The organism is Aeromonas sp. FDAARGOS 1406 (genome assembly GCF_019048565.1).
GTDB classification, from domain to species: Bacteria; Pseudomonadota; Gammaproteobacteria; order Enterobacterales; family Aeromonadaceae; genus Aeromonas; species Aeromonas caviae.
Genome location: NZ_CP077378.1, coordinates 2,862,501 through 2,976,712, shown reverse-complemented (window position 1 = coordinate 2,976,712; position 114,212 = coordinate 2,862,501). Strand labels below are relative to the sequence as shown.

At 61.6% G+C, this 114,212-nt stretch carries 104 protein-coding genes, 1 tRNA gene, 3 rRNA genes and 2 pseudogenes (2 of these 110 cut by a window edge); 49 read left to right on the top strand and 61 right to left on the bottom strand.

Annotated features, from left to right (window positions below):
- The 4 genes in view from rplW to rpsJ are tightly spaced (at most 22 nt apart) and all read right to left on the bottom strand, a layout consistent with a single transcriptional unit that may run on beyond the window.
- Window positions 1-231 carry the 5' portion of a 50S ribosomal protein L23 gene (gene rplW, locus I6L36_RS14005; protein ID WP_342690021.1) on the bottom strand. The gene continues 69 nt to the left of window position 1, outside the view, so 231 of the gene's 300 nt are visible here — the first part of the coding sequence; the start codon lies at window positions 229-231; the stop codon falls past the left edge of the window.
- Window positions 231-836: a 50S ribosomal protein L4 gene (gene rplD / locus I6L36_RS14000; protein ID WP_005340616.1), complete on the bottom strand. Its 606-nt coding sequence runs from the start codon at window positions 834-836 to the stop codon at window positions 231-233. Before rplD ends, rplW begins: the two co-directional genes overlap by 1 nt.
- Window positions 837-853: 17 nt before the next feature.
- Window positions 854-1,486, bottom strand: coding sequence for a 50S ribosomal protein L3 (gene rplC, locus I6L36_RS13995; RefSeq protein ID WP_010672559.1), 633 nt, complete (start codon window positions 1,484-1,486; stop codon window positions 854-856).
- Window positions 1,487-1,508: 22 nt separating this feature from the next.
- Window positions 1,509-1,820, bottom strand: a complete 312-nt coding sequence (rpsJ, locus tag I6L36_RS13990) for a 30S ribosomal protein S10 (RefSeq protein WP_005307944.1) — start codon at window positions 1,818-1,820, stop codon at window positions 1,509-1,511.
- A gap of 356 nt (window positions 1,821-2,176) precedes the next feature.
- Here rpsJ and I6L36_RS13985 point away from each other — a divergent pair, with 356 nt between their 5' ends.
- Complete coding sequence (locus tag I6L36_RS13985) at window positions 2,177-3,091, top strand: DMT family transporter (protein WP_039039491.1); 915 nt, start codon at window positions 2,177-2,179, stop codon at window positions 3,089-3,091.
- Window positions 3,092-3,126: 35 nt separating this feature from the next.
- On the opposite strand, the gene envZ is transcribed toward I6L36_RS13985, so the two are convergent.
- Together envZ and ompR are read right to left on the bottom strand one after the other, a co-directional pair.
- Window positions 3,127-4,437 carry a two-component system sensor histidine kinase EnvZ gene (envZ, locus tag I6L36_RS13980; protein WP_053288815.1) on the bottom strand — a complete coding sequence of 437 codons (1,311 nt, stop codon included), beginning with the start codon at window positions 4,435-4,437 and terminating at the stop codon, window positions 3,127-3,129.
- Entirely contained in the window at window positions 4,434-5,153 is a 720-nt protein-coding gene (ompR, locus tag I6L36_RS13975; RefSeq protein WP_053288816.1) for a two-component system response regulator OmpR, read from the bottom strand. Before ompR ends, envZ begins: the two co-directional genes overlap by 4 nt.
- A gap of 202 nt (window positions 5,154-5,355) precedes the next feature.
- Here ompR and greB point away from each other — a divergent pair, with 202 nt between their 5' ends.
- On the top strand, window positions 5,356-5,829 hold the full coding sequence (gene greB, locus I6L36_RS13970) for a transcription elongation factor GreB (protein ID WP_039039492.1): 474 nt from the start codon (window positions 5,356-5,358) through the stop codon (window positions 5,827-5,829).
- A 268-nt stretch (window positions 5,830-6,097) separates the two neighbouring features.
- Window positions 6,098-8,404 carry a Tex family protein gene (locus I6L36_RS13965; protein ID WP_109112042.1) on the top strand — a complete coding sequence of 769 codons (2,307 nt, stop codon included), beginning with the start codon at window positions 6,098-6,100 and terminating at the stop codon, window positions 8,402-8,404.
- A gap of 58 nt (window positions 8,405-8,462) precedes the next feature.
- Here I6L36_RS13965 and I6L36_RS13960 read toward each other — a convergent pair whose 3' ends face one another.
- The 3 genes from I6L36_RS13960 to bioH form a co-directional block, all read right to left on the bottom strand.
- Window positions 8,463-9,224 (bottom strand): putative metalloprotease CJM1_0395 family protein, encoded by a 762-nt coding sequence (locus I6L36_RS13960; RefSeq protein WP_053288818.1) that lies wholly within the window; start codon window positions 9,222-9,224, stop codon window positions 8,463-8,465.
- 1 nt (window position 9,225) lies between these two features.
- A complete protein-coding gene (locus I6L36_RS13955) occupies window positions 9,226-9,459 on the bottom strand; it encodes a hypothetical protein (RefSeq protein WP_010672552.1) in 234 nt (77 codons plus the stop codon).
- A gap of 72 nt (window positions 9,460-9,531) precedes the next feature.
- A complete protein-coding gene (gene bioH, locus I6L36_RS13950) occupies window positions 9,532-10,296 on the bottom strand; it encodes a pimeloyl-ACP methyl ester esterase BioH (protein ID WP_053288819.1) in 765 nt (254 codons plus the stop codon).
- A 38-nt stretch (window positions 10,297-10,334) separates the two neighbouring features.
- On the opposite strand from bioH, the gene I6L36_RS13945 reads away from it, so the two are divergent.
- Window positions 10,335-11,063, top strand: coding sequence for a ComF family protein (locus I6L36_RS13945; RefSeq protein WP_053288820.1), 729 nt, complete (start codon window positions 10,335-10,337; stop codon window positions 11,061-11,063).
- Between the two features lie 148 nt (window positions 11,064-11,211).
- Window positions 11,212-11,790, top strand: coding sequence for a Fe-S biogenesis protein NfuA (gene nfuA / locus I6L36_RS13940; RefSeq protein ID WP_010672549.1), 579 nt, complete (start codon window positions 11,212-11,214; stop codon window positions 11,788-11,790).
- A 69-nt stretch (window positions 11,791-11,859) separates the two neighbouring features.
- On the opposite strand, the gene gpsA is transcribed toward nfuA, so the two are convergent.
- The 3 genes from gpsA to I6L36_RS13925 are packed head-to-tail and all read right to left on the bottom strand — an operon-like array spanning window position 11,860 to window position 13,816.
- A complete protein-coding gene (gene gpsA / locus I6L36_RS13935; RefSeq protein ID WP_053288821.1) occupies window positions 11,860-12,864 on the bottom strand; it encodes an NAD(P)H-dependent glycerol-3-phosphate dehydrogenase in 1,005 nt (334 codons plus the stop codon).
- A gap of 2 nt (window positions 12,865-12,866) precedes the next feature.
- Window positions 12,867-13,337 carry a protein-export chaperone SecB gene (secB, locus tag I6L36_RS13930; RefSeq protein ID WP_010672547.1) on the bottom strand — a complete coding sequence of 157 codons (471 nt, stop codon included), beginning with the start codon at window positions 13,335-13,337 and terminating at the stop codon, window positions 12,867-12,869.
- Between the two features lie 47 nt (window positions 13,338-13,384).
- Window positions 13,385-13,816 carry a rhodanese-like domain-containing protein gene (locus I6L36_RS13925; protein ID WP_010672546.1) on the bottom strand — a complete coding sequence of 144 codons (432 nt, stop codon included), beginning with the start codon at window positions 13,814-13,816 and terminating at the stop codon, window positions 13,385-13,387.
- A 348-nt stretch (window positions 13,817-14,164) separates the two neighbouring features.
- Here I6L36_RS13925 and gpmM point away from each other — a divergent pair, with 348 nt between their 5' ends.
- Together gpmM and I6L36_RS13915 are read left to right on the top strand one after the other, a co-directional pair.
- Window positions 14,165-15,694: a 2,3-bisphosphoglycerate-independent phosphoglycerate mutase gene (gene gpmM / locus I6L36_RS13920; protein ID WP_039039496.1), complete on the top strand. Its 1,530-nt coding sequence runs from the start codon at window positions 14,165-14,167 to the stop codon at window positions 15,692-15,694.
- A 9-nt stretch (window positions 15,695-15,703) separates the two neighbouring features.
- Window positions 15,704-17,107 (top strand): peptidoglycan DD-metalloendopeptidase family protein, encoded by a 1,404-nt coding sequence (locus I6L36_RS13915; protein ID WP_042864587.1) that lies wholly within the window; start codon window positions 15,704-15,706, stop codon window positions 17,105-17,107.
- A gap of 206 nt (window positions 17,108-17,313) precedes the next feature.
- Here the strand turns inward: I6L36_RS13915 and I6L36_RS13910 are convergent, their stop codons facing one another.
- A complete protein-coding gene (locus I6L36_RS13910) occupies window positions 17,314-17,964 on the bottom strand; it encodes a Qnr family pentapeptide repeat protein (protein ID WP_041212172.1) in 651 nt (216 codons plus the stop codon).
- 88 nt (window positions 17,965-18,052) lie between these two features.
- On the opposite strand from I6L36_RS13910, the gene I6L36_RS13905 reads away from it, so the two are divergent.
- Together I6L36_RS13905 and I6L36_RS13900 are read left to right on the top strand one after the other, a co-directional pair.
- The gene (locus I6L36_RS13905; RefSeq protein WP_109112043.1) at window positions 18,053-19,060 is read left to right on the top strand and encodes a substrate-binding domain-containing protein; all 1,008 of its coding nucleotides are present in this window, start codon (window positions 18,053-18,055) and stop codon (window positions 19,058-19,060) included.
- 110 nt (window positions 19,061-19,170) lie between these two features.
- Window positions 19,171-19,560 (top strand): nuclear transport factor 2 family protein, encoded by a 390-nt coding sequence (locus I6L36_RS13900; protein WP_041214080.1) that lies wholly within the window; start codon window positions 19,171-19,173, stop codon window positions 19,558-19,560.
- Window positions 19,561-19,615: 55 nt separating this feature from the next.
- Here I6L36_RS13900 and I6L36_RS13895 read toward each other — a convergent pair whose 3' ends face one another.
- From I6L36_RS13895 to I6L36_RS13880, 4 genes are all read right to left on the bottom strand, one after another.
- Window positions 19,616-20,308, bottom strand: coding sequence for an AraC family transcriptional regulator (locus I6L36_RS13895; RefSeq protein WP_081000992.1), 693 nt, complete (start codon window positions 20,306-20,308; stop codon window positions 19,616-19,618).
- Window positions 20,309-20,446: 138 nt separating this feature from the next.
- Window positions 20,447-21,088, bottom strand: a complete 642-nt coding sequence (locus I6L36_RS13890; RefSeq protein WP_053288822.1) for a bifunctional 4-hydroxy-2-oxoglutarate aldolase/2-dehydro-3-deoxy-phosphogluconate aldolase — start codon at window positions 21,086-21,088, stop codon at window positions 20,447-20,449.
- Between the two features lie 9 nt (window positions 21,089-21,097).
- Window positions 21,098-22,894, bottom strand: coding sequence for a phosphogluconate dehydratase (gene edd / locus I6L36_RS13885; protein WP_109112184.1), 1,797 nt, complete (start codon window positions 22,892-22,894; stop codon window positions 21,098-21,100).
- A gap of 60 nt (window positions 22,895-22,954) precedes the next feature.
- Window positions 22,955-23,464: a gluconokinase gene (locus tag I6L36_RS13880; protein ID WP_039039504.1), complete on the bottom strand. Its 510-nt coding sequence runs from the start codon at window positions 23,462-23,464 to the stop codon at window positions 22,955-22,957.
- Window positions 23,465-23,629: 165 nt separating this feature from the next.
- Here I6L36_RS13880 and I6L36_RS13875 point away from each other — a divergent pair, with 165 nt between their 5' ends.
- From I6L36_RS13875 to I6L36_RS13860, 4 genes are all read left to right on the top strand, one after another.
- Window positions 23,630-24,991 (top strand): GntP family permease, encoded by a 1,362-nt coding sequence (locus tag I6L36_RS13875; protein WP_234716541.1) that lies wholly within the window; start codon window positions 23,630-23,632, stop codon window positions 24,989-24,991.
- A 152-nt stretch (window positions 24,992-25,143) separates the two neighbouring features.
- The gene (pssA, locus tag I6L36_RS13870) at window positions 25,144-26,493 is read left to right on the top strand and encodes a CDP-diacylglycerol--serine O-phosphatidyltransferase (RefSeq protein WP_053288825.1); all 1,350 of its coding nucleotides are present in this window, start codon (window positions 25,144-25,146) and stop codon (window positions 26,491-26,493) included.
- 176 nt (window positions 26,494-26,669) lie between these two features.
- Window positions 26,670-28,739, top strand: coding sequence for an ATP-dependent DNA helicase RecG (gene recG, locus I6L36_RS13865; protein ID WP_010672534.1), 2,070 nt, complete (start codon window positions 26,670-26,672; stop codon window positions 28,737-28,739).
- Between the two features lie 254 nt (window positions 28,740-28,993).
- A complete protein-coding gene (locus I6L36_RS13860) occupies window positions 28,994-31,054 on the top strand; it encodes an AsmA-like C-terminal region-containing protein (protein ID WP_109112185.1) in 2,061 nt (686 codons plus the stop codon).
- A gap of 46 nt (window positions 31,055-31,100) precedes the next feature.
- Here the strand turns inward: I6L36_RS13860 and I6L36_RS13855 are convergent, their stop codons facing one another.
- Entirely contained in the window at window positions 31,101-32,009 is a 909-nt protein-coding gene (locus tag I6L36_RS13855) for a bifunctional GNAT family N-acetyltransferase/hotdog fold thioesterase (protein WP_010672532.1), read from the bottom strand.
- Between the two features lie 173 nt (window positions 32,010-32,182).
- Here I6L36_RS13855 and I6L36_RS13850 point away from each other — a divergent pair, with 173 nt between their 5' ends.
- Window positions 32,183-32,863: an SAM-dependent methyltransferase gene (locus tag I6L36_RS13850; protein ID WP_109112187.1), complete on the top strand. Its 681-nt coding sequence runs from the start codon at window positions 32,183-32,185 to the stop codon at window positions 32,861-32,863.
- Window positions 32,864-32,928: 65 nt separating this feature from the next.
- On the opposite strand, the gene dtd is transcribed toward I6L36_RS13850, so the two are convergent.
- The 3 genes from dtd to typA all read right to left on the bottom strand — a co-directional run bounded on the left by dtd (window position 32,929) and on the right by typA (window position 36,354).
- On the bottom strand, window positions 32,929-33,366 hold the full coding sequence (gene dtd / locus I6L36_RS13845) for a D-aminoacyl-tRNA deacylase (RefSeq protein WP_039039510.1): 438 nt from the start codon (window positions 33,364-33,366) through the stop codon (window positions 32,929-32,931).
- A gap of 126 nt (window positions 33,367-33,492) precedes the next feature.
- Window positions 33,493-34,365, bottom strand: coding sequence for a virulence factor BrkB family protein (locus I6L36_RS13840; RefSeq protein WP_039039511.1), 873 nt, complete (start codon window positions 34,363-34,365; stop codon window positions 33,493-33,495).
- Between the two features lie 177 nt (window positions 34,366-34,542).
- On the bottom strand, window positions 34,543-36,354 hold the full coding sequence (gene typA / locus I6L36_RS13835) for a translational GTPase TypA (protein ID WP_109112186.1): 1,812 nt from the start codon (window positions 36,352-36,354) through the stop codon (window positions 34,543-34,545).
- Window positions 36,355-36,704: 350 nt separating this feature from the next.
- Between typA and glnA the strand changes: the two genes are divergently transcribed.
- The 5 genes from glnA to add all read left to right on the top strand — a co-directional run bounded on the left by glnA (window position 36,705) and on the right by add (window position 42,588).
- On the top strand, window positions 36,705-38,114 hold the full coding sequence (glnA, locus tag I6L36_RS13830; RefSeq protein WP_010672526.1) for a glutamate--ammonia ligase: 1,410 nt from the start codon (window positions 36,705-36,707) through the stop codon (window positions 38,112-38,114).
- Window positions 38,115-38,305: 191 nt separating this feature from the next.
- Window positions 38,306-38,875: a DUF4124 domain-containing protein gene (locus I6L36_RS13825; RefSeq protein WP_010672525.1), complete on the top strand. Its 570-nt coding sequence runs from the start codon at window positions 38,306-38,308 to the stop codon at window positions 38,873-38,875.
- Between the two features lie 86 nt (window positions 38,876-38,961).
- Complete coding sequence (glnL, locus tag I6L36_RS13820; RefSeq protein WP_103858173.1) at window positions 38,962-40,017, top strand: nitrogen regulation protein NR(II); 1,056 nt, start codon at window positions 38,962-38,964, stop codon at window positions 40,015-40,017.
- Between the two features lie 9 nt (window positions 40,018-40,026).
- The gene (gene glnG / locus I6L36_RS13815) at window positions 40,027-41,445 is read left to right on the top strand and encodes a nitrogen regulation protein NR(I) (RefSeq protein WP_010672523.1); all 1,419 of its coding nucleotides are present in this window, start codon (window positions 40,027-40,029) and stop codon (window positions 41,443-41,445) included.
- 141 nt (window positions 41,446-41,586) lie between these two features.
- Window positions 41,587-42,588, top strand: a complete 1,002-nt coding sequence (add, locus tag I6L36_RS13810) for an adenosine deaminase (RefSeq protein WP_053288828.1) — start codon at window positions 41,587-41,589, stop codon at window positions 42,586-42,588.
- 69 nt (window positions 42,589-42,657) lie between these two features.
- On the opposite strand, the gene hemN is transcribed toward add, so the two are convergent.
- The 4 genes from hemN to I6L36_RS13790 all read right to left on the bottom strand — a co-directional run bounded on the left by hemN (window position 42,658) and on the right by I6L36_RS13790 (window position 46,511).
- A complete protein-coding gene (gene hemN / locus I6L36_RS13805) occupies window positions 42,658-44,031 on the bottom strand; it encodes an oxygen-independent coproporphyrinogen III oxidase (RefSeq protein WP_041212163.1) in 1,374 nt (457 codons plus the stop codon).
- 28 nt (window positions 44,032-44,059) lie between these two features.
- Window positions 44,060-44,500 (bottom strand): DUF2489 domain-containing protein, encoded by a 441-nt coding sequence (locus tag I6L36_RS13800; RefSeq protein WP_053288829.1) that lies wholly within the window; start codon window positions 44,498-44,500, stop codon window positions 44,060-44,062.
- An 11-nt stretch (window positions 44,501-44,511) separates the two neighbouring features.
- Window positions 44,512-45,093 carry a Der GTPase-activating protein YihI gene (gene yihI / locus I6L36_RS13795; RefSeq protein ID WP_039039515.1) on the bottom strand — a complete coding sequence of 194 codons (582 nt, stop codon included), beginning with the start codon at window positions 45,091-45,093 and terminating at the stop codon, window positions 44,512-44,514.
- A gap of 800 nt (window positions 45,094-45,893) precedes the next feature.
- Window positions 45,894-46,511, bottom strand: a complete 618-nt coding sequence (locus I6L36_RS13790; RefSeq protein WP_053288830.1) for a cytochrome c — start codon at window positions 46,509-46,511, stop codon at window positions 45,894-45,896.
- A gap of 143 nt (window positions 46,512-46,654) precedes the next feature.
- Between I6L36_RS13790 and yihA the strand changes: the two genes are divergently transcribed.
- The gene (yihA, locus tag I6L36_RS13785; RefSeq protein WP_042015244.1) at window positions 46,655-47,308 is read left to right on the top strand and encodes a ribosome biogenesis GTP-binding protein YihA/YsxC; all 654 of its coding nucleotides are present in this window, start codon (window positions 46,655-46,657) and stop codon (window positions 47,306-47,308) included.
- Window positions 47,309-48,288: 980 nt separating this feature from the next.
- Here yihA and aroE read toward each other — a convergent pair.
- From aroE to I6L36_RS13750, 7 genes are all read right to left on the bottom strand, one after another.
- A complete protein-coding gene (gene aroE / locus I6L36_RS13780) occupies window positions 48,289-49,110 on the bottom strand; it encodes a shikimate dehydrogenase (protein WP_041214090.1) in 822 nt (273 codons plus the stop codon).
- A gap of 103 nt (window positions 49,111-49,213) precedes the next feature.
- Entirely contained in the window at window positions 49,214-50,122 is a 909-nt protein-coding gene (gene hemF, locus I6L36_RS13775; RefSeq protein ID WP_053288831.1) for an oxygen-dependent coproporphyrinogen oxidase, read from the bottom strand.
- Window positions 50,123-50,222: 100 nt separating this feature from the next.
- Window positions 50,223-50,783 (bottom strand): Sua5/YciO/YrdC/YwlC family protein, encoded by a 561-nt coding sequence (locus I6L36_RS13770; RefSeq protein ID WP_039039520.1) that lies wholly within the window; start codon window positions 50,781-50,783, stop codon window positions 50,223-50,225.
- Window positions 50,784-51,061: 278 nt separating this feature from the next.
- Window positions 51,062-51,619 (bottom strand): type I DNA topoisomerase, encoded by a 558-nt coding sequence (locus I6L36_RS13765; protein ID WP_042015238.1) that lies wholly within the window; start codon window positions 51,617-51,619, stop codon window positions 51,062-51,064.
- Window positions 51,620-51,674: 55 nt separating this feature from the next.
- Window positions 51,675-52,148 (bottom strand): DUF494 family protein, encoded by a 474-nt coding sequence (locus tag I6L36_RS13760; protein ID WP_010672510.1) that lies wholly within the window; start codon window positions 52,146-52,148, stop codon window positions 51,675-51,677.
- Entirely contained in the window at window positions 52,141-53,256 is a 1,116-nt protein-coding gene (gene dprA, locus I6L36_RS13755) for a DNA-processing protein DprA (RefSeq protein ID WP_043153552.1), read from the bottom strand. The genes I6L36_RS13760 and dprA overlap by 8 nt, the downstream gene beginning before the upstream one ends.
- 1 nt (window position 53,257) lies before the next feature.
- Window positions 53,258-54,346, bottom strand: coding sequence for a LysM peptidoglycan-binding domain-containing protein (locus tag I6L36_RS13750; RefSeq protein ID WP_010672508.1), 1,089 nt, complete (start codon window positions 54,344-54,346; stop codon window positions 53,258-53,260).
- A gap of 108 nt (window positions 54,347-54,454) precedes the next feature.
- Between I6L36_RS13750 and def the strand changes: the two genes are divergently transcribed.
- The 5 genes from def (at window position 54,455) to I6L36_RS13725 (ending at window position 60,264) form a co-directional block, all read left to right on the top strand.
- The gene (gene def / locus I6L36_RS13745; RefSeq protein WP_010672507.1) at window positions 54,455-54,967 is read left to right on the top strand and encodes a peptide deformylase; all 513 of its coding nucleotides are present in this window, start codon (window positions 54,455-54,457) and stop codon (window positions 54,965-54,967) included.
- A 12-nt stretch (window positions 54,968-54,979) separates the two neighbouring features.
- Entirely contained in the window at window positions 54,980-55,924 is a 945-nt protein-coding gene (fmt, locus tag I6L36_RS13740) for a methionyl-tRNA formyltransferase (RefSeq protein ID WP_053288833.1), read from the top strand.
- A 60-nt stretch (window positions 55,925-55,984) separates the two neighbouring features.
- Window positions 55,985-57,277 carry a 16S rRNA (cytosine(967)-C(5))-methyltransferase RsmB gene (gene rsmB, locus I6L36_RS13735; protein WP_053288834.1) on the top strand — a complete coding sequence of 431 codons (1,293 nt, stop codon included), beginning with the start codon at window positions 55,985-55,987 and terminating at the stop codon, window positions 57,275-57,277.
- Between the two features lie 74 nt (window positions 57,278-57,351).
- Complete coding sequence (gene trkA, locus I6L36_RS13730; protein WP_010672504.1) at window positions 57,352-58,728, top strand: Trk system potassium transporter TrkA; 1,377 nt, start codon at window positions 57,352-57,354, stop codon at window positions 58,726-58,728.
- Between the two features lie 93 nt (window positions 58,729-58,821).
- Window positions 58,822-60,264: a TrkH family potassium uptake protein gene (locus I6L36_RS13725; protein ID WP_010672503.1), complete on the top strand. Its 1,443-nt coding sequence runs from the start codon at window positions 58,822-58,824 to the stop codon at window positions 60,262-60,264.
- An 82-nt stretch (window positions 60,265-60,346) separates the two neighbouring features.
- Here the strand turns inward: I6L36_RS13725 and rmuC are convergent, their stop codons facing one another.
- Together rmuC and I6L36_RS13715 are read right to left on the bottom strand one after the other, a co-directional pair.
- The gene (gene rmuC, locus I6L36_RS13720) at window positions 60,347-61,678 is read right to left on the bottom strand and encodes a DNA recombination protein RmuC (RefSeq protein ID WP_053288835.1); all 1,332 of its coding nucleotides are present in this window, start codon (window positions 61,676-61,678) and stop codon (window positions 60,347-60,349) included.
- On the bottom strand, window positions 61,675-61,890 hold the full coding sequence (locus I6L36_RS13715) for a hypothetical protein (protein WP_010672501.1): 216 nt from the start codon (window positions 61,888-61,890) through the stop codon (window positions 61,675-61,677). Before I6L36_RS13715 ends, rmuC begins: the two co-directional genes overlap by 4 nt.
- Window positions 61,891-62,027: 137 nt before the next feature.
- Between I6L36_RS13715 and I6L36_RS13710 the strand changes: the two genes are divergently transcribed.
- The gene (locus I6L36_RS13710; protein WP_010672500.1) at window positions 62,028-62,540 is read left to right on the top strand and encodes a ferredoxin-type protein NapF; all 513 of its coding nucleotides are present in this window, start codon (window positions 62,028-62,030) and stop codon (window positions 62,538-62,540) included.
- A gap of 52 nt (window positions 62,541-62,592) precedes the next feature.
- Here the strand turns inward: I6L36_RS13710 and I6L36_RS13705 are convergent, their stop codons facing one another.
- The 6 genes from I6L36_RS13705 to I6L36_RS13680 form a co-directional block, all read right to left on the bottom strand.
- Window positions 62,593-63,045 (bottom strand): Rrf2 family transcriptional regulator, encoded by a 453-nt coding sequence (locus I6L36_RS13705; RefSeq protein ID WP_010672499.1) that lies wholly within the window; start codon window positions 63,043-63,045, stop codon window positions 62,593-62,595.
- Window positions 63,046-63,320: 275 nt separating this feature from the next.
- Complete coding sequence (locus I6L36_RS13700; protein ID WP_041212154.1) at window positions 63,321-64,160, bottom strand: PfkB family carbohydrate kinase; 840 nt, start codon at window positions 64,158-64,160, stop codon at window positions 63,321-63,323.
- A 60-nt stretch (window positions 64,161-64,220) separates the two neighbouring features.
- Window positions 64,221-65,192 carry a LysR substrate-binding domain-containing protein gene (locus tag I6L36_RS13695; protein WP_029313477.1) on the bottom strand — a complete coding sequence of 324 codons (972 nt, stop codon included), beginning with the start codon at window positions 65,190-65,192 and terminating at the stop codon, window positions 64,221-64,223.
- Window positions 65,193-65,345: 153 nt separating this feature from the next.
- Window positions 65,346-66,074: a glutamine amidotransferase gene (locus tag I6L36_RS13690; RefSeq protein WP_043153559.1), complete on the bottom strand. Its 729-nt coding sequence runs from the start codon at window positions 66,072-66,074 to the stop codon at window positions 65,346-65,348.
- An 83-nt stretch (window positions 66,075-66,157) separates the two neighbouring features.
- A complete protein-coding gene (locus I6L36_RS13685) occupies window positions 66,158-67,654 on the bottom strand; it encodes a CoA-acylating methylmalonate-semialdehyde dehydrogenase (protein WP_053288836.1) in 1,497 nt (498 codons plus the stop codon).
- 98 nt (window positions 67,655-67,752) lie between these two features.
- Entirely contained in the window at window positions 67,753-69,081 is a 1,329-nt protein-coding gene (locus tag I6L36_RS13680; RefSeq protein WP_045522440.1) for an aspartate aminotransferase family protein, read from the bottom strand.
- 171 nt (window positions 69,082-69,252) lie between these two features.
- Here I6L36_RS13680 and I6L36_RS13675 point away from each other — a divergent pair, with 171 nt between their 5' ends.
- The 6 genes from I6L36_RS13675 (at window position 69,253) to I6L36_RS13650 (ending at window position 74,444) form a co-directional block, all read left to right on the top strand.
- On the top strand, window positions 69,253-69,795 hold the full coding sequence (locus tag I6L36_RS13675; protein WP_010672493.1) for a cupin domain-containing protein: 543 nt from the start codon (window positions 69,253-69,255) through the stop codon (window positions 69,793-69,795).
- 251 nt (window positions 69,796-70,046) lie between these two features.
- Window positions 70,047-71,543, top strand: a complete 1,497-nt coding sequence (locus tag I6L36_RS13670; protein ID WP_039039526.1) for an aldehyde dehydrogenase — start codon at window positions 70,047-70,049, stop codon at window positions 71,541-71,543.
- Between the two features lie 124 nt (window positions 71,544-71,667).
- Window positions 71,668-71,841 (top strand): hypothetical protein, encoded by a 174-nt coding sequence (locus I6L36_RS13665; protein ID WP_010672491.1) that lies wholly within the window; start codon window positions 71,668-71,670, stop codon window positions 71,839-71,841.
- Between the two features lie 122 nt (window positions 71,842-71,963).
- On the top strand, window positions 71,964-72,860 hold the full coding sequence (gene rarD / locus I6L36_RS13660) for an EamA family transporter RarD (protein WP_053288962.1): 897 nt from the start codon (window positions 71,964-71,966) through the stop codon (window positions 72,858-72,860).
- A 56-nt stretch (window positions 72,861-72,916) separates the two neighbouring features.
- Window positions 72,917-73,720: an AraC family transcriptional regulator gene (locus tag I6L36_RS13655; RefSeq protein ID WP_010672489.1), complete on the top strand. Its 804-nt coding sequence runs from the start codon at window positions 72,917-72,919 to the stop codon at window positions 73,718-73,720.
- 85 nt (window positions 73,721-73,805) lie between these two features.
- Window positions 73,806-74,444 carry a LysE family translocator gene (locus I6L36_RS13650; protein ID WP_053288837.1) on the top strand — a complete coding sequence of 213 codons (639 nt, stop codon included), beginning with the start codon at window positions 73,806-73,808 and terminating at the stop codon, window positions 74,442-74,444.
- A 53-nt stretch (window positions 74,445-74,497) separates the two neighbouring features.
- On the opposite strand, the gene I6L36_RS13645 is transcribed toward I6L36_RS13650, so the two are convergent.
- Window positions 74,498-75,163, bottom strand: coding sequence for a chromophore lyase CpcT/CpeT (locus I6L36_RS13645; protein WP_174213892.1), 666 nt, complete (start codon window positions 75,161-75,163; stop codon window positions 74,498-74,500).
- Between the two features lie 198 nt (window positions 75,164-75,361).
- Between I6L36_RS13645 and I6L36_RS13640 the strand changes: the two genes are divergently transcribed.
- Together I6L36_RS13640 and I6L36_RS13635 are read left to right on the top strand one after the other, a co-directional pair.
- Window positions 75,362-75,805 (top strand): SRPBCC family protein, encoded by a 444-nt coding sequence (locus I6L36_RS13640; RefSeq protein WP_053288839.1) that lies wholly within the window; start codon window positions 75,362-75,364, stop codon window positions 75,803-75,805.
- Between the two features lie 127 nt (window positions 75,806-75,932).
- Window positions 75,933-76,589 (top strand): DUF3313 domain-containing protein, encoded by a 657-nt coding sequence (locus tag I6L36_RS13635; RefSeq protein ID WP_053288840.1) that lies wholly within the window; start codon window positions 75,933-75,935, stop codon window positions 76,587-76,589.
- A 60-nt stretch (window positions 76,590-76,649) separates the two neighbouring features.
- Here the strand turns inward: I6L36_RS13635 and I6L36_RS13630 are convergent, their stop codons facing one another.
- Window positions 76,650-77,150 carry a DUF1993 domain-containing protein gene (locus tag I6L36_RS13630; protein ID WP_041212145.1) on the bottom strand — a complete coding sequence of 167 codons (501 nt, stop codon included), beginning with the start codon at window positions 77,148-77,150 and terminating at the stop codon, window positions 76,650-76,652.
- Window positions 77,151-77,440: 290 nt separating this feature from the next.
- Between I6L36_RS13630 and ydfZ the strand changes: the two genes are divergently transcribed.
- Window positions 77,441-77,638 (top strand): putative selenium delivery protein YdfZ, encoded by a 198-nt coding sequence (ydfZ, locus tag I6L36_RS13625; protein WP_039039534.1) that lies wholly within the window; start codon window positions 77,441-77,443, stop codon window positions 77,636-77,638.
- A 105-nt stretch (window positions 77,639-77,743) separates the two neighbouring features.
- On the opposite strand, the gene I6L36_RS13620 is transcribed toward ydfZ, so the two are convergent.
- The gene (locus tag I6L36_RS13620) at window positions 77,744-78,085 is read right to left on the bottom strand and encodes an SH3 domain-containing protein (RefSeq protein ID WP_042015222.1); all 342 of its coding nucleotides are present in this window, start codon (window positions 78,083-78,085) and stop codon (window positions 77,744-77,746) included.
- A gap of 237 nt (window positions 78,086-78,322) precedes the next feature.
- On the opposite strand from I6L36_RS13620, the pseudogene I6L36_RS22280 reads away from it, so the two are divergent.
- Together I6L36_RS22280 and I6L36_RS13610 are read left to right on the top strand one after the other, a co-directional pair.
- Window positions 78,323-79,107: pseudogene (locus I6L36_RS22280) on the top strand (hypothetical protein).
- Window positions 79,108-79,253: 146 nt separating this feature from the next.
- The gene (locus tag I6L36_RS13610) at window positions 79,254-80,147 is read left to right on the top strand and encodes a LysR family transcriptional regulator (RefSeq protein ID WP_216986721.1); all 894 of its coding nucleotides are present in this window, start codon (window positions 79,254-79,256) and stop codon (window positions 80,145-80,147) included.
- 116 nt (window positions 80,148-80,263) lie between these two features.
- On the opposite strand, the gene I6L36_RS13605 is transcribed toward I6L36_RS13610, so the two are convergent.
- Window positions 80,264-80,764 carry a hypothetical protein gene (locus tag I6L36_RS13605; protein ID WP_254203438.1) on the bottom strand — a complete coding sequence of 167 codons (501 nt, stop codon included), beginning with the start codon at window positions 80,762-80,764 and terminating at the stop codon, window positions 80,264-80,266.
- 185 nt (window positions 80,765-80,949) lie between these two features.
- On the opposite strand from I6L36_RS13605, the pseudogene I6L36_RS22275 reads away from it, so the two are divergent.
- Window positions 80,950-81,148: pseudogene (locus tag I6L36_RS22275) on the top strand (hypothetical protein); the annotation flags it as partial.
- Between the two features lie 80 nt (window positions 81,149-81,228).
- Window positions 81,229-81,912, top strand: a complete 684-nt coding sequence (locus I6L36_RS13595; RefSeq protein WP_216986720.1) for a hypothetical protein — start codon at window positions 81,229-81,231, stop codon at window positions 81,910-81,912.
- On the opposite strand, the gene I6L36_RS13590 is transcribed toward I6L36_RS13595, so the two are convergent.
- A complete protein-coding gene (locus I6L36_RS13590; RefSeq protein ID WP_216986719.1) occupies window positions 81,913-82,863 on the bottom strand; it encodes an IS1595-like element ISKpn3 family transposase in 951 nt (316 codons plus the stop codon).
- Window positions 82,864-82,966: 103 nt separating this feature from the next.
- On the opposite strand from I6L36_RS13590, the gene I6L36_RS22270 reads away from it, so the two are divergent.
- Together I6L36_RS22270 and I6L36_RS13580 are read left to right on the top strand one after the other, a co-directional pair.
- Complete coding sequence (locus I6L36_RS22270) at window positions 82,967-83,254, top strand: GAF domain-containing protein (protein WP_216986718.1); 288 nt, start codon at window positions 82,967-82,969, stop codon at window positions 83,252-83,254.
- Window positions 83,255-83,323: 69 nt separating this feature from the next.
- Complete coding sequence (locus tag I6L36_RS13580) at window positions 83,324-83,563, top strand: hypothetical protein (protein WP_053288842.1); 240 nt, start codon at window positions 83,324-83,326, stop codon at window positions 83,561-83,563.
- 737 nt (window positions 83,564-84,300) lie between these two features.
- On the opposite strand, the gene uvrD is transcribed toward I6L36_RS13580, so the two are convergent.
- From uvrD to I6L36_RS13565, 3 genes are all read right to left on the bottom strand, one after another.
- Complete coding sequence (uvrD, locus tag I6L36_RS13575) at window positions 84,301-86,472, bottom strand: DNA helicase II (RefSeq protein ID WP_053288843.1); 2,172 nt, start codon at window positions 86,470-86,472, stop codon at window positions 84,301-84,303.
- A gap of 68 nt (window positions 86,473-86,540) precedes the next feature.
- Window positions 86,541-87,002, bottom strand: a complete 462-nt coding sequence (locus I6L36_RS13570) for a hypothetical protein (protein ID WP_124244684.1) — start codon at window positions 87,000-87,002, stop codon at window positions 86,541-86,543.
- Between the two features lie 4 nt (window positions 87,003-87,006).
- Entirely contained in the window at window positions 87,007-88,935 is a 1,929-nt protein-coding gene (locus I6L36_RS13565) for a hypothetical protein (RefSeq protein WP_152952593.1), read from the bottom strand.
- 567 nt (window positions 88,936-89,502) lie between these two features.
- Here I6L36_RS13565 and I6L36_RS13560 point away from each other — a divergent pair.
- From I6L36_RS13560 to I6L36_RS13545, 4 genes are all read left to right on the top strand, one after another.
- Window positions 89,503-90,501, top strand: coding sequence for a BMP family protein (locus I6L36_RS13560; RefSeq protein WP_041212138.1), 999 nt, complete (start codon window positions 89,503-89,505; stop codon window positions 90,499-90,501).
- Between the two features lie 101 nt (window positions 90,502-90,602).
- Window positions 90,603-92,180: an ABC transporter ATP-binding protein gene (locus I6L36_RS13555; protein WP_053288964.1), complete on the top strand. Its 1,578-nt coding sequence runs from the start codon at window positions 90,603-90,605 to the stop codon at window positions 92,178-92,180.
- 79 nt (window positions 92,181-92,259) lie between these two features.
- Entirely contained in the window at window positions 92,260-93,378 is a 1,119-nt protein-coding gene (locus tag I6L36_RS13550) for an ABC transporter permease (RefSeq protein ID WP_010672473.1), read from the top strand.
- A gap of 2 nt (window positions 93,379-93,380) precedes the next feature.
- A complete protein-coding gene (locus I6L36_RS13545) occupies window positions 93,381-94,346 on the top strand; it encodes an ABC transporter permease (protein WP_010672471.1) in 966 nt (321 codons plus the stop codon).
- A gap of 63 nt (window positions 94,347-94,409) precedes the next feature.
- On the opposite strand, the gene I6L36_RS13540 is transcribed toward I6L36_RS13545, so the two are convergent.
- A complete protein-coding gene (locus tag I6L36_RS13540; protein ID WP_039039541.1) occupies window positions 94,410-95,315 on the bottom strand; it encodes a LysR substrate-binding domain-containing protein in 906 nt (301 codons plus the stop codon).
- 118 nt (window positions 95,316-95,433) lie between these two features.
- Here I6L36_RS13540 and I6L36_RS13535 point away from each other — a divergent pair, with 118 nt between their 5' ends.
- From I6L36_RS13535 to I6L36_RS13525, 3 genes are all read left to right on the top strand, one after another.
- Entirely contained in the window at window positions 95,434-96,561 is a 1,128-nt protein-coding gene (locus I6L36_RS13535) for an S-(hydroxymethyl)glutathione dehydrogenase/class III alcohol dehydrogenase (protein ID WP_053288845.1), read from the top strand.
- Between the two features lie 48 nt (window positions 96,562-96,609).
- Window positions 96,610-97,458 carry an S-formylglutathione hydrolase gene (gene fghA, locus I6L36_RS13530; protein ID WP_053288846.1) on the top strand — a complete coding sequence of 283 codons (849 nt, stop codon included), beginning with the start codon at window positions 96,610-96,612 and terminating at the stop codon, window positions 97,456-97,458.
- A 65-nt stretch (window positions 97,459-97,523) separates the two neighbouring features.
- On the top strand, window positions 97,524-98,030 hold the full coding sequence (locus I6L36_RS13525; protein ID WP_010672467.1) for a DinB family protein: 507 nt from the start codon (window positions 97,524-97,526) through the stop codon (window positions 98,028-98,030).
- A gap of 72 nt (window positions 98,031-98,102) precedes the next feature.
- Here I6L36_RS13525 and I6L36_RS13520 read toward each other — a convergent pair whose 3' ends face one another.
- A complete protein-coding gene (locus tag I6L36_RS13520) occupies window positions 98,103-98,825 on the bottom strand; it encodes a DUF2807 domain-containing protein (protein ID WP_053288848.1) in 723 nt (240 codons plus the stop codon).
- 298 nt (window positions 98,826-99,123) lie between these two features.
- Here I6L36_RS13520 and ovoA point away from each other — a divergent pair, with 298 nt between their 5' ends.
- The gene (gene ovoA / locus I6L36_RS13515) at window positions 99,124-101,271 is read left to right on the top strand and encodes a 5-histidylcysteine sulfoxide synthase (RefSeq protein WP_053288849.1); all 2,148 of its coding nucleotides are present in this window, start codon (window positions 99,124-99,126) and stop codon (window positions 101,269-101,271) included.
- 57 nt (window positions 101,272-101,328) lie between these two features.
- Here the strand turns inward: ovoA and I6L36_RS13510 are convergent, their stop codons facing one another.
- The 11 genes from I6L36_RS13510 to I6L36_RS13460 form a co-directional block, all read right to left on the bottom strand.
- Window positions 101,329-102,300: a bile acid:sodium symporter family protein gene (locus tag I6L36_RS13510; protein ID WP_053288850.1), complete on the bottom strand. Its 972-nt coding sequence runs from the start codon at window positions 102,298-102,300 to the stop codon at window positions 101,329-101,331.
- A 272-nt stretch (window positions 102,301-102,572) separates the two neighbouring features.
- The gene (locus tag I6L36_RS13505; protein ID WP_053288851.1) at window positions 102,573-104,018 is read right to left on the bottom strand and encodes an amino acid permease; all 1,446 of its coding nucleotides are present in this window, start codon (window positions 104,016-104,018) and stop codon (window positions 102,573-102,575) included.
- 166 nt (window positions 104,019-104,184) lie between these two features.
- Window positions 104,185-104,523 (bottom strand): tRNA-binding protein, encoded by a 339-nt coding sequence (locus I6L36_RS13500; protein WP_053288852.1) that lies wholly within the window; start codon window positions 104,521-104,523, stop codon window positions 104,185-104,187.
- Between the two features lie 63 nt (window positions 104,524-104,586).
- Entirely contained in the window at window positions 104,587-106,032 is a 1,446-nt protein-coding gene (locus I6L36_RS13495) for an amino acid permease (protein WP_053288853.1), read from the bottom strand.
- Window positions 106,033-106,133: 101 nt separating this feature from the next.
- Window positions 106,134-106,589 carry a beta-galactosidase subunit beta gene (locus I6L36_RS13490; protein ID WP_053288854.1) on the bottom strand — a complete coding sequence of 152 codons (456 nt, stop codon included), beginning with the start codon at window positions 106,587-106,589 and terminating at the stop codon, window positions 106,134-106,136.
- A complete protein-coding gene (ebgA, locus tag I6L36_RS13485; protein WP_053288855.1) occupies window positions 106,586-109,660 on the bottom strand; it encodes a beta-galactosidase subunit alpha in 3,075 nt (1,024 codons plus the stop codon). The genes I6L36_RS13490 and ebgA overlap by 4 nt, the downstream gene beginning before the upstream one ends.
- Before the next feature lie 321 nt (window positions 109,661-109,981).
- A complete protein-coding gene (ebgR, locus tag I6L36_RS13480; RefSeq protein ID WP_041214116.1) occupies window positions 109,982-110,947 on the bottom strand; it encodes a transcriptional regulator EbgR in 966 nt (321 codons plus the stop codon).
- Window positions 110,948-111,111: 164 nt separating this feature from the next.
- Window positions 111,112-111,226 (bottom strand): 5S ribosomal RNA (gene rrf, locus I6L36_RS13475).
- A gap of 23 nt (window positions 111,227-111,249) precedes the next feature.
- Window positions 111,250-111,325 (bottom strand) — tRNA-Thr (locus I6L36_RS13470).
- 47 nt (window positions 111,326-111,372) lie between these two features.
- A 5S ribosomal RNA gene (rrf, locus tag I6L36_RS13465) occupies window positions 111,373-111,487 on the bottom strand.
- Between the two features lie 84 nt (window positions 111,488-111,571).
- Window positions 111,572-114,212: ribosomal RNA gene (locus I6L36_RS13460) — 23S ribosomal RNA — on the bottom strand (it continues 249 nt past the right edge of the window).

Below are 114,212 nucleotides of genomic sequence, written 5' to 3'. Positions count from 1 at the left end.
GGAACGACGGCCTACGCGTGCACCTGCGCGCTTGGTCTTACCCTTCATGTTCAGGGTACGGACGGTCTCAACTTCGACCTCGAACAGTTTCGCAACTGCAGCTTTGACTTCCGCCTTGGTGGCATCAACAGCAACTTTGAACACGATAGTGTTCTGCTTTTCTGCGACCATGGTGCTCTTTTCAGAGATGTGCGGAGCCTTCAGAACTTTCAGCAGACGCTCTTCACGGATCATGCCAGCATCTCCTCGATTTGCTTAACTGCGTCAGCAGTCATCAGAACCTTGTCGAAAGCGATCAGGCTGACCGGGTCGATACCGGCAACGTCACGCACGTCAACTTTGTACAGGTTACGAGCAGCCAGGAACAGGTTCTCATCGACTTCAGCAGTCACGATCAGAACGTCAGTCAGTTCCATTTCTTTCAGCTTGGCGATCAGTTCTTTGGTCTTCGGCGCTTCGATGCCGAACTTCTCAACAACGATCAGGCGCTCTTGACGTACCAGCTCGGACAGGATGCTACGGATAGCGCCGCGGTACATCTTCTTGTTTACTTTCTGGCTGTGATCTTGCGGCTTAGCAGCAAAGGTCACACCACCTGAACGCCAGATGGGCGAACGGATGGAGCCAGCACGGGCACGACCAGTACCCTTCTGACGCCACGGCTTTTTGCCGCCACCAGACACTTCAGAGCGAGTCAGCTGCGCACGAGTACCCTGACGGGCACCAGCGGCATATGCAACGACAACCTGGTGAACCAGAGCTTCGTTGAATTCGCGCCCGAAGGTAGTCTCGGAAACTTCAAGAGCGCTCTTGGCGTCTTTCATTACCAATTCCATTACTATCTCCTCAGACGTTACGCTTTGACGGCAGGTTTGACGATCACGTTGCCGTTGGTTGCACCCGGTACTGCGCCTTTGATGAGCAGCAGGTTGCGTTCAGCGTCAACACGAACCAGTTCCAGGTTCTGAGTCGTTACACGCTCAGCACCCATGTGACCAGCCATCTTCTTGCCCTTGAATACACGGCCCGGGGTCTGGTTTTGACCGATGGAGCCAGGTACACGGTGGGACAGGGAGTTACCGTGGGTCATATCCTGGGTACGGAAGTTCCAGCGTTTAACAGTACCGGCAAAACCTTTACCCTTGGATGTGCCGGTAACGTCTACCAGCTTAACGTCAGCGAGAAGATCTACTTTCAGCTCGCTACCAACAGTGAAAGTTTCACCGTTGTTCAGGCGGAATTCCCACAGACCGCGACCGGCTTCTACACCAGCTTTGGCGAAGTGGCCAGCTTCCGGCTTGGTTACGCGGCTGGCTTTCTTGGCGCCAGTGGTAACCTGAATAGCGTTGTAGCCGTCGGTTTCTACAGATTTGACCTGAGTTACACGGTTAGCTTCAACTTCGATAACAGTCACCGGGATAGAAACGCCATCTTCAGTGAAGATGCGAGTCATACCCACTTTGCGACCTACAAGACCGATTGTCATTGTTATCAACCTCTTTCCGTAATTAACCCAGGCTGATCTGGACGTCTACACCAGCTGCCAGATCCAGACGCATCAGAGCGTCAACGGTCTTGTCAGTCGGTTCAACGATGTCTACCAGACGCTTGTGAGTGCGGATCTCGTACTGATCACGCGCGTCTTTGTTGACGTGCGGGGAGATCAGAACGGTGAAACGCTCTTTGCGAGTCGGCAGCGGGATAGGACCGCGAACCTGCGCGCCAGTGCGCTTAGCAGTTTCAACGATTTCCGCAGTGGATTGATCGATCAGGCGATGATCAAAAGCCTTCAGGCGGATACGGATTCTTTGGTTCTGCATTGACAGAGCTCCAATAGATAAAAGAACATAAATCAACACCGCCCGACCGGGACTACTCCCGCCAGAGGTGTGATTTTTCACGTTTCCTCCCATATCGGGAGGACTGTATGGCTGGCAACTCGTAAACGGGAAGCTCAGCAAGCAGACATATCGTCTGGCTTACCTCATGGGCAAGCGGAGGGGATTATACGGATTTTTTCCACTCACGCAAGTGAAGGCGGACAGATTGTGCGCAATTTTATGTGACAGATGGATCTCGCCAACGGCTGGGCAAGCCCTTGCCTGGCAGGGGTAACGACAATGTTGCAAACAGGCTGATAGACTGCGCCCTCGCCCCTGTCTGCGGAACCCATCCCATGCTCAAGAATCAGAAGAAAGCCTACCAGTACGGGCTCTGTGCCGTCGCCCTCTGGTCCACGGTGGCCAGCGCCTTCAAGATCTCCCTCGCCTACTTTGAACCGGTACAGCTGCTGCTGGTCGCGGCCTGCACCTCGACCCTGACCCTGGGGTGCATCGTGGCCTGTCAGGGCAAACTGCCACTACTGCTCGACTACATCAAGCGTCGCCCCCTCTACTACCTCGCTCTCGGGGTCCTGAACCCCTTTCTCTATTACCTGCTGCTGTTCAAGGCATATGATCTGCTGCCCGCCCAGCAGGCGCAGACTCTCAACTACACCTGGGCCATCACCCTCAGCCTGCTGGCCGTTCCCTTCCTCGGTCAAAAGCTGCGCCGCCGCGATGGCGTCGCCATCGTGCTCGGCTATTTCGGCGCCCTGGTGATCGCCACCAGGGGGGACGTGTTCGGTCTGCAGTTCGACAGTCCGCTCGGCGTCACGCTGGCGCTGGTGTCGACCCTGATCTGGGCCGGTTACTGGATCCTCAACACCCGCAATCAGGGGGATCCCGTCGTCAGCCTGCTGCTCGGCTTCCTCATCAGCCTGCCCTTCATCATCGTGGCGACCTGGTTGCTCTCGGACTTTGCCATGACTGCCTGGCAGGGATGGGCTGGCGCCATCTATGTGGGGCTGTTCGAGATGGGTTTCGGTTTCGTGCTCTGGCTGATGGCCCTGCGCCACGCCACCAACACGGCCCCCATCAGCAACCTTATCTTCATCTCGCCGTTTGCCTCTCTGGTGCTGCTCAACCTGTTGATCGGCGAAACCATTCACCCGGCAACCCCCATCGGGCTGGTTCTCATCGTCGCCGCCCTGCTTATCCAGCAACTCAAATATGGCAAGCGCTACCGCAAGGTGAGCGACCCCCACCCCTGACAGACAAAGGGCGTATCCCTCGATACGCCCTGCTTTCAATCCATCCACTCCAGCGGCTGGTTCTTGGGTAGCCGGATCTCCACCTGCAAGCCCCCCAGTTCGGAGCGCCCCAGCCTGATGGTGCCGTGATGCTGGGAGACTATCTTGGCAACGATGGCCAGCCCCAGCCCACTCCCGCCACCGGTGCGCGCCACATTGCCCTGGGTGAAGGGCTTGAGCACCCGGGAGTAGTCCTCTTCTGCGATCCCCGGGCCATTGTCGGAGAGTCGCAGCCGCACCCAGTGGCCATCATCCCTGAGCTCGGCCTGCAACCGGGTCGCGCCATAGCGCAGGGAGTTGCCCGACAGATTGTTGAGGATACGGCGAATGCTGATGGGATGGCAGGCCACACGCACCGCCTCCTCCGGCAGGAGCAGCTCCACTTCCAGTCCCTGATCGGTCTGCATCAGCAACGCATCGTGAATGAGCTGGGTCAGGTCGACGGGCCGAGCATCGAGCCCCTCGTTCGGGCGAATGTAGTCGATGAACTGATCGATGATGCCGTTCGACTCATCGATGTCCGCATTGATGCTCTCCTTGAGGTACTCATCCCCGGAGGACATCATCTCGGTCGCGAGACGAATACGGGTAAGAGGGGTGCGCAAATCGTGGGATACCCCGGCCATCATCAGGTTGCGCTCCTCGATCAGCCCCTTGATGGAGCTCGACATGTGGTTGAAGGTGCGGGTCAGGCGGCGCACCTCCCGCGAGCCCTGCTCCCCCAGGGCATCGGGAAAGTTGCCGCGCGCTACCGCCACGGCCCCCGCTTCCAGATCCTCCAGCGGCCGCACCAGCTGACGGGCAAAACGCCAGGCCGCAAACAGGGTCACCACCAGCAAGACGCTCATATAGAGGATGAGCGGTTCGATGTCGTCATCTTCAATTTCCGTCAGGGGAATACGCACCCACATCTGGCTGGTCTGGGGAGGCTGGATCCAGATGATGTAGTGATCCTGGATCTCAACCCTGACCCTGGTATCCCCTTTCAATTCGCGGCTGATGCTCTGCTCCAGATAGGGGTAGGGCTTGGAATCATTCAGCCCGTGCTGCTCCGCCTCGCTCTGGGTATAGATGTCGCTGCCAGTGGTGACATAGACCAGCGCCTCGGCATCTTCACTGAGCGCCAGCTGGTTGTTGTCCACCGGAAAGATGAGTTTGACCTGGTTTGCCAGCAGGTGGCTGATCTGCTTGACAGTCGGCGCCAGCAGGTAGTTGTAGAAGGTAACGTAGGAGACGACTTGATAGACCACCAGCACGGCAGCCAGAAACCAGAGCATGCGGGAGAACATGCTGCCCACTTTCTTCATGCGTTCTCACCGTCCGGAACGAACACATACCCCAGACCCCAGACGGTCTGCAGATAGCGGGGCTGGGCCGGGTCCTGTTCCAGCAGGCGGCGCAGGCGGGAGACCTGCACATCAATGCTGCGCTCGGTGGCCGTGTACTCGCGACCACGGGCCAGGTTCATCAGCTTGTCACGGGAGAGCGGTTCGCGAGGATGACTCACCAGCACCTTGAGCACGGCGAACTCCCCGCTGGTCAGGGCAACCGGTTCGCCATCACGGCTCAGTTCACGGGTCGCCAGATTGAGCTGGTAGGTCCCGAAACTCACCATCTTCTCCGCCGCGGAAGGGGCGCCGGGCAGCTCCACGGTATGGCGGCGCAGCACGGCGCGGATCCGGGCCAGCAGCTCACGGGGGTTGAACGGCTTGGGCAGATAATCGTCGGCCCCCATCTCCAGACCGACGATGCGATCCACTTCGTCCCCCTTGGCGGTGAGCATCAAGACAGGGATCTGGTTGCCGGCCTCGCGCAGGCGGCGGCAGATGGAGAGGCCGTCTTCTCCCGGCAGCATCAGATCAAGCACCATCAGGCTGAAGTTTTCACGCGTCAGCAGGCGATCGGCCTGCTCCCCGTTGGCGACACCTCGCACTACAAACCCCTGCTCGGTGAGGTAGCGCTCCAGCAAGGAACGCAGTTTCAGATCGTCGTCCACCACCAGGACCTTGTATTGCTGACTCATTGCCACCTCTCTTCTCTGTCTCCCCTCATACTAGAGCCGCCCCCTGCAACCACAAAGCATAAATATGTTACCGGTTATTGCCCTCATTCGGCCCCGGAGCCGGGAGGGATGGATGGCCAGCTCTGCTTTTTGCTCGACAGCGCGGCGACAATGACTAAGATCCCGAGCAACCGGATGCAATTGGCGAGGGAGTGATAACCCCATGAAAACCAAACTCATTACCCGTGAAGGCTACACCAGGCTCCGGCAGGAGCACGACATGCTCTGGCGGGAGGAGAGGCCCGATGTCACCAAAAAAGTGGCTTGGGCGGCGAGCCTGGGTGATCGCAGCGAGAACGCCGATTACCAGTACAACAAGAAACGCCTGCGGGAGATCGACCGCCGGGTTCGCTACCTGCGCAAGTGCCTGGAAGAGCTGACCATAGTCGACTACTCCCCCTCCCAGGAGGGCAAGGTCTTCTTCGGTGCCTGGGTCGAGGTGGAAAACGACGAGGGTGAGACCAAGCGCTTTCGCATCGTCGGCTATGACGAGATCTTCGGCCGCAAGGATTACATCTCCATCGACTCCCCCATGGCCCGTGCCCTGCTCAAGAAAGAGGTGGGCGATGAAGCCATGGTTCAAACGCCAGTGGGTGACGCCTGCTGGTACATCAATGAGATCAGCTATCCCAAATAAGCCAGGCCGACCCTCACTGCCAAATCGGCTGACAAGGCCAGGAGAGACCGAGCATGTCCGCCCACTGGGTATGAGAAACGTCATTTCTGCCGGGGTGGCATCCCGCTGCCCGACCCCATATAGTGCTCACACCCGGCGCCTTGCGGCGCCAACCGGCCCGCGCGGCAGTGGCCTGGCAGGTATCTAAAGTATCGCCAGGACAGACCCCCTGTTCGGCGACACAGCCCCACGCTGGCCAGTGAGACAGGACCTGACCAAGAGACCCTCGATGCAAAGCCACGTAATAGAACATCAGATCGCCGGTGAGCTGAATGCCCGCCCGGAACAGGTGCAGGCAGCCGTTCGCCTGCTGGACGAAGGCGCGACCGTTCCCTTCATCGCCCGTTACCGCAAAGAGGTGACCGGCGGTCTGGACGACAGCCAGCTGCGTACCCTGGAGAGCCGCCTCGGCTACCTGCGTGAACTGGCGGATCGCCGCCAGGTGATCCTGCGCTCCATCGAAGAGCAGGGCAAACTGACCCCCGAGCTGGCCCGCGAGCTGAACGAGGCCGACAGCAAGACCCGTCTGGAAGACCTCTACCTCCCCTACAAGCCCAAGCGCCGCACCAAGGGACAGATGGCCATCGAGGCGGGGCTGGAGCCACTGGCGGATTTGCTGCTGGGTGACCCCATGAAGGATCCCGAACAGGAGGCGGTTCGCTTCCTCAATGCCGAGCAGGGGATCACCGACGGCAAGGCCGCCCTCGACGGTGCCCGTTACATCCTGATGGAGCGCTTCGCCGAGCAGGCCGATCTCCTTGAGAAGCTGCGGGACTACCTGTGGCAGAACGCCACCCTGCGTGCCCGCGTGGTGGCCGGCAAGGAGCAGGAAGGGGCCAAGTTCAAGGACTACTTCGAACACGACGAACCCCTGCACAAGGCCCCCTCCCACCGGGTGCTGGCCATGTTGCGCGGCCGCAACGAGGGGATCCTCAACCTGGCGCTGGTCACCGGCGAGGATGAGGGTGCCAGCCCCTGCGAAGGGATCATTGCCCATCACCTCAAACTCAACCTGCAACACCGCCCGGCCGACAAGTGGCTGCAGGGGGTGGTGAGCTGGACCTGGAAGATCAAGCTCTCCCTGCAGATGGAGACCGAGCTGATCGGCCGCATCCGCGAATCGGCAGAAGACGAGGCGATCAAGGTGTTCGCCATGAACCTCAAGGATCTGCTGATGGCGGCACCGGCCGGCATGCGCTGCACCATGGGGCTGGATCCCGGCATCCGCACCGGGGTCAAGGTGGCGGTGGTGGATGCCACTGGCAAGCTGGTCGATCACGCGACCATCTATCCGTTCGAACCCAAACGCCAGGTTGACCAGAGTCTCAAGACCCTGAGCGAGCTGTGCCAGAAGCACAAGGTCGAGCTCATCAGCATCGGCAACGGCACCGCATCCCGGGAAACCGACCGCCTGGTGAGCGATCTGTTCGAGCGCTACCCGGCCGCCAAGGCACAGAAGATAGTAGTGAGTGAAGCGGGGGCATCGGTCTACTCCGCCTCCGAGCTCGCCTCCCAGGAATTCCCGGATCTCGACGTCTCCATTCGCGGCGCCGTCTCCATCGCCCGCCGGTTGCAGGATCCCCTGGCCGAGCTGGTCAAGATCGATCCCAAGAGCATCGGTGTGGGCCAGTACCAGCACGATGTCGGCCAGAGCCAGCTGGCCCGCCGCCTCGACGCGGTGGTCGAGGATTGCGTGAACGCGGTGGGGGTGGATGTGAATACCGCCTCGGTCGCCCTGCTCAACCGGGTTTCCGGCCTCTCCCAGACCCTGGCGCAGAACATCGTCGCCTACCGCGACGAGAACGGCGCCTTCAAGAGTCGTCAGCAGTTGCTGAAAGTTGGCCGACTCGGGCCCAAGGCATTCGAGCAATGCGCCGGCTTCCTGCGCATTCGGGGCGGCAGCAACCCGCTGGACGGCTCGGCGGTGCACCCGGAATCCTACCCGGTGGTGGAGCGGATCCTCGCCAAGCTGGAGCAGACCGTCGACAGCCTGCTCGGCAACAGCAGCCTGCTGCGCACCCTCAAGCCCACCGACTACACCGATGAGCAGTTCGGGGTGCCTACCGTCACCGACATCATCGGTGAGCTGGACAAGCCAGGCCGCGACCCGCGCCCCGAGTTCAAGACCGCCACCTTCAAGGAAGGGGTGGAGAAAATCAGCGATCTGGTGCCCGAGATGGTGCTGGAGGGTGTGGTCACCAACGTCACCAACTTCGGCGCCTTCGTCGACATCGGCGTCCATCAGGACGGGCTGGTGCACATTTCTTCCCTCACCGATCGCTTCGTCAAGGATCCCCGCGAGGTGGTCAAGGCCGGTGACATCGTCCGGGTAAAGGTGCTGGAAGTCGACGTACCGCGCAAACGCATCAGTCTGACCATGCGTCTGGATGAAAAAGCCGGCCAGCCTGCCCGCAAACCGGCCGAGCCGCGTCACACCGGCAACACCCGACCGAAACAGGCGCCCCGTCAGAGCGCTCCGACCGAGGGTGCCATGGGCAACGCCTTCGCGGCTGCCCTGTCGAAACTGAAGAAATAAGCCCCCAGAATGCAAAAAAGCCCCGAAAGGGGCTTTTTCATGCCTGCACGGAGCGGGATCAGACGTCCTGACTCAGGCTATGCGGGGAGGCCGACCTCACCGCTTGCTGATAGTGCCTGGCAATCACCTGGTTTCGATTGTCCATATAAGCACCGAGCGGGCCTGTGGTTTCCTGCCTGAGGGTCATCAGATCCTTGCGGGCCTGTGCCTCCTTGCCAGAGGCGGCGCGGGCCACACTCATGTCTTGTGACGATGGTTCATCGGGAGCCAGTGCTGCGGCACGCACCTGCTGCATCTTGGCGATGGTCGCGGCGGGATCCCCGGGAATGGTCCCCATGTCGATGACCACCTCCCCCCCGGTGGCATAACGCTTGCCATCCGGCCCACGGGAAAACTGGTAGGTAGGGCTTCCCGCATGCTCGCCGCCGGCTGCCTGGTGCGCCTGCTCGTGCTTGCGAACTTCGAGATCCCGTTCGACCAGCGCAGCCGCCTGACGCTGCTGCTTTTGCTGCTCCTGCTGCTCACCCTCCTGACGTTGTCGACGCTCCCCCTCCTCCCCCGTTGCCTCGACAAAACGGTGCGCCACCATCACGGGGCCGGTCTGGCCGTTCTCTTTCGTGGACGAGGATGGGGTGGCGGGATTGGCCTGGGCGGCCCGGGATCTCTCTTTCTGGGAACCGACGCCGGACTCGGCGTTGGACGCTTCGCTCTGGCGGCTGGGGGGCACCAGTTCTGCACGGCGGTTGTCAGTCTGTGCCGATTCCGTCTGCGGCTGCAGTTGATTCGGAATGATGGTCGGCAGACTGACGTTGATGTTCATGTCACACCCGGATATCGATCAGGGTGCCCAGCATGTCGCTGGCCGTCTGGATCACCTTGGCGGATGCCCCGGCATGCAGCTCGGCCACCTTGAGATTCACCAGTTCATCCGGCAACTGCACCTGATCACCCGCTGGCGTATTGAGACGGGCGATCTGGCTGGAAGCCTGGCCCGCCAACTGCTCGGCCCGTTGGAACCCCTGCACGCCTGCCGTCATGGCTGATTCGATACGCATTGGCACACTCCTCTGTAGGGTTGGCTAATTATCCATCAACCTGACGAGTTATTGAAGCCTGCCGCTCAAATCTCAGTCAATGAACCGCCGCAGGAGGGTGATGAACTGCTCTGGATGGGAGATGAAGGGAGCATGGGATGCCTTCTCCAGCACCAGACTGTGGCTGGCAGGGTAGCGCGCATCCAGCAAGGGAATGGCGGCCTTCGGCACCAGGGTATCCAGCCTGCCGTAAAGACGCAGCCAGGGCAGATCCAGGCCGATCAGTTCATCCCGCAGATCGACCTCGGCCAGCAGACCCAGACCTGCCTCCAGGGCCGCAAGCCGGGGAGCGGGTCGCTCCGCCAGCCAGTGACGCAACTGGCGAATGTCGTTTCTGGCGTGCTCGCTGCCCATAGCCTGGATCGCGAGAAAGCGCTCTATGGTCTGCATGAAGTCGCCGGCCAGCATCTGGTTGAACCCTGCCAGCACCTTGGGGGCAATCCCGGGCCACTCGTCGCGGGCCATGAAGCAGGGAGAGCTGGCTACGGTAATGAGAGAGTGAAGGCGTTCAGGCATGGTCAGCGCCAACTGACTCGCCACCAGACCACCGAGGGACCAGCCGAGCAGATGGCATTTTTCAGGCAATATGGCCGCCATCTGCTCTGCCAGCCAGGGCAGGGTGTAGTCTGTCCCTGCTTGCAGGGGGCTGTTGCCAAAGCCGGGCAGGTCCACCAGATGCAGCCGATAGTGGGCAGCCAGTTCTTGGGCAATACCATGCCAGACGGCCCCGTTCATACCCCAGCCATGCAACAACACCAGGTCCGGGCCCTGGCCAAACCGCTCAACCGATACGCTCATCTAGACTCAAGATCCCTGTTTATCTGCTTGGAGCCTGCATGTTAAAGCGGCTGCTCGCCAAAGCAAGTCCGATCCTTGGCACCCAGTCCGACTGGCTCGGTCTGTGCCTGCTCTGTCGCCAACCCTGTGATGACACGCCCTTGTTGTGCTCCTGGTGTCGCCACGCCCAGCGCCAACACGACAGACGATGCCTGATGTGTGCAGCACCGCTGCCGGAGCAACATCGCGAGAGCGAACTGCTGTGCGGACGCTGCCAACGCAGACCCGCCCCCTGGGAGCGTTTGCAGGTGATCGGCGATTATCAGGCACCTTATGCCCAACTCATCCCCCAGCTGAAGTATTCCGGTCAGATCCTGCTCGCGCCGCTGCTTGCCCGCCTGCTGGCAGACCATCTGGACCTCGCCAACCCACCGCAGGTCATCATTCCGGTTCCCCTGCACTGGTGGCGCCAGTGGTGGCGCGGCTTCAATCAGGCAGAAGAAATCGGCCATGCCCTGAGCGCACTCACCGGCATTCCTTGCGACACCCGCGTACTGCGCCGGACAAGGTCGACCCCGCAACAGACCCGGCTCAGTGCCGGCCAGCGGCGACGCAATCTGCGTGGCGCCTTCGAAATAGAACCTCACCACTACCGGCATGTGGCACTGCTCGACGATGTGGTCACCACGGGCGCCACCGCAGGTCAACTCACCCGGTTGCTCCATGAGCACGGCGTCACCACGGTAGAGGTGTGGGCCATCTGCCGTACCCTCCGACACCTGAAATAACCGGGCAGGGATCCGGCCCGGGAGGCCGCTGGCGGCATGATTCCGATACGCCCGGGCTCACAGGCTCGCCATCGGCACGCTACCCAAGCCCCGCCAAGCGAGTTATCATGAATACCCTAGTCGTACACTCAGGTTTATGAGGATAGTGATGATCAGCATTTCCGACACCGCCCAGGCCCACTTCCGCAAGTTGCTGGAGAAGCAGCCTGATGGCACCAACATCCGGGTGTTTGTGGTCAATCCGGGAACCCAGAATGCCGAGTGCGGCGTATCCTATTGCCCACCCGACGCGGTCGATCCGGAAGATCAGCACCTGCCGTTCAGCGGCTTCGACTGCCTGGTCGATCCCCTGAGCGCCCCCTTCCTGGTGGATGCCACCATCGATTTCGTCACCGATCAGATGGGCTCCCAGCTCACCCTGAAAGCCCCCAACGCCAAGATGCGCAAGGTGGCCGACGACGCCCCGCTGATCGACCGCATCGAGTACGTGCTGATGTCCGAGGTGAACCCCATGCTGGCCGGTCACGGCGGCAAGGTCACCCTGGTCGAGCTGACCGACGACAAACTGGCCATCCTGCAGTTTGGCGGCGGTTGCAACGGTTGCTCCATGGTCGACTACACCCTGAAAGAGGGGATCGAGAAGCAGTTGCTGGAGAAATTCCCGGGCGAGCTCAACGGCGTCAAGGATGCCACCGAGCACCAGCGCGGCGACCACTCCTACTACTGATTTGCCCCCTTGCGGCAAAGAAAAGGCCCCGCCAGCTGGCGGGGCCTTTTGCATGCTGCGGCTGGCAGATCACTCGTCCTTCTTGTCTCGCGACAGCAGGGCGATGGCTGCCTCTTTCGGGTTCTTGTCCTCGTACAGCACCTTGAAGATCTGTTCGCAGATGGGCATCTCGACGCCACAGCGGGCCGCCAGCAGATGTACTTCCTTGGTGTTGCGATAGCCTTCCACCACCTGGCCTATCTCGGCCATGGCGGTGTCAACCGACTTGCCCGCTCCCAGCGCCAGACCGAAACGGCGGTTGCGCGACTGGTTGTCGGTACAGGTCAGCACCAGATCCCCGAGCCCCGCCATCCCCATGAAGGTCTTGGCGTCGGCCCCGAGGGCGGCGCCCAGACGCTGCATCTCTACCAGACCCCGAGTGATGAGTGCGGTTCTGGCGTTGGCGCCAAAGCCGAGTCCGTCAGAGAGACCGGCACCGATGGCGATGACGTTCTTGACCGCCCCGCCCAGCTGCAGACCGATGAAGTCCGGATTGGTATAGACCCGGAACGAGCGGCCGCAGTGCAGCAGGTGGGAGAGATCGTCGGCAAAGTCGTCGTGGGTCGAGGCCACCGAGATGGCGGTCGGCAGACCGGCAGCCAGCTCGCGGGCGAAGGTCGGGCCCGAGATGACCGCCAGTGGAATGGCATCCCCCAGCACCTCCCGCGCCACCTCTTGCAGTAGACGGCCGCTGTCCGGCTCCAGCCCCTTGGTCGCCCAGGCGATCCGGGTATCCGGGCGCAGGAAGGGTTTGACCCGGGCCAGTACCTGGCCGAACACATGGCTCGGCACCACCAGCAGCAGCACGGGAGCGGCTTGCACCGCCGCCTGCAGATCCCACGTCAGTTGCAGATCGGCCGGGAAGGGGACATCCGGCAAGAATGCCTTGTTGCAGCGATCCTGTTCCAGCTCGGCGACATGGGCAGGGTCGTGACCCCACAGCAGGGTCGGATGACCATTGCGCGCCAGAGAAATGGCAAGGGCGGAGCCATAAGACCCCGCCCCCAGAACCGAGATTGCGATCTGGTCGGCCATTATCAGGCTTCCGCAGTCGCCTGCTGGGCCTGTACCTGCGCCATGTGCTGGGCGAACAGGGCGTCGAAGTTGACCGGTGCCAGGTTCAGCTGCGGGAAGGACCCCTTGCTCACCAGGTTGGATACCGCTTCGCGGGCATACGGGAACAGGATGTTCGGGCAGAAGGCCGCCAGGCAGTGGGCCAGTTGCGGCTCAGGCAGGTTGCCGATGGTGAAGATGCCGGCTTGCTGCACTTCACACAGGAAGGCAGTCTCGGTTTCCAGCTTGCAGGTGACAGTCAGGGTCAGCACCACTTCATAGACGCTGTCGGCCAGGACATTGGTCTTGGTGTCCATGTCCAGCTTGACGTCAGGCTGCCACTCTTTCTGGAAGATGTGCGGGGTATTCGGGGCTTCGAAGGAGACATCCTTGGTGTAGACACGCTGGATGTGGAATTCCGGTTGCACTTCCTGGTTGTTGATTTCGTCAGCCATTTCGTTTGATTCCTTTTTAAGATAATGAGTGGGCGCAGGCCCTTAAATCAGCGTTTTTTGGTCACCGGCAGATTGTCTGCACGCCATTGGGCCATGCCACCGCTGAGCACATACACCTGCTTGAAACCGGCCTTGCTCAGTTGGCGACCCGCGCCACCAGCGGTCATCCCCGACTCGCACACCACTATGATGGGGGCATCCTTGTGCTTTTCAACCGGACCCAGATTATTCGCCTGGATCTGGGCGAGCGGCAGGTGATGGGCCCCGGCCAGATGGCCCTTGGCAAATTCATCCTGACTGCGAATGTCCACGACGGTGGCATTTTCACGGTTGATAAGCAGGGTAGCGGCGTGGTTGTTGACCGCCTTCACCGGAGAAAAACGAGCACGAACAGTGGTATACACCAGAGTGCCTGCCAGGCCCAACCAGGCTGCGGTCAGCAGCGGATTGCGGGCCGCGAAATCCAAATACTCTTGCATCTTCTACTATCCAGGGACCAAGACAAGGGCCCGAGTATACATGGGGCCCTGCATAAGATCAGCCATCTTGGCGGCAAAGCGAGAGCAAGCTCCCATCAGGGATGGCTGCCGATTCTTCCTCCTCCAACCGGGCCGAACGAGAGGATGCGCCATGCCGAAATGAGGGGGGAAACAGAGGAAACCCCGCCGCGGCAGACAAGCCGGCAACATGCCTAAAACAGCGGGATAACAGTTAAAAAGCGAGGCTGGAGAGGGACTTGGCTATCAGGTGACTATTTCGGCAGATGTAGTAATATTACGCTAGTTTCACTTCCCGCAATTCATTCCTATCCGAGAGGACATAGCCTTATGTCAACAGCTAAGAAACCGCTGGTTCTGGTCATTATGGACGGTTGGGGCTACAGCACCAAGCAAGAGTACAACGCCGTTGCTGCTGCCAAGACCCCCAATCTGGATCGCCTGGCCCGTGACTACACCAGCACCCTGATCTCCGGCTCCGGCCTGGACGTGGGTCTGCCGGACGGCCAGATGGGCAACTCCGAAGTGGGCCACACCAACATCGGTGCCGGTCGCGTCGTCTATCAGGAGCTGACCCGCATCTCCAAGGACATCCAGGACGGCGACTTCTTCCAGAACGTCGAGCTGGCCAAGGCTGTCGACGCTGCCGTGACCAAGGGCAAGGCCGTGCACATCATGGGGCTGATGTCCCCGGGTGGCGTACACAGCCACGAAGAGCACATCATGGGCATGATCGAGATGGCCGCCAAGCGTGGCGCCGAGCAGATCTACTTCCACGCCTTCCTGGATGGCCGCGACGTCCCGCCGCGCAGTGCCCAGTCCTCCATCGAGCTGTTCGACGCCCTGTTTGCCCGACTGGGCAAGGGTCGTTTCGCCTCCATGATCGGTCGTTACTACGCCATGGACCGCGACAACCGCTGGGATCGCGTGCAGCAGGCCTATGACCTGATGACCCAGGGCAAGGGCGAATTCACCGCCGACAACGCCACCGACGCGCTGGCCGCCGCCTATGCCCGCGACGAGAACGACGAGTTCGTCAAAGCCACCCGCATCGGCGACGCTGTACCGATGATCGACGGCGATGCGCTGATCTTCATGAACTTCCGCGCCGACCGCGCCCGCGAAATCACCCGCGCCTTCGTCGATACCGACTTCACCGGCTTCGCCCGCACCGCCACCCCGGCGCTGCACTTCGTGATGCTGACCGAATACGCGGCCGACATCAAAACCGCCTGCGCCTATCCGCCCACCGCCCTGGTCAATACCCTGGGTGAGTGGCTGGCCAAGCAGGGCAAGACCCAGCTGCGCATCTCCGAGACCGAGAAGTACGCCCACGTCACCTTCTTCTTCAACGGTGGCGAAGAGGCCTGCTTCAGCGGCGAAGATCGCGAAATCGTGGCGAGCCCGAAAGTGGCTACCTATGACCTGCAGCCGGAGATGAGCTCCGAAGAGCTGACCGACAAGCTGGTTGCGGCCATCAAGAGCGGCAAGTACGACGTCATCATCTGCAACTACCCGAACGGCGACATGGTCGGCCACACCGGCGTGTTCGATGCGGCCGTCAAAGCCTGTGAAGCGGTCGACCACTGCATCGGTCGCGTCACCGACGCCCTGGCGGAAGTGGGTGGCGAGTGCCTCATCACCGCCGACCATGGCAACGCCGAGAAGATGATGGACGAAGAGACTGGTCAGGCCCACACCGCCCACACCAATCTGCCGGTTCCCCTCATCTACTTCGGTCGTAAAGCCGAGGTCGCCGAAGGTGGCAAACTGTCCGATCTGGCCCCCACCATGCTGACCCTGATGGGTCTGCCGGTGCCGCCGGAAATGACTGGCAAGCCCCTGATGATTCTGAAATAATCCTGCCCCATGCGGGGATGCGAAATTATTTCACAGAAAACCAGTCGCGTCGGCCTGTTGGCCGGCGCGCTGTTTTTTTGCCTGATCGGCGGTACCGGCACAGCCCAGGCTGCGAACCAGCAGCTGGGGGCCATGCAGTCCCAGATCAAGGAACAGCAACAGACCCTCAAGCTCAGCAAGCAGGAGCTTGCCAAGCTCAACACCCAGCTCAAGGCTGACGAGCAGGCCATTTCGGCTGCCGCCGCCAAACTCGAGCAGACCAGACAGCAACTCCGGCAGAACCAGCAGAAGCTGGCGTCCCTGCAGCAGGACAAGCTGGCACTGGAGCAACAAGCCAAACACCAGAAGCAGTTGCTGGCCAAGCAGGCGGAAAGCGCCTTCCAGGCGGGCAACCACGATTACCTCAAACTGCTGCTCAACCAGCAGGATCCGGCCAAGCTGAGCCGCGCCCTCGACTATTTCGACTACCTCAACAAGGCCCGTATCGAGGCCATTGAAGCCCTGCGCGCCACCCGTGACAAGCTGGCCAAGAACCAGCAGGCCACCAGGGAGACCGAGAGCCGCCTCCAGACCCTGCTCGGCGAGCAGCAGGAGCATCACCAGAGCCTGCTGGCCAGCCAGCAGAGCCGTGCCAAGGTGCGCAACCAGTTGCAGCAGTCGGTGCAGGCCGACGAGCAGAAGCTCGACAAGCTGGTCAAGGCGGAGAAGGCGCTCAAGGCGCGGCTGGAAGAGCTGCGTCGTCAGCAGGAAGAAAAGGAACGCCGCGAACGGGCCGAGCGGGAGCGCCTCGCCAAGATCAAGGCCGAGCAGGAGCGCCAGCGCCGTCTGGAGGCCCAGCGCCTGGCAGCCGAGCAGAAGCGCATCGAGGAGCAGCAGCGGATCGCGGCCCAGCAGCGCCAGGTCGGCGAACAGCAGCGGCTGGCGGCCCAGCAGCAACGCGTCGCTGAACAGCAGGCCAAGGTGGCGCAGCAGCAAGCGGCCGCCCGCAACAGCGCCAAGGCAAGCAGCAACGGCTACGGCGGTCTGAGCACGGGTGGCAACCTGCGCTGGCCGGTGCAGGGCCCCATCCTCATCTCCTACGGCTCGCCACGTACCGCCGAGCTGAAGTGGAAGGGCACCCTGATCGGCGCCAGCGAAGGGACCCAGGTCAAGGCGGTGGCACCGGGCCAGGTGGTCTACGCCGACTGGCTCGACGGCTTCGGCATGCTGCTGGTCATCGACCATGGCAAGGGCTACATGAGCCTCTACGGCCACAACCAGTCGCTGCTGCGACAGGTGGGACAAAAGGTGGAGCAGGGTGAGCCCGTGGCCCTGGTCGGCGACAGCGGCGGACAGGAGCGCTCCGGCCTCTACTTCGAGATCCGCTATCAGGGCGAGGCCATCAACCCGACCAAGTGGCTGGCCAGACGCTAAGCCCGCCTTGGCGGTGCCCGAGTGGAGTCCGCTACCTCATCCCCAGCCCTTCTCCCGCGAGGGGAGCAGGGAGCAAAAGACAGCAACACCGCGTCGTTTAGCACTTCACCTGACAAAAAGTCTGCATCGCGCAGGCTTTTTGCTTGGCAGGGGAGGCACCACACCGCCCGCCCCGATGATGAAAACTTACCTCTTTTCCACCCCGCTCAGGGGAAGACCACCAGCCCGATCTGCTCCAGCAGCCCCTGCTGCTGATCTTCATTGATCTGCACCCCGGCGAGGTTGACCCGGCGCAGATCCAGGCCGGGCAGATCGCACTGGCGCAGATCGCACCCTTGCAGGTTGAAGCTGGTCCAGTCGATTTGCCCGAACTCGGAGCCGCTGAGATCCGAGCCTGCCAGGGAGGCGCCCAGCAGGTTGGCCCCCTGCCAGCGGTTTCCGGCAAGCTCGCACCGCTCCAGCAGGCAGCTTTCGAAGTTGGCGTAGCTGAAGTTGTTGCCGGTGAGGTGGGCCTCGCAGAAATAGCTTTTGGCAGTGATCCGGTTGGCGAAGCTGGCATGGGCGAAGTTGATCCCCATGGCCTGGCAGTCGCGCATCTCCAGCCCAAGACACTGGCTGCGGCCGAAGTCCGCCAGGGTGAGATCGCAGCGCAGGAAGCTCGCCTCCCTCAGATCGCAGCCCTGAAAAAGGCATCCCAGCTCCCGTTCCCTGTCATAGAAGCTGCAGTCGACGAAGCGGCTCTCCCCGAGATCGAGCCAGGAGAAGTGACAGCCGATGAAGCGGCACCCCTGGAACTGCTCCCCCTCCACCTCCTGCTGCTCGAAGTGGACCCCCTCGAAACACCTGCCCTTGATCATCCCCTGCCCCCTGTTGATGGCGTCATATGCTGACATTGCCGTGCAAAAACGGTAATGTTACGTGTAACATTTTTTGCCGGATCCCCAGATGAACGACACCCGCAAGCGCCGCCCTACCCTGCAGGACATTGCCGACCTGACCGGTGTCACCAAGATGACCGTCAGCCGCTACCTGCGCGACCCGTCCGCCGTGGCCGAAGGGACCCGCGAGCGCATCGCCGCCGCGGTGGAGGAGCTCGGCTACATCCCGAACCGGGCGCCGGACATGCTGTCGAACGCCACCAGCAAGGCGATCGGCATCCTGATCCCCTCCCTCTCCAACCAGGTCTTCTCGGCGGTGATCCACGGCATCGAGGCGGTGACCCGGCCCGCCGGCTACCAGACCCTGCTCGCCCACTACGGCTACAGCCCGGAGCGGGAGGAGGAGCAGGTCGCCTCGCTCCTCTCCTACAACGTGGACGGGCTCATCCTCTCGGACACCCAGCACACCGAGCGCACCCGCAAGATGATCGCCACCGCCGGCATCCCGGTGGTGGAGACCATGGATCTGCCCCTCTCCCCCATCGACATGGTGGTGGGCATGGATCACCGGGCCGCCGCCCGGGCCATGGTAACAGAGATGCTGCGCCGGGGACGGCGCAAGGTGATCTACCTCGGCGCCCGGCTCGACGTGCGCACCCAACTGCGAATGGAAGGCTACTACCAGGCGATGGCCGATTTCGGTCTGACCGGCCAGCACCTGCTGACGGAGCAATCCTCCAGCTTCACCCTGGGGGGAGAGCTGCTGGCCCAGGCCATGGCGCGCTTCCCCGATCTCGACGGCCTGTTCTGCACCAACGACGACCTGGCGGTGGGAGCCCTGCTGCAATGCCAGGCCAGGTGGATCCCGGTGCCCCATCAGGTGGCCATCGCCGGCAGCAACGCCCTCGACATCGGCCACGCCATGACCCCCAAGCTCGCCAGCATCGTTACCCCCCGCGAGACCATAGGTCGCGAAGCCGCCATCATGCTGCTGGCCCGCCTCGGCGGCCAGCCGCTGGCGACCAGGTGCAAGGACATCGGCTTCTCCCTCTATGAGGGGGAAAGCCTCGGCTGATCCCCGGCCATCATGGCGCGTTCGACCGCCATGATGGCGCCTTCTCCCCTCTCCCCTCGCTGTCCCCTGGCCTATGCTGGCTCCTCCATCCCCCCTGTCAGGAGCAGACCATGCACCACACCGAACGATTGAAAGCCTGCCTGCAGCGCGTCATCTGCGATCCCGCCTTCCCCCTGGCGGAGCTCGACGCCTGGTTCACCCCCGACTACTGCCAGGAGGTGAACGGCGAGCGGCTCGACTACCCGGCGTTTCACCAGCACATCGCCACACTGCGCCGCCATCTGGCCGGGGCGAGCATCGAGTTTGTCGCCACCCTGGCGCAGGGGGAGCGGGTGCACTCGACCCATGTGGTGCGGGCCACCCGCCAGGACGGCGGCACCCTGGTCTGCAAGGTGAGCGGCCTCTTCACCTTTCGCGGCGATCGGATCTGCCACACCGACGAGGTGACCTGTCTGCTGGCAGGCAGCAAGGAGGATGCGGATATCGGTTCGCGGCGCTGACTGCCAGCAACCCGCAGACACCGCCATGGCGGGCAGGAAGGCAGACGACGCGCCCTCAGACCGTCGGTTCGCGCCGGGCAAGGCGCTGGAGGGCGCGGGACAAGGCACCGGGATCCTCGTAGCCGAGCCGATCGGCGATCTGGGCCAGCGTGAGCCCCCGGTGCTGCAACTGGCGCGCCCGTCCCAGCACCACCTGCTCCCGCCACTGGCGAAAGCTGCCCCCCAGCTGCTGGAGGAAGAGCCGGTTGAGGGTGCGCACCGAGGCGCCGCAATCTGCCGCCAGCGCCGTCAGCGTCAGATGGATGGCGGGTGCCTGGCACACCCTGTCCAGCACCCGCAGCAGGCGCGGGTCCAGCTCCCCGGTGAGGGGAATGCGCGCCGCGAGCGGGTCGGCGCGCTCCAGCTCCTGGCCAAGCACCGTCAGATAGGCCCCCTTCACCTCCTCCTCGGCCAGCTCGGGCAGGCGGGCGAAGAGGCCCGCCAGCAGCGGGCTGGCCTGCAAGGGGCCGAAGGCGGTGCGGGCCGACGTCGGCACATAGAGGAGGGAGAGCCGGGAGCGGCGCAGCACGCGAAACTCGTGCTCCCACCCCGCCGGAATAAAGCAGACCTGGCCCGCCACCAGCAGTTCTCCCTCCCCTCGCCCCGTGATGATGCCGCCCCCGTCGTGCAGATAGCAGTATTGGGCATGGGGGTGGCAGTGCAGCGCGGTGAAGTGCCCTTGCGGGTAGGATGGATGCAGACAGGACATGAAGGCTCCAGGGGAGAGGGGCGGCCCCCGACCTTAAGCCAGGGCGAGGCCGGAAGCAAACGGCCCACCCCCTACCGGGGCGGAAAAACAGCAGGCCACCCGGGGGTGGCCTGTTTAATTTTTCTAAACGATATTTGCTTAGCGTTTAACCAATTCAACCGCTTCCCGGGAGAGGCGGGTCACCTCCTCCCAGTTGCCGCTCTTGACGGCGTCTGCCGGCAGCATCCAGGAGCCGCCGACGGTGGCCACACATTTCAGCGCCAGGTAGTCGGCCACGTTTTTCGGGCCGATGCCGCCGGTGGGGCAGAATTTCACCTGGGGCAGGGGCGCCGCGATGGCGGAGAGTGCCTTGGTGCCGCCGTTCGCCTCGGCCGGGAAGAATTTGAGGTGGTCGTAGCCTGCTTCCAGCGCCTGCATCACCTCGGTCGGGGTGGCCACTCCCGGGATCAGCGGCGCCGTGCTCTTGGCCGCATGGGCCAGCAGGGCCGGGGTCATGCCCGGGGAGATGACGAAGCGGGCACCGGCAGCGACGGCGGCATCAAACTGCGCGCAGTTGAGCACGGTACCGGCACCGACCATGGCATCCGGCATCGCCTTGGCGATGAGGGCGATGGCGTCCAGCGCCACCGGGGTGCGCAGGGTGATCTCGAACACCGAGATGCCGCCGTCCAGCAGCGCCTTGGCCATGGGCAGGGCCTGCTCCAGGTCGTTGATGACCATCACGGGTACCAGGGGGGAGGCGGCAAACACCTCGGCAGGGGTCACTTTCCAGTTCTGCATAGCTCTTCCTTAGTCAAAGATGGTGGCGCCGCACTCGGCGCTCGATACCGCGCGACGCATCACGCTGAACAGTTCACGGCCCCACCCCTCTTGTTCGAGGGTGAGGTCGATCTCGGCCTGGGTACGGCCGCTCAAATCGGTCAGGCAGTCGAGGCGGCCTGACTCGGCATCCACCCGCAGCAGGTCGCCATCGGCGAGCAGGCCGATGGCCCCGCCGTGCAGCGCTTCCGGGGTGACGTGGATGGCGGCCGGGATCTTGCCGGAGGCGCCGGAGAGGCGACCGTCGGTGACCAGGGCCACCTTGTGACCCGCCTTCTGCAGGTTGCCAAGCACCGGCATCAGCTTGTGCAGCTCCGGCATGCCGTTGGCGGCCGGGCCGTTGTGGCGCACCACGATGACGGCGTCCAGGTTCAACTCACCGGCTTTGTAGGCCGCCTCCACCGCATGCTGGGAGGAGAAGACCCGGGCCGGGGCCTCGATGACCCGATACTCGGGCGCGACGGCGGAGACCTTGACCACGGCGCGGCCCAGGTTGCCCGCCAGCAGCTTGGTGCCGCCGGTGGCCTGGAACTCGCTGCCAGAGGGGGAGAGCACGCTCGGATCCGCGCTCTCGCCCACCGGTTGCCACACCAGCTTGCCATCCACCAGTGCCGGACGGCTGAGGTAGTCCTGCATCTCGCCGAAGACCGGGGTGGCATCCAGGTGGATCAGCCCCTCTTCGGCCAGACGACGCATCAGACCGGGCACACCCCCCGCCTGTTCGAAGGCGTTGACGTCCGCCGGGCCGTTCGGGTACATGCGCACCAGGAGCGGCACCACGTCGGAGAGATCGCTCAGGTCGTCCCAGGTCAGCTCCAGCCCGGCGGCGCGGGCCAGCGCCACCATGTGGATGCTGTGGTTGGTGCTGCCGCCGGAGGCGAGCAGGGCCACCAGGCCGTTGACCAGGGCGCGCTCGTCGATCACCGCACTCAGGGGGCGATATGCCGGGGAGCCCGGGATCATGGCGCTGATGCGGCGGGCCGCTTCCTCGGTGAGGGCGTGGCGCAGCTCGCTGTGGGGATGCACGAAGGCGGAGCCCGGCAGCATCAGGCCCATGGCCTCGAACACGAGCTGGTTGGTATTCGCGGTGCCGTAGAAGGTACAGGTGCCCGCCGCGTGGTAGGCGCCGCACTCCATCTTGAGCAGGGCGTCACGGCCCACTTCACCGGCAGCGTACTGCTGGCGCACCTTCACCTTCTCGTCGTTGCTGATGCCGCTCGCCATGGGGCCGGCCGGCACGAAGGCGGTGGGCAGGTGGGCGTGGGAAAGCGCCCCCATGATCTGGCCCGGGGCAATCTTGTCGCAGATGCCGAGCAGCAGGGTGGCGTCGAAGGTGTTGTGGGAGAGGGAGACCGCGGTGGCCTGGGCGATGAGGTCCCGGGAGAAGAGGGACATGTCCATCCCCGGCTGACCCTGGGTCACGCCGTCGCACATGGCGGGCACGCCGCCGGCGACCTGGGCACTGTGGCCGAGCTCCGCCAGGGCGCCCTTGATGGTGTCCGGGTAGCCCTGATAGGGCTGATGGGCACTCAGCATGTCGTTGTAGGCGGTGACGATGGCCACGTTGGCGCGGGTCATGTCGAGGATCCGCCCCTTCTCGTCACAGCTCGAGGCGGCCACGGCGTGGGCCAGGTTGCCACAGGAGAGGGAGGCGCGGGTCTTGCCCTGATCGGTCTGGCGCTGGATGCGGGCCAGGAAGCGGGCACGGCGGGCGGTGCTGCGCTCGCGGATGCGGTTGGTCACCTGGGTGATCACGGGATGGGTCATAGCTTTCTCTCCAACTCTATATACGGGCGCGGTCGGCCGCAGCCGGGCGCGCGACATGGCTCATTGCGCCTGCGTCAGCGCGGTGACGGCACGGTCGACCACCTGTTCGAAGGTCCCGTCGATATCGATGCGAAACACGCCGGGCTCGCCATCCGGTCGCTCCAGGGTATCAAACTGGCTTTGTACCATGGCTTCGCGCATGAAGTGGCCCTGCCGTGCCCGCATCCGTTCGAGAATGAGGGACTGGCTGCCATCCAGAAACAGGAAACTCACCGAGTCGTTGCCCTCGCGGATCTGGTCGCGGTACTGCTTCTTGAGGGCCGAGCAGACGATGACACCGAGCTCGTTCTTGCGCTCCAGGCTGTAGGCCGCATCGCGGATCCGCTCCAGCCAGGGGGCCCTGTCTTCGTCGTTGAGCGGGTTGCCCGCCGCCATCTTCTGGATGTTCGCGCGAGGGTGCAGATCATCGCCGTCGATGAACTTGGCCCCCAGGGCATTGGCCACCTTGAGGCCGATGCTGGACTTGCCGCTGCCACACACACCCATCACGATAATGCACTTGCCCGCCATTATTTGACCTCTCTCTCACTTTTCAAAAAACGTTCGCCTGATGGGTTCTAAGCTACCACGTTACCGGTAACATGTTACCGGTAACGTTTCGCAATGTGAAGTGCAGCACAGAAATGTGCAGAACAACAACTAGAACCATTTGAGGACAATTTTATGGACGGAGCAATGAACACACCCGATGTCGCCTATCTGCTCTCGGTAGCGGGCGGAGCCATTGTCATGTTGCTGGTGCTGATCATGCGATTCAAGGTACATGCCTTCGTGGCATTGACCCTGGTCAGCATGCTGACGGCCCTGGCCACCGGGGTCACCTATGACCAGGTGATCCCCACCATGCTGACCGGTTTCGGCGGCACCCTGGCCTCGGTCGCGCTGCTGGTCGGCCTCGGCGCCATGATAGGCAGGATCCTGGAGATGACGGGGGGCGCCAAGGTACTGGCCGATACCCTGATCAACCGCTTCGGCTCCCACCGCGCCCCCTTCGCGCTGGGTGTGGCCTCCCTGCTGTTCGGCTTCCCGATCTTCTTCGACGCCGGCCTCATCGTCATGCTGCCCATCATCTTCAGCGTGGCGAAGCAGTTCGGCGGCTCCGTCCTCAAGTATGCCCTGCCCTCCGCCGGCGCCTTCGCGGTGATGCACGCCTTCCTCCCGCCCCACCCGGGCCCGGTGGCCGCCAGCGAGCTGCTGGGTGCCAACATCGGTCTGCTCACCATCGTGGGCCTGCTGGTCGCGCTGCCCACCTGGTATCTGGGTGCCTACCTGTTCGGGCTCTGGTCCGGCAAGAAGTTTGAGCTGCCCCTGCCCCCGAGCTTCACCGCCAGTGCCGAGCAGATCTCCGACAAGGCGCCGAGCTTCGGCCAGGTGATCTCCATCCTGCTGCTGCCGCTGGTGCTCATCTTCATGGATACCGGCCTCAACACCCTGGGCGTCATGGGCGTCATCGACAAGGGTGCGGACTGGGTCAACGTGCTGCGCATGGTCGGCAAGACCCCGGTCGCCCTGCTCATCACTGTGCTGTACGCCCTCTGGATGTTCCGCCAGAGCCAGGGCAAGGTGCAGCTCGAGAAGTTCTGCAACGACGCCCTGGCCCCGGTCTGCGCCGTCATCCTGGTCACCGGTGCCGGCGGCATGTTCGGCGGCGTATTGCGGGCGAGCGGCATCGGCACCGCGCTGGCCGACGTGCTCTCCGATACCGGCATGCCGGTGATCCTCGCGGCCTTCCTGGTGTCCGCCGCGCTGCGGGTTGCCCAGGGTTCCGCCACCGTGGCCCTGACCACCACCGCCGCCCTGATGGCGCCGACCGTGGCCGCCACCACCGGCCTGAGCGAGCTGGACCTGACCTTCATCGTCATCGCCATCGCCGGGGGCGCCACCGTGCTCTCCCACTTCAATGACTCCGGCTTCTGGCTGGTCAGCCGCTTCCTCAACATGGACGAGAAGACCACCCTCAAGACCTGGACCGTGATGGAGACCCTGCTCGGCACCATCGCCTTCCTCATCGTGGCCACGGCCAGCGCCATCCTCTGACGGAAACACATCGGGGCCGCATCCGTCGGCCCCGATGTGATATTGCACCGACTTTTTACGGATTCTTGCTTGGGCCCATCGCCACAGATTGCTAGAATTGCCTATTCTTCGCCCCGAGTGGAACGCTTCATCCCGTGATTTCAGGCTTCTCTATGCATTCATCGGCACATTATCGACAGTTGCTGACCCGCTTACCCCAGATCGCGGTTGCCGCGGATCAGTTCCAGATACTCAGCAGCGCCAAAGACTTCAAGAGCCGGATCCTGTCGCTCATCTCCCATGCGACCCAGCGCATCTATCTGATCGCGCTCTATCTGCAGGATGACGAGGCGGGACGGGAGATCCTCTCCGCCCTCTATGCCGCCAAGCAGCGCAATCCCTCTCTCGACATCAAGGTGTTCGTCGACTTCCACCGCGCCCAGCGCGGCCTGATCGGCAAGGGCAAGCAGGGGGGCAACCACCTGATGTACCAGGCCATGGCCGCCAGCCACCAACACCAGATCGAGATCTACGGCGTGCCGGTCAAGGGCCGCGAGCTACTCGGGGTGCTGCACCTCAAGGGCTTCATCTTCGACGACACCCTGCTCTACTCCGGCGCCAGCCTCAACGACATCTACCTGCACCAGCAGGAGCGCTACCGCTTCGATCGCTATCACCAGATCCACAGCCCGGCACTGACCCGCAGCATGGTCAACTACGTGGATGACGTCTTCCTCGGCAGCGAGGCCGTCCAGCGGCTGGATCGCACCGGCATCCCCGGCGCCAAGCAGCTCAAGGGACCGATCCGCCGCTTCAAGCAGCGTCTGCGCCTCTGCCAGTACCGCTTCGAGAGCATCCAGCCCAACGATCGGGAGATCGCCGTGACCCCCATGGTGGGCCTGGGCAAGCGGGGCAACCAGCTCAACCGGATGATCCGCAACCTGGTGCGGGCTACCGAGCGGGAGATCTTCATCTGCACCCCCTACTTCAACCCCCCCAAGGAGTTGAACAAGGACGTGGAAGGGCTGCTCAGACGCGGCTGCAAGGTGACCATCGTCGTGGGCGACAAGACCGCCAACGACTTCTTCATCCCGCCAGAGGAGAAGTTCTCCACCATAGGCGGCCTGCCCTATCTCTACGAGACCAATCTGCGCAAGTTTGCCGAACGCAACCAGCACCACATCGACAACGGCCGGCTCAACCTCATGCTCTGGTGTTGCGACAAGAACTCCTATCACCTCAAGGGGATCTTCGTGGACGAGGAGTGGGCCCTGCTCACCGGCAACAACCTCAATCCCCGAGCCTGGGCGCTGGATCTGGAGAACGGCCTGCTGGTACACGACCAGCACCATCACCTGCGCGAGCAGTTCAGTGCGGAGCGGGAGAACATCCTGGCCCACACCCGCCGCATCAGTCACTTCGACCAGATAGAGCAGATCAAGGATTACCCGGATCAGGTGCGCAAGCTGCTGGCCCGGATCCACAGGGTCAAGGCTCACCTCCTGCTCAAGCGCATCATCTGACCGCCAGGGCGCCCCGTCAGTGAAAAGGCCTGCCGTTTCCGGCAGGCCTTTTTCATGGATGACCCTCCCCCCGCTCCCTTGCCCACCAGCCCGGAACGGCACAACGCGGCTTGCATCGAGGCCGCAACAACCCCTATCATCTGGACATATTTACAGTGTTTTCGGGCATCTAATTGATGAAATTGGATAAAATCTCCCTCGACAGCCTCAAGGGTGTCGGCAGCAAGATGCTGGAGAAACTCGAGCGGCTGGGGCTGGCCACGGTACAGGACCTGCTGTTCCACCTCCCCCTGCGCTACGAGGACCGCACCCAGGTGTGGCCCATCGGCGATCTGCCGCCCGGCCTGCACGGTGCCGTCGAGGGCGAGATCCAGGACACCCAGCTGGTAATGGGGCGCCGCCGCATGCTGGTGTGCCGTATCAGCGACGGCACCGGCAGCCTGACCCTGCGCTTCTTCAATTTCACCGCTGCCCAGAAAAACAGCCTGGCCCAGGGCCGCCTTATCCGCTGCTTCGGCGAGACACGTCCCGGCAAGTACGGCCTGGAGATGGCCCACCCCGAGTACAAGCTGCTCGGCGAGGAGCAGGCCGGCCAGACCGAAGAGGCCCTCACCCCCGTCTACCCCACCACAGAGGGGCTGCGCCAGCTCACCCTGCGCAGCCTCACGGATCAGGCCCTGGCCCAGCTCGACCTCTACGGGGTCGAGGAGCTGCTGCCTGCCGGCCTCTATCCCCAGCAGATCGATCTTGCCGCCGCCCTGAAGCTGCTGCACCGCCCGCCTCCCTCGGTGGCGCTGGCCCTGCTCGAGAGCGGCCAGCACCCGGCACAGCAGCGGCTGGTACTGGAAGAGCTGCTGGCCCACAACCTCTCGGTCTTGAAGGTGCGCGCCCAGGCACAGACCCAGCTGGCCCGCGCCCTCAAACCCGCTCCCGAGCTGGTCCGGCAACTGCTCGGCGCCCTGCCGTTCACCCCCACCGGCGCCCAGAGCCGGGTGGTGGCGGAGATAGCCAGGGATCTGCAGCAGAGCCACCCCATGATGCGGCTGGTGCAGGGGGACGTGGGCTCAGGTAAAACGCTGGTCGCGGCGCTGGCCGCCCTGCAGGCCATCGGCAACGGCTGCCAGGTGGGGCTGATGGCCCCGACCGAGCTGCTGGCCGAACAGCACGCCATCAACTTCGCCAGGTGGCTGGAGCCGCTCGGCATCAAGGTGGGCTGGCTGGCGGGCAAGCAGAAGGGCAAGGCGCGGGAAGAGGCGCTGGCCGCCATCGCGGACGGCAGCGTCAAGATGGTGGTGGGCACCCACGCCATCTTCCAGGAGCAGGTGGTATTCCAGCGCCTCGCCCTGGTCATCATCGATGAACAGCACAGGTTCGGCGTGCATCAGCGCCTCGCCCTGCGAGAAAAAGGAGAGCGGGAAGGGGTGCATCCCCACCAGCTCATCATGACCGCCACCCCCATCCCCCGCACCCTGGCGATGACCGCCTATGCGGACCTCGACACCTCCATCATCGACGAGCTGCCGCCGGGCCGCACTCCCATCACCACAGTCGCCCTGCCGGACAGTCGCCGCCAGGATGTGATCGAGCGGGTGAGGCTCGCCTGCGAGGAGGGCAAGCAGGCCTACTGGGTCTGCACCCTGATCGAGGAGTCGGAGGTGCTGGAGTGCCAGGCCGCCGAAGACACCGCCGCCGAGCTGCAAACCCTGCTGCCCGGCCTGCACATCGGCCTGGTACACGGCCGGATGCGCCCCGTCGAGAAACAGCGGGTGATGGAGGAGTTCAAGGCGGGCATACTGCAACTGCTGGTCGCCACCACCGTCATCGAGGTGGGGGTGGATGTGCCCAATGCCAGCCTGATGATCATCGAAAACCCCGAGCGACTGGGGCTGGCCCAGTTGCACCAGCTCCGCGGCCGGGTCGGGCGGGGGTCGGTGGCCTCTCACTGCGTGCTGCTCTATCATGCCCCCTTGTCCAAGACCGCCCAGAGCCGCCTCGGGGTACTGCGGGAGACCAACGACGGCTTTCTCATCGCCCAGCGGGATCTGGAGCTGCGTGGCCCAGGCGAGCTGCTCGGTACCCGCCAGACCGGCCTGGCCGATCTCAAGATCGCCGATCTGGTGCGCGACCAGCCGCTCATCCCTCAGGTGCAGAAGATGGCGCGCTTCCTGATGGACAAACACCCGGCTCATGTCGAGCCCCTGATCCGCCGCTGGCTGGGCCTGCGAGACCACTACTCCAATGCTTGACCAAGGCAGATGCAGAAGAGGGTCACCTTGCCTGATGGACAAACACCCGGCTCATGTCGAGCCCCTGATCCGCCGCTGGCTGGGCCTGCGGGACCACTACTCCAATGCTTGACCAAGGCAGATGCAGAAGAGGGTCACCTTGCCTGATGGATAAACACCCGAGCCATGTCGAACCCTTGATACGATGCTGGCTCGGTCTACGGGATCACTACTCGAATGCCTGACCAAGCAACAGAAACAGGAGGAAAGCACTGATGAATTCCTGGCTCCGCGGCCTGCTCTACACCTTTGCCTTCCTGCTGCTCTTTGTCTGGGTCGGTCTCGGCCTGTTCGATGCCGAGCGCGCCAAAGGCCCCATCGCCAACTGGCTCAGCCAGCAGACCGGGGTGCCCGTCACCATAGGCCGGCTGGTGTTCAATCCGCTGCACCCCTACACCCTGCTGGCGGAACAGGTGCGCTATGGGGATGCGGTACAGCTGGAAAAACTCTATCTGGAGATCGAGCACATCGACTGGTTGAACCGGGATGTGCGCATCGCCCACCTGGACCTCATCCGTCCCGTCATCAAGCTGCCGCTCCCCAACCAGTTGCCAAGCCTGCCGGTTCACTCCCTCACCATCAGCGACAGCACCATCGACAACCTGAACCTGCAGAGCGAGGCCCTGACCCTGCGCAGCCTCAGTGCATCCCTGAGTGACTGGGAACTGATCGACCCGAGACGCCAGCCCCAGGCCAACCTCACCCTGGGCATCAACCAGCTGGAGACCCCCATGTTCACCCTGGCCCGTCTCAGCCTCAAGGGGCGGCTGGAGGGGCAGGTGCTCAGCACCGACAGACTGACCACCAACCTGTTCGACGGCCTGCTCGAGACCGGCATGGTGATGAACTGGCCAGAGCGCAGCCTGCAACTGCACGATCTCAAGGCCCGCGCCATGCGACTCGAGCTTGGTGACATCCCCCCTGGCGAGTTCCCCCTGCGCCGCATCACCCTGGACAGGGGTCAGCTTGCCCAGGTGAGCATCAATGCCATCGATCAGGAGCTCTCCCTCAACAACTTCAACGGCCAGCTCACCGCCTTCGACTGGCAGGCGGGCAGCCAGCCCAGCGGCTATCTGGCGGGCACCCTAGGCGACATGGGCCGCGGCTTGTTCCAGCTTGAGGCCGTCGAGGGCAAGCTCGCCTTCTCCTCCCGGCAGCTGGATGCCGAGCTGCGGGGCAAAGCATACGAAGGGGAGTTCAACGTCGAGCTGGCCCTCGACACCCAGCAGCAGAAGCTCACCCTGAAGGATCTGGCCCTGAGCGGCATGGACATCAGTTTGCCCCAGGGGTGGTGGCAGGATTGGCAGGGCTGGCGCCCGCAACAGATCGACATCCGCAAACTGGCCTTCGACAAGCTCAAGGTGCTCTCTTTCGACGACACCCTGCCCCTCTCCCTGACCGGCTGGCAACTCTACCTGAACGATCTCGCCCTGCGGGGCAACCAGCCAGGCCCCCTGCTGGGGCGCGCCCGCATCGAGAGCAAGTGGTTCGAGCTGGTGTGGGACGGTCTCAGTGCTCGCAACGGCACCCTGGATGGCGAGCTGACCCCCAGCTCCTGGCAGCTCAACACCTTCACCACCTCCCTGCCCGACGAGGGCTCCCTCAACCTGAGCGGCCAGTGGGGCAGGACGCCCGGGCAGGAGAGCCGCCTGCAGTTGCAGGGCAAGCAGCTGGATCTGGAGCAGTGGGGCAAGTTGCTGCACTCCCCCGTCTCCTTCGCGGGCAAGGTGGATCTGGCGGCAGATCTGCAGGCCGACCTCAACGGGCAGCCCGGCGAGCAGACGGCCAACTGGCGCCGGACCCTTCAGGGCAGCCTGAGCCTGGAGAGCAAGGATCCCTTCTGGGACAAGGTCGGCATCGACCCCTTGCTGGATGACTGGTTCAGGGAGCAGACCCCCCCCGATCTGACACCGCAGATGCTGTGGCAGGCGATGCAACGCGGAGACACCCCCTTCTATCAGATCAGGCTGGATGCCAGGGCGGAGCAGGGCAAGGTGCGGATCGAGCAAGGTGGTGCCTCCACCATCACCCACCTGCTGGCACTGCAAGGGGGTGTCGACCTGGCCGCAGACCAGTGGCAGCTCGACCTCGGGGTCCTGAACAAGGGGCGCTGCGCCGAGCTGCTCGCCCGCTGGCGCGGCCCCCTCAATGCGCCCGACCTGGGCTGGAGTTTCCCCACGGGACAGGACGCCTGTGGCTGGGAGGCGGGTGTGCGCTACCCCGCCCAGGGACGAAGCGGCCCGCTCTGGCGCCCACGGCCACCGGCCGCCCAATAACGAACAAGGCCTCGCGAAGAGGCCTTGTTGCTGTGAACATCAGGGATCAGCGTGCGCCGCGCTTGATGGGCAGTACCACGTACTGACCGACAAACTCCACCGCCAGCTTGCGGCCGCTGAACAGCTGCACCCGCAGGCTGAATTTGGCGGACTCTCCGCCCCTCAGCGGCTCGAGCACGGCGGGCATGCCCTCCCGGGCCACCCGCGCCTCCGGTTCTTCGCTCACCGGCCGGTAATACTTGATGTTGCCCTCGGCCAGCACGGTATCCCCTCCCAGCCCTGCCTCCTTGAGCTGCAACCAGATGAGACCCCAGCCCGCCAGCACGCACTGGCTGTAGATGCTGCCGGCGAACATGGTGTCGTGGACGTTGAGATTGGCCGCCAGGTTGGCCTTGAGGTGGAAGGTCTGGCCATCGTAGTGGGTGATGTGCACCCCCATCTTCTCGCTGATGGGAATGCCCCGCGACCAGCGGGTGGTGAGATCCTGGCACCACTCCGGACGGTACTGGATGGTCTGCATGGGACTCAGGGACTTGATCATCTGGCGGTGAGGGATGCGGCCGAAGGAGACGGGGCCTTCCCCTACCTCGAGGAAGCCGCAGCGGCGATAGAACTCCACCGCCTCCTGGCGGGCGTTCATCACCAGCCGTTTTACCTTCTCGTCGCGGGCAAGCTGCTCGAGATCTTCCACCATGCGGGCGCCCAGCCCCTGGCCGCGAAATTCGGGTCGCAGCGCCATAAAGCGGATTTGGGCTTCATCGCCGCCCACAAAGAGGCGACCCACGGCGATGGGCGTTCCGTCGGGTGAGAGCATCAGCCGGTGAATGGCGACGGTATCGTACTCGTCACGCTCGGAGCCAAGGGGCAGATTGAAGGGTTTGCGCAGTAGTTCCCAGCGCAACTGATAGTAAGCATCCAGCTCCGCTGGTGTTTCTGGGGTGACTACCCGGTACATAAAGCGATCCTTGAGTGTGCGCCGACTGGCAGATGGAAGGACTGACGCAACCATTTCTCCCGGCGCAGCCTGTAGTAGGTATCCAGCTCGGCTGCCGTTTGGGGGGTGACCACCCGGTACATAACAACATCCTTGAGTTACACTGGTCGAAAGCCATCTTGCCGTGCAAATTCATGGACTTCAATCTGCAAGCGTACCAAGCCGATCACTTATTGCACCTCAGCGCCAAACCCGAACGCCGCGTTTCGGTGCTTGAAAATGCCCGTCATCGCTGGCTGGAAATGGACGGCGTGGTGCAATCCGCCATGAGCCTCCACCAACCGGCCCGCCTCTGTCTGCCTCATCAACGGAGCATCGCGGAGCAGTTGCCAAAGCAGGCAAGCCGGATCCTGGAGCTGGGGCTGGGCGGAGGGGATCTCACCCGTCACCTGGCGGCACGCTGGCCCGATGCCCACCACGACTGCGTGGATCTGGATGCCGAGATCCTCACCCTGTTCCAGCAGTTCTTCCTCCCCTCGTCAGGGGGCTCACCTCGGCTGCATCACGCCGATGCGCTGCACTTCCTGCACCAGTGCCAGGAGATCTACGATCTGGTGCTGCTGGATTTGTTCAGCCAGGACGGCAACCCCCTGCTGCTGTTCCAGGCTCCGCTCTATCAGGCACTGGCCAGCCGCCTGAGCGGCACCCTCATCATCAATCTGCTGCCCCGCACCCGGCTCGAACAGGCACAGGCTCTGCGACTGGCAGAGGAGTGGATAGGCCCGACCCACGTCCACGACGTGCCCGGCTACCGCAACGTCATCCTGCACGCGACCCGTCAGCTTAGCCTGGGCGGGCGAGCACCGGCAGGGTGAAGAACCTGCGAAGTGTGCAGGCATCGCGTCCTGCCCTCCGGTGAGGCCTGCCCTGCCTGCCACCCTTATACCTGCAGCCAGAAGGTGACGGGGCCGTCGTTGAGCAGCCTGACCTTCATGTCGGCGGCGAAGCGGCCGGTTTCGGTCGGCACGCCGCTCTCCCTGGCGCGGGCTACGAAGTACTCATAGAGTCGCTCGGCATCTGCGGGATGGGCGCCACCGGAGAAGCTGGGTCTCATCCCCTTGCCGGTATCCGCCGCCAGGGTGAACTGGGAGACCACCAGCAGGCTGCCACCCACCTGGCTCACGTTGAGGTTCATCTTGCCGTTCTCGTCCGAGAAGATGCGATAGCCGCTCACCTTGTGCAGCAGCTTGTCCGCCTTGGCCTCGTCATCCCCCTGCTCCACCCCGAGCAGCACCAGCAACCCCTGGCCGATGGCCCCAGTCACCTCTCCCTCTACCGTTACGCTGGCCTCGCTGACCCGCTGAATCAGTGCAATCACATCCCTCTCCTCTCAAAACAGCACGACCGCCCATCCTGCGGGATGAGCGGTCGTCGATGCTACCAATAAATGCCCTGCCCGGACCAACGTCTTTGTGCCGGGATCCGGTGTGATGGCCGGCCGGCGTCAGGCCAGTTCCTCTGCACCGGGCTTCTCGTACTCCCCGAGGCAGGCGGTGGTCTCGGCCCCCAGCAACACCACCAGCCAGCTCAGATACACCCAGACGAACAGGATGGGAATGGTCGCCAGGGCGCCATAGATGGCCTGGTAGGAGGGGAAGTTGGTGATGTAGATGGCAAAGCCACGCTTGGCCAGCTCGAACAGGGTGGCCGCCACCAGGGCTCCGATGAAGGCGTGGGTCAGCCGCACGCGGCAGTTGGGCACCACGGTATAGATCAGCAGGAAGGTGAGCACGGAGAAGAGGAACGGCAGGCTGCGCAGCAGCAGATAGCCGATACCGAACAGGCTGTCAGCCGCGAACAACCTGAGCGAGAGAATGTAGGAGGAGATGGCGATGCTGGCACCGATGAGCACGGGGCCTAGGGTCAGGATCATCCAATACATGGCGAATGCCTGGGCCAAGGGCCGGCTTCGGGTGGACCGCCAGATGTAGTTGAGATTCTTGTCGATGGCCGAGATGAGCATCAGGGCCACCACGATCAGGGCACCGATACCGACGGCCGTGGTGTTGGTGGCGTTGGCCACGAAGCCGTCGATGTACTCCTTGAGCATCTCCCCTGCGGTGGGGACGAAGTTGTGATAGACAAACTGCTCCATCGCCTGCTTCAGGCTCTGGAACACCGGAAAGGCCGACATCATGCCGAACACCACGGCGATCATGGGCACCAGGGAGAGCAGGGTGACATAGGCCAGGTAACCGGCGGTCACCGTCAATCTGTCCTGCTGGAAGCGGCCCCAGACAAACTGGGCGAAGTGGGCACCATCGTGGCGCAAGAAGGAGAGTGCATGGGCCAGACGGCCGCGGATCTGCTGCTGCATCTTGTTTCTCGTAAGCGTGATCATGCAGACATTGTGTCAGATAGGGTGGTCATTTGGCCACCCGCAGACCGGCCGGATGCGCCTCCATCGAACTAAGGCCCCATGCACCCTCATGTCGAGCCCATAAAAAAAGAGGCCATAAGGCCTCTCTTTGGTCTGTCGATGAACAGCTCTCGATCAAGCACGACCGGCGCGCTTGCGATCCATCTCGGTCAGCAGTTTCTTGCGGATACGGATGGCTTTCGGGGTGATCTCGACCAGCTCGTCGTTGTCGATGAACTCGAGAGCCTGCTCCAGGGTCATGCGGATCGGCGGAGTCAGCACCTGGGCTTCATCGGTACCGGAGGCACGCATGTTGGTCAGCTGCTTGCCTTTCAGGCAGTTGACGGTCAGGTCGTTGGAGCGGGAGTGGATCCCGATCACCTGGCCTTCGTACACCTCGGTCGCGTGACCGATGAACAGACGACCACGGTCTTGCAGACCGAACAGGGCGAAGGTCAGAGCCTTGCCGGTGGCGTTGGAGATCAGCACGCCGTTCTGACGCTCACCGATGCTGCCACCCTTGTGCGGACCGTAGTGGTCGAAGGTGTGATACAGCAGACCGGTACCAGAGGTCATGGTCAGGAACTCGGTCTGGAAGCCGATCAGGCCACGGCTCGGGATGATGAAGTCCAGACGGACGCGACCCTTGCCATCCGGGGTCATGTTGGTCATCTCGCCTTTACGCAGGCCGAGCTGCTCCATCACGGAACCCTGATGCGCTTCTTCCACGTCCACAGTAACGGTTTCGAACGGTTCTTGCAGTTCGCCATCCACGGTACGCAGGATAACTTCCGGACGGGATACCGCCAGTTCGTAACCTTCGCGACGCATGTTTTCGATCAGGATGGAGAGGTGCAGCTCACCACGGCCGGAGACGCGGAACTTGTCCGGATCTTCGGTCTCTTCCACGCGCAGGGCCACGTTGTGGACCAGCTCCTGGTTCAGACGCTCCAGAATGTTGCGGGAGGTGACGAACTTGCCTTCTTTACCGGCGAACGGCGAGGTGTTGACCTGGAAGGTCATGTTCACGGTCGGCTCGTCCACGGAGAGCGGCGGCAGGGCTTCGACGGCACTGTTGTCACAGATGGTGTCGGAGATCTTCAGCTCGCCCAGACCGGTGATGGCGATGATGTCGCCCGCTTGCGCGTCGGTCACTTCGGTACGGGACAGGCCCAGGTAGCCCAGCACCTGACCGACCTTGCCGGTACGCGGTTTGCCGTTGGCACCGACGATGGTGACCTGCTGGTTGGTCTTGACGCGACCACGAGTGATGCGGCCGATACCGATGACGCCCACGTAGGAGTTGTAGTCCAGCTGGGAGATCTGCATCTGGAAGGCACCGTTAACGTCGCCCTTCGGGGCTTCCACGTTGTCGACGATGGCCTGGAACAGGGGTTCCATGTTCTCGGACGGGACGTCCTGATCCAGGGTGGCCCAACCGTTCAGTGCAGAGGCGTAAACAACCTTGAAGTCCAGTTGCTCATCGGTGGCACCCAGGTTGTCGAACAGATCGAAGACCTGATCCATTACCCAGTCAGGACGAGCACCCGGACGGTCGATCTTGTTGATGACCACGATGGGCTTCAGACCCTGGGCGAACGCCTTCTGGGTCACGAAACGGGTCTGCGGCATCGGGCCGTCAACGGCGTCGACCAGCAGCAGCACGGAGTCAACCATGGAGAGTACGCGCTCAACTTCACCACCGAAGTCGGCGTGACCCGGGGTATCCACGATGTTGATGCGGTAGTCGTTCCAGCGGATCGCAGTGTTCTTGGCGAGAATGGTGATGCCACGTTCCCGTTCCAGATCATTGGAGTCCATGATCCGTTCCTGACCTTCGCTGGTGCGATCCAGAGTGCCGGATTGCTGCAGCAGCTTATCAACCAGAGTCGTTTTGCCGTGGTCAACGTGCGCAATAATCGCAATATTGCGTAAATTCTCTAACATTCTCGCCTCAAATCACCGGGTAAAATTGGGCGCTAATTGTACTCTCGCCTTTGTGATCTGCCTAGCAGAATTGCAACACATTCACGCACAACAAAGGATCAGGATCATGGACCCCGCAGCAAAAGGCTGCTTAGATGGCCTGGATACGCTGGCGCACCATCTCGGCGCACCAAAACGATCCAAGGTTGCACCACTTTAATGCAGCAACCGGCATGAGAACGGGTTTCTCGACAGCCTGAAACGGTGCAAGTGCCCTGAAATCAAGCTGTCACAAACTTGGCACGATACTGGCTTATGTGAATGTGACGACGCATTCACCCAAAGAGTTTTAACACCGGAGGTTACTTAGCATGTCAGCCCAGAACGTTTTGGCCCTGATCCAGGAACACGAAGTCAAGTTTGTTGATCTGCGTTTTACCGACACCAAGGGTAAAGAGCAGCACGTATCCATCCCTTCCCACCAGGTTGACGAAGACTTCTTCGAAGACGGCAAGATGTTCGATGGTTCCTCCATCGGCGGCTGGAAGGGCATCAACGAGTCTGACATGGTGCTGATGCCGGACCCGGCTTCCGCCAAACTGGACCCGTTCACCGAAGAGACCACTCTGAACATCGTCTGTGACGTGCTGGAACCCGCCACCATGCAAGGCTATGACCGCGATCCGCGCTCCATCGCCAAGCGTGCCGAAGATTTCCTGAAGTCCAGCGGCATCGCTGACACCGTGCTGTTCGGGCCGGAGCCGGAATTCTTCATGTTCGACAACATCACCTTCTCCAACACCATGGGCCACAGCTTCGTGAAGATCGAATCCGAAGAAGCTGCCTGGAACTCAGGTACCGACTATGAGCACGGCAACAAGGGTCACCGTCCGTTCGTCAAGGGTGGTTACTTCCCGGTTGCCCCGGTTGACTCCTCCCAGGACATCCGTGCCGCCATGTGCCTGGTGCTGGAAGAGATGGGCCAGGTCGTCGAAGCTCACCACCACGAAGTGGCGACCGCTGGTCAGAACGAGATCGCAACCCGCTTCAACACCCTCACTCTGAAGGCTGACGAAGTACAGGTCCTGAAGTACGTGATCCACAACGTGGCCCACGCCTACAACAAGACCGTCACCTTCATGCCGAAACCCATGTTCGGTGACAACGGCTCCGGCATGCACTGCCACCAGTCCCTGGCCAAAGACGGCGTCAACCTGTTCGCAGGCGACCTGTACGGCGGTCTGTCCGAGATGGCGCTGCACTACATCGGCGGCATCATCAAGCACGCCAAGGCCATCAACGCCTTCGCCAACCCGACCACCAACTCCTACAAGCGTCTGGTGCCGGGCTATGAAGCACCGGTCATGCTGGCCTACTCCGCCCGCAACCGCTCTGCCTCCATCCGTATCCCGGTCGTGCCGAGCCCGAAAGCCCGCCGCATCGAAGTACGCTTCCCGGATCCGGCTGCCAACCCGTACCTGGCCTTCGCTGCCCAGCTGATGGCCGGTCTGGACGGTATCATCAACAAGATCCATCCGGGCGATGCCATGGACAAGAACCTGTACGATCTGCCGCCGGAAGAAGCCGCTGAAGTGCCGACCGTTGCCGGTTCCCTGGACGAAGCGCTGTCCGCACTGGATGCAGACCGTGAGTTCCTGACCCGTGGTGGCGTGTTCAGCGATGACTTCATCAACTCCTACCTGGAACTGAAACAGCAGGATGTTGACCGCGTGCGCATGACTCCGCACCCGCTGGAGTTCGAGCTGTACTACTCCGTCTAATCCGCTTTCCCATGATAAACCCGCCATCTGGCGGGTTTTTTTCATTCTGGCAACGGAAATACCGCCAAACGGGCACGATCATGCAGAAAGATGATCCCGTTCACGGAGCCGTACCACCCTCGGCTGCTCACGCCCCGACCCCGTGGTTTTTCTCTGATAGGATTAAGGTGAACCCCGTCAAGGAGAGATGGATGAACACTGTACCCTGGCTGCTGAGCCTCCTGCTGATGGCCTCCTGTTCCGCACAGGCCGCCCGCGTCTACTCCTGGGTCGATCCCCAGGGGGTGACCCACTACACCGATGCCCCCCCTCCCGGCAAGAGCGCAAAAGAGGTGGACCTGCGGGTCTCGCCGCTCATCGGCACAGCCCCCCACTCGGTCCAGGTGGACAACTTCAACAGCCTGACCGGTGTCGATGCCAGGAAAGCCCTGGAGGCCGCCCCTCTGGAGATCGACCTCATCTCTCCGGAACCGGGCAGCACATTGCGTGACAATACCGGCAACATCGTCTTCCAGGGCGAGATCTCTCCCCAGGTCCCGGTGCAATACGATGTGCGCCTGATCCTGAACGGCAAGGCGGTGCCCCTGGTTCACAACAGCCTGGCCATACGGGTGGAAAACCTCGATAGGGGCGCCTACGAGGCACGGCTCGAGTTGCTCGCCAAAGACGGTACGATCCTTGCTAAATCTAAGCCAACCACCTTTTACCTGCACAGGGCGTCGGTGAATCAGGCTCCCAGAGCCGCCCCCAAGGCCAATTAGGGGTGATGTGACGCACCGATGCGGGTAAACTTGATGCACTATATTGGTGCATTCTAGGTGTACAGCACCGTTTTAGGGAGAAACCTGTGCCAACCCGCTCGGACAACGCCAAGACACTCTTGGACAACCTGCTGACCGCCGTCATTCTCATGGATGAGCGTCTCTGCATTCAATTCGTCAACCCGGCGGCAGAGCAGCTGCTTTCCCTCAGCGAACGACGACTGATCGGCATCGAACTGCCCCACCTGCTGGAACACATCTCTCTCGATCTGCAGCGTTTCAAACAGTGCCTCATTTCGGGGCAGGGCTTCACCGACAGCGAAGTCACCCTGGTGGTGGAGGGGGAGCCCAGGCTGGTGGAGATCAGCGTCAGCCCCATGGCCGATCATGAACAGCGACTGATGGTGGTAGAGCTGCGCAAGATCGATCAGCAGAAGAAGATCAGCCAGGAGCTGCAGCAACACGCCCAGCAGCAGGCCGCCAAGGAGCTGGTGCGCGGCCTGGCGCACGAGATCAAGAACCCCCTGGGGGGATTGCGCGGCGCGGCCCAACTGCTGCAAAAAGAGTTGCCCGACCCGGCCTTGCGTGAATACACCGGCATCATCATCGAGCAGGCCGATCGCCTGCGGGTGCTGGTCGACAGGTTGCTCGGTCCCCAGCGTCCCGGCCGTCACCAGATGCACAACGTTCACTCCGTGCTGGAACAGGTGCGCCGTCTGGTGGACCTGGAGCTGCCGCCGCAGATCCGCATCGAGCGTGACTACGACCCCAGCATCCCCGAATTCGAGATGGAATCGGACCAGCTGCAACAGGCGTTCCTGAACATAGTGCGCAACGCCGCCGAGGCCCTTGGGGATCAGGACGGCCTCATCCGCATCAAGACGCGCACCGCCTTCCAGATCACCATCCATGGCCAGCGCTATCGCCTGGCGGCCGAAATCAAGATCATCGACAACGGCCCCGGCATTCCCGACGCCATTCGCGACACCCTCTTCTATCCCATGATCACCGGCAAGGACGGGGGAACGGGCCTGGGCCTCTCCATCGCCCAGAACCTGATCGATCAGCACAAGGGGCGCATCGACTGCATCAGCTGGCCGGGCCACACCGAATTCACCATTTATTTACCACTTCGCAAGTAAGGGAACCTCATGACAGCAAAAGTGTGGATCGTCGATGACGACAGCTCCATCCGGTGGGTTCTGGAGCGCACCCTTGGCAGCGAAGGCTTCGAATGCGAAAGTTTCGCCGACGGCGAAGCCCTGCTGAGTTCACTGGAGATGCGCTCACCGGACGTGATCCTCTCGGATATTCGCATGCCGGGCATCGACGGCCTGAGCCTGCTGGAGCAGATCCATCGCCGCCAAGCCGATCTGCCCATCATCATCATGACGGCCCACTCGGACCTCGACTCCGCAGTCAACGCCTACCAGCGAGGTGCCTTCGAATACCTGCCCAAGCCGTTCGACATCGACGAAGCGGTCACCCTGGTACGCCGGGCCGAGAACCACCTCAAGGAGCAGCGGACCAAGCGCAAGGCTCGCCAGCAGGAAGCCACCACCACCCCGGAGATCATCGGCGAAGCCCCTGCCATGCAGGAGGTGTTCCGCGCCATCGGCCGGCTGTCGCGCTCCAGCATCTCGGTGCTCATCAACGGTCAAAGCGGTACCGGCAAGGAGCTGGTTGCCCATGCCCTGCACAAGCACAGCCCCCGGGCCCACAAGAACTTCATCGCCCTCAACATGGCGGCCATCCCGAAAGATCTCATCGAATCCGAGCTGTTCGGTCATGAGAAGGGAGCCTTCACCGGCGCCAACAACATTCGTCACGGCCGCTTCGAACAGGCCGATGGTGGCACCCTGTTTCTCGACGAAATAGGCGACATGCCGCTGGACGTGCAGACCCGGTTGCTGCGGGTTCTGGCGGACGGGCAGTTCTACCGGGTTGGTGGCCACCAACCGGTGCAGGTGGATGTGCGGATCATTGCCGCCACCCACCAGAATCTGGAGAAGCGGGTCGCCGACGGCGAGTTTCGGGAAGACCTGTTCCACCGCCTCAACGTCATCCGCATCCATATTCCGGCCCTCAAGGAGCGCCGGGAGGACATCCCCCAGCTGGCCCAGCACTTCCTGCTGCGAGCCGCCAAGGAGCTGAACGTGGAGGCCAAGAGCCTGCACCCGGATACCCAGACCTACATCAGCCGCCTGCCCTGGCCGGGCAACGTGCGCCAGCTGGAGAACGTCTGCCGCTGGCTGACGGTGATGGCCTCGGGCCAGGAGGTGCTGGTAGGCGATCTGCCCACCGAGCTGCTGACTCCCATCACCAGCACCGCCGAGCCGGGCCAGCCCGCCCTGACCGGTGGCTGGCAGCAGCAGTTGCAGGACTGGGTGGCCGCCAAGCTGGCCCTGGGGGAGACCGATATCCTGGCGGATGCCATGCCCCAGTTCGAACGGATCATGCTGGAGACGGCACTGGATCACACCCACGGTCACAAGCAGGAGGCTGCCCGCCTGCTCGGCTGGGGCCGCAATACCCTGACCCGCAAGCTCAAGGAGCTCGACATTCCCTGAGCCTGCGGGAAAAACGATTCCCATCACGCCTTGAGGGAAAGCCTGACCAATCACACCCCGTTTGCTTGCAAACGGGGTATCTTTTTCAGGCGCCCCGCCTAGAATGGCAGGCTTTCCAACCCGACTCGCAGAAGGTGCCCCATGATTGACAGATCCCTCCCCCTGACCGACCTGCATCGCCATCTGGATGGCAACATCCGCCCGCAGACCATTCTCGAGCTGGGACGTCAGCACAACATCCGACTGCCGGCCGATGAGCTGGAAGCCCTGCGCCCGCACGTGCAGATCGTCGAGAACGAGCCGAGTCTGGTGGCCTTCCTGAAGAAACTGGACTGGGGCGTGGCCGTGCTGGCCGACTACGATGCCTGCCGCCGGGTCGCCTACGAAAACGTGGAAGATCTGCTGCGTGCCGGGATCGACTATGCCGAGCTGCGCTTCAGCCCGGCCTACATGGCGATGACCCACAAACTGCACCCGCAGGGTGTGGTCGAAGCCATCATCGACGGCGTGGCTGCAGGCAGCCGTGACTTCGGCATCAAGACCAACCTCATCGGCATCATGAGCCGTACCTTCGGGACCGAGCAGTGCAAGCAGGAGCTGGATGCCTGTCTGGCTCATCGCGATCGCCTGGTCGCCATCGATCTGGCCGGCGACGAACTGGGCTTCCCGGGCGATCTCTTCACCGACCACTTCCGCCGGGTGCGGGATGCAGGTATGCGAGTCACCGTGCACGCCGGTGAAGCCGCCGGCCCCGAGAGCATGTGGCAGGCCATTCGCGAGCTGGGAGCCGAGCGCATCGGCCACGGTGTCAAGGCCATCCAGGATCCGGCCCTGATGGCCTATCTGGCCGAACACCGCATCGGCATCGAGTCCTGCCTCACCTCCAACCTCCAGACCACCACGGTGGCGAGTCTGGCCGATCACCCGATCCGCCAGTTCCTGGCAGCCGGCGTGCTGGCCTGCCTCAATACCGACGATCCGGCGGTGGAGGGGATCGACCTGCCCCATGAATACGAGGTGGCGGCCCCGGCTGCAGGCATGACGGTGAGCGACATCCGCACCGCCCAGCAGAACGGCCTGACCCTGGCCTTCCTGAGCGAAGCCGAGAAGGCCGAGCTGAGTGCCCGCGCGGCTCAACGCTGAGCAGGGGTAAAACCCAATAAAAAAACCGCCGAAAGGCGGTTTTTTTATTGTCCCACGACATTGCCCGGCCTAGATCACCCGGGAGAACTGCTGCTGGCGCGCCTTGTTGCGCAGGTAGACATCGAAGCACATGCAGATGTTGCGGATCAGCAGCTGACCGGTGGAGACCACCTCCAGCCCCTCTTCGGTCATGCGCACCAGACCGTCATCGATGAAGGTCTGCAACAGCTTGAGATCCTCGGCAAAATACTCCTTGAACACCAGGCCGTGGGCCTGCTCCACAGCGGCGAAGTTCAGGGAAAAATCGCAGATGAGGCGCTTGATCACCTCACGACGGATCAGATCGTCCCGATTGAGGGAGCACCCCTTCCACTGGGCATGGCCCAGTGACTCGACCTGGGCGTAGTAGGTTTTGAGATCCTTCTGGTTCTGGGAATAGGCATCCCCCATCATGCTGATGGAAGAGACCCCCAGCCCCAGCAGATCGCAATCCCCCTGGGTGGTATAGCCCTGGAAGTTGCGATGCAGCTTGCCCTCACGCTGGGCGACGGCCAGCTCGTCATCGGGCTTGGCAAAGTGGTCCATGCCGATGAACTGATAACCCTGGCCGGTCAGGAAGGCAATGGTGTCCTGCAGCATGGCCAGCTTCTCCTGCGGTGCCGGCATGTCCGCTTCTTTCAGCTTGTGCTGGGCGGCAAAACGGCTCGGCAGGTGGGCATAGTTGAAGATGGAGAGGCGGGCCGGGTCGGTCTTGAGCACCTCTTCCAGGGTGTGATGGAAGCTCTCCCGGTTCTGGTGCGGCAGACCGTAGATGAGATCCAGATTGGTGGAGCGGAACCCCAGCTCGCGGGCACGAACCAGCATGGCACGGATGAAGTCGTTGTCCTGCTCCCGATTGACCGCGACCTGGACCGCCTTGTTGAAGTCCTGAACGCCAAGGCTGATGCGGTTGAAACCGAGCTCCCGCAGCACATCCAGCATGGACAATTCGATCTCGCGGGGATCCACCTCGATGCTGATCTCCCCCTCCTCGGCGAAGTGGAAGTGCTCCCGCAACATGGCCATCAGACGACGAGTCTGGGGTTCGCTCAGATAGGTGGGTGTGCCGCCACCCCAGTGCAGCTGGGTGACCAGTCTCTCCTTGAACAGGGGGGCCTGGGCCTTGATCTCCTGTTCGAGGTAGTCGAGGTATTGATCTGCCTTGTGCTGGTGCCGGGTAATGACCTTGTTGCAGCCGCAGTAGTAGCAGAGCTTGTGACAGAAGGGGATATGCACGTAGAGCGACAGATTGCGTGCAGGATACTGGCCCGCTGCCTGGACAAAGTCCGGATAGCCGAACCCCTCGTTGAACTCCAGCGCAGTGGGATAGGAGGTGTAACGCGGACCACTGTAGTTGTATTTTTCGATCAGGGCCTGATCCCACACAATCTGTTCTGCTTGCACGCTTGCTTCCTCTGTCTTTGTCATGGGCTCACCGGCTTAACTGAAAATCCTTCAGTCTGGCGACATCCTCAAGGATCTGCGCCTCCAGCTCGGCCTCGTAGCCGCTGCGTTCGAGATCCATCTTCATCACTTCATTGCGCTTGAGTGCCCGCCTCGCCTCATGGGTCGGCATTTCCTTCACCTTCTCATAGAGGCCGTAGAGCCCCGGGAACTCGGTGGCAAAGGCGCGGCCCCCCTTTATTTGCAAGGCATCCAGCAGATTGGTCAGCCGGATGGCGCCTTCTGAGTAGTCGCACTGACCATCTCGTACCGCGTGGGCGATCACCCTGACACTCTCCAGGATCCGCTCGTTGCGGGCCGCAATGGCGTGCTGCTGCATCTCTTGCTGGCGTTTGAGGCGCGCCATCAGGGCGCCGGCATAGACGGCAAGCCCCAGCAAAATCAGGCCACCCAACAGGGCGGCCAGCATCCATCCACTCATCACTTTTTCTTCGGCTCGGGTTTGGCTTCAGGCTGGTAGTCCGCCTGAGAGAAACGCTCCCACAACTCCTCTTCGGAGGCAGGCTGACTCGGCTCATCAAAATCGGCATCATCAAAATCCATGTCGCCATCTTCGTCATCGTCGTTGTCGATGATACCGAGCTCGTCCATCAGCTCCTGATAACGGTCAACCCGCTGATCGACCCATGCCTGCTCTGCGGCCTCCAGGGTTTCACCGGCATCCAGACGATCCAGCAAGGCATTGAGGCGATCATCATTCTCGATGGACGCCAGCTCCTGCTCGGGGGTCATCACCACCCGCTTCTCTTTCGCAGGCTTGGTCGCCACCGGCTTGCTGCCCTTCTCGTCGGCAATCAGCGCGATGGGCTTGCGAGAGCCGATGCGTGGATCCTTGGCCTGCTTGGAGCCGCTCTTTTTGCCCGCCTGCTCGACCTGTTGGCGGGAGCCCGCCTTCAGGCCCTTGCGCTTGGCGGCGCGCTTGCGCTCACGACCTTCCTGGGCACTGGCATCTGATTCTTTGCGCTTGCCGGTAGGCTTGCGGTTGGGTTGTTTGGCCGACATGAATGACTCCGACAAATAACTGAATGGAAACCCCCGGAGCGTGTCGTCCGGGGAGGATGCTGAAGCGGGGAACAGTAAATATGGAACAAGAGTGGGATCCCGCACCAATTCGACCACTTTGGGCCGCTGAACACCGCAGGATCGGCATCCTCTGGGCATGTTGCTGGTATTTTGACACAGAATGTCTTGGCGGGTTAATGACCCAATAGAAAAAAGGCAGCCGAAGCTGCCTTTTTCCATCATGCGAGTGCCATTCCCTGGTAGCCAATCGCCTTATCCCTGGGCGAACCACGGCGCATCATTTCGTTGGATCATCCTGATCCTTATTGACCAGTCCTGAGTGTGCGTGTGTTTGTTTGTCTAACCCAAACCGGCGACATCCTGCCTCCCATCGGGGTGGTTGCCTCCCGCAGCCCCGTTCATCCCTGGCGGTCACCATCCTGGCTTTTTGCATCTATTGCTCATCGCATGCTCCGAGCAGACATCCTGTCAAACCGAAGACGGGTCTTGCTCCCTCTCTCCGGCCAATCCTGATTGCCTACTGTAACTTCTTCGCTGGATGACTCAATCAACCAAAGCACATTTCGAACTGGTACAAAGTGATGTTATATTTCTTAATTCATTGAAAAACAAAACATAAAAAAATATATGTGAGCAATCTTTCAGACACGACCAGCCCCGTATATAGAAGATCTCTTACAGCAAAGCAGGCTGTTTACGGGCGATCGCTACAACCTCAAAAAAGAACAGGGAACACAATGGTTCCCTGTTCTTTTCAACAAGATAACTAACAGGCTATATCAGTGAAGCCCCGCCACATACTTGGAGAGCGCCTCGATGTCCTGATCCGTCAGCTTCTTGGCCACATCCCGCATCATGCCATTGGGATCGTTGTCGCGGGTCGCCGAACGAAAAGCGGTGAGCTGGGCCTTGATATAGGCGGGATGCTGCCCTGACAGGCTGGGATACTTCGCTTGCTCGACGCCGGAACCCCGTGGGCCATGACAGGCGGTACAGGCGGCCAGGCCTCGCTCCATGTCTCCCCCCATATAAAGCGCCTTGCCTGCGGCAACCACATCATCGGGCACGGCAACCGGCGTCACCTTCTGGCTGGAGAAATAGGCGGCAAGATCGTCCATATCCTGCTCGGACAACGGCAACGCCATGGGTCCCATGACGGGCGCAATCCGACCAGTTTGGCCAGAAGCTGCAGCCTTCAGTTCAACTAATTGTTTTTTGATATATGATGCGTGCTGACCAGCAATCTTGGGATACATGTCGACTGGGCTGTTGCCGTCCGGTCCATGACAGGCCGCACAGACGGCAGCCTTGGTTTGTCCCGCAGCGGCATCGCCCTTGGCTTGTGCCATCCCAGTTACGCCAACCATCAGAGCAAGTGTAATGACTAGGTTCTTCATGGCGTTCCAACTTTCTCGTTATTAGGCTTCCAGATCCCATGCCGCTGAAGGCATGTTAAAATAAACGCGTTCAAGCGACGCCATTTTACACTATTTCACAAAAAAGTAACTCTATAACCCTCTATCTCTATGGGGAATTTACGTTGGATACACAAACTCTGAATTTCAATAAGGTGCATTTTGTGACCAGCGCACCCGACATCCGCCACCTGCCAAATGATGGGGGTGTCGAGATTGCGTTTGCCGGTCGTTCCAACGCTGGCAAATCGTCTGCATTGAATACCTTGACCAAGCACAAGAACCTGGCACGTACCAGTAAGACCCCTGGCCGTACTCAGCTGATCAACCTGTTTGAGCTGGAACCGGGCAAACGCCTGGTCGACTTGCCCGGCTATGGATATGCCCAGGTTCCGCTGGAAATGAAGCTCAAGTGGCAAAAGTCACTGGCTGAATACCTGCAACGACGGGAGTCCCTGAAAGGGCTGGTGATCCTGATGGACATCCGCCATCCGCTCAAGGAAACCGACATGAACATGCTGGAATGGAGTTCACACCGTGAACTGCCGGTGATGCTGTTGCTGACCAAGGCGGACAAGTTAAGCCCGGGGCCCCGCAACAACCAGGTGATCAAGGTTCGTCAGGCGGTGGCAGAACTGGGCCCGCAGATCCAGGTTGAAGCATTCTCTTCTCTGACCAATATCGGCGTCGAGAAGCTGGCCCAGACCCTGAGCGGCTGGTACCTGTCCGAAGCAGACAACGCCCAGGTAGACGACGAAGATAATCAGAACGAGGAGTAAACGACTCCTCTCCCTGGCTGCAATTGGCGGAGTTGGACCTCCGCTGATTGAAAGGCTTTCATGATCCCCCCATCTCCGAGCCCTCCCTCCCCGCCTTCGCCACCTCTGAAGAAAAACCTCAAAAAATATATTTAAATCATACTGATAGCATGTTTAGACGCGAAAAGAATTAACTAATCATCAGCCTGATACCGTTTTCATGGATATCGAGTAAAAAATCAGAATTGAAGGCTGTAACAAACGAAACTGAAATTTAATTACACGGCGAGGCAATATAGGGATAAAAATGAGGCCGGTCTTGCCATTGCAAACCGGCCTGAAGAAATGAGTTCAAAAATTTGGGAAAAAGCGAGTTCTCGAGAACAAAGACGATTGGTTTTCCTCAAGAAACGCCTTCATTCTAACAAGGAACGGCAACAATTAAAGCATTTACTCTAAACGTTACTCATAAAAAAACGCCCCGACGATGACTCATCGGGGCTGCTATTCAGCCACATTCAATTACGTGAAATAAAAGGTCTGAAAGATAGAACATCTTACCTCTGTACCCTACGCCGACAACTGTACAGCAAAGCAGCAGAAAGTGAAAGTAATTTATGTAATTTAGTTTCAAGGGTAGGAAAAAGAAAAAATATTCATAATTTTCATGCAGATAAAAAAATCCCCAGTACGAATACCGGGGAGTTATAAAGGTGACTAGCTAGCACTTCCTCAACTATCCAGTTAGTCAGCAGTCCGTTACAGAAGTTCCGCTGCTTTGAGAAAAAACTCAAAAAAATTCTGCGAGTGATGGCAAAGTAAAAGTAACTTATTGTTACGCAATGGTTTTATAAAAATGGCACCTGTTCTGCCACACACCCACCGCAGAACGACCGTTTCACATCACACGTGCCGTGCCGCATCACGAGGGAGCCCTTATCCAGCGATGCAAAATCTCTACATCAGATCTGCCGACCGCCCAATAGAGCGCACTAGTTGGTTCACACGACGCCCAGATTGCGCTGCAACTCTCTCAATACCTGCTTGGTACCGGGCCGGATCCCTCGCCATACGGTAAAAGCCTCCGCAGCCTGTTCGACCAACATGCCCAATCCATCCATGGTATGGCGCGCGCCATGTTGCTTGGCCCAGCCGATGAAGGCTGTGTCCGTTGCGCCATACATCATGTCGTAGATCGCGATGTCCGGGTGGATGAGGGTTGGAGCCAAAGGTGGCAACTCACCTTGCAGACTGGCTGAGGTGGAATTGATGATGAGATCGAACGGCCCCACCAGCTGTTCATAGGATTGAGCCGTGATGCTGCCCAGATCCCTGAATTCCACAGCCAACTGTTCCGCCTTGGCATGGGTACGGTTGACCACAACGATCTCGCCCGGTGCTTCCGCCAGCAGGGGGGCCAGGGCGCCACGAGCTGCGCCACCAGCTCCCAGAAGCAGGATCCTGCTACCGGCAAGGTTCACTCCGTGAGCCTTGAGATCGGCGACCAGCCCGGCGCCGTCGGTATTGTCACCCAGCAGCACGCCATCATCAGTCAGTTTGATGGTGTTGACCGCTCCCGCCCGCTTGGCCCTGGGGCTCAGCCGCTCCACCAGCACGAAGGCTTGCTCCTTGAAAGGTACGGTCACGTTGCACCCCTTCCCTCCTTCGGCGAAGAAGTGGTTCAGAGCGCTGGCAAACTCATCGACGGCCGGTTCTGCCAGACCATACTCCAGCTCTTGCTGGGTCTGCCTGGCAAACAGGGTATGAATGAAGGGAGATTTGCTGTGGCGCACGGGGTGGCCAAAAACCAGATAACGATCCATCAAGGCGTTCCTTTTGAGAGCAATATCCCGATTTAACGGGTTTTCTCATGAAGGAACAAGCCGAATATCGGCCAATAAGAAGGGGCCATCATGGCCCCTCTGGTCACAACCACTCGCGCGGTTTGAGGTAGTCGCTATAGAGCAATGCCTCCGGGCTGCCAGCCTCCGGCTGCCAGTCGTACTCCCAGCGCGCCAGCGGCGGCATCGACATCAGGATGGATTCAGTGCGCCCCCCCGTCTGCAGTCCGAACAGGGTCCCGCGGTCGTAGACCAGATTGAACTCCACGTAGCGGCCACGGCGATAAAGCTGGAACGCCCGTTCCCGCTCCCCATAAGCAAGCTCCTTGCGTCGCTCGACAATCGGCAAGTAAGCCGCGAGGTAACCCTCACCCACTGCACGCATAAAGGCAAAGCAGTCGGCAAAGGGCCAGCGGTTCAGGTCATCGAAGAAAAGACCGCCCACCCCGCGCGTCTCGCCCCGATGCTTGAGGAAGAAGTAACGATCGCACCAGGATTTGAACTCGGGATAAATGTCGGTGCCGAACGGCTGACAGAGCTCACAGGAGACCTGGTGCCAATGCCTCACGTCCTCTTCGAACGGATAGAAGGGCGTCAGGTCGAAGCCGCCACCAAACCACCAGATCGGCTCCTCCCCCTCTTTCTCGGCGATGAAGAACCGCACATTCGCATGGCTGGTCGGTACATAGGGATTATGCGGGTGGATCACCAGCGATACCCCCATGGCCTCAAACCTGCGGCCAGCCAGTTCGGGACGATGTGCGGTCGCGGATGCCGGCATGGCATCGCCATAGACATGGGAGAAGTTGACCCCACCTTGCTCGATCACCGCCCCCTGACGCAGCACCCGTGTTCTACCGCCACCACCACCTTCGCGACTCCAGGCATCTTCCACAAAGCGCCCGCATCCATCGGCCTGCTCCAGGCCACGGCAGATATCATCCTGCAATTGCAGCAGGAAGGCTTTTACCTGGGCCACATCCGGTTTGCTCATTTTATCTCCTGTCAGACAGGCATCATGCATGCACTGCCTGCACTTCTCGTATTGTCATGACCTCATCGCACAACCTGCATGAAACAGGGCCGTGCCCAACTCAGGATGGGCGAATAATGGCCCCGGTGCGGGCGTCCTTGATTTCGGACGGGTTGGCTTGCCCCCCGACTTCGCCGGGCAGAATGTAAGCCAGCTGGCTTGCCAGCAGATCGCCAATATCAGCCACCCGGCGAGCGGGTTCCTCACCGGTGAGATTGGCACTGGTGGACACCAGCGGTTTGCCAAATGCCCGGCAAAGCCCTTGCACCTGGGGATGGCCTGTGACCCGCACCGCCAGGGTCTCGAACTGACCGGTCAACCAGGACGGCGTCGTCGCGCGAGCGGGCATGATCCAGGTGAAGGGACCAGGCCAGCTCGCCTGCACGCGAGCAAGCTGCTCATCGCTGAGCTGGCTCAGGTCGATGTAGTCCTGCAATTGCGCCAGATCTGCCGCGATCAGGATCAATCCCTTCTCCACCGGCCGCTGCTTGATGGCCAGCAGCCGCTGCACGGCGGCTTCGGAATCAGGATCACACCCCAGACCAAACACGGCTTCGGTGGCATAGGCGATAACCCCTTCTCCTTGAAGGGCGGCAACCGCTTGTTCAAATTCATTTGGCATAAGCACATGCGACAGCCACGCTGCCGCCTCTCATCACTGGATTGTATGTTGAACCGACATGACGGCATCGGGGCCATCACTGCTGCGATATGGGCTATATCCCTGCTCCTCTTCAGTCATGCATTTCGGTTCAGACGCTTGAGTGCATCAGTGAACCGAGCAACCGCAGGGAGCTTGAGATGGCGATCAGGTCAGGATCAGGGCAAGTTGGGCGATGTGCATCGGCTCACAACCTCACGCTGACCAGCAATCCGCCTGCCTGATCATGGGCGGCGAGATTATACCCGCTCAATCTGGTGGGAGCATTTCTTTTGCGGGCAGACCCAGCGCAGGTTTCCCCGCACCTTCTTCTCGATCATGATGCCCCAGCCACACTCGGGACAGGGCATGGGAACCGGCTTGTCATTCACCACATACTTGCAGTGAGGATAGGCGTCACACGAGTAGAACTGTTTGCCATAACGGGACGTGCGGCTCACCAGATGACCTTTGCCACACTCCGGGCAGAGGATTTGGGTATCGTCACTCTCCTGAAGGGATTCGATATGCTGACAGGCCGGGTACTGGGTACATCCCACAAACAGACCGTAACGACCCTTCTTGATGGCCAGTGGATGGCCACAATCCGGACAGGACGACCCCTCGAGCACTTTCTCTATGTCGCGGCCAGAGGGCGTGAGGGAGCGAATGTAATCGCAAGCGGGATAGGCTGAACAACCAAGGAAGGGACCGTGCTTGCCCTGGCGGATCACCAGTTCAGCACCACACTGCGGGCACGGCTCGCGCTCGAAGGCATGTTCGTGGGCAGAGAAGAGGTGGTGATCGATCTTTGACATGGGCCGCGCCTTGAAATCCAGATGGCCTGAATTCTACCAGCGCGGCACCGGGCTGTCAGTGGATGACGCCGTCCGACTCGTCAAACACCAGCTCTTCCATCTGCTGGTAGGCGTTTTCGCTGCCTGGCACATTGAACAGCACCATCATGACGACCCACTTCAGATCGTCCAGCTCGATGTCCGGCTTGTCCAGCTCGAGCAACCGTTCGATGCAGATTTCACGGGTTTCGGCATTCAGCACTTGCGCCTGCTCCAGGAACAGCAGGAAACCGCGACATTCAGTACTGAGGCGAACAAGCTCCTGCGGCGCATAGATCCGCATAGAGCCCTGCTGGCTTGCGGTGACATAGACTTCCCGCTCGCTGTCGTGCAGGTTGGCCAGTCGCTCCAGCCAGTTGAGCGCTTTCTCGATCTCGTCCTTGTCGAAACCGGCCCGGCTCAGTTCGTCGGTGAGTTCATCCTGCTCGACCATCACATCTGCATCGCTGTGGATGTAGGTCTCGAAAAGGTACATCAATACATCAAACATGATTCGCCCTCCTCGCTCTGACGTATCCACCGGCTACCGCCATCACTGCACCAACCAGCTCCAGCTCTACCAACCTGCCCAGTACGACATCGACAGGAAGCCGGGCCCGTTCGGCAACGGTATCCACGCTCGTGGTCTCATAATCTACGTTATCCAACAAATCGGCATAAGGCAATTCGCTATTATGCTGCGCCTCGGAAGAACCGTTGGCAGGTCCAGGGGACAAGACCAGCCTTGGAAACTCTTCCAGGATATCGGCGGCATTCAAGACCAGCTTGGCACCCTGTTGAAGCAGACGGTTGCACCCTGCTGCCTGTGCATTTTGCGGAGCGCCGGGAACGGCAAAGACCTCGCGGCCCTGCTCCAGCGCATAACGGGCCGTGATGAGCGAACCACTCTGTTCTGCCGCTTCCACCACCAGTGTCCCCAGCGACAGGCCACTGATGATACGGTTGCGGCGAGGGAAGTGTTCAGCCAGGGGGCCTTGCTGGGGCGCCAACTCGGAAACAAGCAGGCCTTCCTGCTCGAGGATTTGCATCGCCAACCCCTGATGACGCTTGGGGTAGAGACAATCCAGACCAGATCCCAGCACCGCCAGGGTGATTCCGCCCGATGCCAGCGCCTGCTGATGGCAGACGCCATCGATGCCCAACGCGAGGCCGGAGGTGATCGCCAGACCACAGCCCACCAACTCGGCACACAAGCGTGTCGCATTGTCTTTGCCGGCATAGGTGGGGTGGCGGGTACCCACCATCGCCAACTGTGGCAGGGAGAGGGATGAGACGTTCCCGCGGCAGTAGAGCAAGAGCGGGGCGCCGGGGATCTCTTTGAGCAGGGCAGGATATGCGGGGTCATCGGGACAGAGGAGGTGATTGCCGGGCTCGGCGGCCCAGCTCAATCCCTGCTCCACGACAGGAAGAGGCCATCTCATCTGCTGAATCTGGGCACTCTGCAGACCAAGAACTCGCAGGGCGCCATCATCTGAGTCAAACAGAGTTGTGATGTCACCACCCACATGAGCCAGCAGGCGAGCGGCGGTGACCGGGCCTATGCCTGTAACGGCATCCAGCGTCAGCCATAGCGACAACCGCTCCAGTGGCAAGGACACGTCAGAAATTACTGACCTGATAGCCAGAGCCGACCAGATCCTGACTCTGCAGGATAAGACCGTAACTCAATTTGTCGTAGACCTTGAACAGCATGACTCTGGCAACGGCCTCGGCAGGCAGCGATGACTTGCCGGCAGAATAGAACGCCTTGTCATAAACGGATGAATATTCCCGGTATGACACCTTGCCATTCTTGTCCACCATCTCGGCTCCCGGGCGCAGGATCTCGAGCACATCGCCCGGGGCCACCTGATCACGCCCCCCCTTGTTGATGAGTACCACATCAAACTTGCCCCCACCATGTACCTTGCTCGGCAGCTCGATCACATAGCCGGGGGAAATGGAGGGTGCCGCCTTTGGCATGAACACGGCAGAGATGCTCTCCTGCGACGGCAGCGGCATCACCTTGTCGCCCTGATACACCTCACGCCGGTTATGGGTCAGCGTCACTTTGGTGGTGTCGTGGGCAAGGTACTCCTCTGCCCGCACCGTGCCGACAAAAATTGCCTCCTGACCGAGCGACTCGCCGGTATGCTTGTCCTTGTATGCCACCCCCGGGCGATAGAGGCCATAACTCTGGCCCGGGTTCAGGGCTCCTTTCACATAGAGAATGTCACCCTCCAGCATCCCGACATGCTTGTCATTGTTGCCGAGCACATAGGGCAGGTCCTTGCTCTGCTGGCTGTTGGCCAGAATGTGGTCGGTCTGCAGGAAGGGCGCTATCTCACTCAGAGGAAGGGTCGGTATGGGATTGGCCTTGTTTTCATAGCGGTTCTTGGGCGAGAGACGGATGACCTGCTTGCCCCCCTGACTGGCTTTGCCGAGCCGAGGCTCACCATTGACCCAGCTCAGGTGCAGCACGTCACCGGGATAGATCCAGTGGGGATTGGCGATCTGCGGATTGATGTTCCAGAGGCGTGGCCAGAGCCAGGGTTCGGCCAGATACTGGCCCGAGATATCCCAGAGGGTGTCCCCTTTTTGCACCACATAAGTCTCGGGGTAACCGGATTTGAGCGTCAACTGCTGTGCCATGGCGCCACCGGCCAAGGCTGTCGCCAGGCAGGCGACGACGATTTGCTTCAGATACATAACACTCCCTGTTACTTCTGCACGCAAAGTGTTGCTGTTTTTTGTCGGCGTAAATGACTAGAATTACGTCAATATTGACTGCGTTTATATGAAACTAAAGAAAAAATTATGGCCATTCTAGATGTATTGCGTTTCCCCGATGAGCGTCTGCGCACAGTCGCGGCCCCTGTCGAAGCCTTTACACCCGAGTTACAACACATTGTAGATGATATGTTCGAAACCATGTACGCGGAGGAAGGCATCGGCCTGGCTGCGACCCAGGTCGACATTCATCAGCGCATCATCGTCATCGATGTCTCCGAGAACCGCGAAGAACAGCTGGTGTTGATCAACCCGGAGATCCTGGAGCAGTCCGGCAGCACCGGCATCGAAGAGGGCTGCCTCTCCGTGCCCGGCAACCGTGCTCTGGTTCCGCGCGCCGAGTGGGTCAAGGTCAGGGCGCAAGATCGCCACGGCAACACCTTCGAGCTGGAAGCGGACGATCTGCTCGCCATCTGCATACAACATGAGATGGATCATCTGGTCGGCAAGCTGTTTGTGGATTACTTGTCCCCGCTCAAGCGCCAGCGCATTCGTCAGAAGCTGGAAAAGATGGCCCGTGAAGATCGCAAAGTCCTCTGAGGATCCGCTCCATTGAACAAGCTGAAACTGATTTTTGCCGGTACCCCCGACTTCGCCGCCCGTCATCTGGCGGCGTTGTTGTCTTCCGGCCACGAGGTCGTCGCCGTTTATACCCAGCCGGACAAGCCCGCCGGTCGCGGCCAGAAGCTCACTGCCAGCCCGGTCAAGGAGCTGGCGCTGGCCCACGATCTGCCGGTCTATCAACCTGCCTCCCTGCGCAATGAAGCGGCGCAAGCCGAACTGGCCGCTCTGGGTGCCGATCTGATGGTCGTCGTGGCTTATGGCCTCATCCTCCCCAAGGCGGTGCTCGATACGCCGCGTCTGGGTTGCATCAACGTGCACGGCTCCCTGCTGCCGCGCTGGCGCGGTGCCGCCCCGATTCAACGCTCCATCTGGGCGGGGGATGCCGAAACCGGCGTCACCATCATGCAGATGGATGTGGGGCTGGATACCGGCGCCATGATCCGCAAGGTAACCTGCCCCATCGCCAGTGATGAGACCTCTGTCAGCCTCTATGACAAGCTGGCCGGTCTGGGCCCGCAGGCACTGGTCGATACCCTGGACGCCATGGCTGCCGGCGACACCGCCGCCGAGCCCCAGGACGATGCGCTGGCCAACTACGCCGAGAAGCTCTCCAAGGAAGAGGCCCGCATCGACTGGTCGATGGACGCCATTGCCATCGAACGCTGCATCCGCGCCTTCAACCCCTGGCCCATCAGCTGGTTCGAGGTCGCCGGACAGACCGTCAAGGTGTGGCAGGCCGAAGTCCTTCCCAAGGCGCACGGCCAGGCAGCCGGTACCCTGCTCAAGGCCGACAAGCAGGGGATCGAGGTTGCCACCGGTCAGGGGGTGCTGCGCCTGCTAACCCTGCAACCTCCCGGCAAGAAGGCCATGTCCGTTTCGGATCTGCTCAACTCTCGCCGCGACTGGTTTGAACCTGGCACGCAACTGATTTGATCTGGATTGAATTGACACAAGCGGGGCCCTGGCCCCGACTTGTGCATCTAAGGTAACGCTATGAAAACACGCGCACAGGCTGCTCTCGTCATTCAACAGGTGCTGGATCAGGGCCAATCTCTCTCCGCCGTTCTGCCTGCTGCCCAGGAGAAGGTCGCCCCTCGCGATCGCGCCCTCCTGCAAGAACTCTGCTACGGCACCCTGCGCTGGCTGCCCCGCCTCGATGCGGCGGTCAGCGAGATGATGGACAAGCCGCTCAAGAACAAGAGCCGCATCTTCCACTACCTCATCCTGGTCGGCCTCTACCAGCTCATCTATACCCGCATTCCGGCTCACGCCGCCGTGGCCGAGACCGTCAACGCCGTCAAGCTGCTCAAGGGTTCTTCCCTGCGCGGCCTCATCAACGGCGTACTGCGCAACTTCCAGCGCAGTGCCGAAGTGATCCTGCTGCGCATCGACCGCGTTCCCAGCGTCCGCCTCGGCCACCCCGAATGGCTCACCAAGCGCCTGCGTCAGGCCTATCCCGATGACTGGGAGTTCATCATGGAGGCCAACAACCAGCGCCCGCCCATGTGGATCCGCAACAACAGCCAGCGCCAGAGCCGCGAGGCCATGCTGGCCCGCATGAGCGAGGTGGGTATCCCGGCCATGGCCGGTGTGGAAGGGGAAGATTGCATCCTGCTGGAGCGCCCCTGCGACGTGACAAAGCTGCCCGGCTTCGAGCAGGGTGACTGCTCGGTGCAGGACGGTGCCGCCCAGCAGGCCGCCGCCCTGCTCGATCCCCAGCCAGGCGAGTGGGTGCTGGACGCCTGCGCCGCCCCCGGCGGCAAAACCGCCCATTTGCTGGAACGCCAGCCGGCCCTTGCCGGCGTGGTTGCCGTCGACGCCGACGACAACCGCCTCAAGCGGGTGCAGGAGAACCTGGATCGCATCGGCCTTCAGGCCCAAGTGATCCACGGTGATGCCAGCACGCCGGATCTGTGGTGGCCACAGGGGCAGTTCGACCGCATCCTGCTGGATGCCCCCTGCTCCGCCACCGGCGTCATCCGTCGTCACCCCGACATCAAGTGGTTGCGCCGGGATCAGGACATCCGCGAGCTGGCCGAGCTGCAACGCCGCATTCTCGATGCCCTCTGGGGCAAGCTGAAGCACGGCGGCACCCTGCTCTACGCCACTTGCTCCGTGTTGCCGGAAGAGAACCGGGAGCAGATCCGCGCCTTCCTGGCCGATACCCCGGATGCCCGCCTGGTGCCGTTGCATGCAGAAGACACCCCGGCCTGTCCGGGTCGCCAGTTCCTGCCCGGCGAGGCGGAGATGGACGGCTTCTACTATGCCAAGCTCATCAAGCTGTAGGCCGAACCGGCGGATGGCAGGCCCGGTGACGGGCCGCCTCATTACGAAGCAACAACCTTGAGTAAGATGGCCTTATGAAAATCATCATTCTGGGCGCAGGTCAGGTGGGTGGCACCCTGGCCGAGAATCTCGCCGGCGAGAACAACGACATCACCATCGTCGACACCGACAGCGAGCGCCTGCGCGAACTGCAGGACAAATTCGACCTGCGGGTGGTGAACGGCCACGGCGCCCATCCCAGGGTGCTGCGCGAAGCCGGCGCCCAGGATGCCGACATGCTGGTCGCCGTCACCAACAGCGACGAGACCAACATGGTCGCCTGCCAGGTCGCCTACTCCCTGTTCAACACCCCGAACAAGGTGGCGCGCATTCGGTCCCCCGCCTATCTGGTGGAGCGGGATCGCCTGTTCCTGCCCGAATCCGTCCCCGTGGATCACCTGATCGCCCCCGAGCAGTTGGTAACCGACTACGTGCGTCGCCTGATCGAGTATCCGGGGGCGTTGCAGGTGGTGGATTTTGCCGACGGCAAGGTGGGCCTGGTGGCGGTCAAGGCCTATTACGGCGGCCCCCTGGTGGGCAATGCGCTCTCCACCCTGCGGGAACACATGCCCAACATCGAAACCCGGGTCGCCGCCATCTTCCGCCAGGGGCGCTCCATCCGCCCCCAGGGCACCACCATCATCGAAGCCGATGACGAGGTGTTCTTCGTGGCCGCAGCGGGCCATATCCGCGCCGTGATGTCGGAGCTGCAACGCCTCGAGAGCCCCTACCGGCGCATCATGATCGTCGGCGGCGGCAACATAGGCGCCGGCCTCGCCCGCCAGCTAGAGAAGCGCTACAGCGTCAAGCTCATCGAGCGCAACCAGAAGCGGGCGGAGCAGCTCTCCGAACACCTGGAACACACCATCGTCTTCTGCGGCGATGCGGCGGATCAGGAGCTGCTGGCGGAGGAGCACATCGACCAGATCGACGTCTTCATCGCGGTGACCAACGAGGATGAGGCCAACATCATGTCGGCCCTGCTCGCCAAGAAGATGGGGGCCAAGAAGACCATGGTGCTGATCCAGCGCGGCGCCTACGTGGACCTGGTACAGGGCGGCTCCATCGACATCGCCATCTCCCCCCAGCAGGCCACCATCTCTGCCCTGCTGACCCATGTGCGCCGTGCCGACATCGCCAACGTCTACAGCCTGCGCCGCGGGGCGGCCGAAGCCATCGAGGCGATCGCCCACGGGGACGAGAACACCTCCAAGGTGGTGGGCAAGACGGTGGGCGAGCTCAAGCTGCCCCCGGGCACCACCATAGGCGCAGTGGTGCGCGGTGACGAGGTGCTGATCGCCCACGATCGTACCCAGATACAGCAGGATGACCACGTGGTGATGTTCCTGGTGGACAAGAAGTACATCCCGGAAGTGGAGCGTCTGTTCCAGCCCAGTCCCTTCTTCCTGTAAGCCGGCCATGTCTCTGGCAACGGTATCCGGACCCGGCCCCTTTTCTCAGGAAAGGTCCGGGTCTTTTTTCAATCAACGACCAGGTTATCTTGCATGATCAAGCTGCATCCCATCGTCTTCACGCTCGGGCTGGTACTCTCCAAGCTGGCGCTCTTCATGTGGCTGCCCACCCTGCTGGCCCTGCTGACCGGTTCGGAAGGTTTCGTCGAATTTCTCAAGTCGGTCTTGATCACCCATGGTGCCGCCCTGCTCTGCCTCCATTACGGTCGCAAGGCAGAGTTTCACCTCGGCGTGCGGGAGATGTTCCTGCTCACCACCTCGGTCTGGGTGGTCGCCTGCGTCTTCGGGGCCCTGCCCTTCGTCTTCATCACCCATATCGACTTTGCCGACGCCTACTTCGAGACCATGTCGGGGGTCACCACCACGGGATCCACCGTGCTGTCGGGGCTCGACGGCATGGCCCACAGCATCCTGCTGTGGCGATCCATCCTGCAGTGGCTGGGCGGAGTCGGCTTCATCGTGATGGCGGTGGCGGTACTGCCCTACCTCAACGTCGGGGGCATGAAGCTGTTCCAGACCGAGAGCTCGGATTGGTCCGACAAGAGCGCCCCCCGCGCCAAAACGGTGGCCAACAACATAGTGCTGGTCTATCTGGTACTCTCCATGCTCTGCTTCCTCGCCTACTGGGTGAGTGGCATGAACCTGTTCGAAGCGGTCAACCACGCCATGACGACCCTCAGCACCGGCGGCTACTCCACCTCCGATCAATCCATGTCCCACTTCTCCCACGCGGCGCACTGGATAGGCACCCTCTTCATGTTCCTCGGCGGCCTGCCCTTCCTGCTCTATGTGCAGGCTCTCTCCCGCCGTGACAACAGCCTGTTCAAGGATGCCCAGGTGCAGGGCTTCTTCTGGCTGATCGTCTGGGTGACCCTGGTCGTCACCTTCTATCTCTGGGTGAGAGACATCTACGGCTTCATGGATGCCTTGCGCATCAGCAGCTTCAATATCGTCTCCGTGCTTACCACCACGGGTTTCGGACTCGGCGACTTCGGCACCTGGGGCCCGCTCACCACCATTATCTTCATCATCCTGCTGGCACTCGGCGCCTGCTCCGGCTCCACCTCGGGCGGGCTCAAGATCTTTCGGGTCCAGGTGGCCTTCGCCCTGTTCAAGAAACAGATGCGCCAGCTGATGCACCCCTCCGCCGTGTTTCCCCAGAAGTACAACGGCCGTCCGGTCAACGACGCCATCATCCGCTCCCTGATCTCCTTCGTGCTGGTCTACTTCGCCATCATCCTGCTCATCGCCGCCCTGCTCGCCGCCATCGGACTGGACCCCCTGACCGCCATCTCGGGCTCCATCACCGCCGTGGCCAACGTGGGCCCGGGCATGGGGCCTGTCATCGGTCCCAGCACCAACTTCGCCAGTCTGCCGGATGCGGCCAAGTGGATACTGTCGTTCGGCATGCTGCTGGGACGCCTCGAGATCCTGACGGTGGCGGTGCTCTTCTTCCCCTCCTTCTGGAAGCAATAAGCAGCCGTCCAGGCTGTTGCATGAAACGAAAAGGGCAGCCAATGGCTGCCCTTTTCGTTGTCCCGGCGAATGACGACTCCCCTCAGTCCGCCGACTCCTCTCGCTCCAGCGCCCGGTCCACCAGCGCGTCCGGCAAGGGCTTGGTCACCTCGACCCCCAGCTCGCGAAAGCGCTCGGCCTGGGCGATCAGGTTGCCACGACCGTTGACCAGCCGCCCCATCGCCTTGTCGTAGCTCTCCTGCGCCTTGTGCAGGCTGCCCCCCATCTGCTGCATCTCCTCCACGAACAGCCGCAGCTTCTCGTAGAGGCGGCCGGCCCGCTCCGCTATCTGGCGCGAGTTCTGGTTCTGCCGCTCGTAGCGCCACAGGTTCTCTATGGTGCGCAGCGCCACCATCAGGTTGGTGGGGCTCACCAGCAGGATGTTGTGTTCCAGCCCGTAGCGCACCAGGGAAGGGTCCGCTTCCAGGGCAGCGAGGAAGGCAGGCTCCACCGCCACGAACATCAGCACATAGTCCAGAGTGCGCACCCCGGGCAACTGCTGGTAATCCTTGCGGCCCAGCTCGCGGATATGGTTGCGCACCGAGGCGACGTGCTCCTTGAGCGCCACCGCCTTCTCCAGATCATCAGCGGCGTTGTACCAGCGCTCATAGGCGGTCAGCGACACCTTGGCGTCGATGATGATGTCCTTCTCCTGGGGCAGGTGGACGATGACGTCGGGCTGGTAGCGCTTGCCCTTGTCCACCTCGATGTTGACCTGGGTGTGGTACTCATGCCCCTCGCGCAGGCCGCACTCGGAGAGGATCCGCGCCAGCACCACCTCCCCCCAGTTGCCCTGCTGCTTGCTGTCGCCCTTGAGGGCCCGGGTCAGCGCCGCCGCCTCTTCGGTCATGCGGGCGTTGAGCTCGGCAAGGCGCTCCAGCTCGAACTTGAGGTTGTGGCGCTGGGCCGTCTCCTGGGCGTGGGTCTCTCCCACCTGGCGGCGAAAGCCCTCGAGCTGCTCCTTGAGTGGAGTCAGCAGGAGATCCATGCTGTTCTGATTCAGTTCGCGGAAGTTTCCAGCATTTTGTTCAAAAATACGATTGGCGAGGTTCTCGAACTGCTGGCTGAGGCGCTGTTCAGCCTCTTGTTGCAGTTGCAGCTTCTCGGCGCTGGCGATGCGCTCGCTGCGCAGGGTCGCCTCGGCTTCCTTGAGACGGGCGGTGAGCTTGAGCAGCAGGGTCTGCTGCTGATCCAGCTTCTGCTGAACCAGCATCTTCTCGTCCTGCAGCGCGTCCCAGCGATCCTGCAACCCCTGATAACGCTCCTCCAGCAGCAGCGCCTCTTCACGGCCGCTGCGTCGCCCCCACCACCAGCCGAACAGCAGCGCCAGCCCGCCAGCCAGCATGGCAGGCCACCAGGTCAGCAGCGGGGTCATCGGCGCCCCCGCTGGCGCAGGAAGAGTTCGAGATAGCGGTTGAGCAGCAACCAGATCAGCACATAGAGCAGATAGGCCGCCAGCACCACCCACTTGTGGCTGTTGACCCCGGTATCCAGTTCACTGAACTCGATACCCTTGAGATGGCAGTAGGCCCACATCAGCAGGGGGAAGACATAGAGCAGAGAAGCACGCCACAGAAATAGCCACATGAGTTCATTCAATCCCGCAAAAAGACCCGCCTAGCTTACACAAGGGCAACCCGGCTTGCGATCCTGCCCGCCGCTATTCTCTGGCTTGCCGGCCCAAAACTGGATAAAATTAACCCCTAATAGGTATAGAGGTGGGCATGACGCATTTTTTCTGTCGCTGGCTGGCACACGCATGGGGGAGCCCCCGCAGACCCGAGGTGGTCTGCCATGAGGCACGCCCGCCCTGGGCCATCGACGAGTCCCAGTTCCTCACCCTCTGCACCCGTTGTGGCGACTGCTTCAAGGCGTGTCCCAACGGCCTCATCAAACCCGCCGATCGCCCCGAATATGACGGCAGCCCCATCGCCGGTACCCCAGTGCTGGATCTCGCCTGTGGCCAGTGCAGCTATTGCGGCAGCTGTGCCAGAGCCTGCCCCACGGGCGCACTGGATCTCTGCCTCGGCCGTCAGGTGCAGACCCGGGTCAGGATAGAGGCGAGCTGCCAGGCCCGTCAGGGCTACTACTGCCTGCTGTGCGAAGATGCCTGCCCCCAGCAGGCGATCAAGGTCGGCAGCGAGGGAGTGACCGTCAACATGGCCGCCTGCGATGGCTGCGGCGCTTGCGGCCTCGCCTGTCTGCACGGAGCCATCACCCTTGTGCCCCAGCTCTGATCGCTGGCAATGACAGAGGGGCCCGCAGGCCCCTCTGTCATTCACCGTGGCATCATGCCATGGTCAGGATATTATCCTGCTCTATACCGAGAAGGTGGCACAGACGAGTTGGATCCCGCACCGCATCCGCCAAAGTGTACTCCCCCAGCACCTCCAGGAAGGCGTGCATGGCGCGGCGTAGAATGCCCTGGATGCGGCAGCCCCCGGAGAGACGGCAGTTTTCGCGCTTGCAGTCCACCGGGCAGAGCACGTGCTCCATGTCCATCACCACATCGCGCAGGTTGATGGAGACGGCGGCACGGCCGAGGCGGATGCCCCCATGCTTGCCACGCACCGTCTCGATGTAACCCTTGATGCCGAGCTGATGCACTATCTTGACCACGTGATTGCGGGAGATGGCGAAGGTGTCGGCCACTTCCGTGATGGTCGACAGGCGATCACCGGGCTGGATGGCCAGGAAGGTCAGGGTACGCAGGGCGTAGTCGGTAAATCGTGTCAGTTGCATGGTCGCACTTGCCTCTTACTACAAGCCAGAAATCAGGACGACAGCCGGTGGCCAAAGAGGGGGTCTGCACATGCGTGCGCACGGGATGGGCTTCTTCGACCGAGTCGTGAAGTCACAAGGGTAAGAGCAGCCTGGGCGGGTGTCGACGAAGATGTACATAAATCGACACTTTCTTTGATTGATCGCAAACTTGCCGCCTCAGCGAGGGGTTTTGGCGGTTTCCGTCGACAACCCCCCACCTCCTCTGCCATCGCCGGAGCCGTTGTCCGGCGAGTTCAGTGGGGCTGCTTCAGCCAGTTGCGCAGCGCCTGGGAGGGGATGGAGCTCTCGGAGGCCACCGCGAAGGCGCCCCAGTCCACGGCGCACTGCAGCGCATCGGCCATGGCCATGCCCCGCGCAAGACCGTGGATGAGGCCGCCCGCGAAGGCATCCCCCGCCCCCGTGGTATCCACCACGGAGACCGGTCGCGCCGCCACCCTGACCTGCTCCTCCCCGTGAATGGCCACGGCGCCCGCCTTGCCCTCGGTCAGCACCAGCCATTCGAGCTGCTCCCCCGCGAGCTGGCGGGCATGCTGCCAGGGATCGCTCACCTCGCCGAGATCGGAGCGGGAGGCCACCAGCACGTGGCAGGGGCGGCGGGCCTGCCCCCCCTTGGGATACTGGGCCACCACGAAACTCTTGGCGAGCATCTGGCGCATGTAGCCCACGATGGCGGTGCCCGGATAGTTCACATAGAGGCAGTCCACCCCTTCGGTCGGCAGATCCCCCGGCAGATCCGGACGACGTGGGCGCCTGAGGATGGTGCGCTCACCGGTGGCGTCCACCAGCACCAGCAGCTCGCCGGTCTCGCCGCCAAAGCGTTCCACATGGCTGCAATCCAGGCCGTAGGAGGCCGCCTGCTCCAGCAGCCAGTCACCGGTGTCGTCCAGCCCGACCCGGGAGGCGATGATCACCTCGTGCCCCGCCCACACCAGTCCGATGCCGGTATTGGCGGCGCCGCCGCCGAGCCTGCGCCCCTGATCCACGTATTGCAGCCGCGCCCCCGCCACCAGGGGTTCGGCCAGGGAGAGCACATGATCACAGTTGAGATTGGCGAGCAGCAGGATGCGGGACATGGAAACCTCGGCGGGAGGAGGCCGACACCCCGGGGTGCCGGCACAGAAACGGAAGCGGGATCAGTAGACGGGCAGCTCCACCCCTGACAGCAGCTCGTCGATGCGCGCCTGGGTCGGCTGCTGCATCACGTTCTGGATCATCTCCTTGGTGAGATGGGGGGAGAAGGAGCTGATGAAGTCATACATGTAGTTCTGCAAGAGGATGCTCTTGCTGAAGCAGATCTGGGCCGGGCAGGGCTCGAACAGGTGCTCCAGATTGATGGCCACGAGGCCGGGGGCATCGCTATCGTTGGCTACCAGGGAGGAGATGATGCCGATGCCAAAGCCCAACTCCACGTAGCGCTTGATGACGCCGGCATCCATCACCGTCATGTAGTAGTTGGGGGTGAGGCCGGCCGCCTGGAACACCTTGTCCTGCACTTGACGCCCGGTGGCGCCGCTCTCGTAGCTCAGGATGGGATACTGGCAGAGCTGCTCCAGGGTCGGCTTCTTCACCTTGGCCAGGGGGTGCTCCTGGGGCACCACCAGGGAGAGGGTCCAGAGGTAGGCGGGCAGCGCGATCAGCTCCTTGTCGAAGCCTATCTCGTGGGCCACGATGGAAAAATCCGAGTATCCCTTGCTGATCTGCTCCTTGGTGGCGGACATCACAGGATGCAGGTGGAACGAGATCTTGGGGTACTTTTTGGTGAAGTAGGTGACGCTTTTCGGCAGCAGGTAGCGGGCGATGGTGTGGGTGGTGTGGATGTTGAGGGTGCCCACGGTCGGATCCAGGTACTCCCGGGAGATGGCCTTGATCTTGCTCTCGATATTGAGCATGGCCTCGGCACACTTGATGATCTCCTCCCCCACCGGGGTGATCCGGTGCAGGTGCTTGCCGCGGCGCTCGAAGATGCGCACCCCCAGCTCGCTCTCCAGCAAGCCGATCTGCTTGCTCACCCCAGGCTGGCTGGTATAGAGCGCATCGGAGGCAACGGAGACGTTGAGATTGTGGTCCCGCACCGCGATCAGATACTTCAACTGCTGTAGTTTCAAGGTTGCCCCCTCACAGACTGACGCGGCGCTCGTCGATGGACTAGGCCGCCAAAAATGGCGGCCAGTGTATCATCCGGACTGGGCATATCGCCGCTTGATCCTTCATTTTGCTACAAAATCTAGCATCAGCGCGGTGGATATGACAAACGGGGTTCAGCGCGCGTCGGCCCCGATCGGCAGGATGCCGAGGAACTGCAGCAGCCACTGCATCATGGTGGCGGAATCCACCTCCCCTTCCAGGGAAGAGAGACTGCTCTGGTAATGTGCATCGGGCAGCCTGTCCCGTCGCCGCTCGATCAGGGCCCGGTTGTACGCCACCGAGAATTCCGGGTGCCCCTGGATGGCGACGATGTGATCCCCCTGCAGGAACATGAAGTTGGGGCAGAAGTCGTTGCCCGCGAGCAGGGTCGCCCCCGGCGGAAGCTGCTCCACCTGATCCTGGTGGCTTGCCAGGATGCGGATGGTGTCCAGACCCGGCGCCATCCAGGGTTTTGTCGTCTGCATGGCATGGACCGACACCCCCAGACCCCACCCCTTGGTGGACTTCATCACCTCCCCTCCCAGCGCCTGGGCGATCACCTGATGGCCGAAGCAAACCCCGGCCAGCTTGACGTTGGCATCGTGGGCCCGGCGGATCCAGTCGCGCAGCGCCAGGATCCAGGGGATGTCGCTGTAGGCATCGTGACGCGAGCCGGTAATGAGCCAGGCATCACATTCGGTCAGATCCAGGGGCAGATCGCCGTCGAGGGCGGACCAGACCCGAAATTCCAGCTCGGGGGCCAACGCCCGGAAACCCTTGATAAACATCTCGGAGTAAACGGGACCAAAATCCCCCACCAAATCGGGGTCCAGCCGGTCACAATCGAGAATACCCAGTCGCATCTGTTACTCCTTGACAGAAGCGCCCCCGCAGACCGGCGGCCTGCGGGGGCAAGAGATTAAAGCCATGGCAGCGAGCCAGCGGCTCACTTCATGGTCGGCATGGAGAACTCGGCGCCGGCGCGCAGGCTCTGGGGCCAGCGGGCGGTCACCGTCTTCATCCGGGTGTAGAAGCGCACCCCATCCGGCCCGTGCATGTTGAGCGGCCCGAAGATGGACCGTTTCCAGCCACCAAAGCTGTGAAACGCCATGGGCACCGGAATGGGAACGTTCACCCCTACCATACCGACCTGAACCCGCGTGGTGAAGTCCCTTGCGGTATCTCCGTCACCGGTGAAGATGGCGGTGCCGTTGCCGTACTCGTGTTCGTTGATGAGGCGCAGGGCCGTCTCGTAGTCCGGGGCCCGCACGATGGCGAGTACGGGGCCGAAGATCTCCTCCCGGTAGATGCGCATCTCGGGGCCGACCCGATCGAACAGGCTGCCCCCGATGAAGTAGCCCTCGCCATGGCTCAGGCCCCGGCCATCAACCACCAGCTCGGCCCCCTCGGCCACCCCCTGATCCACGTAGCCGCGCACCTTGGCCAGGTGTTCCCGGCTGATGAGGGGCCCCATCTCGTTCTCCGGACTCTGACCGAGACCGGGGCCGACCCGCAGGGCCGCCACCAGGGGCGAGAGCTTCGCCACCAGGGCATCGGCGGTCTCGTCACCCACCACCACGGCCACCGAGATCGCCATGCAACGCTCGCCCGCCGCGCCATAGGCGGCCCCCATCAGGGCGGAAACCGCCTGATCCAGATTGGCATCCGGCATGACCACCATGTGGTTCTTGGCGCCGCCCAGGGCCTGCACCCGCTTGCCGTGGGCCGAGGCGGTGGCATAGATGTACTGGGCGATGGGGGTGGAGCCGACAAACGACACGGCACCGACCCGCGGGTCGGTCAGCAGCACGTCCACCACCTCCTTGTCGCCGTTGACCACGTTGAGCACCCCGTCCGGCAGGCCCGCCTGCTTGAGCAGTTCGGCCATGCGCAGGGAGAGGGACGGATCCTTCTCCGAGGGCTTGAGGATAAAGGTGTTGCCGCAGGCCAGGGCCACCGGGAACATCCAGAGCGGCACCATGGCAGGGAAGTTGAACGGGGTGATGCCGGCGCAGACCCCCACCGGCTGCATCATGGAGTGACTGTCCACCCCGCGGCCCACGTTGAGGGAGTGCTCCCCCTTGAGCAGATGGGGAATGCCGCAGGCAAACTCCACCACCTCCAGCCCCCGGGTCAGCTCCCCCTGGGCGTCGGAGAAGACCTTGCCGTGCTCACGGCTGATGAGCTGGGCCAGCTCGTCCCTGTGCTGCTCCATCAGCTCCTTGAAGCGAAACAGCACCCGGGCCCGCACCAGCGGCGGGGTCTGGGCCCACTCCCCAAAGGCGCGCTCGGCGCAGGCAATCGCCTCGGCACACTCGTCGGCCGTGCTGAGAACGACGGAGCCCTGCTGCTGGCCGGTGGCCGGATTGAAGATGGCACCGAAACGCTCGCTGCGACTCTCGGTCGTCTCGCCGTCAATGAAGTTGTCGATCCTGTAACTCATAAATCCTCCGTGATGGGTCATCCGTCCTCCCCTCGCCGCGCCGGGGCAGCACAGGGGGATGACGCCCGGGACGAGCGCCATCCTGTGTGATGTGGGGGTCAGTCCTGGGCCTGCAGGGCGTCCTGCAGCAGGGTGAAGAGATCGTCGATCTGGCTGCGCTCGATGATGAGGGGAGGCGACAGGGCGATGATGTCGCCGGTCACCCGGATAAGCGCCCCCTTCTCGAAACAGCGCACGAACACCTCGTAGGCCCGCTTGCCCGGTGCATCGGGCATGGATTCGAGCTCGATGCCCGCCACCAGGCCGTAGTTGCGCACGTCCTTCACGTGCTTGCAGCCCTTGAGGGAATGGGCAGCCTCCTCCCAGTAGCCCGCCAGCTCGGCTGCCCGGGTCAGCAGATTTTCGCTCCGGTAGATCTCGAGGGTGGCCAGACCCGCCGCCGCCGCCACCGGGTGACCCGAGTAGGTGTAGCCGTGGAACAGCTCGATGGCCCCCTTGCCCGCCGCCATCATGTCGTCATAGATATGGTTTTGCACCAGCACGGCCCCCATGGGGATGGCTCCGTTGGTGAGCCCCTTGGCGCAGGTGATCATGTCGGGGATGACGTCGAACTCCTGGGCGGCGAAGGGGGAGCCGAGGCGGCCGAAACCGGTGATCACCTCGTCAAAAATCAGCAGGATGCCGTGTTTGGTACAGATCTCCCGCAGCCGCTTGAGATAGCCCTTGGGGGGCATGATGACCCCGGTGCTGCCGGCGATGGGCTCGACGATGACCGCCGCGATGTTGCTGGCGTCGTGCAGAAAGACAATCTTCTCCAGTTCATCGGCCAGGGTGAGGTCTTCTGCTGGCAATCCCTTGGTGAACGCATTTTTCCCTATATTGAGGGTGTGGGGCAGATGATCCACCCCGGTCAGCAGGGAGCCGAACCACTTGCGGTTGCCGGGAATGCCCCCCACCGAGATGCCGCCAAAACCCACCCCGTGGTAGCCGCGCTCGCGGCCGATGAGCCGGGTACGGGTCCCCTGGCCGCGAGCCCGCTGCCAGGCCAGTGCAATCTTGAGCGCGGTGTCCACGGACTCCGATCCGGAGTTGGTATAGAAGACGTGACCGAATCCCTTGGGGGCGATCTCCACCAGCCGGTTGGCCAGCTCGAACGGCAGGGGGTGGCCCATCTGGAAGGTGGGGGCAAAATCGAGGTGGGAGATCTGCTGGGAGACCGCCTCGGCGATCTCGCGCCGACCATGGCCTGCGTTGCAACACCAGAGTCCGGCAGTGCCATCCAGTATCTTGCGGCCATCCTCTGAGTGATAATACATCCCCTCTGCCGACTTCAGGATGCGCGGCGCCGCCTTGAACTGCTGGTTGGCGGTGAACGGCATCCAGAATGCGGACATGTCGGGGGTATTGATGTCGCTGACAGGTTTCATGGTCACCTCATCCTTAAGGCGTTTAGTAACACCCGGCTAATGCCTATTAAATTAAACACCTGAATCCATAAAAAAGGGCTTTTATCGCCCGGCTTGGTGTCACCCCTCAGGGGTGGTATAAGATATTTAACACAATTTTAATAATAGTAAACAGTCAAGGAGTGTCTATCGATGGATATCGGTCACCGCCTCAAGGCGGTTCGCACCAAGGCGGCCCTCTCCCAGCGCGAGCTGGCAAAACGCTCCGGTGTGACCAACGGCTTTATCTCCCAGATCGAGAAAAATCAGGTGAGCCCCTCGGTGGCCTCCCTGCGCAAGGTGCTGGAAGGCATCCCCATGTCATTGGCCAGCTTCTTCACCGACGAGACGGAGATGGATTCCGAGGTGATCTTCCGTGCGGACGACATGCCGGATCTCGGCACCCACCCCATCAGTTACCGTTTGGTGGGTCACAGCCGCGCCAACCGCGCCATCGGCATGATGCAGGAGATACTGCCCCCGGGCGCCGACACCGGTGACGACATGCTGAGTCACGAAGGGGAAGAGTGCGGCATCGTCATCCGGGGTCAGGTGGAAGTCACGGTAGGCGAGCAGGTTCACCTGCTGGCACCGGGGGATGGCTACTACTTCGACAGCCGCACTCCCCACCGTTTTCGCAACGTGGGGGATCAGGAGTGCGTGCTGATCTCGGCCAACACGCCCGCCAGCTTCTGACGGGCCTTTTCCCGGAACAGCCCGCCGGGATCCACCCCTGCCCGACCCGGGGATCAGGCCCGCGACACGGGCTCCCGCCCCGCCGCGCGACCCCCGACACCACAGGCCAGGGCGCCCGGTGTGACCCGCCGTTGGCCCGGGTTGTTCGGGAACAGTGTTTAATGAATTGTTACAAGATGGATTTACAAGCGGCAGGATGTTTAGCATATTGATACGCGGAGACTGACTTTCTGCCGGTTCAAGGAGTGAACATGAGTGACCTGACCCTGGCCCAGTGGCAACACAAGGCCGCCCATCTGACCCTGCCCTCGCAAGCCTTTATCGACGGCACCTACCGGGATGCCGTCAACGGCGCCACCTTCGATTGCATCAATCCGGCCAACGGCCAACTGCTGACCAGGGTCGCCTCCTGCGACGCCGCCGATGCCGAGCTGGCGGTCAAGGCGGCCCGTGCCGCCTTCGACGACAAGCGCTGGTGCGGCCTCTCTCCAAAGCAGCGCAAGCTCATCATGCAGCGCTTCGCCGAGCTGATGCGCCTGAACCTGGTGGAGCTGGCACTGCTGGAGTCGCTGGATATGGGCAAGCCCATCGGCGACGCCATGGGGTATGACGCCCCCGCCGCCGCGAACTGCATCGCCTGGAACGCCGAGGCGATAGACAAGATCTACGATCAGGTCGCCCCGGTGGAAGAGTCCGCCCTGGCTCTGGTGACCCGGGAGCCCCTCGGTGTCGTGGCCGCCATCGTGCCCTGGAACTTCCCCCTGGTGATGGCCTGCTGGAAGCTGGGCCCGGCGCTCGCCACCGGCAACTCGGTGATCCTCAAACCCTCCGAGAAATCCCCCCTCACCGCCCTGCGCATCGCGGGTCTGGCGAAGGAGGCGGGCATCCCCGACGGCGTCTTCAACGTGCTGCCGGGCTTTGGTCACACCGTGGGCGAGGCGCTGGCCATGCACATGGACGTCGACTGCATCACCTTCACCGGCTCCACCAAGATCGGCAAGCATCTGGTGCAGTGCTCCGGGAAATCCAATCTGAAACGCGCCTTTATGGAGTGCGGCGGCAAGAGCCCCAACATCGTGCTGGCGGATGCACCGGATCTGGATGCCGCCGCCAGAAGCGCCGTCGGCGCCATCTTCTACAACCAGGGGGAAGTGTGCACCGCCGCCTCCCGCCTGCTGGTGCAAAACAGCATCAAGCCCCAATTCATGGAGCGGCTGCTGGCCCACGCCCGCGAATGGATCTCGGCCAACCCGCTCGACCCCACCACCCGCATCGGCGCCATGGTGGACCACATCCAGATGGAGCAGGTCCTCAACTACATCGCCATCGGCCAGCAGGAGGGCGCCAAGCTGCTGCTGGGGGGCAAGCGCACCCAGCCCGAGGAGGGCGGCTACTACATCGAACCCACCATCTTTGACGACGTGACCCCGACGATGCGCATCTTCCGCGAGGAGATCTTCGGCCCCGTGCTGGCGGTGACCGGCTTCGACACCCTGGAAGAGGCCATCGCCCTTGGCAACGACACCGACTACGGCCTGGCGGCCGCCATCTGGACGGCGGATCTCAACCAGGCGGTGAAAGGGTCGCGCGCCCTGCGCGCCGGCACCGTCTTCGTCAACAACTGGGATGGCGGCGACATGACCATGCCGTTTGGCGGCTTCAAGCAGTCCGGCAACGGGCGCGACAAGTCCCTGCACGCCCTGGAGAAGTACACCGAGCTGAAAAGCACCTGGATCCAGCTCGAATAACGTCATAAATGACGCTTATCAACAAAACAGGGGGAGAAATCCCCCTTTCTCATTTTTACTCTTTTATCCCCTCGCTCAATCGATATAATCGTCAAATAGCAAGCCATTAAATTTAAAGATAAAAATGCTGTTTTTTCTGGGAAGTGTACTGTTTCTGGTGGTGGGACTGCCGCTGTTGTTCTTCGTGCTGGGTCAGGGGGAAGCCTATGTCACCTGGGGCCCCTGGATCTCCGCCATCGCCCTCATGCTGTGGCTGCTGATGGACGTGGAGAAGATCCGCCGCGGGGGCGGTCGCTGAAGTCGCTCCTGCTGTTAAAATCCCGTCAGACCCATTTATTGTCTTCTTTCCCTGCAAAAGGATCGCTACACTGACTTTTTGCGATGTTTCCCGACATCCGCACTCCAGTGAAGGTTATCCGCATGCAACAACAGATCCAGCGTCAGGGCGTCCTCTATGCCCTCGGCGCCTACACCCTTTGGGGCCTGGCACCCATCTACTTCAAGTCCCTCTCCGCCGTGCCGGCCGCCGAGATCCTGACCCACCGCATGATCTGGTCCTGCGCCCTGCTGATGGTGCTGGTGCTGCTCGGACGCCAGTGGCACAAGGTGCAGGCGGTGCTGCGCCAGCCCAAGGTGCTGCTCACCCTGGCCTTCACCTCCGTCACCGTCGGCGGCAACTGGCTGCTGTTCATCTGGGCCATCAACAATGGCCACATGCTGGATGCGAGCCTGGGCTACTACATCAATCCCCTGTTCAACGTGCTGCTCGGCATGGTGTTTCTGAGCGAGAAGCTGCGCCGCCTGCAGTGGTGGGCGGTGGGGCTCGCCTTTGTCGGTGTCGCCGTCCAGCTCATCGCCTTCGGCTCCCTGCCCTGGATAGCCCTGGTGCTGGCCTCGAGCTTCGCCATCTACGGCCTCATTCGCAAGAAACTGGCCCTGGACGCCCTCACCGGCCTGCTCATCGAGACCCTGATCATGCTGCCGCCGGCCGCCTTCTATCTGTGGGGCATCGCCGACAGCCCCACCAGCCACCTCACCCAGAATGACTGGCACCTGAACCTGCTGCTCATCGCCGCGGGCGCCGTCACCACGGCCCCCCTGCTCTGCTTCACCGCAGCGGCCACCCGACTCAAGCTCTCCACCCTGGGCTTCTTCCAGTACATAGGCCCCAGCCTGATGTTCATCCTGGCGGTGACCCTGTATGGCGAGGCGCTGGCGCTGGACAAGATGATCACCTTCGGCTGCATCTGGAGCGCCCTGGTGCTGTTCAGCCTGGATGGCCTGCGCAGCGGCAAGCGGCGCCAGGAGGCCAGCTGAGGCGCCGGCGCAATAATCTACAAGCCAAGGGGCCGCTTTCGGGGTATCAATAGGGGATGAACGCACCCCAATCCCGCATCCACTACTGGCAATCCCGGCTGCTGCCGGGGGTTGAACTCTCCCACTCCCACCACAGGGAGTTCAGCTATGGCCGCCACGTGCATCTGGACTACCACATCGGTCTGGTGCAGCGGGGCGGCCAGAAGTTCATCCACAAGGGGAACAGCCACAACCTGGTGCGCGGCGAACTCTCCACCGTCAACCCGGACGAAATGCACGACGGCCTCAGCTTGCTGCCGGAAGGGTACGAGGTGCGGGTCTTCTCCATCGCCCCCGAGCAGCTGGCCCGCTGGCTGCCGGAACACCCCGAGCCCTTTTTCCACCAGGGATTGCAGAGCCGCCCCGACCTCTACCAGGGCTTTGCCCGCCTGCACATGCACCTGGACGGCCCTGCCCCCGACGGCCTGCTGGCGGAGAGCCAGTTGCTGGCCCTGCTGGGCGAACTGTTCCGGCTCGCCCCCGAGCGCCACGCCCTGGCGGATCCCCAGCTCAGGTTCCTGCGCGACCATCTGCTGGCCCGGCTGGACGAGCGCCACACCCTGGAGGACCTGGCCGCCCTGTTCGGGCTGGATCGCTTCGCCTTCCTCCGTCAGTTCAAGAAGAAGACCGGCATGACCCCCTATGCCTGGCTCAAGCGGCTGCGCCTCGAACAGGGCAAGCGCCTGCTCGGCAGCGGTCTGCCGGTGAGCGAGGTGGCACTGGCGGTGGGCTTCTTCGATCAGAGCCACTTCCACCACGGTTTTCGTCAGGCCTTCGGGCTCACCCCGGCGGAGTATCGCCAGCAGATGCTGCCCGCCTGAATCACCGCCGCTGCAATCTTTTACAATCTCCCGTCCCCCGTCCTGCCCCATGCTGTCACCTCCATACCGCTGTCGGAGGTCTTTTATGTTCACCAGCCTGTTTCTGACCCTGGGTCTCGTCCACCTCGTCGCCCTGGCGAGCCCGGGCCCGGATTTCGCACTCATCCTGCGCACCAGCCTGCACAGGCCCACCGCCCTCGGAGCGGCCCTTGGCATCGCCCTCGCCATCCTGCTCCACGCCACCCTGAGCCTGACCGGCATCAGCCTGCTGATCGCAAGCCAGCCCTGGCTCTTTCTCGCCGTGAAACTGGTGGGCGCCCTCTATCTGGGCTGGCTGGGCTGGGGGGCACTGAAAGTGGCCTGGCAGGGAAGCGGGGATCTGGCGCTGCGCGCCGGAGGCGAGCGGCCGGGCTGGCGCAAGGGGGTGAAGAGCGGGCTGGCCACCAATCTGCTCAACCCCAAGGCGATGCTGTTCTTCATGGGGCTGCTGGCCGCCATGGTGACACCCCAGGTGGATGGCCTGACCCGGGGATTGCTGATCCTGGAGCTGTTCCTGCTCTCCCTCGTCTGGTTCAGCGCCCTGGCCTGGAGCCTCTCCACTCCCCGCGCCCAGCACCTGCTCGGCCGCATCCAGCGCCCGCTCAACCTGATGACGGGCCTGCTGTTTGGCGCGGTCAGCCTCTCCATCCTGGTGGATCTGCAAGGGCACTGGCCAGCGGCCTGACCGGCACGTCCTTGTTGGCGGCAAGCAGGGAGGGGCCTTGACGGACGGCGCGACTACTCCCCGCGCCGCATCCCCTTGCGCAGGTAGACGTAACCCTCCCCCGGGCTGCCCCAGCGCTGATGGGCGCCGTTGTCATAGGCCCTGTCCAGCAGCCGGACACTGTCCGGGCCGATCCAGAGGTACTGCACCAGGGTGGTGGCACCGCCAAAATCGGTGGCGCAATGCCCGACCCGGGTCTGTCCTTTGTACTCCCCGCCCGGCTGGCGGGTCAGCCAGATCTCGCACCCTTCGCGCAGGGAGAGCTGCTGCGGAGTGAGGGAATCGAGCAGCTCGGGCTGGCGCCAGGCGCCGGCGAAATCCGTGGCCCTCGGCATGGTCAGCTCCGCCATCAGGATGCGGCCATCGGGCAGCGGGGAGAAACGGTAGATGCGCTGGCGAAACGGTCGCTGCGCCCGCTCGGTCAGAAACTGCTCCGCATAGACCCAGCGAAAGGGGCCCTCCCCGGGCCAGATCTCCACCAGTCGCAGCTCGGCACTGGTGAAGCGGGCATCGAAGGTGGCCTGCTCCTGGCTGGAAAACTCCCCCGAGAACCAGGAGAGCAGGGGCTCCAGCCTCCCCTGCGTGGCATGGGGGCCGGGGGCCGTCACGAAGGGGACGGGCGCCGCCCAGATCAGGCTGGCGTAAAACAGCCCCAGCAGGGCCGCCATCAGCTGTGTCATCGAATCCTTCCGAGTCGCTTGCATGGCGGCGATTATATGAGCGAACGGTGACAATAACCTCTATCTTGATCAACTCCTTGAAGAGAAAACGAAAAATCCTCTCTGCAGGCGAAAGGAGGCGACGCACCCCCGCAGGCCACGGGGATGACGGCTATCCTTGCTGCGACCCGTCCCTGTTGCCACCAAGAGGAGTCCCCCATGAACACAGTCACTCTGCATCGCGTACTCAAGGCCCCGCCACAGCGGGTATACCAGGCCTTTATCGAGCCGGACGCCCTGGCCAAATGGCTGCCCCCCCATGGCTTCACCTGCAAGGTGGCGGCGCTGGATGCCAGGGTCGGCGGCCAGTTCAGGATGTCGTTCACCCACTTCGCCAGCGGCCACACCCACGCCTTCGGCGGCGAGTATCTCGTGCTGGAGCCGGGCAAGCGCATCCGCTACACCGACCGCTTCGACGACCCCAACCTGCCGGGGGAGATGCAGGTCACCATCACCCTCACCCAGGTGCTGTGCGGCACCGATCTCGCCATCGAACAGGCGGGTATTCCGGCGGTCATCCCGGTGGAGATGTGCTACCTCGGCTGGCAGGAGTCCCTGATGCAGCTCGCCACCCTGGTGGAGCCCGAGATCCCCGCCGAGTGACCCGACACGGGGGCTCCCCCGGTGGCCCCCGCACAGATACCCTTTGTGAGAGAGGGGCCTGATCAGGTATCTCTGTGGGCAGGGCGGGCTGCGTCCTTGCAGCGACCATCCACCGCCAGGAGCCCCCATGAAACGAGTCTTGATGATGACCATGGCCGCCGCCCTGCTGGGCGGGTGCGCCGTGAAGAACCAGGTCACCCACAGCCTGCAGGCGATCCCGCTGACGGCCTTCCAGCAGAGTGAAAGCAACCCCAACCAGCGTATCTACAAGGAGCCCGGCGTGGATCTGCGCCAGTACCATCAGGTGCTGCTCGATCCCTTGCAGTTCATCCGCCAGGAGAACGGCCAGTGGTATCTGCTGACCGCCAACGAGCAGAACGAGATCGGCCGCTACTACCACGCCACCTTCCAGCGGGAGCTGATGAAGCAGGGCGTCAAGATGGCTACCGAACCCGGCCCCGGCGTGATGCGGGTGCAGGCGGCCATCACCAACTTCGACCTGACCCGGCCCGACCCCAAGCTGCGGGATCTGCTGCCCGCCAAGATCGCCATCAACGTCACCCGCGAGGTAATAGGCAAGGAGCCCTATCTGCTCAAGGTGGGCAGCATGGCCCAGTTGCTTGACGCCCAGAGCGGCAAGCTGCTGGTGCGGGTGATGGACGCTCGCGAGAGCCCGGACACCACCCACAAGGATTCCCCCATCACCGCCCTGGAGATGGAGAAGATGATCGATCAGTGGGCCGCAAGTCGCGCCAAGCAACTGGCCGACAACCTGGGGCGCTGAGCCGGGCCGAAAACGACAAAGCCTGCCAGGGGGCAGGCTTTGTCGTCGCTGAAGCACGGCTTATTGCAGGTTCAGACCGCCCAGGTAATCCCGCTTGCCCAGATCCACCCCGGCCTGGCGCAGCAGGGCATAGGTCATGGTGAGGTGGAAGTAGAAGTTCGGGATGCCGTACTCGTGAACGCAGCTATGGCCGTCCATCCCCTTGCCACCGGCCCAGTAGGGGTAGTAGTGGCCGCTCGCATACTGGCTGAAATCGGCGTCCAGCTTGCCTTGCAGATAGGCGATGGTCTTGGCCACGTGGGCGCGCAGATCCGCCATGGTCTTGGGATCATCCCCCAGCACCGGCGGCTCGCTCAGGCTGGCGGTGGCCACCACGGCGCGGGCGCTGTCACAGCAGATCAGCACCTGCTTGCTCAGGGGCAGCATGTCGACGATGAGGCGCTCATTGAAGAAGTTGTCCACGTTGAATTTCTTCGCCTCGGCGTGGGCCTCGGCCTTGGCCAGACACTGGTCCAGGTTGGTCAGCATCTTGATGAACTGGGCTGCGATATCACGATTCATAATGCACTCTCGGTTGGTTGAAGGCAGTAAAACGAGCGGCTCCACTATAGCGCATCCCCCTTGCAGTTCGAGCCCGAGGGGATGAAAAGCGGGGGCGTCCTCCTTGCCCTGCGACAGGCGGTGGCGATCACCGGCGGGCTGCGAGGCCAGCGCGCCATACCCCGTCGCCGCACCGAGTCCCTCTTTCCCCTTTTTTTGATCTGTGACAGGCATCTCGTTTTTCGAGGGGCGTAGTCTGGAGCCCGTTGCCCCGGCACGGGCCGGGGCACCCATCCCACAAGGAGAATGCCATGAAGATCTACGATCGAAACCGCAATGTGCTGACCCTGGGCCAACGAGTGATGATTGCCGCCACCGGCGCGGTCGACACCCTCAAGGAGGCGCACACCGACAACCTGACCCCCTATCAGGCGGAACATGAGAAGTGCGTGCTGCTGACAAACAGTCAGGAGCGCTACGCCCCCATCGAGTTGATTAGACTAGGCTGATCCCGTTTTCCGTCACCCTACTCTTTACAATTCACCCGGCCGCACGTCCGTCGCTGGCCGGGTTTCTCTCTCCGCTATCGACTCCTTCTCCGAGCCGCTGCCACCTTATGAGGGCGAGGCGATGCAGCTTGCCGGTATCCAGCCTGATTGCCCCGCTTCGTTGTGAACCCAGAGCCAGCCTGCCAGCTCCCGATCCACCCGTACCCGCTCCCCCACCGCCACATCCAGCTCCCGGGCGGTATAGTCCTGGCGCGCCTGCGCCTCCTCGGCGCTGATCGGGGTCAGCATGGACAGGGGCGCCCACCCCTCGTTGCCGTCTGCGGTAAAGGTGCGCACCCAGCCCGGGAACTCGTCGTCCTCGTGGCCGATGCGCACCCGCTCTCCGGCCCGAAAGGCGATGGGATTGGGGTAGCAGGTGTGGTGCGCCGTGGTGATCAACGCCAGCATTGTCTCGTCCTCCGACAGGTTCTGTTTGGTGACGCCCCGAGTCATACCACAAGCCGGGCCCCGTTGCGTTAACCGGGCTCACACCCTCTGGCAGAGGGCGATCTACCCCAGGGCGGGCCGACGGCTCTGATCCCCACGATTCATTACTATCAGTGAATTTTCATATCATCCGAGTGTCATTTCAGTGAACACATCACCGCCCTAGACTGCTTCTCGAACCTTAACGAGGAGTCTTGTATGAAACTCACCCCTATCCCGTTGCTGGCCGGCACCCTCGCCTCGGCCTTCTCTTTCAACACCTTCGCCGGTGGCATCGTCTCGGTGCAGTTCAGCGATGGCCGCCCCGCCGTGACCGGGGTCGAGGCGGTCAACAACGCGCTCAACCCCATCGGCGTCAACGTGGTCACCGTCGACATTCCCGACGCCGCCAGGCCGCTGCTCGCCGCCTCCCACCACCGCGCCCTGACCCGGGCGGAACACGGCACTCTGATTGCGGCCTTCAATCTGAGTCAGGGGGAGCTGCTGGAGCAGGCCAGGCTAGCAGGGCGCGAGCCCGCAGTGCCTGGGGGCGGCGTCGCCACCGAAGAGACAGGCGTCGGCCCCTACCCCAAGGTCTATGACCTGATGGCGCTGGACGAACGCACCCGCAGCGCCGTGCTCGGCTAATATGGCCGCATGCACGTCAACTCCGCCGAGGATGGCACCGATATCGACGAGGTGATGACGGTGGTCAGCGGCGGCCCCTTCCGCTGGGGCTTTACCCTCAAAGACGGCAGCATCGCCCGCTTCCAGATCGACAAGGTGGGCCTGGAGGACAAGGCCGTGCGGATCAGCTATCACGGGCTGGGCATGCACGCCGGGCTGATGGATGCAAACAGGGGCTGCTGGTGGCCTTCGCCCACGGTCCAAAAGAATTCACCATGCGCTACCAGGCCGACGTGCCCCACGCCAAACTGCTCGGCACCAACCCCTGGGCCGATGTCGGCATCAGCCTGCCTCCCGCACCGCTCAAGGCGCAATAAGCCACCGCGGCACAGGGCGGTCGGGTCAAGGCCCTGCCGCCCTTGTTGCGCCTCTCTGTTACCTGGCGCCCGATGAGCCGGAGACAGTGAATTCACCGCGCCATGATGGCACCATCGTTTACCAGTGGTGAATTATCGGGGGCAGTATGAACAAGATCACGGCGCTGAACGTCTTTCGCCGGGTGGTGGAAATGGGCACCTTCAGGGCGGCGGCGGACGACCTGCGCCTCTCCCAGGCGGCGGTCAGCAAGAACATCAACGAGCTGGAAGCCTTTCTCGGCATTGCGCTGATCAACCGCACCACCAGGCGGCTGAGCGTCACCGAATCGGGCATGGCCTATTACGGCCAGATATGCGCCGTGCTGGACAGCCTGGAGGCCGCCGACCAGTCCATCATGGCCGCCTCCTTCACCCCCAGGGGCAGGCTGAGGATCGGCATGCCCATGTCCTACGGGCTGATCCGGCTCAACCCCCTTGTCTGCGAATTCCAGCGCCGCTATCCGGAGATCGGCATCGAGGTGATCCTGAGCGACGCCTACATGGATCTGGTGGATCAGGGGCTGGATGTGGTGATCCGGGGGGCAGGCACCCTGGAGGACTCTACCCTGCGCGCCAAACCCCTGTGCGAGGTGCAGCGGGTGCTCTGCACCGCCCCCGACTACCTGAAGGAGGCGGGCCAGCCCGCCCACCCGGCGGATCTCAAGGGCCACAACTGCCTGCGCTACAGCCTCTCCTCCTCCCCCAACAAGTGGTTCTTCACCCGGGACGCGGAGAGCGTGGCAGTGGAACTGCCCCCCGCCAGCTTCTGTGCCAACAACGGCATCGCCCTGAAACAGGCGGCGGTGCAGGGGCTTGGGGTGATCCTGGTACCGGATGAATTCGTGTCGAACGAACTGGCGGACGGCTCCCTGGTCAGACTGCTCCCCGACTGGCAACCCGACCCCCACGCCCTGTTCGCCGTCTACCCCTTCCACAAGGAGCAGTCCCGCAACGTGCGGCTCTTTATCGAATTTATCGTCAAGGCGTTTCAGCCGAGGTAGGTCAGACAGGCGGGAGCTTGGGGTTTGTGCCTCTCGGCCACGATACCTGTATGCAGCGTGTAGGTTCGATTAGCGAAGCGTAATCGGACGTTCGCAGAATCGGTCGCTCCCCCTGGCTACCGTCCGTCGTCCAGGATGACGCCCCCTGCCTGTGTTGCCGATGTATCCGCAAATAGTCGCCTGCCAAGCTGGCGGATCAGCAGCAGCGGCGACAACAGGGTGAGCAGCAGCCAGTGGGTGTGAGGCAGGATAAAGGTCCAGATGATCTCGTGGGGCAGCCAGGTCGACGCGGTTGCCGTCATCAAGGCGATGTCATAGGTCTGCCACAACCAGAGCCCGGCAAAGAGCGGCAACAACAGCGGGCGGGGCGTCAGCAAAAACAGCGGCCAGAAGGCAGAGGCGAGCACGGCGCTGAACTCCAGCATGGCCGGGGCCAGCTCGGCAAAGGTCCGCCCTTGGAAGAAGCCACTCCATTCGAGAGACGTATCCTCGGCCAGTGCCGGCCACCAGGATGCGTATTGAAACAGGGTAAACGAAATCATAAACAGCAGGCTGGTCAGCAGCGCCAGCGCCGATTTTCGCAACAACCACAACCCCAGCCGGCGCAGTGTCGGCATTCATGTAGACATCAATGACTCCTATCTGGTAACGGGGCAGTATGCCTTGGCTGGTTTCAGCTTCAAAGCGGTACGCCATGTCCGTTAATTGTCGAAATATTGAATCCCGTCACATCGGTACCAGTCTGAGCGATTGCGTGTCAGCAAGGCCCCATGCGAACCTTTATTTGCCTTTCTTCCAACCAAAACAGAGTGCACCGGGCAGCCGCATCTCTTACAGGTCGGAGAACGACGCCACCCAGACTCTTAGTGCCGAGGGCGGGCAAAAACTGCTGCGTCTGGCAAGAGGTCAAGATGGGCCTGTTGATGGCCCGCTCCAAGCCGAGTCAGGTCAGTGAGGAAGAAGGCAAGCAAGGGGTGATGGAGAGCAAGTTGGTTAAGTGATTGAGTTTTAAAGCAAGGCGTAGTTATATCAGCTACGTCTTAGCTAGAAATTGATTTCTAATAGGGGGTTGCGTCGTTATATGGACCAAGAAAGAATTGAAAGTGTTCTTAAAAAGAACAAATATATTAATTCAAAGTTTACTGGTTATTTTATATCAACATTTAGCATATGGAACACTTGTTTCGCTCCAATTATTATTGGCCTTGGTGTTTCCTATGTTTTCTTATTTAAAGATGACTTATCAAAGCTTCATCCTTCATTTTTTATATTCTGTTTTGTTTTCTTGGTTGTTCATTTTTTGCTCTCCGTTGGATTTCATTACCTTGATAAGAGAAGTGATACAACTATAGAGCTTTCCGAGTTAGTGAAAAAATATAATAGCATATCTGATGATATTGAAAAAATTTATGAAAGAATGCATTTATCAACCTCGTTGACAGCAACACAAAAGTTAGTTATCTATCTAACAACATTAAAAGTTAATAGTCACATCAGGGATATGATCCACGGTAAACGAGATGGTTCACTTTCTGAAGAAACAATGGATAATAAACTGCAGGATTTCTTTGACACAATACTCAGCTATCTTTCCATACACAGAGAAGTGCTATTTAGTTTTGTTAGTGAATCTCGATACAACATAGCTCTCTATATATATGATAACCGCAACCAAGAGCTACAGGTAGCATCAAGACGCTGTGATGATAGAATTATTAGAAAAGATAGAAGTTGGAAACCTGGTTTTGGGCATGTAGGTTCCTGATTACCCATGACCCTCAGCCAGCTTCAAGAGCCGATATGGCATCGGAGGGCTTGCCACGACTGCATGCCCCAATTCAACCAACATGCTCTTGAGGTCAAAACGATGATTAAACCGGAAGCAGTATTCCGCAAGATGCCTTGGTAAATGCTTCGCTCCGAGCGTATGGCAACTGCCCCGCAGCGAGTTTTTCACATTTCCTATCATCGTGTTTACCCAGTTGAATGCCGGATGATCCAGCCAGTCCAGGTTGCCCCCGGTGACAACACCCAGGTGCTCACAATTGGCCTCCTTGACCGCTTTGAAACAGGCCAATCCATCGGATATCACCGCGCTGCCACTGGCAATATGCCGTTTTGCCCAATCAGCAACGGACTTGGTTTTGAAACCATCGACCACCGTCATCCGCATCTTGATTGGATGTCCTTCCTTGTTCAGGGCCACTGCTGCCACAAACGGCGTCTTGCCTGCCGCGCCCCGACCCCGTTTGCCACCACGGCGCTCGCCCCCCCAGTAGACATCATCGAGCTGAATGATGCCGCTGATGGGCTGCTTGTCATCGGACTCTTTCATGGCTTGCAGCAGCTTGTGCTTGAGCATCCAGGCGGTGTCATATTTGACGTCCAACTGGCGCTTTAGCTCCATCGCTGACAAGCCAGTTTTGGTCTGTGACAACAGGTGCATTGCCAGAAACCACTTGGTCAGTGGGAGCTTGGTGTTTGCGAAAATCGTGTTTCCAGTCAATGACATCTGGTGACGGCAGTGATTGCATTGCCACACACGTGGCCGCCTTCTCAGGCGACAACAGGTCTTGTTGGCACATTCAGGGCAGACAAAGCCGTTAGGAAAACGCCAAGTGAACAGCGCGTTTTCGCACTGAGCCTCAGTGCCATAGTCCTTGAGAAACTCAAACAGGCTGTAGCCTTTCTGGAATTGGATTTTGCTTTTGGCCATGATCTCGCACCTCGATAACTGTACGTAAGTTCAGTATAGTTCGTGGTAACTGACTGCTAATCATGGGTAATCAGGTGTAGGTTTAACACACTTACACAAAGAATTGAAAATATGCCCCGATATTACTAAAAGTAATGAACTGAAAATAACTAACCCATCAGATAAAAGAAATTATTGCTCTTTTATATCCGTCCCAATCCTAACATATAATGAAAGCAATTCAGACAATGAGTGTCTAGGAGTTCTTGTGTTGACAAGTGCCCAACCAGAACAATTCTCATTGGAAAGAGATAAAGATTTTCTACAAAATATAGCGTCACTTATTGCTGTGTATTTAGATGTTGCTATAGAAATATATACAAATCACGAAAATAATCAAAGCAAAAACTAGATTTAACTTTAAAAGTGTGCTAAATGATAGTGTGTCTATGTCAAAGAGATAGATAAGGAGGGGCCGAGAATGAACACGCTAAAAAAAAGGAAAATAGTGGGCTATGCCAAACTCCTAGTGCCCAAAGGAAACGAGCTTGATGGATATACTGTTTCCAACGAATTTGAAAAGACATTTTTCAAATATTCTTCTCAAGGTCTAGATAGCCAAGCGGAAGAAATGATGGCTGATTGGATATACAATAAAATTAAGCAAGAAGAAGATGCAATATTCCAAGGTATATCAAAACATCAAAAAATAAATATCTAGGCATAATTGAGTACTAATTGCTATCGCGATATAACGACTAACCCGGCCTAAAGCCGGGTTAGTGTATTTAAAAGACAAAAGAAGTCAGGCGCTTCCAGTCTGGAGCAGTCAGCGGCTGGCCACTTGACACCGACCCCCTCGAAGTTCAGCACTGTCCCTTCCCCGATTTCCGATGAAGCACCCGCCGGCCGAGCTTGATGCCGCTGGTCTCAGAGATCGTGCGACCCTCGTTCTGGCTAAAGTGACTATCCAGGATGCTTCTAAGCCAAAGGCAGGCACGGTATTGATCCCCCTCCAATCCACCGAGGATCAGAGACAACGTCAGGGACACCATCAGGGATGATGGCGTAGCCGCAGCCGGCACAGGGATGTGCCGTCTGCGGCGGCCCGTCCGACGTTGGCTCTGAACTGAGGGGACTGGCGAAGCCAGCGGATTGGCGGGGGAGAAGACCTTTGGTGACTTTGGGTCTTTCCAAAGTCACTCGCCCAGGCCCGAAGGGCGGGCGAAACCCTGTCGAGGGCCAAGCCCTCGCATCCTGCACGGCGCCAGCCGTGCCATCTGGTAAGCCCCGACACCATTTGCCAATGCCCCCTCATCCCCAACCCTTCTCCCGCAAGGGGAGAAGGGAGCAAAGACGATCTCGAGAACAAGCTCCTCTCCCACCATGGGAGAAGGAGGCAAAGACTATCTCGGGGATGATCCCCTCTCCCGTTGGGAGAGGGTCAGGGTGAGGGGATTAAAGCGCCTCCAATCTCGCGTAAGCCGTCACCAGCCACTTGGCGCCGACGTCGTCGAACTGGATCTGCACCCGGCTCTGCTGGCCGACCCCTTCGAAGTTGAGCACGATTCCTTCCCCGAATTTTGGATGGAGCACCCGCTGGCCGAGCTTGATGCCGCTGGCGTCGAAGCTCTGCTGCACCTCGTTCTGGCTGAAGCGGCCGTACTGGGTGGGGCGGCTGACTTGAGTGCGCAGCCGGATCTCTTCCAGACACTCGGCGGGCATTTCGCGGATAAAGCGGCTCGGCTTGTGGAACATCTCGCGGCCATAGATACGGCGGCTCTCCGCATAACAGATGTAGAGCTTCTCCATGGCGCGGGTCATGCCGACGTAACAGAGGCGCCGCTCCTCCTCCAGCCGGCCCGACTCCTCGGTCGATTGCTGGCTGGGGAACATCCCTTCTTCGACCCCGACCAGCAGCACCAGCGGAAACTCCAGCCCCTTGGCGCTGTGCAGGGTCATCAGCTGTACCGCATCGGCATATTCGTCCGCCTGATTCTCGCCGGATTCCAGCGCCGCGTGGGCGAGGAAGGCGGAGAGATCGCTCATGTCCTCCAGCTCGTCCGGACGCTGGTACTGACGGCAGGCGGTGACCAGTTCGTCCAGGTTCTCTACCCGCGCCTGGGATTTCTCGCCTTTTTCCGCCAGATACATCGCCTTGAGGCCGGAGTGCTGGATAGCGATATCCGCCTGCTGGTGCAGCGGCAGCAGGGAGACTTGCTCCTCCAGCGCGTCGATGAGATCCACGAAGCCGCGCACCGCATTGCCGGCGCGGCCGGTCAGCACCTTGTCGTTGAGCAATATCTTGGCGGACTGCCACAGGTTCTGGCCCTGATCCCGGGCGTTATTGCGCAGTATCTCCAGGGTGCGATCGCCGATGCCCCGGGTCGGGGTGTTGACCACCCGCTCGAAGCTGGCGTCGTCGCCACGGTTGTTGATAAGCCGCAGGTAGGCCATGGCGTCTTTGATTTCCTGGCGCTCGAAGAAGCGCAGACCGCCATAGATGCGATAGGGCATGGCGTCCTGCATCAGCGCCTCTTCCAGCACCCGCGACTGGGCGTTGGAGCGGTAGAGGATGGCGCAGTCGGCGAGCAAACCGCCTTTTTCCTTCCAATCCTTGAGACGGCCGACCACAAAGCGCGCCTCGTCCACCTCGTTGAAGGCGGCGTAGAGGGAGATCGGCTCGCCCTCGGCCCCTTCGGTCCACAGCTCCTTGCCAAGGCGCTCGGCGTTGTTGGCGATGACGCAGTTGGCGGCTTTGAGGATATTGGCGGTGGAGCGGTAGTTCTGCTCGAGGCGGATGGTCTCGGCGCCCTGATAGTCGGTCAGGAAGCGCTGGATGTTCTCAATCTTGGCGCCGCGCCAGCCGTAGATGGACTGGTCATCGTCGCCGACGATCATCACCTTGCCGGAATCCCCTGCCAGCATCCGCAGCCAGGCGTACTGGATGCCGTTGGTATCCTGGAACTCGTCCACCAGGATGTTCTGGAAGCGATCCCGGTAGTGCTCGAGGATGTGCGGCTTGTTCAGCCACAGCTCGTGGGCGCGCAGCAACAGCTCGGCAAAATCCACCAGCCCGGAGCGATCGCAGGTCTCCTGATAGGTCTTGTAGATCTGCTGATAGGTGCGGGTGACGGGGTCACCGTAGAGGTCGATGTCGCCGGGGCGCAGCCCCTCGTCCTTCTTGCCGTTGATATAGCCCATCACGGCGCGCGGGGCCCAGTGCTTCTCGTCGAGGTTGAGCGCCTTGAGCACACGGCGGATCAGCCGGTACTGGTCGTCGGAGTCGAGGATCTGGAAGTCCTGGGGCAAGCCCGCATCCAGATGGTGGGCCCGCAGCAAGCGGTGGGCGATGCCGTGGAAGGTGCCGATCCACATGCCGCGCACGCCGTCGCCGATCACTTTCTCGACCCGGCCGCGCATCTCGGCCGCCGCCTTGTTGGTAAAGGTCACCGCGATGATGGAGAAGGGTGAACAGCGTTCCACCTGCATCAGCCAGGCGATACGGTGCACCAGCACCCGGGTCTTGCCCGAACCGGCACCGGCCAGCACCAGCAGGTTGCAACGGGGGGCCGCCACCGCGTCTCTTTGCTTGTCATTGAGCCCGTCGAGCAGGGTTGAAACGTCCATCACCACTCCTGTTTATTTATACAGGCGGGGATTATACGGCCTGAGCCGCCAGAGACCAACCGGCAGGATCAACGAAGGGGGCGGTGATAGTCCCGGTATTGGCCCAGTACCTCACCGGAAAAGCTGAGCAACCGGGCGCGGGGGGCATCCAGCACCTGCTGGACGGGATCAAATCGCAGTGAAGCGGCCAGCATGCGGCCCTCAGGCAGGGTCACTTCCGTGTTCCCCATCACCAGCATGCCGTCCTGATAATGCCCATGCTCGAAGCGCACGATGACGTCATTCACCATCAAGGTGCCCTGCTTGAGCTGCAGTGATGCTCGTTGCATCTCTCGCAACGCAAACAGACTGGACAATGACGGACGCCCGCTGGGCATCCGCTGCAAGTATTCGTGGGTGGTCAATTGATATTGCAACTGACCCTGACGATCGAAGACACGCTCCCGATAATCGGTGTAGCGCGTCAGCATGCCGGCAGCCTGTGCCACCGGCATCCACAACAGGAGCGCCCCCGTCAGGAGCGCTCCCACTGGTTTACAGCTGATCGGCACAGCTGACCTTGTTGTCATCCAGGTCGGTACAGGAGACGAAGACCTTGTCAAAGGTCGACCCGGCCACCGGCGTCATCTGGGTTGACCAGTCATAACCCACCCCCTTGGCATAGATGGCGGTGTGGCTCTCCTGATCTTCCTGCATCCAGCCGATGTACTTCAGTGCGCCGCGATCGCTCTGGGCAAGTGCCTTGAACTCGTCGCTCGTGATGAGACACATGGGCTCTCCCATGGCCTTGGACAGCTCGGCATCCCGCGCCCCCACGGCGCCATCACAGCCGCCGGTCACCTTGATGGTCATGTCACTGCGATCCAGCATCTCATCGAAGAACGGCAGCACATTGATGTTGTACTTCACCCCCACCTCTTGAGGCTGCCAGCCCATGCCGGTATTGACGTATCGGGTCTCGACGCTTTCCCACTGGATAGTGGGCACAGTGCCTGCAAAGTGGTTCGCCAGCTCCTTGAGAGTCGCGGCATTGGCCTCGATCTCATCCTGGGTCAACGACTCGTCCAGCTTGCTCTGATCGATGGTCAGAGCGAGGCTCACCGCATCCTTCAACTGCGACTTGGCCTTGGCCAACCGTGCTTTGGCATCGTCGGTCAAACGGAAGAAATCGGCGTGCGCCACCAGCGCATCCGGCTCGATTTCCTGCTGACTGAACTGGGTCTCGAAGGTGCTGCTGCTCTCTTCATAGGTGGTGGTCAGCTGCATGCCCCAGGTGTCCTTGATGTGCATACGCGGCAAGATCACTTCTTCCTGCTGGGTGACATAGGCGCTGTCCGGACCGTACTGGTAGGAGGCGACGATGTTGAGGGCCGATGCCATCGCCATCGCCGAGGCCCGCAGGGCCTTGGCACCGTCGAGGTTGAGGGTGACGGTATCGTCATCGCCATAGGTGGCGCTGTAATCCGGATCCTGGATATCGGCCAGGGCAGCCGCGACGTTTTCCAGGCTGTCGGCATAGGCGCCCATCAGCTTGGCCACGTCACGGGTATATCCCTTGCCACCTTTGAGCGCCACGGAGGCGGTACCGGGAGTATGGATGATGACATCCATCACCTTGGCCAGGCTGGTGCTGTAACCACTGCCAATGGCGGACGAGGTGAAGCCCAGGCGTTCAGCCACCACGGGGTTGTTGGTCACCTCCAGCATGGTCAGCATGGCCAGCACGATCTGGCGATCGGCCTTGCCGCTCTCACCGGTCTCGGCCTGCAGGGTCTCCTTGTACTCCTTGAACTTGCTCTCGACGTCCAGGTTTTTCAGATCGGTCAGTCCCTGCAGATCGCTCAGCACCTTGTCGACCGCCACGGAGCGGCCATTGACGCCAGCCAGGGTGGCGGAGAGGTGGGCTTTCGCCGCAGCCAGAGAGACGACGGCTTTGGTGAGGCCCGCTGTTTTCAGCGCCTCAACCAGGGAGGTGTTGAAGGCGTCATCGCTACCCAGTTCGACGATCCCCAGTTGCGCGACCTGCGCCTTGTCGAGGGTGATGCCGTTCTCCGGATTGCTGTCGCTGTCGAGCGTCTGCAGCAATGCCGCAATGCGGATCGCTTTCTCCTTGTCGTCACCCGCCAGGGTGTAAGGGGTCACCAGCGAGTTGCCCGCCTTGAGGGTCACCGCCCCCAGGCGTTGGTTACCCAATGCGAATTCGCAGGTGTCGCCATCATCAAACAGGAATTCACCCTTGGCATTGGTGACACCGGTGTAATCGTTGCACCGATAGTCGAGGCCACCCACGACGGAATCCAGGAAGACGGCAGTGTGAAGAGGCTTGCTGCCGGTGTCGGTGCCACCGCCATTGTTGCCACCATTGCTGCCGCCACCGTTATCGTCACCACCGCCCCCGCAAGCGGTCAACATGACACCGGACAACACACAAGCCACTGCCATACTCAGCACGTTCTTTTTCATTTTTATCACCCGAACAAATGTAAAAAATACGCCCCCATCCCGGGGGCCAAGTTAACCCGGGTATAACCTAGCGTACTCATATGACAAACACCAATACATTTCCATATGAACGTGCTTGCCATCACGCAGGCCCCGAACGAGCAGGAAAAACGGCCACAGACGACGGCCCTGGGAGGGAAAATAGCCACCCATCTTGGGCTGTCACACCCGGGGCGGATCTCCTGGCGATCAGCCAGCCCGCCCGCCAACGTGGCGTCGATGAGGCCGCAGGGCTGGTGCCGATGGAAGCCAGTTTTTTCATCAGGGGAGGAAAACGGTTGCGCCTAACGTCATGAATCCAAACACAAATGTCGATCGAGCCCTATTAATCACGGAATTTAATTCTGCAAAAACACCATAAAACAAACACTTATAAGGCAATTTGCTTATATTTCAAACCGTTAACGCAAACGTTTTTCCTCTATGATCCCCTTGACCAACGGGCTGGCTCACTTACAGTTAGCCAGCGTGCTTTATGACCTGCCAAGACAGGTTGTGGACCCTCACATAACAATCAAGGATACGATCGTGACTAAAGTGCTCAAGCTGGCCACCGTGGCCGCCCTCACCCTCGCTGCCCTGTCCGCCCAGGCAGCCTCCGAGCCCGCCGTCATCTATGACACCGCAGGCAAATTCGACAAGTCCTTCAACGAAGCCGTGTTCCGCAACGGTGTCGAAGTCTACAACAAGGACAAAGGCGTCAAGGTCAAGGAGTTCGAACCCCAGAACGAAGCCCAGCGCGAGCAGGGCCTGCGTCGTCTGGCCAGCCGTGGCAACGGCCCCATCGTCGCCGTCGGCTTCAACATGGGTTCCGCAGTAGAGAAGGTTGCCACCGAGTTCCCGAACACCCAGTTCACCATCATCGACATGGTGGTCGACAAGCCGAACGTCCAGTCCCTCATCTTCAAGGAGCATGAAGGTTCCTTCCTGGTGGGTGCCCTGGCGGCCATCGCCTCCAAGACCGGCAAGGTCGGCTTCGTGGGCGGCATGGACATCCCGCTGATCCGCAAGTTCCAGTGCGGCTATGAGCAAGGCGCCAAGTACATCAATCCGAAGATCGACGTCTATCAGAACATGACCGGCTCCACCCCGGCAGCCTTTGCTGACCCCGCCAAGGGTGCAGAACTGGCCAAGTCCCAGTTCGCCAAGGGCGCCGACGTGGTCTATGCCGCCGCCGGTGGCACCGGTATCGGTGTCTATCAGGCTGCCAAGGACGAAGGCAAGCTGGCCATCGGTGTGGATTCCAACCAGAACCACCTGCAACCGGGCACCATGCTGACCTCCATGGTCAAGTCCGTGGGTCTGGCCGCGTACAAAAGCTGGGATGACGCCGCCAAGGGCAGCTGGAAGCCGGGCATCCAGTCCCTGGGTCTGGCCGAAGGCGGGGTTGACTGGGCGCTGGACGAGAACAACGCCAAGCTGATCACCCCGGAAATGAAAGCCAAGGTCGAGAGCATCAAGGCCGACATCATCGCCGGCAAGATCAAGGTGCACGACTACATGAGCGACAACTCCTGTAAGTACTGATCCTGCAAATACCGAGTCACTGCTACGACTCTCAACCAGTGATGACCGGCCCGCACGGGCCGGTTTTTAGTCTCTACTTCATGACCCGCAAGGACTGCATCATGGACCAGACAGATCGCTATGCCATCGAATTAAGGGGTATCGATAAGCGGTTCGGCGACGTGTACGCCAACAAGCAGATCGACCTTCAGGTTCGTAAAGGCAGCATTCACGGCATCGTCGGCGAAAATGGCGCCGGCAAGTCGACCCTGATGAGCATCATTTACGGTTTCTACCACGCCGACAAAGGCGAGATGCTGATCGACGGGAATCCGTTCAAACCCCATGGCTCCCAAGATGCGATTGCCGCCGGGGTGGGCATGGTGCACCAGCACTTCATGCTGGTGAACAACTTTACCGTATTGGAAAACGTCATCCTGGGGGCCGAGAACGGCTGGCGCCTGGGCAAGAGCCTGGCGGCCGCCGAGAAGCTGCTGGGCGAGCTGGCACGGGACTATGGTCTCGAGGTGCCGCTGCACGAGAAGGTCGAGGATCTGCCGGTGGGCCTGCAACAGCGGGTCGAGATCCTCAAGGCGCTCTATCGCGGTGCCCGCATCCTGATCCTCGACGAGCCCACCGGGGTGCTGACCCCGCAAGAGGCGGATCACCTGTTCGAGGTGCTGAAAAAGCTGCGGGATCAGGGGGCGACCGTCATCCTCATCACCCACAAGCTGCGGGAGATCCTGGCCATCACGGATCAGGTCTCCATCATGCGCCGGGGGGAGATGGTGGCCCATGTCGCCACCAAAGACACCGACAAGGAGCAGCTCGCCGAGCTGATGGTGGGCCGCAAGGTGCGCCTCAAGGTCGACAAGGGCACCGCCCAGCCGGGCGAGGCCAAGCTCAAGGTCGAGGGCCTCTCTTACGTCGATGACGCCGGGGTCGAACGGGTCAAATCCGTCAGCTTCGAGGTGCGGGCGGGGGAAGTGGTCGGCATCGCCGGGGTCTCCGGCAACGGCCAGTCCGAGCTGCTCAGCATGCTCGGCGGCATCCTCAAGCCCAGCAAGGGCGGCTTCACCATCGCCGGGACGCAGCGCCACGAGGTGAGCCAGAGCCACCCGGCCGACCCGGAGCAGGTGCGCAACTTCGGCCTCGGCCATATCCCGGAAGACAGGCACAAGATGGGGCTCATCAACCGCTTCGAGGCGAAAGAGGCCTTCATCCTCGGCTATCACCGCCGTGCCCAGTACAACAAGGGCTGGCTGCAGGACAAGGAGGCGATCCGCCAGGATTGCCAGGCCAAGATGGAGAAGTGGGACGTGCGCCCGCCGAGCCCGGAGCACAAGACCGCCAACTTCTCCGGCGGCAACCAGCAGAAGCTGGTGATCGCCCGGGAAGTGGAGCAGGACCCGGATGTGCTGCTGGTCGGCCAGCCGACCCGGGGCGTCGACATCGGCGCCATCGAGTACATCCACCAGCAGATCATCGCCATGCGCGACAAGGGCAAGGCGGTGCTGCTGGTGTCGGTGGAGCTGGACGAGATCATGAGCCTCTCCGACCGCATTCTGGTCATCGCCGATGGCCGCATCGTCGGCGAGCTGGACGGCGCCAGGGCGGATGAACGCACCATCGGCCTGATGATGGCGAACATAGTTCCTGACGACGTGGCGGCAAGCCAATCACAAGGAGCCACATCATGAAGGTCACAACCACTTGTAACGGATTCGGCCTGATGATGGTCAACACACCAGTCCCCGACGATATCAAGGAGGCCCATTCATGAGCCAAGCACGTGTTCCTGCCTGGATATCCGTGGGCGTGCTGCCCGCAGTCAATATCCTGCTGGCCTTCCTGGTGTCGGCCATCCTGTTCTATTACCTCGACATCAGCCCCATCGAGGCAGCCGAAATCATGTGGTACGGCGCCTTCGGCACCGGCGAGGGGATAGGCTTCACCCTCTATTACGCCACCGGTTTCATCTTCACCGGTCTGGCGGTGGCGGTGGCCTTCCACGCCGGCCTGTTCAACATCGGCGGTGAAGGGCAGGCCTATATCGGCGGCCTCGGGGTCGGTCTGGTCTGTCTGCTGCTCGGGGACGTGCTGCCGTTCGCCCTGCTGCTGCCGCTCGCCATCATCGCCGGCGGCCTGTTCGGCGCGGCCTGGGCCTTCATCCCGGCCTGGCTGCAAGCCAAGCGGGGCAGCCACATCGTCATCACCACCATCATGTTCAACTTCATCGCCGCCTCCCTGATGGCCTACCTCTTGGTCGACGTCTTCAAGCCGCCAGGATCCATGGCCACCGAGAGCAAGGTGTTCGCCGTGGCGAGCTGGCTGCCGAAGATGAGCGAGCTGGCGGCCGGTTTCGGCATCGCCATGCCCAACAGCCCGCTCAACATCAGCTTCTTCTGGGCGCTGATCTGTGCGGCCCTGGTGTGGGTCTTCATCTGGCATACCCGCTGGGGCTACGAGATCCGCTCCGTGGGCGCAAGCCAGAGTGCCTCCGCCTATGCGGGTATCTCCTACCCCAAGGTGGTGATCCTGGCCATGGTGATCTCCGGCATGCTGGCGGGCTTCTTCGCCCTCAACGTGCTGCAGGGTGAGCTGCACCAGATCAAGCTCAACTTCGTGGAAGGCTTCGGCTTCACCGGCATCGCGGTGGCCCTGATGGGCCGCAACCACCCGGTCGGCGTCATCATCGCCAGCCTGCTGTTCGGCTTCCTCTACCAGGGCGGCGCCGAGCTCAGTTTCGAGTTCGGGGTGGACCGCAACATCGTCGTGGTGCTGCAGGGTCTGGTGATCCTGTTCTGCGGCGCCCTGGAGCACATGCTGCGCCCGCGTATCGAGCAGGCCTATCTGGCCTTTGCCAACCGCCCGGCCGCCCAAGTGAAAGGAGCCTGATCATGTTCGAAATGCTGATCCTGATGCTGGATGCCACCATCCGCACCGCACCGCCACTGATCCTGGCGGCCATGGCCGGGATGTTTTGTGAACGCTCCGGGGTGGTCAACATCGCCCTGGAGGGCAAGCTGCTGGCCTCCGCCTTCGCCAGTGCGGCGGCGGCCGCCGTCACCGGTTCCGCCTGGATTGGGCTGGGGGTCGGGGTGGGGATCTCCATCCTGTTCGCCCTGCTGCACGGCTTCGCCACCATCACCCACCGGGGTGATCAGGTGGTGAGCGGCATGGCCATCAACATCCTGGCGGCCGGTCTCACCGTGACCCTGGGGCGCTACTGGTTCGATCAGGGGGGCCAGACCCCGGCGCTCTCCGGCGCGGCGCGCTTCGCCCCCATCGACCTGCCCTATGCCAAGGAGCTCTATGACGTGCCCGTCATCGGCCAGCTCTACAGCGAGCTCTTGAGCGGTCACTCCCTGCTGGAGTACGTGGCCTTCGCCGCCGTGCCCCTGGCCTGGTGGGTGCTGTTCCGCACCCGCTTCGGCCTGCGGCTGCGGGCGGTGGGCGAGGCACCGGCGGCGGTCGACACCGCCGGTATCTCCGTGGTGCGGATGCGCTACACCGCCCTCATCATCGGTGGCCTGCTGGCGGGGATCGGGGGCACCTATCTGGCGGTGGCCCAGACCGCCCAGTTCATCCCCAACATGAGCGCGGGCAAGGGCTTCATGGCGCTGGCGGCCCTGGTGTTCGGCAAGTGGCGCCCCTGGAACGCCATGGCGGCCTGTCTGCTGTTCGGCTTCCTCGACGCGGTCGCTATCCGGCTGCAAGGGGTCAGCATCGGCGATTTCCCGATCCCGGTGCAGGCCATCGAGGCGCTGCCCTACATCCTGACGGTCTTCCTGCTGGCCGGTTTCATCGGCAAGGCGGTAGCCCCCAAGGCCCTCGGCACCCCCTACGTCAAGGAGCGGGAATAGCCCCGCCCTTCATGCCATGCAAAAGGCCCGCACATGCGGGCCTTTTCTTTTTCGGGCGACGGCTCAGCCGATGGGGCGCACCAGGGCGGGTTGGTGGGGATCACTGAGGCGCTCGGCCAGATAGTCCACCAGCAGCCGCACCTTGGGGGAGAGGTGGCGGTTGTGGGGATAGAGGGCCCAGATCCCCTCCTCGGGGGCCCGCAACTCCGGCAGCAGCTCGATGAGCTCCCCCCGGGCCAGGTGGTCGCTCACATAGTAGTCCGGCAGCTGGATGATGCCGATCCCCTTGATGGCCGCATCCAGCAGGGCGTGGCCGCTGTTGCACTGAAGCAGACCGCGTACCCGCACGCTGTGGGGTTTACCGTTCAGGGTGAAGTGCCACTCGTCCCCGTTGCCCACCAGGCAGGTGTGACGGGCCAGCTCCGAGAGACTGTTGGGCATGCCGTGGCGGGCGGTGTAGGCGGGGGAGGCGCACACATAGGGTACCCGCTGCGCCAGCTTGCGGGCCACCAGGGTCGAATCCTTGAGGTGGCCGAGGCGGATCGCCAGATCGAACCCCTCGTGCACCAGATCCAGCAACTGGTTGGTGAGGTTGAGGGTCACCTCCAGCTGGGGGAAGCGCACCATGAAGTCGTTCACCAGGGGGGCGATGCGGCTCTCGCCGTAGGAGACCGGGGCCGTGATGCGCAAGGAGCCCTGGGGCACCGCCTGATGGCGTCCCACCGCCAGCTCCGCCTCGTAGAGGTTGTCCAGCAACTGGCGGCAGTGGCGAAAATAGATCTCCCCGAGTTCGGTGAGACGCACCTGACGGGTGGTGCGCAGCAGCAGCTTGGCCTGCAGCCTGTCTTCGAGCTGCGCCACCTGGCGGCTCACCTGGGCCACCGACACCCCGAGCTTGCGCGCGGCCGGAGTAAAGCCCCCCTGCTCCGCCACGCTGACAAATTCACAGACCCCTTCCCAGCCGAACATTATTACCTGTGTGTAAAAGTGATTTGATACTTAGCGTTATTATCACCAAATCGGCGGGAAACTACACTGGATCTCCGAACTCATTTCCGTTCATCCAACCACTACGAGGACGTCATTCATGGCACAGGTTCAGAGCATCAAGTGTAAAGCCGCCATCGCCTGGGGACCGGGTCAGCCCCTCTCCATCGAAGAGGTCGAGGTCATGCCGCCCCAGGCCGGCGAGGTGCGGGTGCGCATCGTCGCGACCGGCGTCTGCCACACCGATGCCTTCACCCTCTCCGGTGAAGATCCGGAAGGGGTCTTCCCCTGCATTCTGGGCCATGAAGGGGGCGGTATCGTCGAGTCCGTCGGCGAGGGCGTCACCAGCGTCAAGGTCGGCGATCACGTGATCCCGCTCTACACCCCCGAGTGCGGCGAGTGCAAGTTCTGCAAATCCGGCAAGACCAACCTGTGCCAGAAGATCCGCGCCACCCAGGGCAAGGGGCTGATGCCGGACGGCACCACCCGCTTCTCCAAGGACGGCCAGCCCATCTACCACTACATGGGCACCTCCACCTTCAGCGAATACACGGTACTGCCCGAAATCTCCATCGCCAAGGTGGATCCGGCCGCCCCGCTGGAAGAGGTCTGCCTGCTGGGCTGCGGCGTCACCACCGGCATCGGCGCCGTGATGAACACCGCCAAGGTGAAAGAGGGTGAGAGCGTCGCCATCTTCGGGCTGGGGGGCATCGGCCTCTCCGCCATCATAGGCGCGCGCCTGGCCAAGGCCGGCCGCATCATCGCCATCGACATCAACGAGAGCAAGTTCGAGCTGGCCCGCAAGCTGGGTGCCACCGACTGCATCAACCCGAACGACTATGACAAGCCCATCCAGGAGGTGATCGTCGAGATGACCGACGGCGGCGTCGACTTCTCCTTCGAGTGCATCGGCAACGTCAAGGTGATGCGCGCGGCGCTGGAGTGCTGCCACAAGGGCTGGGGCGAGTCGGTCATCATCGGCGTGGCCGGTGCGGGCCAGGAGATCAGCACCCGTCCGTTCCAGCTGGTCACCGGCCGGGTGTGGCGCGGCAGCGCCTTCGGGGGCGTGCGCGGTCGCAGCGAGCTGCCGAGCTACGTACAGCGCTACATGCAGGGTGAGTTCAAGCTGGACGACTTCATCACCCACACCATGCCCCTCGAGCAGATCAACGAGGCGTTCGATCTGATGCACGAAGGCAAGAGCATCCGCACCGTCATCCACTACTGATCCCATGAGCGCCCCGCCCATCGCATGGGCGGGGCAAGGAGTCCTTACATGAATCTGGACATCATCAGCAGCAACAAGAGCTTCAGCGGCTGGCACAAGCAGTATCGCCACCGCTCCAATGTGCTGGGGTGCGAGATGCGCTTCGCCATCTACCTGCCGCCCCAGGCCCTCACCGGCCAGAAAGTGCCGGTGCTCTACTGGCTCTCCGGTCTCACCTGCACCGACGAGAACTTCATGCAAAAAGCCGGGGCCCAGCGCATCGCCGCCGAGCTCGGCATCGCTCTGGTAGCGCCGGACACCAGCCCCCGCGGTGAAGGGGTGGCGGACGATCCCGGCTATGACCTTGGCATGGGGGCGGGTTTCTACGTCAACGCCACCCAAAGCCCTTGGCGGGATCACTACCAGATGTACGATTACGTCACCCGGGAGCTGCCCGAGCTCATCGAGACCCACTTCCCGGTCTCGACGAAGCGCGCCATCAGCGGCCACTCCATGGGAGGCCACGGCGCCCTCATCGCCGCCCTGCGCGAGCCGGGTCGCTACCGCTCGGTGTCGGCCTTCAGCCCCATCAGCCACCCGAGCCGCTGCCCCTGGGGCCAGAAAGCCCTCGGCGCCTACCTCGGCAACAACCCCCTGCTGTGGCAGGAGTGGGATACCTGCCAGCTGCTGCGCCACCACGACAGCCCACCCCTGCCGACCCTGGTGGACGTGGGGCTGGACGACCCCTTCCTGGCGGAGCAGCTCGGCATCGACACCCTGGCCGAAGTGGCCGCCACCCGGGCGTGGCCCCTGACGCTCAACCGCCATGCCGGCTACGACCACAGCTATTACTTCGTGGCGAGCTTCATCGAGGCGCACCTGCGCTTTCACGCCAACCACCTGGGCGAACCGGCCTGAGGCTGACCCGCTCGTGGCCGCCCCCCGTCAGCGGGCGGCCATTCACCCGGAAACAGGAGACAAGGATGCCTCTCTTCACCACATTGCTGGCCATGCCGGACCAGTTCGAGCGGCTGCTGGCACAGGTCCCCACCGACCGTCTGGACTGGGAACCCGCCAACTGGGCCGGGATCCCCTCCGAGCGTTTCAGTGCCAGGGGGCACCTCTGCCACCTGCTGGACATCGAGGTGCTGGGCTATCAGGTGCGGTTTCGTCGCACCCTGGCGGAGAGCCTGCCGGAGCTCGCCTCCCTCGATGGCTATCAGCTCGCGCTGGACCATGATTACCCCCGGCAGGATACCGCCACGCAGCTCGACCGGTTTCGCACCGCCCGCCTGCAGACCGTCGAATGGCTGAAGACGGTACCGTCCGACGCCTGGCAGCGCCGCGCCCGCTATGGCGGCTATGGGGAGGTGACTCTGGACGGTCTGGTGCGCCTGCTCGTCAGCCATGACCACCAGCACCTCGCCGGCATGCAGTGGCTGCTGATGCGCCTGAACGCCGATCTGGGCCTCGCACTCCCCCTCGAGTGAAGCGTCACCCAACAGCGTCGCATCCTGCAAAAAAGGCCCCGAGGGGCCTTTTTCATTGTTGCGGTGATGGGATCAGCTCCCCAACCGGCTCACCTGACCCGAGCCCGCGATCTCGCTGGTCAGCGCTGGGCTGCCCCAGTAGTTGACCGCACCGGCTCCGGCGATCTCTATCTTGAGCCGCGACCGGGCACGCACCTCGACCTCGCCACTGCCGGCGATGCTCACCTCGACCTCCTCGCTGGCGATCCCGGCCCCCTTGACGCCACCGGCGCCGGCGATGTTCAGCGCCATCACCCGGGCGGAGCCCTGCCCCAGATCCAGGTTGCCCAGCCCGGCGATGTTGCCCTCCAGCCGATCCAGCGTCAGCCCGCTGGCGACGATGTCCCCCGTGCCCGCCAGGGAGAGCACCAGATCATCCCCCTTGAAGTCGCGCAAGGCGCCGTTGCCAACTCCCGCCAGTGCCAACTCGTGCAGCGTCGGCAGGGTGATGGTGATCTCCAGCGGCTGGGTGGGGTCGAGCCGGTAGCCATCCTTGACCTCGATCTCCAGCTTCTCCCCCTGCTCGGTGAGCACCAGATAGGGCAGCAGATTGGCCTCCCCCTTGACCCTGAGGGTGTGGCTCTCTCCCGCCACCAGGTACAGGTTGGCGGGCACGCCCGCCAGCACCCGAGTCACCTCATGCCCCAGGGGATGCTGCTGCTCCACCACGGCCCCCTCCCCGCGCACCTTGACGTCATCCTGCCAGCTGCATCCGGTCAGTCCCAGGGCCAGCACCACGCCCAGCATCCATTTCATCCCGCTACTCCTCGTTTCCTCTTTGCCGCACGGCGCGGCAGGTGAGTGGCAATGAGCAAACCCTGTGCCACATGGATAACATTATGATTTATCTATCCATTTCAATATTTCGAGGCTCGAATTGCCCACAACAAAGAGTCATTCAGACCACAATCTGGTCAATCTGACCACACCCGAAGGAGGGCGTTGACCCATTTTTTTGGTTGCCGCCCCGGTTCGTTGAGCCAATAGTGATACCTGGTGCGTATAGAGCACTCCATCGCTGCTTCACCCGCCAGAATCAACAAGGAGTCAGAGCGTGACCCAAGCCAGCCACCCATTCGTCCATCCGGGCCTGCCTGCCCCCACCCGCACCCCGCTGCTGACCGGCGACGATCCCGACCACAAGCGCCGCGAGCTCCTCGCCTACTTCTGCCAGACCTTCGATCTCTACGACTCGCTGTTCGACTGCCTGGCCGACGAGCGGGCCTGGTTCAACAAGGCGATCCCCCTGCGCCACCCGCTCATCTTCTACTACGGCCATACCGCCGCCTTCTTCGTCAACAAGCTGCTGGCGGCCCGTCTCATCGAGAGTCGGCTCGACCCCCGCATCGAGGCCCTGGTCGCCATCGGGGTGGACGAGATGAGCTGGGACGATCTGGACGAAACCCACTACGACTGGCCCACTGTGGCCGAGCTGCGTGACTACCGCGGCCGGGTGCGCGCCCTGGTGTGTGATTTCATCGAGCGGATGCCGATCGAGCTGCCCATCCATTGGCAGAGCCCGGCCTGGGTCATCCTGATGGGCATAGAGCACGAGCGCATCCACCTCGAGACCTCCAGCGTGCTGATCCGCCAGCTGCCCCTGGCCTGGGTGCGCAGCCAGCCCCAGTGGCCGGTCTGCCCCGAGGCGCGCCACGATCTCGCCGCCGTCCCCGTCAACACCCTGCTGCCGGTGGCCGGCGGCCAGGTGCGCCTCGGCAAGCAGGACGCCACCTACGGCTGGGACAACGAATACGGCGAGCGCCACATCGAGCTGGCCCCCTTCCAGGCCAGCCGCATGCTGGTGAGCAACGCCGAATACCTGGCCTTCGTGCAGGCGGGCGGCTACGAGACCCGTGACTGGTGGGATGACGAAGGCTGGGGCTGGCGCCAGTATGCCAAGGCCCGCATGCCCACCTTCTGGGTCGGCGACCCCCTCGAACCCGAACAATTGCATCTGCGGCTGATGACCGAGCAGGTCCCCATGCCCTGGGACTGGCCGGTGGAGGTGAACCAGCTGGAGGCCGCCGCCTTCTGCCGCTGGAAGGCGGATCAGACCGGCCTGCCCGTCCAGCTACCGAGCGAGGGGGAGTGGATGCTGCTACGGGAACAACTGGCCGGCGATCAGCCGGACTGGATGGAGGCCCCCGGCAACATCAACCTGGCCCGCTTCGCCTCCTCCTGCCCGGTGGATGCCTGCCCCCAGGGCAGCTTCTTCGATCTGGTGGGCAACGTCTGGCAGTGGACCAGCACCGCCATCGACGGCTTCGAGGGGTTCAAGGTGCACCCCCTCTACGACGACTTCTCCACCCCCACCTTCGACGGCAAGCACACCCTCATCAAGGGCGGGAGCTGGATCAGCACCGGCAACGAGGCGCTCAAATCCTCCCGCTACGCCTTCCGTCGCCACTTCTTCCAGCACGCGGGCTTCCGCTACCTGGTCTCACGCCATCAGGAGCCCGTCATCGTGAACCCTTATGAAACCGACACCCTGGTCGCCCAGTATCTCGACTTCCAGTACGGTCCGAGCCACTTCGGGGTCGCCAACTACGCCGAGGCTCTGGCCGGTCTTGCCAGCGAGCTCTGCGGCCGCCATGAGCGGGCGCTCGACATCGGCTGCGCCACCGGCCGGGCCAGCTTCGAACTGGCTCGCCGCTTCGCCCACGTGGACGGGGTGGACTACTCGGCCCGCTTCATCGACGTGGCCCTGACCCTGGCAAGACAGGACAGCTTCCGCTATGCGGTGCCGGTGGAAGGGGATCTGGTGGAATATTGCGAGGCGCGCCTCTCCCGCCACGAGCTCGGTCGCGAGCAGAGCGAGCGGGTCCACTTCAGCCAGGGGGATGCCTGCAACCTCAAGCCCAAGTACGGCGACTACGACCTGGTGCTCGCCTCCAACCTGATCGACCGGCTGCGGGAGCCCGCCCGCTTCCTGCGGGACATTGCTCCGCGCCTTCGCAGCGGCGGCCTGCTGGTGCTCACCAGCCCCTACACCTGGCTGACCGACTACACCCCCAAGGCCAACTGGCTCGGCGGCATCCGGGAAAACGGCGAGGCCCTCGGCACCTATCAGGCGCTGCAACGGCTGCTGGCGGAGGAGTTCGAGGAGCACATGCCCCCGAGGGACGTCCCCTTCGTCATCCGCGAGACCGCCCGCAAGTACCAGCACACGGTGGCCCAGCTCACCGTCTGGCGCAAACGCTGACGACGCGGCAAACGAAAGAGGGAGGCCCATGGCCTCCCTCTTCTTTATCCGGACCGCTTACCCCTCCTGTACCTGGGGCACCGCCTCCTGCTCGCGGTAGCGGCGGGCCAGCACGGCGCACACCATCAGCTGGATCTGGTGGAAGATCATCAGGGGCAGCACCATGACCCCGACGCTGGCGGCGGGGAACATGACGTTGGCCATGGGCACCCCGTTGGCCAGGCTCTTTTTGGAGCCGCAGAAGACGATGGTGATCTCGTCCGCCCTGTTGAAACTGAGGCGACGGCTGATCCAGACGTTCCACCCCAGCACCAGCGCCAGCAGCACGCAGCTCAGCAGCACGATGCTGGCGAGATCGTACCAGCCGACCTGGTGCCAGATCCCCTGCACCACCGCCTCGCTGAAGGCCACATAGACCACCAGCAGGATGGAGCTCTGGTCCAGCTTGCCGATGAGCGGCCGGTGGCTGTCGACCCAGCCACCGATGAGGGGGCGTGACAGGTGCCCCACCACGAAGGGCAACATCAGCTGCACCATGATGGCCTGAATGGAGTGCCAGGTATCGACCCCCTCCCCCTGCACATTGATCATCAGCCCCACCAGCACCGGCGAGAGGAAGATGCCGAGGATGCTGGAGGCCGAGGCGCTGCACACCGCCGCCGACACATTGCCCCCCGCCATGGAGGTGAAGGCGATGGCCGACTGCACGGTGGCGGGCAGGGCGCACAGGTAAAGGAAACCGAGGTAGATGGCCGGGCTCAGCCACTGGGGCACCAGGGGCGTGAGCAGCAGCCCCAGCAGCGGGAAGAGCAGGAAGGTGCTCGCCATCACCACCAGGTGCAGCCGCCAGTGGCCGAGGCCCGCCAGCAGGTTCTGGCGCGACAGCTTGGCACCATGCATGAAGAACAGCAGCGCCACCGCCAGCTTGGTCAGCAGACCGAACCAGACGGCCACCTGCCCCTCGCAGGGGAAGAAGGAGGCCAGGGCCACCACGGCAATCAGCACAGAGGTAAAAGGATCCAGACGCACGGGGAGTCTCCAGAGAAAGCGCGTCCCGCACGGGAGGGGACGACAGGGCACGGGGAAGGCGTCATCAGACGGCGACCCCGGATACGAAGGGACAAGCTTACCCCGAACACCCTGTGGTGCAAAGTTGAGCGGCAGCTTCATTTGTTTCATTTTGTTAAACGATAACGCACATTCTCACAGCAAAACTAAACGATTTTGACCCTCCGGCCCCGGATCCGGCCAATAAAAAACGGTCGACCCTGGTCGCCCGTCTCCTGCTTGCCACATGCCGGTCAGCGCTGGCTGGCCAGGGTGCCGCTGCCCGATTTCTTCTCGTTGCCACCTGACTTGCGGGCTTGGCGCTTCTCGAAGCGGGAGATCCACCAGTAGGCCAGCGCCGAGAAGACCGCGGTCATGAAGACGTTGATGAAGAAGGCACGCACCAGATCCACCCCGGCCGGGAAGGCGGAGGCGCTCATGCTCACCACGAAGATGGCGATCAGCACCGACACCACCGCCATCCCGAAAGTGCGCGACCCCATGCGGAACTCGCGCGGGGTGTCGTCATGTTTCCAGCGGAACACGAAGTAGGCCACCATGATGAAGATCGGCGGCAGCATGGCGGTGCCGGCGGTGAGGTTGATGGCGGTGTTCATCATCTGCTGCACCGATTCCGAGCCGAAGCCGTTGATCACCAGCATCACGAACACGAAGACAAACTGCCACCAGGCGGCGCGCACCGGCACCCCGTGCTCGTTGAGCTGGGTGGTCTTCTCGCCGTAAACCCCCTGCGGGATCTCGGAGAAGTGGATCTTCACCGGCGCCGAGGTCCACATCATCATGGAGCCGAACATGGCGATAAACAGCACCACGCCGACGAAGCGGCCCACCAGCGCCTCGGAAAGCCCGAAGTACTGGGCCATGCCGGTGAAGATCTCCACCATGCCGCCGGCATAGGTGAGGCTCTCGCGCGGCACGAACACGTTCACCAGCAGGGAACCGACCGCATACATGGCACCGATGACGATGCCAGCGCTGATGATCACCTTGATGAAGGACTTCTGACCCCCCTTCACGTCATTGAGGTAGGCCGCCGCCGTCTCGGCACCGCCCGCCGCCTGGAAGATCCAGCACATGATACCGAGCGTCGCCCAGTTGACGGTGGGAGTCATCGCCTCCAGCGTGATGGGCTGGGCCGGCACATGATCGCCACTCAGGGCCATCAGGGCGCCCAGCACATAGATGGCGAACAGGGCAAATACCCCGTAGGCCACGATCTCGGCAATCTTTCCCAGCCAGCTCGCCCCCTTGGTAGAGATATGGGTCGCCGCCGCAAACAGCACGATGGAGATGATCGAGGTGACCATGGGCGAGAAGCTGTACTCATAGCCCAGCATGGCGTAGGAGGCGTAGGCGATGACGTTGGGCAGCAGGGAGACGAACCAGAACAGGTTCACGAACCAGTAGAGAAACGAGCCCAGATAGGCCATCCGGGTGCCGAGCGGTTTTTTCAGCCAGTCGTACATCCCCGACTCGGAGTTTTTATTGGCCGAGACGAACTCGGCGATGATGAAGACGAACGGAATGAAGTAGACGATGGTCGCCAGCAGGAAGATGGGGGCGGAGCTGAGCCCCAGCTCGATGTTGTTGTTGACGATGTTGCGCACGTTGAACACGGCGGCAAAGGTCATCGACAACAAGGCAAACTTGCCTATGGTGCCGCGTACGGATTCAGACATGGTGTCCTCCAGTGGACTCGCGTTCCCTGCGGGTAACGCTGTGACTCTGTGATGTGTTTGGCAAGGGTCTGTCGACCCTGCCCTTTACTCTCTTGTTATGAGCGGGCCGCGTGGACGGCCTCGTTGGTGAACCGGTGCCGTCTCCCGCACCGGCTCGCAATACCAGTCAGACGATCGGAGTGCCCGGCGCCATCGGCACCCGCGGCTGCAACAGCACGCTCTGGCTCTCGTCCAGGGTCTCGGCGCAGAGCAACATGCACTCGGATCGCTCGCCGCGCATTCGGGTGGGCTTGAGGTTGGTCAGCACCACCACCTCGCTGCCCATCAGCTCCTCTTCGCTGTAGTAAGGCACCAGACTGGTGACGGTCTGCAGCGGCCGCTCGCCCCCTACGTCGATCTGGACGATGTAGAGTTTGTCGGCCCCGGGGTGACGCACCACCTCCAGCACCTTGCCCACCTTCATCTCGACCCGTTTGAATTCGGCAAACTCGATCGTCTCGCTCATGCACTTTTCCTTTTCTGGTTCAACGGTTTGCGGGTGGCCAACGGCCACCCGGTTTGATGGGGGTCATGACGGCTGGATGACGACCTGCGCCGCTGGCTCGGCCTCTTTCGCGCGCGCCTCGGCGCTGAGGGAGGCCTCGTATCGGTTGTATTTCCACCAGGCGAAGCCGAGGAAAATCACGATCCCGCCGACGTTGTAGAAGACGATGGTCATGATGTCGGCGCCGGTCGGGAAGGTGGAGGCGAGGAAGCCCACCGAGAAGAGGACGATCAGCACCGAGACCACGGCGATGCCGGTGGAGCGCGAGCCCATCTTGAAATCCCGCGGCAGGTGGTCGAGCTTCAGCCGCAGATTGAGGTAGGCCAGCATGATGAACAGCGGCGGCAGCATGGAGGCGGCAGCTGTCATGTTGATGACGGTGTTCATCAGATCCTGCGCGGTGTTGGAGCCCAGGGTCGGGATCACCATCAGCGGCAGCACGATGAGGTACTGGATCCAGGCTGCACGGGCGGGCACGCCGTGCTCGTTCAGCTCAACCGTCTTCTTGCCGAAGATGCCGGCCGGGATCTCGGAGAAGAAGATCTTCACCGGGGTCGCGGTCCACATCAGCAGGGAGCCGAACATGGCGGTGAAGGAGACCAGACCGACGAAGCGGTTCATCAAGATCTCCGGCAGGCCGAAGTAGGCCGCCAGCCCCTCGAACACCTGCACCGAGCCGCCGGTATATTTCAGGGTATCGCTGTGGACGAACACGTTGATCAACAGGGATGCAATGGAGTAGAGCACGCCGATAAAGATCCCGGCGATGATGATCACCTTCACGAATGACTTGGAGCCCCCTTTCACGTCATTGACGTAGACCGCCACCGACTCGGCGCCACCGGCCGCCATAAAGATCCAGGTCGTAATACCCAGGAAGGCCCAGCTGAAATCGGGGATCATGGCCTCTACCGTGATGGGATCTGCCGGCTGCACGCCGCCCACCAGTGCCGCACCTGCCAGCAGGATGTAGGAGAGGGTCAGCAGCAGCATCAGGGACGAGGTCACCGAGGTGATGGGGCCCAGCATCTTGGCACCGTTGGTGGAGACATAGGTGGCAAAGGCGAACAGCACCATGCTCAATGCCGTGGTCGCCACCGGGGTGAGAATGTACTCGTAACCGAGGAAGGCATAGGAGGCGTAGGCGATAACCCGCGGCAGCAGCGAGGTGAAGAAGAAGAGGTTCACGAACCAGTAGGTGTAAGCGGAGATAAAGGCCCAGCGACCGCCGAGGGAACTCTTCACCCAGGCATACACCCCCGCTTCGGAGTTTTTGTTCAGTGACACGAACTCCGCAATGATCAGGCAAAACGGAATGAAGTAAAAAATGGTGGCCAGAAAGAACATAGGTGCCGAGGCCAGACCGATTTCGATGTTGTTGTTGATGACGTTGTTGAAGCTGAATACCGCCGCGAAGGTGAGCGACAGCAGACCAAACTTGCCTATCGTATTGCGTTTGGAATCAGACATGGTGCATCTCCAGACCTGTAGTTATCTCGCGAAAGGGCGGGGCATGATGTGTAGGGTGAGCCCCGCCCTTCCGGCTTTGTCAGTGCAGAACCGGCGGCTTGTTATTTGTTTTTGAAGTAGCCGCCTTCGACGGTGACCTTGATGATCAGCTTGCGCACCGGTGCATCACCAACAAACCGGTAGGCCTCATCGTTCTCGAAGATCACCACCTGACCGTTGCCCACCTGCTGGCGCTCACGCACCTCGCCAGCCAGCCACTCGCGGTCTGTGGTGTCGTCATAGCCCTGCTCGACCCGCAGATCCGACTTGGCAGCAAACTCCACCGTCTCTGCCCCTTCCAGGTAGTAGTGAACGTCGAAGTAGCGGCGCTGCCCCTCGAACAGGGAGGTGGCCGGGCTGGCCCCCTCCTGCAAGCGGTAGGTGAGGGAGTCACCGATGGAGTGGCAGATTCCGGGCTTGAGGTTCGGCAGGTTGTTGATGGCCTCCACGCAGCGGCCCCACTTCTTGCCCTCTCGGTAGATGTTTTTGAACAGGGTCAGGTTGTCCAGGGTGATCATGCGAGGTTCCTCCCGCCGTTGATGGTGAGATCGAGCCCGGCCAGCGCAGCCGGATTGAGGTTGCCGCGAGCGATGGGCAGCAGGGTCAGGCCGAAGCTGAACGGCTCGAAGCGCACCCGCCAGGAGTCCAGCACCTCGGAGCCCCAGGAGTTGGAGCCGAGCCCCAGTACCTTGTGATCCAGATTGAGGGTGAGATAACCACTCGGCTCCAGCTCGTTGATGTGTTGCGCCGCGTGGATATGCTCCCAGCTGTAGGGCCAGACGCTCAGGTTGATGGGGGCATCGGGCCGCACGTAGAGACCGGCGCCGTGGCGGTTGGTCAGGGTCGCCCAGCGCACCTGCTGGCGGTTGCCGTTGTCCTGCGGGAAGGGGTAGTGCTCCCACATCTCGCTGACTGTGCTCTGGAAGCTGTCGATCCAGTTGCTCTGGCGACTGTCCTGATAGTTCTCGCCCGGCCCCATGCCGTAGTAGTGCACCCGGTCGAGATCCTGACGAATGCCCAGCTCGAAGCCGATCTTGGGAATGATGTCGTCATAGCCGCCATAGGGCTGACCGGACAGTGCCACATGCAGCTGACCATTCGGGCTCAGGGTGTAGACGTAGCGGCAACGCATGCCGAAGTCGAACACCGGCGGCGCGATCAGACTCTCGACCGTCACCTCGACCGCCTCGCCCAGCTGACGCCAGCTTAAGGTGCGGAAGTGCTCCTGCATGATCTGCAGGTGGTTGGGGTGCCACAGGCTCTCGTACTCCTGCTTGTGGTTGTCGATCATCGGCTTGAAGAAGGTGAGGCGCGGCGAACGCTCGATGAGCTCGATACCATCCTGCTGCCAGCTCACCAGCTTGCCGTCGAGGCGCGAGAAGCGCAGGGCAAAGCCGCTACCGCTCAAGGTCAGCGCGAGGCGCTCATCAGCGATATCCAACGGAGTAGCGTTGGGATTGGCAAAGGGCTGCAGCTGGCGAGTCGACTCTTTCAGCCGGAACTGGTACTGGCCCAGCTCGTGCTCCGCCGCGCTGTAACGGGTGGCAGTGGCCTTGATGACCCGCAGCTGGACGAAGGTTTCCCGCCCATCAAGGGATGGCAGCTCGAGTTGTAGCGCAGTGGTGGCACCGGGAGCAATCCCTTCCAACCGGATTTGCTGGCTGGCCAGCAGCTCGCCCTCAGCCTTCACTTCGACCAGCAGACGGATGTCGTCGAGAGTGGAGAACCAGTAGCGGTTTTCCACTTCCAGCTTGCCGCTGGCCAGATCCAGGGCGCGAATCTTGACCGGACAGATCACCTGCTTGTATTCGCGCAGGCCCGGCCCCGGGGTCTGATCCGGATAGATGAGGCCATCCATGCAGAAGTTGTAGTTGTTGGGGTAGTCGCCGTAGTCGCCGCCGTACTTGTAGACCGGGCGGCCATGCTCGTCCTGATCCAGAATGCCGTGATCGCACCACTCCCAGATGTAGTGACCCTGAATGTGGGGATGGCGGTCAAACACCTGCTGGTATTCGCTCAGGCCACCCGGGCCGTTGCCCATGGCGTGGGCGTATTCGCAGAGGATGCGTGGCTTCGCCATCGGGAACTCGCCGAAGCAGTTCATCTGGGAGACGCGGGAATACATGGTGCTGACCACATCCACCACCTCGGCATCGCGATCCTCTTCGTAGTGCACCAGCCGGGTCGGGTCGATCGCCTTGCAGCGCTGGTACATGGCTCTGATGTTGCAACCGTAGCCGGACTCGTTGCCGAGCGACCAGATGATGATGGAGGGGTGGTTCTTCTGGGCGTGCACGTGGCGCTCGATGCGATCCACGAACACCGGCTCCCAGAAGGAGTCGTCGGTGATGCGGCTGAGATCGCCGACGTTGGCAAAGCCGTGGGTCTCCACGTCGGTCTCCGCCATCACGAACAGACCGTACTGGTCGCACAGCTCGTAGAAACGCGGGTCGTTCGGGTAGTGGGCGGTACGCACCGAGTTGAGGTTGTGCTGCTTCATCAACACGATATCGCGCTCAACACGGTCCATGCCGACCGCACGGCTCTTGAGGTGGTCGTTGTCGTGACGGTTCACCCCGTGCAGCTTGAGGTAGTGGCCGTTGACGTAGAAGAGACCATCTTTGACCTTGATTTCACGCACCCCGACCCGCTGCGGGATCACTTCCAGCAGCTCGCCCTGACCGTTGTAGAGGGAGAGTTGCAGCTGGTAGAGGTAAGGATCTTCGGCGCTCCACAGATGGGGGTTGGCCAGATCCAGCGTGAAGCGGCAATCACACTTGCCGTCGATGGCGAGATGGTCGAGCGAGCCGCTGGCGATCTCGCTGCCCTGATCCAGCAGGGACCAGACCAGACGGAGATCACGGGCTGCTGCCCCCAGGTTCTCCAGCTGGATATCGCAGCTCAGGGTCGCGCTCCGGTTGTCGTCGGCCAGCGCGGTGCGGATGAAGAAGTCCTGCACATGGGCGGCCGGTTTGCCCACCAGATAGACGTCGCGGAAGATCCCCGCCATCCACCACATGTCCTGATCTTCGATATAGGTGGAGTCCGCCCACTGCATCACCCGTACCGACAGCAGGTTCTCGCCAATGTTGGCGTAGGCACTGATATCGAACTCGGCGGTGAGACGGCTCCCCTTGCTGAAGCCGACATAGTGGCCGTTCACATAGACCTCGAAGTAGGTCTCCACCCCGTCAAACTTGATGATCACCTGCTCGCCATCCCAGGCCGGGCTCAGCGTGAAGCTGCGCTGATAGGCGCTGGTGGGGTTGTTGGTCGGCACGAAGGGCACGTCTATGGGGAAGGGAAAACCTTCGTCGGTGTACTGGAGCTGACCATGTCCTTCCATCTGCCACATGTTGGGCACGGTGATCTGGCCCCACTCGCTCATGGGGCTGTGATAGAAGGCCTCCGGCACCTGCAGGGGGTGGTCGAAGTAGTGGAACTGCCATTGGCCGCTCAGCCCCAGAAAACGGCGGCTCAGCTCGCGCTGCATGGTGGCCGCCAGCACGTGGTCGGCATAAGAGAAGAAGTAGGCGCGCGGAGCCAGCCTGTTTTCACCAACGAATTGGACGTTTTCCCAGTTATTCACATGTCCTCCCGGAACAAGGCAACGTTAACTGGGTAAACTCTAGATAAACATTTACTAAATATCAGTTTTTAATAGGTAAAGTTTTAACCTGATCACAGTGAGCGGATGGTTTTGTGAGCGAGATCAGAAGCGGAAGATAAAAGGGAATAGGGCGGATGGGTGTGGCACGGATGTTGATGATAGCTGGCTGAATGGCAGTAAAATCAACTATAAAACATTGTGATGTGACGTCATTGGATGATATTGCAAAGCAGTTTGCTTGGGAGAGGAGTCGCACCACCATAAGATGGTGCAACTAAAATGCAGGTTGTTTTACTAAAATCAGCGCGTGGTGCCACGCAGGGTCAACTTGCTCGGTACCAGCACCCGCAGCGGGATATCCCGCTCGTCACGCAGCCGTTCAACCAGCAGGTTGACCCCCTGGGAGCCCATCAACTCGGAGTGGATCCGCACCGTGGAGAGCGGCGGGAAGGTGAACTTGGCGGTCGGGATATCGTTGACGCTGATAAGCTCGATCTGCTGGGGAATCGCCAGTCCCTTCTCGTGGATGGCACGCAGCACGCCGATGGCGATGGAGTCGGAGGCGACAAATAGTGCCCTGGGCCAGTCGCCGGCCAGCATCTCCTTCGCCAGCTTGTAGCCGGAAGCGCTGGAGAAGTCTCCGCGATAGAGGTCGCTCTCCTGCACCACGCCAAGCCGCTGGCCATAATCGCGAAAGGCGAGTTCCCGCAGATCCGGGCCATCATCCTGGCCACCGATATAGCCGATGCGCTGATGGCCCTCGGCGATGAAGAAGTCCACTACCTGCTGGCTGATGAGTGCCAAATCAACGTCAATCGAGTCAAAATCCCCCTGAGAGCGGCAATCCACGAACACCAGCTGTGCAGACAGGCCGCGTAGCACGGCCAGCCGTTCTTCCGGCAGATGGCCGATGACCAGGATGCCATCGACGGCAGAGAGCTCACGCCCCTCGGCACCGTTGTAGCAGTGGGCCAGCTCGATGTTGAGGCGGGTGCACTGGGTCTCGATGCCGTAGCGGATGGCGAGGTAATAGGGATCGTTGACCTCGGTGCTCTGGGGATAGGCGTAGACAGCCAGGAGCTGCAGCTTGCTCTTGTGCACCCCTTTGCGGGCGCTGCTGGTCTTGTACTCCAGCCGCTCGGCAATCTCGAAGATCTTCTGCCTGGTCTCGTCCTTGACGCTCAGGCTGGGATCCTCGTTCAGCACACGGGATACGGTAGCAAGCGATACCCCCGCCTCCTGTGCAATTTCCTTCAACGTAGCCATCAATACCTCGCAGGCAGCATCACGTGTTCATCGGGCAACGGCTAAAGAGTAACGAGCAATCCCTTGATAGCCCAGCATTTTTACTGAAATAGAAGCAGGGAATTGCGGCGGGAGGACAGAAATGCAAAAAGGCCTCCCGCATGGGAGGCCTCTTCTGAATAGGTGCCTGACAGTGTCCTACTCTCGCATGGCGAATGCCACACTACCATCGGCGCTACCGCGTTTCACTTCTGAGTTCGGCATGGGATCAGGTGGTTCCACGGCGCTATTGCCGTCAGGCAAAAGCTTGTACTGCTTGAAAATGGTGCTGATACCCAGAATCGAACTGGGGACCTCATCCTTACCAAGGATGCGCTCTACCGACTGAGCCATATCAGCACACTAACCGGTAAAGACCACGCTCAATGCGTAATCTAAAATTGGGTGCCTGGCAGTGTCCTACTCTCGCATGGCGAATGCCACACTACCATCGGCGCTACAGCGTTTCACTTCTGAGTTCGGCATGGGGTCAGGTGGTTCCACTGCGCTATTGCCGCCAGGCAAAAATCTTCAATCTGAAAAAGCTGATTTAGTTATTCGTTCTCGGTATCTGCTACAAGTCTCAGAACACTTCTTGGGTGTTGTATGGTTAAGCCTCACGGGTAATTAGTATGGGTTAGCTCAACGTATCGCTACGCTTACACACCCCACCTATCAACGTTGTGGTCTCCAACGGCCCTTTAGGACCCTCAAGGGGTCAGGGATGACTCATCTCAGGGCTCGCTTCCCGCTTAGATGCTTTCAGCGGTTATCGATTCCGAACTTAGCTACCGGGCAGTGCCACTGGCGTGACAACCCGAACACCAGAGGTTCGTTCACTCCGGTCCTCTCGTACTAGGAGCAACTCCCTTCAATCATCCAACGCCCACGGCAGATAGGGACCGAACTGTCTCACGACGTTCTGAACCCAGCTCGCGTACCACTTTAAATGGCGAACAGCCATACCCTTGGGACCGACTTCAGCCCCAGGATGTGATGAGCCGACATCGAGGTGCCAAACACCGCCGTCGATATGAACTCTTGGGCGGTATCAGCCTGTTATCCCCGGAGTACCTTTTATCCGTTGAGCGATGGCCCTTCCATTCAGAACCACCGGATCACTATGACCTACTTTCGTACCTGCTCGACCTGTCCGTCTCGCAGTTAAGCTGGCTTATGCCATTGCACTAACCTCCTGATGTCCGACCAGGATTAGCCAACCTTCGTGCTCCTCCGTTACTCTTTGGGAGGAGACCGCCCCAGTCAAACTACCCACCAGGCACTGTCCGCGAGCCCGATTCAGGGCCCTGCGTTAGAACATCAAACATACAAGGGTGGTATTTCAAGGACGGCTCCAGCGCAACTGGCGTCACGCCTTCAAAGCCTCCCACCTATCCTACACATGTAGGTTCAATGTTCAGTGCCAAGCTGTAGTAAAGGTTCACGGGGTCTTTCCGTCTAGCCGCGGGTACACCGCATCTTCACGGCGAATTCGATTTCACTGAGTCTCGGGTGGAGACAGCATGGCCATGGTTACACCATTCGTGCAGGTCGGAACTTACCCGACAAGGAATTTCGCTACCTTAGGACCGTTATAGTTACGGCCGCCGTTTACCGGGGCTTCGATCAAGAGCTTCGCTTGCGCTAACCCCATCAATTAACCTTCCGGCACCGGGCAGGTGTCACACCCTATACGTCCACTTTCGTGTTTGCAGAGTGCTGTGTTTTTGATAAACAGTCCCAGCCATCTGGTCACTGCGACTCCCGACAGCTCCATCCGCAAGGGACTTCACCATCAAGAGCGAACCTTCTCCCGAAGTTACGGTTCTATTTTGCCTAGTTCCTTCACCCGAGTTCTCTCAAGCGCCTTGGTATTCTCTACCCGACCACCTGTGTCGGTTTGGGGTACGATGACTTGTAATCTGAAGCTTAGAGGCTTTTCCTGGAAGCAGGGCATCAATGGCTTCCGCACCGTAGTGCGTTCGTCTCGTGTCTCAGTGTTGTGTCTCCGGATTTGCCTGGAAACACCACCTACGCACTTTCACCAGGACAACCGTCGCCTGGCCCACCTAGCCTTCTCCGTCCCCCCATCGCAATTACAAGTCGTGCAGGAATATTAACCTGCTTCCCATCGACTACGCCTTTCGGCCTCGCCTTAGGGGTCGACTCACCCTGCCCCGATTAACGTTGGACAGGAACCCTTGGTCTTCCGGCGAGGAGGCTTTTCACCCCCTTTATCGTTACTTACGTCAGCATTCGCACTTCTGATATCTCCAGCATACCTCTCGATACACCTTCGCAGACTTACAGAACGCTCCCCTACCACTCACACATAAGTGTGAATCCGCGGCTTCGGTGCCTGGTTTGAGCCCCGTTACATCTTCCGCGCAGGCCGACTCGACTAGTGAGCTATTACGCTTTCTTTAAATGATGGCTGCTTCTAAGCCAACATCCTAGCTGTCTGAGCCTTCCCACATCGTTTCCCACTTAACCAGAACTTTGGGACCTTAGCCGGCGGTCTGGGTTGTTTCCCTCTTCACGACGGACGTTAGCACCCGCCGTGTGTCTCCCGGATATTACTTACTGGTATTCGGAGTTTGCATGGGGTTGGTAAGTCGGGATGACCCCCTAGCCCAAACAGTGCTCTACCCCCAGTAGTATTCGTCCGAGGCGCTACCTAAATAGCTTTCGGGGAGAACCAGCTATCTCCGAGTTTGATTGGCCTTTCACCCCCAGCCACAGGTCATCCCCTAACTTTGCAACGTTAGTGGGTTCGGTCCTCCAGTTGATGTTACTCAACCTTCAACCTGCCCATGGCTAGATCACCCGGTTTCGGGTCTACACCTTGCAACTAGACGCCCAGTTAAGACTCGGTTTCCCTACGGCTCCCCTATACGGTTAACCTCGCTACAAAATGTAAGTCGCTGACCCATTATACAAAAGGTACGCAGTCACCCCGAAGGGCTCCCACTGCTTGTACGTACACGGTTTCAGGTTCTATTTCACTCCCCTCACAGGGGTTCTTTTCGCCTTTCCCTCACGGTACTGGTTCACTATCGGTCAGTCAGGAGTATTTAGCCTTGGAGGATGGTCCCCCCATATTCAGACAGGATGTCACGTGTCCCGCCCTACTCGATTTCACATCAAGGTTGTTTTCGTGTACGGGGCTATCACCCTGTATCGCCGGCCTTTCCAGGACCGTTCCACTAACTTCCAAGATGCTTAAGGGCTAATCCCCGTTCGCTCG

Coding starts and splice junctions, on each gene's coding strand:
- rplD (WP_005340616.1), bottom strand. CDS start 836: ATGGAATTGGTAATGAAAGACGCCAAGAGCGCTCTTGAAGTTTCCGAG.
- rplC (WP_010672559.1), bottom strand. CDS start 1,486: ATGACAATCGGTCTTGTAGGTCGCAAAGTGGGTATGACTCGCATCTTC.
- rpsJ (WP_005307944.1), bottom strand. CDS start 1,820: ATGCAGAACCAAAGAATCCGTATCCGCCTGAAGGCTTTTGATCATCGC.
- I6L36_RS13985 (WP_039039491.1), top strand. CDS start 2,177: ATGCTCAAGAATCAGAAGAAAGCCTACCAGTACGGGCTCTGTGCCGTC.
- envZ (WP_053288815.1), bottom strand. CDS start 4,437: ATGAAGAAAGTGGGCAGCATGTTCTCCCGCATGCTCTGGTTTCTGGCT.
- ompR (WP_053288816.1), bottom strand. CDS start 5,153: ATGAGTCAGCAATACAAGGTCCTGGTGGTGGACGACGATCTGAAACTG.
- greB (WP_039039492.1), top strand. CDS start 5,356: ATGAAAACCAAACTCATTACCCGTGAAGGCTACACCAGGCTCCGGCAG.
- I6L36_RS13965 (WP_109112042.1), top strand. CDS start 6,098: ATGCAAAGCCACGTAATAGAACATCAGATCGCCGGTGAGCTGAATGCC.
- I6L36_RS13960 (WP_053288818.1), bottom strand. CDS start 9,224: ATGAACATCAACGTCAGTCTGCCGACCATCATTCCGAATCAACTGCAG.
- I6L36_RS13955 (WP_010672552.1), bottom strand. CDS start 9,459: ATGCGTATCGAATCAGCCATGACGGCAGGCGTGCAGGGGTTCCAACGG.
- bioH (WP_053288819.1), bottom strand. CDS start 10,296: ATGAGCGTATCGGTTGAGCGGTTTGGCCAGGGCCCGGACCTGGTGTTG.
- I6L36_RS13945 (WP_053288820.1), top strand. CDS start 10,335: ATGTTAAAGCGGCTGCTCGCCAAAGCAAGTCCGATCCTTGGCACCCAG.
- nfuA (WP_010672549.1), top strand. CDS start 11,212: ATGATCAGCATTTCCGACACCGCCCAGGCCCACTTCCGCAAGTTGCTG.
- gpsA (WP_053288821.1), bottom strand. CDS start 12,864: ATGGCCGACCAGATCGCAATCTCGGTTCTGGGGGCGGGGTCTTATGGC.
- secB (WP_010672547.1), bottom strand. CDS start 13,337: ATGGCTGACGAAATCAACAACCAGGAAGTGCAACCGGAATTCCACATC.
- I6L36_RS13925 (WP_010672546.1), bottom strand. CDS start 13,816: ATGCAAGAGTATTTGGATTTCGCGGCCCGCAATCCGCTGCTGACCGCA.
- gpmM (WP_039039496.1), top strand. CDS start 14,165: ATGTCAACAGCTAAGAAACCGCTGGTTCTGGTCATTATGGACGGTTGG.
- I6L36_RS13915 (WP_042864587.1), top strand. CDS start 15,704: ATGCGGGGATGCGAAATTATTTCACAGAAAACCAGTCGCGTCGGCCTG.
- I6L36_RS13910 (WP_041212172.1), bottom strand. CDS start 17,964: ATGATCAAGGGCAGGTGTTTCGAGGGGGTCCACTTCGAGCAGCAGGAG.
- I6L36_RS13905 (WP_109112043.1), top strand. CDS start 18,053: ATGAACGACACCCGCAAGCGCCGCCCTACCCTGCAGGACATTGCCGAC.
- I6L36_RS13900 (WP_041214080.1), top strand. CDS start 19,171: ATGCACCACACCGAACGATTGAAAGCCTGCCTGCAGCGCGTCATCTGC.
- I6L36_RS13895 (WP_081000992.1), bottom strand. CDS start 20,308: ATGTCCTGTCTGCATCCATCCTACCCGCAAGGGCACTTCACCGCGCTG.
- I6L36_RS13890 (WP_053288822.1), bottom strand. CDS start 21,088: ATGCAGAACTGGAAAGTGACCCCTGCCGAGGTGTTTGCCGCCTCCCCC.
- edd (WP_109112184.1), bottom strand. CDS start 22,894: ATGACCCATCCCGTGATCACCCAGGTGACCAACCGCATCCGCGAGCGC.
- I6L36_RS13880 (WP_039039504.1), bottom strand. CDS start 23,464: ATGGCGGGCAAGTGCATTATCGTGATGGGTGTGTGTGGCAGCGGCAAG.
- I6L36_RS13875 (WP_234716541.1), top strand. CDS start 23,630: ATGAACACACCCGATGTCGCCTATCTGCTCTCGGTAGCGGGCGGAGCC.
- pssA (WP_053288825.1), top strand. CDS start 25,144: ATGCATTCATCGGCACATTATCGACAGTTGCTGACCCGCTTACCCCAG.
- recG (WP_010672534.1), top strand. CDS start 26,670: ATGAAATTGGATAAAATCTCCCTCGACAGCCTCAAGGGTGTCGGCAGC.
- I6L36_RS13860 (WP_109112185.1), top strand. CDS start 28,994: ATGAATTCCTGGCTCCGCGGCCTGCTCTACACCTTTGCCTTCCTGCTG.
- I6L36_RS13855 (WP_010672532.1), bottom strand. CDS start 32,009: ATGTACCGGGTAGTCACCCCAGAAACACCAGCGGAGCTGGATGCTTAC.
- I6L36_RS13850 (WP_109112187.1), top strand. CDS start 32,183: ATGGACTTCAATCTGCAAGCGTACCAAGCCGATCACTTATTGCACCTC.
- I6L36_RS13840 (WP_039039511.1), bottom strand. CDS start 34,365: ATGCAGCAGCAGATCCGCGGCCGTCTGGCCCATGCACTCTCCTTCTTG.
- typA (WP_109112186.1), bottom strand. CDS start 36,354: ATGTTAGAGAATTTACGCAATATTGCGATTATTGCGCACGTTGACCAC.
- glnA (WP_010672526.1), top strand. CDS start 36,705: ATGTCAGCCCAGAACGTTTTGGCCCTGATCCAGGAACACGAAGTCAAG.
- I6L36_RS13825 (WP_010672525.1), top strand. CDS start 38,306: ATGAACACTGTACCCTGGCTGCTGAGCCTCCTGCTGATGGCCTCCTGT.
- glnG (WP_010672523.1), top strand. CDS start 40,027: ATGACAGCAAAAGTGTGGATCGTCGATGACGACAGCTCCATCCGGTGG.
- add (WP_053288828.1), top strand. CDS start 41,587: ATGATTGACAGATCCCTCCCCCTGACCGACCTGCATCGCCATCTGGAT.
- I6L36_RS13800 (WP_053288829.1), bottom strand. CDS start 44,500: ATGCTGGCCGCCCTGTTGGGTGGCCTGATTTTGCTGGGGCTTGCCGTC.
- yihI (WP_039039515.1), bottom strand. CDS start 45,093: ATGTCGGCCAAACAACCCAACCGCAAGCCTACCGGCAAGCGCAAAGAA.
- I6L36_RS13790 (WP_053288830.1), bottom strand. CDS start 46,511: ATGAAGAACCTAGTCATTACACTTGCTCTGATGGTTGGCGTAACTGGG.
- aroE (WP_041214090.1), bottom strand. CDS start 49,110: ATGGATCGTTATCTGGTTTTTGGCCACCCCGTGCGCCACAGCAAATCT.
- hemF (WP_053288831.1), bottom strand. CDS start 50,122: ATGAGCAAACCGGATGTGGCCCAGGTAAAAGCCTTCCTGCTGCAATTG.
- I6L36_RS13770 (WP_039039520.1), bottom strand. CDS start 50,783: ATGCCAAATGAATTTGAACAAGCGGTTGCCGCCCTTCAAGGAGAAGGG.
- I6L36_RS13765 (WP_042015238.1), bottom strand. CDS start 51,619: ATGTCAAAGATCGATCACCACCTCTTCTCTGCCCACGAACATGCCTTC.
- I6L36_RS13760 (WP_010672510.1), bottom strand. CDS start 52,148: ATGTTTGATGTATTGATGTACCTTTTCGAGACCTACATCCACAGCGAT.
- I6L36_RS13750 (WP_010672508.1), bottom strand. CDS start 54,346: ATGTATCTGAAGCAAATCGTCGTCGCCTGCCTGGCGACAGCCTTGGCC.
- def (WP_010672507.1), top strand. CDS start 54,455: ATGGCCATTCTAGATGTATTGCGTTTCCCCGATGAGCGTCTGCGCACA.
- rsmB (WP_053288834.1), top strand. CDS start 55,985: ATGAAAACACGCGCACAGGCTGCTCTCGTCATTCAACAGGTGCTGGAT.
- trkA (WP_010672504.1), top strand. CDS start 57,352: ATGAAAATCATCATTCTGGGCGCAGGTCAGGTGGGTGGCACCCTGGCC.
- I6L36_RS13725 (WP_010672503.1), top strand. CDS start 58,822: ATGATCAAGCTGCATCCCATCGTCTTCACGCTCGGGCTGGTACTCTCC.
- rmuC (WP_053288835.1), bottom strand. CDS start 61,678: ATGACCCCGCTGCTGACCTGGTGGCCTGCCATGCTGGCTGGCGGGCTG.
- I6L36_RS13715 (WP_010672501.1), bottom strand. CDS start 61,890: ATGTGGCTATTTCTGTGGCGTGCTTCTCTGCTCTATGTCTTCCCCCTG.
- I6L36_RS13710 (WP_010672500.1), top strand. CDS start 62,028: ATGACGCATTTTTTCTGTCGCTGGCTGGCACACGCATGGGGGAGCCCC.
- I6L36_RS13705 (WP_010672499.1), bottom strand. CDS start 63,045: ATGCAACTGACACGATTTACCGACTACGCCCTGCGTACCCTGACCTTC.
- I6L36_RS13700 (WP_041212154.1), bottom strand. CDS start 64,160: ATGTCCCGCATCCTGCTGCTCGCCAATCTCAACTGTGATCATGTGCTC.
- I6L36_RS13690 (WP_043153559.1), bottom strand. CDS start 66,074: ATGCGACTGGGTATTCTCGATTGTGACCGGCTGGACCCCGATTTGGTG.
- I6L36_RS13685 (WP_053288836.1), bottom strand. CDS start 67,654: ATGAGTTACAGGATCGACAACTTCATTGACGGCGAGACGACCGAGAGT.
- I6L36_RS13680 (WP_045522440.1), bottom strand. CDS start 69,081: ATGAAACCTGTCAGCGACATCAATACCCCCGACATGTCCGCATTCTGG.
- I6L36_RS13675 (WP_010672493.1), top strand. CDS start 69,253: ATGGATATCGGTCACCGCCTCAAGGCGGTTCGCACCAAGGCGGCCCTC.
- I6L36_RS13670 (WP_039039526.1), top strand. CDS start 70,047: ATGAGTGACCTGACCCTGGCCCAGTGGCAACACAAGGCCGCCCATCTG.
- I6L36_RS13665 (WP_010672491.1), top strand. CDS start 71,668: ATGCTGTTTTTTCTGGGAAGTGTACTGTTTCTGGTGGTGGGACTGCCG.
- rarD (WP_053288962.1), top strand. CDS start 71,964: ATGCAACAACAGATCCAGCGTCAGGGCGTCCTCTATGCCCTCGGCGCC.
- I6L36_RS13655 (WP_010672489.1), top strand. CDS start 72,917: ATGAACGCACCCCAATCCCGCATCCACTACTGGCAATCCCGGCTGCTG.
- I6L36_RS13650 (WP_053288837.1), top strand. CDS start 73,806: ATGTTCACCAGCCTGTTTCTGACCCTGGGTCTCGTCCACCTCGTCGCC.
- I6L36_RS13645 (WP_174213892.1), bottom strand. CDS start 75,163: ATGACACAGCTGATGGCGGCCCTGCTGGGGCTGTTTTACGCCAGCCTG.
- I6L36_RS13640 (WP_053288839.1), top strand. CDS start 75,362: ATGAACACAGTCACTCTGCATCGCGTACTCAAGGCCCCGCCACAGCGG.
- I6L36_RS13635 (WP_053288840.1), top strand. CDS start 75,933: ATGAAACGAGTCTTGATGATGACCATGGCCGCCGCCCTGCTGGGCGGG.
- I6L36_RS13630 (WP_041212145.1), bottom strand. CDS start 77,150: ATGAATCGTGATATCGCAGCCCAGTTCATCAAGATGCTGACCAACCTG.
- ydfZ (WP_039039534.1), top strand. CDS start 77,441: ATGAAGATCTACGATCGAAACCGCAATGTGCTGACCCTGGGCCAACGA.
- I6L36_RS13620 (WP_042015222.1), bottom strand. CDS start 78,085: ATGCTGGCGTTGATCACCACGGCGCACCACACCTGCTACCCCAATCCC.
- I6L36_RS13610 (WP_216986721.1), top strand. CDS start 79,254: ATGAACAAGATCACGGCGCTGAACGTCTTTCGCCGGGTGGTGGAAATG.
- I6L36_RS13605 (WP_254203438.1), bottom strand. CDS start 80,764: ATGCCGACACTGCGCCGGCTGGGGTTGTGGTTGTTGCGAAAATCGGCG.
- I6L36_RS13595 (WP_216986720.1), top strand. CDS start 81,229: ATGGACCAAGAAAGAATTGAAAGTGTTCTTAAAAAGAACAAATATATT.
- I6L36_RS13590 (WP_216986719.1), bottom strand. CDS start 82,863: ATGGCCAAAAGCAAAATCCAATTCCAGAAAGGCTACAGCCTGTTTGAG.
- I6L36_RS13580 (WP_053288842.1), top strand. CDS start 83,324: ATGAACACGCTAAAAAAAAGGAAAATAGTGGGCTATGCCAAACTCCTA.
- uvrD (WP_053288843.1), bottom strand. CDS start 86,472: ATGGACGTTTCAACCCTGCTCGACGGGCTCAATGACAAGCAAAGAGAC.
- I6L36_RS13565 (WP_152952593.1), bottom strand. CDS start 88,935: ATGAAAAAGAACGTGCTGAGTATGGCAGTGGCTTGTGTGTTGTCCGGT.
- I6L36_RS13555 (WP_053288964.1), top strand. CDS start 90,603: ATGGACCAGACAGATCGCTATGCCATCGAATTAAGGGGTATCGATAAG.
- I6L36_RS13550 (WP_010672473.1), top strand. CDS start 92,260: ATGAGCCAAGCACGTGTTCCTGCCTGGATATCCGTGGGCGTGCTGCCC.
- I6L36_RS13545 (WP_010672471.1), top strand. CDS start 93,381: ATGTTCGAAATGCTGATCCTGATGCTGGATGCCACCATCCGCACCGCA.
- I6L36_RS13540 (WP_039039541.1), bottom strand. CDS start 95,315: ATGTTCGGCTGGGAAGGGGTCTGTGAATTTGTCAGCGTGGCGGAGCAG.
- I6L36_RS13535 (WP_053288845.1), top strand. CDS start 95,434: ATGGCACAGGTTCAGAGCATCAAGTGTAAAGCCGCCATCGCCTGGGGA.
- fghA (WP_053288846.1), top strand. CDS start 96,610: ATGAATCTGGACATCATCAGCAGCAACAAGAGCTTCAGCGGCTGGCAC.
- I6L36_RS13525 (WP_010672467.1), top strand. CDS start 97,524: ATGCCTCTCTTCACCACATTGCTGGCCATGCCGGACCAGTTCGAGCGG.
- I6L36_RS13520 (WP_053288848.1), bottom strand. CDS start 98,825: ATGAAATGGATGCTGGGCGTGGTGCTGGCCCTGGGACTGACCGGATGC.
- I6L36_RS13505 (WP_053288851.1), bottom strand. CDS start 104,018: ATGTCTGAATCCGTACGCGGCACCATAGGCAAGTTTGCCTTGTTGTCG.
- I6L36_RS13500 (WP_053288852.1), bottom strand. CDS start 104,523: ATGAGCGAGACGATCGAGTTTGCCGAATTCAAACGGGTCGAGATGAAG.
- I6L36_RS13495 (WP_053288853.1), bottom strand. CDS start 106,032: ATGTCTGATTCCAAACGCAATACGATAGGCAAGTTTGGTCTGCTGTCG.
- I6L36_RS13490 (WP_053288854.1), bottom strand. CDS start 106,589: ATGATCACCCTGGACAACCTGACCCTGTTCAAAAACATCTACCGAGAG.
- ebgR (WP_041214116.1), bottom strand. CDS start 110,947: ATGGCTACGTTGAAGGAAATTGCACAGGAGGCGGGGGTATCGCTTGCT.